Annotated in this window: 99 protein-coding genes and 1 pseudogene (2 of these 100 running past the window's edge); 40 read left to right on the top strand and 60 right to left on the bottom strand. The window is 53.3% G+C overall.

What is annotated here, in order from left to right:
* From map to ACVXHP_RS14355, 4 genes are all read left to right on the top strand, one after another.
* Positions 1-179: the end of a type I methionyl aminopeptidase gene (gene map, locus ACVXHP_RS14370; protein ID WP_447571692.1), read on the top strand. The gene continues 616 nt to the left of window position 1, outside the view; the window shows 179 of its 795 coding nt (coding positions 617-795); the start codon falls outside the window, past its left edge; the stop codon is at positions 177-179.
* 113 nt (positions 180-292) lie between these two features.
* On the top strand, positions 293-2,965 hold the full coding sequence (gene glnD, locus ACVXHP_RS14365; RefSeq protein ID WP_200008654.1) for a bifunctional uridylyltransferase/uridylyl-removing protein GlnD: 2,673 nt from the start codon (positions 293-295) through the stop codon (positions 2,963-2,965).
* A 31-nt stretch (positions 2,966-2,996) separates the two neighbouring features.
* Complete coding sequence (dapD, locus tag ACVXHP_RS14360) at positions 2,997-3,821, top strand: 2,3,4,5-tetrahydropyridine-2,6-dicarboxylate N-succinyltransferase (protein WP_006686779.1); 825 nt, start codon at positions 2,997-2,999, stop codon at positions 3,819-3,821.
* Positions 3,822-3,930: 109 nt separating this feature from the next.
* Complete coding sequence (locus ACVXHP_RS14355) at positions 3,931-4,317, top strand: DUF3461 family protein (RefSeq protein WP_003018562.1); 387 nt, start codon at positions 3,931-3,933, stop codon at positions 4,315-4,317.
* A gap of 83 nt (positions 4,318-4,400) precedes the next feature.
* Here the strand turns inward: ACVXHP_RS14355 and cdaR are convergent, their stop codons facing one another.
* From cdaR to dgt, 3 genes are all read right to left on the bottom strand, one after another.
* Positions 4,401-5,558 (bottom strand): DNA-binding transcriptional regulator CdaR, encoded by a 1,158-nt coding sequence (gene cdaR / locus ACVXHP_RS14350; protein ID WP_003018564.1) that lies wholly within the window; start codon positions 5,556-5,558, stop codon positions 4,401-4,403.
* Positions 5,559-5,706: 148 nt separating this feature from the next.
* Positions 5,707-7,140, bottom strand: a complete 1,434-nt coding sequence (gene degP / locus ACVXHP_RS14345) for a serine endoprotease DegP (RefSeq protein WP_200008653.1) — start codon at positions 7,138-7,140, stop codon at positions 5,707-5,709.
* Positions 7,141-7,269: 129 nt separating this feature from the next.
* Positions 7,270-8,787: a dGTPase gene (dgt, locus tag ACVXHP_RS14340; RefSeq protein ID WP_447571691.1), complete on the bottom strand. Its 1,518-nt coding sequence runs from the start codon at positions 8,785-8,787 to the stop codon at positions 7,270-7,272.
* 83 nt (positions 8,788-8,870) lie between these two features.
* On the opposite strand from dgt, the gene mtnN reads away from it, so the two are divergent.
* Genes mtnN through ACVXHP_RS14325 form a run of 3 tightly spaced genes read left to right on the top strand, consistent with a single transcriptional unit; the run spans position 8,871 to position 11,023 of the window.
* The gene (gene mtnN, locus ACVXHP_RS14335) at positions 8,871-9,569 is read left to right on the top strand and encodes a 5'-methylthioadenosine/S-adenosylhomocysteine nucleosidase (RefSeq protein WP_042312191.1); all 699 of its coding nucleotides are present in this window, start codon (positions 8,871-8,873) and stop codon (positions 9,567-9,569) included.
* Complete coding sequence (gene btuF / locus ACVXHP_RS14330) at positions 9,562-10,362, top strand: vitamin B12 ABC transporter substrate-binding protein BtuF (protein WP_447571690.1); 801 nt, start codon at positions 9,562-9,564, stop codon at positions 10,360-10,362. Before mtnN ends, btuF begins: the two co-directional genes overlap by 8 nt.
* A gap of 37 nt (positions 10,363-10,399) precedes the next feature.
* Positions 10,400-11,023: a TRIC cation channel family protein gene (locus ACVXHP_RS14325; protein ID WP_200008650.1), complete on the top strand. Its 624-nt coding sequence runs from the start codon at positions 10,400-10,402 to the stop codon at positions 11,021-11,023.
* Positions 11,024-11,142: 119 nt separating this feature from the next.
* Here ACVXHP_RS14325 and erpA read toward each other — a convergent pair whose 3' ends face one another.
* The 3 genes and pseudogenes from erpA to clcA form a co-directional block, all read right to left on the bottom strand.
* Positions 11,143-11,487, bottom strand: coding sequence for an iron-sulfur cluster insertion protein ErpA (gene erpA / locus ACVXHP_RS14320; RefSeq protein WP_006686771.1), 345 nt, complete (start codon positions 11,485-11,487; stop codon positions 11,143-11,145).
* Positions 11,480-11,545: pseudogene (gene yadW / locus ACVXHP_RS14315) on the bottom strand (small protein YadW). The gene erpA and the pseudogene yadW overlap by 8 nt, the downstream one beginning before the upstream one ends.
* A gap of 23 nt (positions 11,546-11,568) precedes the next feature.
* Positions 11,569-12,990: a H(+)/Cl(-) exchange transporter ClcA gene (gene clcA, locus ACVXHP_RS14310; protein WP_137365176.1), complete on the bottom strand. Its 1,422-nt coding sequence runs from the start codon at positions 12,988-12,990 to the stop codon at positions 11,569-11,571.
* A 168-nt stretch (positions 12,991-13,158) separates the two neighbouring features.
* Between clcA and hemL the strand changes: the two genes are divergently transcribed.
* Positions 13,159-14,439 carry a glutamate-1-semialdehyde 2,1-aminomutase gene (hemL, locus tag ACVXHP_RS14305; protein WP_200008649.1) on the top strand — a complete coding sequence of 427 codons (1,281 nt, stop codon included), beginning with the start codon at positions 13,159-13,161 and terminating at the stop codon, positions 14,437-14,439.
* A 114-nt stretch (positions 14,440-14,553) separates the two neighbouring features.
* Here the strand turns inward: hemL and fhuB are convergent, their stop codons facing one another.
* The 11 genes from fhuB to hrpB all read right to left on the bottom strand — a co-directional run bounded on the left by fhuB (position 14,554) and on the right by hrpB (position 32,234).
* Positions 14,554-16,593: a Fe(3+)-hydroxamate ABC transporter permease FhuB gene (gene fhuB / locus ACVXHP_RS14300; RefSeq protein ID WP_447571703.1), complete on the bottom strand. Its 2,040-nt coding sequence runs from the start codon at positions 16,591-16,593 to the stop codon at positions 14,554-14,556.
* A gap of 14 nt (positions 16,594-16,607) precedes the next feature.
* Complete coding sequence (gene fhuD / locus ACVXHP_RS14295) at positions 16,608-17,498, bottom strand: Fe(3+)-hydroxamate ABC transporter substrate-binding protein FhuD (RefSeq protein WP_447571689.1); 891 nt, start codon at positions 17,496-17,498, stop codon at positions 16,608-16,610.
* A complete protein-coding gene (fhuC, locus tag ACVXHP_RS14290) occupies positions 17,498-18,295 on the bottom strand; it encodes a Fe3+-hydroxamate ABC transporter ATP-binding protein FhuC (RefSeq protein WP_200008646.1) in 798 nt (265 codons plus the stop codon). The genes fhuD and fhuC overlap by 1 nt, the downstream gene beginning before the upstream one ends.
* A gap of 47 nt (positions 18,296-18,342) precedes the next feature.
* Positions 18,343-20,517, bottom strand: a complete 2,175-nt coding sequence (gene fhuA / locus ACVXHP_RS14285; RefSeq protein ID WP_200008645.1) for a ferrichrome porin FhuA — start codon at positions 20,515-20,517, stop codon at positions 18,343-18,345.
* 218 nt (positions 20,518-20,735) lie between these two features.
* A complete protein-coding gene (locus ACVXHP_RS14280) occupies positions 20,736-21,800 on the bottom strand; it encodes a fimbrial protein (protein ID WP_447571688.1) in 1,065 nt (354 codons plus the stop codon).
* Between the two features lie 94 nt (positions 21,801-21,894).
* On the bottom strand, positions 21,895-22,905 hold the full coding sequence (locus ACVXHP_RS14275; RefSeq protein ID WP_447571687.1) for a fimbrial protein: 1,011 nt from the start codon (positions 22,903-22,905) through the stop codon (positions 21,895-21,897).
* Between the two features lie 14 nt (positions 22,906-22,919).
* The gene (locus ACVXHP_RS14270) at positions 22,920-25,403 is read right to left on the bottom strand and encodes a fimbria/pilus outer membrane usher protein (RefSeq protein ID WP_447571686.1); all 2,484 of its coding nucleotides are present in this window, start codon (positions 25,401-25,403) and stop codon (positions 22,920-22,922) included.
* A gap of 38 nt (positions 25,404-25,441) precedes the next feature.
* Positions 25,442-26,155, bottom strand: a complete 714-nt coding sequence (locus tag ACVXHP_RS14265) for a fimbrial biogenesis chaperone (protein ID WP_316129966.1) — start codon at positions 26,153-26,155, stop codon at positions 25,442-25,444.
* Positions 26,156-26,215: 60 nt separating this feature from the next.
* On the bottom strand, positions 26,216-26,761 hold the full coding sequence (locus ACVXHP_RS14260) for a fimbrial protein (RefSeq protein ID WP_316129967.1): 546 nt from the start codon (positions 26,759-26,761) through the stop codon (positions 26,216-26,218).
* 367 nt (positions 26,762-27,128) lie between these two features.
* Positions 27,129-29,669, bottom strand: a complete 2,541-nt coding sequence (gene mrcB / locus ACVXHP_RS14255; RefSeq protein ID WP_200008640.1) for a bifunctional glycosyl transferase/transpeptidase — start codon at positions 29,667-29,669, stop codon at positions 27,129-27,131.
* A gap of 135 nt (positions 29,670-29,804) precedes the next feature.
* Entirely contained in the window at positions 29,805-32,234 is a 2,430-nt protein-coding gene (gene hrpB / locus ACVXHP_RS14250) for an ATP-dependent helicase HrpB (RefSeq protein WP_447571685.1), read from the bottom strand.
* Between the two features lie 73 nt (positions 32,235-32,307).
* Here hrpB and thpR point away from each other — a divergent pair, with 73 nt between their 5' ends.
* The 9 genes from thpR (at position 32,308) to panD (ending at position 39,353) form a co-directional block, all read left to right on the top strand.
* Entirely contained in the window at positions 32,308-32,838 is a 531-nt protein-coding gene (thpR, locus tag ACVXHP_RS14245) for an RNA 2',3'-cyclic phosphodiesterase (protein ID WP_447571684.1), read from the top strand.
* 15 nt (positions 32,839-32,853) lie between these two features.
* Positions 32,854-33,558 (top strand): DNA/RNA nuclease SfsA, encoded by a 705-nt coding sequence (gene sfsA, locus ACVXHP_RS14240; protein ID WP_304702280.1) that lies wholly within the window; start codon positions 32,854-32,856, stop codon positions 33,556-33,558.
* Between the two features lie 177 nt (positions 33,559-33,735).
* A complete protein-coding gene (gene dksA, locus ACVXHP_RS14235; protein ID WP_003018625.1) occupies positions 33,736-34,191 on the top strand; it encodes an RNA polymerase-binding protein DksA in 456 nt (151 codons plus the stop codon).
* A 70-nt stretch (positions 34,192-34,261) separates the two neighbouring features.
* Positions 34,262-35,158: a tRNA glutamyl-Q(34) synthetase GluQRS gene (gene gluQRS / locus ACVXHP_RS14230; RefSeq protein WP_200008636.1), complete on the top strand. Its 897-nt coding sequence runs from the start codon at positions 34,262-34,264 to the stop codon at positions 35,156-35,158.
* A 71-nt stretch (positions 35,159-35,229) separates the two neighbouring features.
* Positions 35,230-36,624, top strand: coding sequence for a polynucleotide adenylyltransferase PcnB (gene pcnB, locus ACVXHP_RS14225; RefSeq protein WP_204525718.1), 1,395 nt, complete (start codon positions 35,230-35,232; stop codon positions 36,622-36,624).
* The gene (gene folK, locus ACVXHP_RS14220; protein WP_447571683.1) at positions 36,621-37,100 is read left to right on the top strand and encodes a 2-amino-4-hydroxy-6-hydroxymethyldihydropteridine diphosphokinase; all 480 of its coding nucleotides are present in this window, start codon (positions 36,621-36,623) and stop codon (positions 37,098-37,100) included. Before pcnB ends, folK begins: the two co-directional genes overlap by 4 nt.
* A 120-nt stretch (positions 37,101-37,220) precedes the next feature.
* Positions 37,221-38,012, top strand: a complete 792-nt coding sequence (gene panB / locus ACVXHP_RS14215; RefSeq protein WP_316130096.1) for a 3-methyl-2-oxobutanoate hydroxymethyltransferase — start codon at positions 37,221-37,223, stop codon at positions 38,010-38,012.
* A gap of 11 nt (positions 38,013-38,023) precedes the next feature.
* Entirely contained in the window at positions 38,024-38,878 is an 855-nt protein-coding gene (gene panC, locus ACVXHP_RS14210) for a pantoate--beta-alanine ligase (RefSeq protein ID WP_447571682.1), read from the top strand.
* A gap of 94 nt (positions 38,879-38,972) precedes the next feature.
* Positions 38,973-39,353, top strand: a complete 381-nt coding sequence (panD, locus tag ACVXHP_RS14205; protein WP_023178331.1) for an aspartate 1-decarboxylase — start codon at positions 38,973-38,975, stop codon at positions 39,351-39,353.
* Positions 39,354-39,359: 6 nt separating this feature from the next.
* Here the strand turns inward: panD and ACVXHP_RS14200 are convergent, their stop codons facing one another.
* The 4 genes from ACVXHP_RS14200 to ACVXHP_RS14185 form a co-directional block, all read right to left on the bottom strand.
* Positions 39,360-40,589: a polysaccharide deacetylase family protein gene (locus tag ACVXHP_RS14200; protein ID WP_316130095.1), complete on the bottom strand. Its 1,230-nt coding sequence runs from the start codon at positions 40,587-40,589 to the stop codon at positions 39,360-39,362.
* A gap of 66 nt (positions 40,590-40,655) precedes the next feature.
* On the bottom strand, positions 40,656-41,096 hold the full coding sequence (locus tag ACVXHP_RS14195) for a PTS sugar transporter subunit IIA (protein ID WP_069324038.1): 441 nt from the start codon (positions 41,094-41,096) through the stop codon (positions 40,656-40,658).
* 103 nt (positions 41,097-41,199) lie between these two features.
* Positions 41,200-41,970 (bottom strand): ABC transporter permease, encoded by a 771-nt coding sequence (locus ACVXHP_RS14190; RefSeq protein WP_003829467.1) that lies wholly within the window; start codon positions 41,968-41,970, stop codon positions 41,200-41,202.
* On the bottom strand, positions 41,967-42,893 hold the full coding sequence (locus ACVXHP_RS14185) for an ABC transporter ATP-binding protein (RefSeq protein WP_447571681.1): 927 nt from the start codon (positions 42,891-42,893) through the stop codon (positions 41,967-41,969). The genes ACVXHP_RS14190 and ACVXHP_RS14185 overlap by 4 nt, the downstream gene beginning before the upstream one ends.
* 108 nt (positions 42,894-43,001) lie before the next feature.
* Between ACVXHP_RS14185 and can the strand changes: the two genes are divergently transcribed.
* Positions 43,002-43,664, top strand: a complete 663-nt coding sequence (gene can, locus ACVXHP_RS14180) for a carbonate dehydratase (RefSeq protein WP_038637306.1) — start codon at positions 43,002-43,004, stop codon at positions 43,662-43,664.
* A gap of 93 nt (positions 43,665-43,757) precedes the next feature.
* Here the strand turns inward: can and hpt are convergent, their stop codons facing one another.
* The gene (gene hpt, locus ACVXHP_RS14175) at positions 43,758-44,294 is read right to left on the bottom strand and encodes a hypoxanthine phosphoribosyltransferase (RefSeq protein ID WP_042312274.1); all 537 of its coding nucleotides are present in this window, start codon (positions 44,292-44,294) and stop codon (positions 43,758-43,760) included.
* Positions 44,295-44,497: 203 nt separating this feature from the next.
* On the opposite strand from hpt, the gene ACVXHP_RS14170 reads away from it, so the two are divergent.
* Complete coding sequence (locus tag ACVXHP_RS14170) at positions 44,498-46,888, top strand: glucose/quinate/shikimate family membrane-bound PQQ-dependent dehydrogenase (RefSeq protein WP_447571680.1); 2,391 nt, start codon at positions 44,498-44,500, stop codon at positions 46,886-46,888.
* 34 nt (positions 46,889-46,922) lie between these two features.
* On the opposite strand, the gene ACVXHP_RS14165 is transcribed toward ACVXHP_RS14170, so the two are convergent.
* Positions 46,923-47,444, bottom strand: coding sequence for a hypothetical protein (locus tag ACVXHP_RS14165; RefSeq protein WP_316130092.1), 522 nt, complete (start codon positions 47,442-47,444; stop codon positions 46,923-46,925).
* A gap of 123 nt (positions 47,445-47,567) precedes the next feature.
* Entirely contained in the window at positions 47,568-49,178 is a 1,611-nt protein-coding gene (cueO, locus tag ACVXHP_RS14160) for a multicopper oxidase CueO (RefSeq protein ID WP_304702287.1), read from the bottom strand.
* A 153-nt stretch (positions 49,179-49,331) separates the two neighbouring features.
* On the opposite strand from cueO, the gene ACVXHP_RS14155 reads away from it, so the two are divergent.
* Entirely contained in the window at positions 49,332-49,679 is a 348-nt protein-coding gene (locus ACVXHP_RS14155; RefSeq protein ID WP_003018667.1) for a YacC family pilotin-like protein, read from the top strand.
* 33 nt (positions 49,680-49,712) lie between these two features.
* On the opposite strand, the gene yacL is transcribed toward ACVXHP_RS14155, so the two are convergent.
* Together yacL and acnB are read right to left on the bottom strand one after the other, a co-directional pair.
* A complete protein-coding gene (gene yacL, locus ACVXHP_RS14150; protein ID WP_003018670.1) occupies positions 49,713-50,075 on the bottom strand; it encodes a protein YacL in 363 nt (120 codons plus the stop codon).
* Positions 50,076-50,249: 174 nt separating this feature from the next.
* Positions 50,250-52,847, bottom strand: coding sequence for a bifunctional aconitate hydratase 2/2-methylisocitrate dehydratase (acnB, locus tag ACVXHP_RS14145; protein WP_447571679.1), 2,598 nt, complete (start codon positions 52,845-52,847; stop codon positions 50,250-50,252).
* 448 nt (positions 52,848-53,295) lie between these two features.
* Here acnB and ACVXHP_RS14140 point away from each other — a divergent pair, with 448 nt between their 5' ends.
* Complete coding sequence (locus ACVXHP_RS14140; RefSeq protein ID WP_447571678.1) at positions 53,296-54,894, top strand: DUF3300 domain-containing protein; 1,599 nt, start codon at positions 53,296-53,298, stop codon at positions 54,892-54,894.
* A gap of 10 nt (positions 54,895-54,904) precedes the next feature.
* On the top strand, positions 54,905-55,699 hold the full coding sequence (locus tag ACVXHP_RS14135; RefSeq protein ID WP_447571677.1) for a DUF2950 family protein: 795 nt from the start codon (positions 54,905-54,907) through the stop codon (positions 55,697-55,699).
* A 63-nt stretch (positions 55,700-55,762) separates the two neighbouring features.
* On the opposite strand, the gene traT is transcribed toward ACVXHP_RS14135, so the two are convergent.
* From traT to pdhR, 6 genes are all read right to left on the bottom strand, one after another.
* The gene (gene traT / locus ACVXHP_RS14130; protein WP_200008622.1) at positions 55,763-56,494 is read right to left on the bottom strand and encodes a conjugal transfer complement resistance protein TraT; all 732 of its coding nucleotides are present in this window, start codon (positions 56,492-56,494) and stop codon (positions 55,763-55,765) included.
* Between the two features lie 197 nt (positions 56,495-56,691).
* Entirely contained in the window at positions 56,692-56,976 is a 285-nt protein-coding gene (locus tag ACVXHP_RS14125; protein ID WP_060855471.1) for a hypothetical protein, read from the bottom strand.
* Positions 56,977-57,245: 269 nt separating this feature from the next.
* Complete coding sequence (gene lpdA, locus ACVXHP_RS14120) at positions 57,246-58,670, bottom strand: dihydrolipoyl dehydrogenase (RefSeq protein WP_003018686.1); 1,425 nt, start codon at positions 58,668-58,670, stop codon at positions 57,246-57,248.
* 175 nt (positions 58,671-58,845) lie between these two features.
* The gene (gene aceF / locus ACVXHP_RS14115) at positions 58,846-60,738 is read right to left on the bottom strand and encodes a pyruvate dehydrogenase complex dihydrolipoyllysine-residue acetyltransferase (protein ID WP_336240794.1); all 1,893 of its coding nucleotides are present in this window, start codon (positions 60,736-60,738) and stop codon (positions 58,846-58,848) included.
* A 14-nt stretch (positions 60,739-60,752) separates the two neighbouring features.
* Positions 60,753-63,416: a pyruvate dehydrogenase (acetyl-transferring), homodimeric type gene (aceE, locus tag ACVXHP_RS14110; RefSeq protein WP_200008620.1), complete on the bottom strand. Its 2,664-nt coding sequence runs from the start codon at positions 63,414-63,416 to the stop codon at positions 60,753-60,755.
* Between the two features lie 162 nt (positions 63,417-63,578).
* Positions 63,579-64,343, bottom strand: a complete 765-nt coding sequence (gene pdhR / locus ACVXHP_RS14105) for a pyruvate dehydrogenase complex transcriptional repressor PdhR (RefSeq protein ID WP_003018699.1) — start codon at positions 64,341-64,343, stop codon at positions 63,579-63,581.
* A gap of 565 nt (positions 64,344-64,908) precedes the next feature.
* Between pdhR and aroP the strand changes: the two genes are divergently transcribed.
* From aroP to ACVXHP_RS14090, 3 genes are all read left to right on the top strand, one after another.
* Positions 64,909-66,282: an aromatic amino acid transporter AroP gene (gene aroP / locus ACVXHP_RS14100; RefSeq protein ID WP_316129924.1), complete on the top strand. Its 1,374-nt coding sequence runs from the start codon at positions 64,909-64,911 to the stop codon at positions 66,280-66,282.
* A gap of 157 nt (positions 66,283-66,439) precedes the next feature.
* Positions 66,440-67,846 (top strand): glycoside-pentoside-hexuronide (GPH):cation symporter, encoded by a 1,407-nt coding sequence (locus ACVXHP_RS14095; protein ID WP_200008618.1) that lies wholly within the window; start codon positions 66,440-66,442, stop codon positions 67,844-67,846.
* The gene (locus ACVXHP_RS14090; RefSeq protein WP_447571676.1) at positions 67,846-68,796 is read left to right on the top strand and encodes a glycoside hydrolase family 43 protein; all 951 of its coding nucleotides are present in this window, start codon (positions 67,846-67,848) and stop codon (positions 68,794-68,796) included. The genes ACVXHP_RS14095 and ACVXHP_RS14090 overlap by 1 nt, the downstream gene beginning before the upstream one ends.
* An 88-nt stretch (positions 68,797-68,884) precedes the next feature.
* On the opposite strand, the gene ampE is transcribed toward ACVXHP_RS14090, so the two are convergent.
* Both ampE and ampD read right to left on the bottom strand, forming a co-directional pair.
* A complete protein-coding gene (gene ampE / locus ACVXHP_RS14085; protein WP_447571675.1) occupies positions 68,885-69,739 on the bottom strand; it encodes a beta-lactamase regulator AmpE in 855 nt (284 codons plus the stop codon).
* Complete coding sequence (gene ampD / locus ACVXHP_RS14080; RefSeq protein ID WP_042312305.1) at positions 69,736-70,299, bottom strand: 1,6-anhydro-N-acetylmuramyl-L-alanine amidase AmpD; 564 nt, start codon at positions 70,297-70,299, stop codon at positions 69,736-69,738. The genes ampE and ampD overlap by 4 nt, the downstream gene beginning before the upstream one ends.
* An 87-nt stretch (positions 70,300-70,386) precedes the next feature.
* Between ampD and nadC the strand changes: the two genes are divergently transcribed.
* From nadC to hofC, 4 genes are all read left to right on the top strand, one after another.
* Positions 70,387-71,280 carry a carboxylating nicotinate-nucleotide diphosphorylase gene (gene nadC / locus ACVXHP_RS14075; RefSeq protein WP_042312634.1) on the top strand — a complete coding sequence of 298 codons (894 nt, stop codon included), beginning with the start codon at positions 70,387-70,389 and terminating at the stop codon, positions 71,278-71,280.
* Between the two features lie 233 nt (positions 71,281-71,513).
* Positions 71,514-71,951, top strand: coding sequence for a prepilin peptidase-dependent pilin (gene ppdD, locus ACVXHP_RS14070; protein ID WP_200008614.1), 438 nt, complete (start codon positions 71,514-71,516; stop codon positions 71,949-71,951).
* Between the two features lie 9 nt (positions 71,952-71,960).
* Positions 71,961-73,343, top strand: a complete 1,383-nt coding sequence (gspE, locus tag ACVXHP_RS14065) for a type II secretion system protein GspE (RefSeq protein ID WP_304702297.1) — start codon at positions 71,961-71,963, stop codon at positions 73,341-73,343.
* Entirely contained in the window at positions 73,333-74,535 is a 1,203-nt protein-coding gene (hofC, locus tag ACVXHP_RS14060) for a protein transport protein HofC (protein ID WP_447571674.1), read from the top strand. The genes gspE and hofC overlap by 11 nt, the downstream gene beginning before the upstream one ends.
* A 35-nt stretch (positions 74,536-74,570) precedes the next feature.
* On the opposite strand, the gene ACVXHP_RS14055 is transcribed toward hofC, so the two are convergent.
* A complete protein-coding gene (locus ACVXHP_RS14055) occupies positions 74,571-75,614 on the bottom strand; it encodes a GMP reductase (RefSeq protein ID WP_304702299.1) in 1,044 nt (347 codons plus the stop codon).
* A gap of 225 nt (positions 75,615-75,839) precedes the next feature.
* Here ACVXHP_RS14055 and coaE point away from each other — a divergent pair, with 225 nt between their 5' ends.
* From coaE to yacG, 3 genes are read left to right on the top strand one after another with little or no spacing between them, the layout of a single operon-like run.
* Positions 75,840-76,460: a dephospho-CoA kinase gene (gene coaE / locus ACVXHP_RS14050; RefSeq protein ID WP_447571673.1), complete on the top strand. Its 621-nt coding sequence runs from the start codon at positions 75,840-75,842 to the stop codon at positions 76,458-76,460.
* Complete coding sequence (zapD, locus tag ACVXHP_RS14045; protein WP_447571672.1) at positions 76,460-77,203, top strand: cell division protein ZapD; 744 nt, start codon at positions 76,460-76,462, stop codon at positions 77,201-77,203. Before coaE ends, zapD begins: the two co-directional genes overlap by 1 nt.
* A 9-nt stretch (positions 77,204-77,212) precedes the next feature.
* Complete coding sequence (gene yacG, locus ACVXHP_RS14040) at positions 77,213-77,407, top strand: DNA gyrase inhibitor YacG (RefSeq protein ID WP_304702302.1); 195 nt, start codon at positions 77,213-77,215, stop codon at positions 77,405-77,407.
* 167 nt (positions 77,408-77,574) lie between these two features.
* On the opposite strand, the gene mutT is transcribed toward yacG, so the two are convergent.
* From mutT to leuO, 23 genes are all read right to left on the bottom strand, one after another.
* Positions 77,575-77,964, bottom strand: coding sequence for an 8-oxo-dGTP diphosphatase MutT (mutT, locus tag ACVXHP_RS14035; RefSeq protein ID WP_304702303.1), 390 nt, complete (start codon positions 77,962-77,964; stop codon positions 77,575-77,577).
* Positions 77,965-78,020: 56 nt separating this feature from the next.
* On the bottom strand, positions 78,021-80,726 hold the full coding sequence (gene secA, locus ACVXHP_RS14030; RefSeq protein ID WP_447571671.1) for a preprotein translocase subunit SecA: 2,706 nt from the start codon (positions 80,724-80,726) through the stop codon (positions 78,021-78,023).
* A 60-nt stretch (positions 80,727-80,786) separates the two neighbouring features.
* Positions 80,787-81,293, bottom strand: coding sequence for a secA translation cis-regulator SecM (secM, locus tag ACVXHP_RS14025; RefSeq protein WP_200008607.1), 507 nt, complete (start codon positions 81,291-81,293; stop codon positions 80,787-80,789).
* Positions 81,294-81,575: 282 nt separating this feature from the next.
* Positions 81,576-82,493 (bottom strand): UDP-3-O-acyl-N-acetylglucosamine deacetylase, encoded by a 918-nt coding sequence (gene lpxC, locus ACVXHP_RS14020; protein ID WP_006686706.1) that lies wholly within the window; start codon positions 82,491-82,493, stop codon positions 81,576-81,578.
* A 100-nt stretch (positions 82,494-82,593) separates the two neighbouring features.
* On the bottom strand, positions 82,594-83,745 hold the full coding sequence (gene ftsZ / locus ACVXHP_RS14015; RefSeq protein ID WP_003018753.1) for a cell division protein FtsZ: 1,152 nt from the start codon (positions 83,743-83,745) through the stop codon (positions 82,594-82,596).
* A gap of 62 nt (positions 83,746-83,807) precedes the next feature.
* Entirely contained in the window at positions 83,808-85,070 is a 1,263-nt protein-coding gene (gene ftsA, locus ACVXHP_RS14010; RefSeq protein WP_003018755.1) for a cell division protein FtsA, read from the bottom strand.
* Positions 85,067-85,900, bottom strand: a complete 834-nt coding sequence (ftsQ, locus tag ACVXHP_RS14005) for a cell division protein FtsQ (protein ID WP_003018758.1) — start codon at positions 85,898-85,900, stop codon at positions 85,067-85,069. Before ftsQ ends, ftsA begins: the two co-directional genes overlap by 4 nt.
* Position 85,901: 1 nt before the next feature.
* Positions 85,902-86,822 carry a D-alanine--D-alanine ligase gene (locus tag ACVXHP_RS14000; RefSeq protein WP_447571670.1) on the bottom strand — a complete coding sequence of 307 codons (921 nt, stop codon included), beginning with the start codon at positions 86,820-86,822 and terminating at the stop codon, positions 85,902-85,904.
* Entirely contained in the window at positions 86,815-88,290 is a 1,476-nt protein-coding gene (gene murC / locus ACVXHP_RS13995; protein WP_447571669.1) for a UDP-N-acetylmuramate--L-alanine ligase, read from the bottom strand. The genes ACVXHP_RS14000 and murC overlap by 8 nt, the downstream gene beginning before the upstream one ends.
* A 51-nt stretch (positions 88,291-88,341) precedes the next feature.
* Entirely contained in the window at positions 88,342-89,409 is a 1,068-nt protein-coding gene (murG, locus tag ACVXHP_RS13990) for an undecaprenyldiphospho-muramoylpentapeptide beta-N-acetylglucosaminyltransferase (protein ID WP_447571668.1), read from the bottom strand.
* Positions 89,406-90,650: a cell division protein FtsW gene (gene ftsW, locus ACVXHP_RS13985; RefSeq protein ID WP_079225510.1), complete on the bottom strand. Its 1,245-nt coding sequence runs from the start codon at positions 90,648-90,650 to the stop codon at positions 89,406-89,408. Before ftsW ends, murG begins: the two co-directional genes overlap by 4 nt.
* Positions 90,650-91,966 (bottom strand): UDP-N-acetylmuramoyl-L-alanine--D-glutamate ligase, encoded by a 1,317-nt coding sequence (murD, locus tag ACVXHP_RS13980; RefSeq protein ID WP_447571667.1) that lies wholly within the window; start codon positions 91,964-91,966, stop codon positions 90,650-90,652. The genes ftsW and murD overlap by 1 nt, the downstream gene beginning before the upstream one ends.
* 2 nt (positions 91,967-91,968) lie before the next feature.
* Positions 91,969-93,051: a phospho-N-acetylmuramoyl-pentapeptide-transferase gene (gene mraY / locus ACVXHP_RS13975; protein ID WP_016151694.1), complete on the bottom strand. Its 1,083-nt coding sequence runs from the start codon at positions 93,049-93,051 to the stop codon at positions 91,969-91,971.
* Positions 93,045-94,403 carry a UDP-N-acetylmuramoyl-tripeptide--D-alanyl-D-alanine ligase gene (murF, locus tag ACVXHP_RS13970; RefSeq protein WP_447571666.1) on the bottom strand — a complete coding sequence of 453 codons (1,359 nt, stop codon included), beginning with the start codon at positions 94,401-94,403 and terminating at the stop codon, positions 93,045-93,047. The genes mraY and murF overlap by 7 nt, the downstream gene beginning before the upstream one ends.
* Positions 94,400-95,887, bottom strand: a complete 1,488-nt coding sequence (gene murE, locus ACVXHP_RS13965) for a UDP-N-acetylmuramoyl-L-alanyl-D-glutamate--2,6-diaminopimelate ligase (protein ID WP_447571665.1) — start codon at positions 95,885-95,887, stop codon at positions 94,400-94,402. The genes murF and murE overlap by 4 nt, the downstream gene beginning before the upstream one ends.
* Positions 95,874-97,640: a peptidoglycan glycosyltransferase FtsI gene (gene ftsI, locus ACVXHP_RS13960; protein WP_038637202.1), complete on the bottom strand. Its 1,767-nt coding sequence runs from the start codon at positions 97,638-97,640 to the stop codon at positions 95,874-95,876. Before ftsI ends, murE begins: the two co-directional genes overlap by 14 nt.
* 15 nt (positions 97,641-97,655) lie before the next feature.
* Positions 97,656-98,021, bottom strand: coding sequence for a cell division protein FtsL (ftsL, locus tag ACVXHP_RS13955; RefSeq protein WP_006686695.1), 366 nt, complete (start codon positions 98,019-98,021; stop codon positions 97,656-97,658).
* Positions 98,018-98,959: a 16S rRNA (cytosine(1402)-N(4))-methyltransferase RsmH gene (rsmH, locus tag ACVXHP_RS13950; protein WP_042312345.1), complete on the bottom strand. Its 942-nt coding sequence runs from the start codon at positions 98,957-98,959 to the stop codon at positions 98,018-98,020. The genes ftsL and rsmH overlap by 4 nt, the downstream gene beginning before the upstream one ends.
* 1 nt (position 98,960) lies before the next feature.
* Positions 98,961-99,419, bottom strand: coding sequence for a division/cell wall cluster transcriptional repressor MraZ (gene mraZ / locus ACVXHP_RS13945; RefSeq protein ID WP_137360247.1), 459 nt, complete (start codon positions 99,417-99,419; stop codon positions 98,961-98,963).
* 613 nt (positions 99,420-100,032) lie between these two features.
* The gene (gene cra / locus ACVXHP_RS13940; RefSeq protein ID WP_038637189.1) at positions 100,033-101,037 is read right to left on the bottom strand and encodes a catabolite repressor/activator; all 1,005 of its coding nucleotides are present in this window, start codon (positions 101,035-101,037) and stop codon (positions 100,033-100,035) included.
* Between the two features lie 265 nt (positions 101,038-101,302).
* Positions 101,303-101,794 carry an acetolactate synthase small subunit gene (ilvN, locus tag ACVXHP_RS13935; protein ID WP_003829566.1) on the bottom strand — a complete coding sequence of 164 codons (492 nt, stop codon included), beginning with the start codon at positions 101,792-101,794 and terminating at the stop codon, positions 101,303-101,305.
* A gap of 2 nt (positions 101,795-101,796) precedes the next feature.
* Complete coding sequence (ilvI, locus tag ACVXHP_RS13930; RefSeq protein WP_447571664.1) at positions 101,797-103,521, bottom strand: acetolactate synthase 3 large subunit; 1,725 nt, start codon at positions 103,519-103,521, stop codon at positions 101,797-101,799.
* A 318-nt stretch (positions 103,522-103,839) separates the two neighbouring features.
* Entirely contained in the window at positions 103,840-104,787 is a 948-nt protein-coding gene (gene leuO, locus ACVXHP_RS13925; protein WP_447571663.1) for a transcriptional regulator LeuO, read from the bottom strand.
* A gap of 654 nt (positions 104,788-105,441) precedes the next feature.
* Between leuO and leuL the strand changes: the two genes are divergently transcribed.
* The 5 genes from leuL (at position 105,442) to leuD (ending at position 110,299) form a co-directional block, all read left to right on the top strand.
* Complete coding sequence (gene leuL, locus ACVXHP_RS13920) at positions 105,442-105,528, top strand: leu operon leader peptide (RefSeq protein ID WP_048998978.1); 87 nt, start codon at positions 105,442-105,444, stop codon at positions 105,526-105,528.
* Positions 105,529-105,617: 89 nt separating this feature from the next.
* Positions 105,618-107,189 carry a 2-isopropylmalate synthase gene (gene leuA, locus ACVXHP_RS13915; RefSeq protein WP_200008596.1) on the top strand — a complete coding sequence of 524 codons (1,572 nt, stop codon included), beginning with the start codon at positions 105,618-105,620 and terminating at the stop codon, positions 107,187-107,189.
* Entirely contained in the window at positions 107,189-108,280 is a 1,092-nt protein-coding gene (leuB, locus tag ACVXHP_RS13910) for a 3-isopropylmalate dehydrogenase (RefSeq protein ID WP_447571662.1), read from the top strand. The genes leuA and leuB overlap by 1 nt, the downstream gene beginning before the upstream one ends.
* A 2-nt stretch (positions 108,281-108,282) precedes the next feature.
* Complete coding sequence (gene leuC / locus ACVXHP_RS13905; protein ID WP_447571661.1) at positions 108,283-109,683, top strand: 3-isopropylmalate dehydratase large subunit; 1,401 nt, start codon at positions 108,283-108,285, stop codon at positions 109,681-109,683.
* Positions 109,684-109,693: 10 nt separating this feature from the next.
* Complete coding sequence (gene leuD, locus ACVXHP_RS13900) at positions 109,694-110,299, top strand: 3-isopropylmalate dehydratase small subunit (protein WP_304702309.1); 606 nt, start codon at positions 109,694-109,696, stop codon at positions 110,297-110,299.
* Positions 110,300-110,346: 47 nt separating this feature from the next.
* On the opposite strand, the gene ACVXHP_RS13895 is transcribed toward leuD, so the two are convergent.
* Together ACVXHP_RS13895 and sgrT are read right to left on the bottom strand one after the other, a co-directional pair.
* Complete coding sequence (locus ACVXHP_RS13895; protein WP_200008593.1) at positions 110,347-111,525, bottom strand: sugar efflux transporter; 1,179 nt, start codon at positions 111,523-111,525, stop codon at positions 110,347-110,349.
* Between the two features lie 380 nt (positions 111,526-111,905).
* A complete protein-coding gene (sgrT, locus tag ACVXHP_RS13890; protein WP_016151681.1) occupies positions 111,906-112,028 on the bottom strand; it encodes a glucose uptake inhibitor SgrT in 123 nt (40 codons plus the stop codon).
* A gap of 99 nt (positions 112,029-112,127) precedes the next feature.
* Here sgrT and sgrR point away from each other — a divergent pair, with 99 nt between their 5' ends.
* The 3 genes from sgrR to thiP all read left to right on the top strand — a co-directional run.
* The gene (sgrR, locus tag ACVXHP_RS13885; protein ID WP_447571660.1) at positions 112,128-113,783 is read left to right on the top strand and encodes an HTH-type transcriptional regulator SgrR; all 1,656 of its coding nucleotides are present in this window, start codon (positions 112,128-112,130) and stop codon (positions 113,781-113,783) included.
* A 368-nt stretch (positions 113,784-114,151) separates the two neighbouring features.
* Positions 114,152-115,135, top strand: a complete 984-nt coding sequence (gene thiB, locus ACVXHP_RS13880) for a thiamine ABC transporter substrate binding subunit (protein ID WP_447571659.1) — start codon at positions 114,152-114,154, stop codon at positions 115,133-115,135.
* A protein-coding gene (gene thiP / locus ACVXHP_RS13875) for a thiamine/thiamine pyrophosphate ABC transporter permease ThiP (RefSeq protein ID WP_200008590.1) crosses the window boundary here: on the top strand, positions 115,111-115,343 show its start. 1,378 nt of this gene lie beyond the right edge of the window; only the first 233 of its 1,611 coding nucleotides appear in the window; its start codon is at positions 115,111-115,113; its stop codon lies beyond the right edge, outside the window. The genes thiB and thiP overlap by 25 nt, the downstream gene beginning before the upstream one ends.

Here is a 115,343-nt window from a genome sequence, read left to right as displayed (position 1 = left end):
TGCTGAATGCCGGCGATTACCGCATCCGCACTATGAAAGACGGCTGGACGGTGAAAACCAAAGACCGCAGCTTGTCTGCTCAGTACGAGCATACTATTGTGGTAACGGAAAACGGCTGTGAGATCCTGACGTTACGCAAGGATGACACCATCCCGGCGATCATCACACACGACGAATAATGTTTTGCCTGATGGCGATGCATTCGCATCTTATCAGGCCTACAAATTGTACTACTTCGTAGGCCGGATAAGGCGCTCGCGCTGCCATCCGGCTTTTTAATGGGTGGCGCATAATGAATACTCTTCCTGAACAGCACGCAAATACGGCCCTCCCCACCCTGCCTGGCCAACCGCAAAACCCCGGAACCTGGCCACAGCACGATCTCAACTGCGCCGGCATTAAAGCGCATATCGACACGTTCCAGCGCTGGTTAGGCGAAGCGTTTGATAGCGGAATTTCCGCTGAACAGCTCATTGAGGCCCGTACCGAATTTATTGACCAGTTGCTACAGCGCCTGTGGATTGAAGCCGGTTTTGGCCAAATTGCCGACCTGGCACTGGTTGCCGTTGGTGGTTACGGGCGCGGCGAACTGCACCCGCTTTCCGATATCGACCTGTTGGTCCTCAGCCGTAAAAAGCTCCCTGACGCGCAGGCCGAAAAAGTGGGTGAGCTGTTAACGCTGTTATGGGACGTGAGGCTGGAGGTGGGCCACAGCGTGCGTACGCTGGAAGAGTGTCTGCTGGAAGGTTTATCAGATTTAACCGTCGCCACCAACCTGATAGAAACACGCCTGCTGATTGGCGACGTGGCGCTGTTTCTTGAGCTACAAAAGCATATTTTTAGCGAAGGTTTCTGGCCGTCCGATAAGTTTTACGCCGCCAAAGTGGAAGAGCAAAATCAACGCCACCAGCGTTATCACGGCACCAGCTACAATCTGGAACCCGATATCAAAAGCAGCCCCGGCGGCCTGCGCGACATCCACACTCTACAATGGGTCGCCCGCCGCCATTTTGGTGCAACCTCACTGGATGAGATGGTTGGTTTCGGTTTTTTGACGCTGGCGGAGCGTGCTGAGCTGAATGAATGCTTGCATATCCTGTGGCGCATACGCTTTGCTCTGCACCTGATCGTGAGTCGTTACGATAACCGCCTGCTGTTTGATCGTCAGCTTAGCGTAGCCCAACGGCTAAACTACGGCGGCGAGGGCAATGAGCCAATCGAGCGGATGATGAAAGACTACTTCCGCGTCACACGACGGGTCAGCGAACTGAACCACATGCTGTTGCAGCTGTTCGACGAGGCGATCCTCGCCATGCCCGCCGACGAAAAGCCGCGTCCGATTGATGACGACTTTCAACTGCGCGGCTCCTTGATTGATCTGCGCAACGATGACCTGTTTATCCGCAAACCTGAAGCGATATTGCGGATGTTTTACATCATGGTGCGTAACAGCGCGATAAGCGGAATTTACTCCACCACCCTGCGCCATTTGCGCCATGCCCGCCGTCATTTAACGCAGCCGCTATGCTACATCCCGGAAGCGCGCTCGCTGTTTCTCAGCATGTTGCGCCATCCGGGCGCGGTGAGCCGCGGCCTGCTGCCGATGCATCGTCACAGCGTGTTGTGGGCCTATATGCCGCAATGGTCGCATATCGTTGGCCAAATGCAGTTTGACCTGTTTCATGCCTATACGGTGGATGAACACACCATCCGCGTAATGCTCAAGTTGGAAAGTTTTGCCAACGAAGATACCCGCCAGCGCCATCCGCTATGTGTGGATCTGTGGCCGCGCCTGCGCCAGCCGGAGCTGATTCTGATTGCCGCTTTGTTCCACGATATCGCCAAAGGCCGCGGCGGCGATCACTCAGTCCTCGGGGCGCAGGACGTCCTCAAATTCGCCGAATTACACGGCCTGAATTCCCGCGAAACGCAGCTGATCGTGTGGCTGGTGCGTCAGCATTTGCTGATGTCAGTAACCGCTCAACGTCGCGATATTCAGGATCCCGAAGTGATTAAGCAATTCGCCGAAGAAGTGCAAACGGAACACCGCCTGCGCTTTTTGGTGTGCCTGACCGTCGCGGATATTTGCGCCACTAACGAAACGCTGTGGAATAGCTGGAAACAAAGTCTGCTGCGCGAGCTGTACTTTGCCACGGAAAAACAGCTACGCCGTGGGATGCAAAACACGCCGGATATGCGCGAGCGCGTACGTCACCACCAGCTTCAGGCGCTGGCGTTATTGCGGATGGATAACATTGATGAAGAAGCGTTGCACCATATCTGGTCACGCTGTCGAGCGAACTATTTCGTACGCCACAGCCCAAATCAACTGGCCTGGCATGCGCGTCATCTCTTGCAACATGACCTGAAAGAGCCGCTCATTCTGCTTAGCCCGCAGGCAACGCGTGGGGGAACGGAGATCTTTATCTGGAGCCCGGATCGCCCGTATCTGTTTGCCGCCGTTTGCGCCGAACTGGACCGGCGTAATCTGAGCGTCCACGATGCGCAGATTTTCACCACCCGCGATGGGATGGCGATGGATACGTTCATTGTGCTGGAGCCGGACGGCAGCCCGCTGTCGTCAGACCGACACGAAGCGATCCGTTTTGGGCTGGAACAGGCGATCACTCAGCGTAGCTGGCAGCCGCCGCAACCGCGTCGCCAGGCAGCAAAATTACGCCATTTTACCGTTGATACCGAAGTGACTTTTCTGCCGACCCATACCGACCGAAAATCATTCCTCGAGCTTATCGCGCTCGACCAGCCAGGACTGCTGGCGCGGGTCGGGCAGATTTTTGCCGATCTGGGAATTTCGCTGCATGGCGCCCGAATTACAACTATTGGCGAGCGAGTAGAAGATTTATTCATAATCGCCACCGCCGACCGGCGCGCCCTTAATAATGAGCTGCAGCAGGAAGTGCATCAACGGTTGACAGAGGCCCTCAATCCAAACGATAAAGGGTGATGTTTTTATTTATTATGGAAAGAGTTTAACAATGCAGCAGTTACAGAACGTTATTGAATCCGCTTTCGAGCGCCGTGCCGACATTACTCCGGCAAATGTGGATACCGTAACCCGCGAAGCGGTGAATCAGGTTATTTCTTTACTGGATTCCGGTGCTCTGCGCGTCGCTGAAAAGATTGAGGGTCAGTGGGTCACGCATCAGTGGCTGAAAAAAGCGGTCCTGCTCTCTTTCCGTATTAACGATAATCAGGTTATCGATGGTGCGGAAAGCCGTTACTTCGATAAAGTGCCGATGAAATTCGCCGACTACGACGAAGCGCGCTTCCAGAAAGAAGGTTTCCGCGTGGTGCCGCCTGCGGCAGTACGTCAGGGCGCGTTTATTGCACGTAACACCGTGCTGATGCCGTCTTACGTGAATATCGGCGCTTATGTTGATGAAGGTACGATGGTTGATACCTGGGCGACAGTCGGGTCCTGTGCGCAAATCGGTAAAAACGTACACTTGTCCGGCGGCGTTGGTATTGGCGGCGTACTGGAGCCGTTACAGGCTAACCCGACCATCATTGAAGACAACTGCTTCATCGGCGCGCGTTCTGAAGTGGTAGAAGGCGTGATCGTCGAAGAAGGCTCCGTTATCTCCATGGGCGTGTACATCGGCCAGAGCACCCGTATTTACGATCGCGAAACTGGCGAAGTGCATTATGGCCGCGTTCCGGCGGGCTCTGTTGTCGTCTCCGGCAACCTGCCGTCGAAAGATGGCAAATACAGCCTGTACTGCGCGGTGATAGTGAAAAAGGTTGATGCCAAAACGCGTGGCAAAGTGGGAATCAACGAACTGTTACGCACCATCGACTAACGGCAATTTGAAAAAGCGGGCTTAGCCCGCTTTTTTTACATCCGCGAGTGGCATAAACAGGGCTTTTCGTTAATTATTCAATGGTTATAGTGAGCTTAAGGGTACCGCTATGTATGACAATCTGAAAAGTCTGGGCATTACTAATCCTGAAGAGATCGATCGTTACAGCCTGCGGCAAGAAGCCAACAACGATATCCTGAAAATCTATTTCCAGAAGGATAAAGGCGAGTTTTTTGCCAAGAGCGTGAAGTTCAAATATCCCCGCCAGCGTAAAACGGTTGTCGCCGATGGCGTCGGCCAGGGTTACAAAGAAGTGCAGGAGATCAGTCCCAACCTGCGCTATGTGATCGATGAACTGGATCAGATCTGCCAGCGCGATCGCAGCGAAGTCGATCTTAAACGTAAGATCCTCGATGATTTACGTCATCTGGAAAGCGTCGTGACCAACAAGATCAGCGAAATTGAAGCCGATCTGGAAAAACTCACGCGTAAATAACCGCGAGTGGGTGTATTTTTAGGCCGGGTAAGGCGAAGCCGCCACCCGGCATTTTGCCTGATAAGCGTCACGCCATCAGGCAATCAATGCTGCTCATCTAACTGCAACGCCACATACAGCAGCAGCCTGTCGTCAAAATTCCCCAAATCCAGCCCGGTCAGTTCTGAAATACGATTCAGGCGATACTCCAGCGTATTACGATGAATAAACAAGGCTTTTGAGGTCGCCAGCGGCTGAACGTTATGCCGAAACCATGCCGCTAACGTCCGACGTAGCAAACCGTTGTTATCCATTGCTTTTAACCGTACCAACGGACGCGCCAGCTCATTGGCCTGCCAGCCACCGCGCAGGCTGTCCAGCAATACCGGCAGCATCAGATCCTGATAGAAATAGCTTCGGCTTTCCGGCATCCGCTGCTTACCGACCATCATGGTGGTACGCGCCGTACGATACGAACGGGCAATGCTGCCAGGTCCGGTAAAATAGTTGCCGAGCGAGACGCGAAAACGCAGCTGTCCGTTCTCTTTCATCCGGGCAATAAGCTGTTCAACGCGTTTGCGATGATCTTCGGCATCCCAGCGGCCAAACTGATTGAGCGCGGGTTTCAGCACCACCATCTCGGTCAGGGAAACAATCGCAATCAGATTATTACGCTCGGGCGTGGTCAACGCATTCTGTAATTGCTGTAGCTCAGCCATGGCGCTGTCGACGCCAAGCTGACCGCTGTCGACTTCCACTACCGCCACCACGCGCGGCTGATTTAAATCGATGCCTAAACGCTGCGCCCATTCCATTAGCGCTGGGGTATTTTCTTCCGCCTGAATCAGGTTCATCACCAGCTCTTCACGCAGACGGCTGTCCTGGGCTAAAAGATGCATCAGACGCGACTGTTCCAGCATCATTTCGGCGGTCATACACACCAATTCGCCGTATTTGCGCAGATGTTCCGGTTCGCCGGTAAGACCGATAACGCCAACGATTTCGCCCTCCAGACGCAACGGCAGGTTGATCCCCTGTCGCACACCGTGTAAATGCCGTGCGACCGCATCGTCAATATCGACCACCCGCCCCTGAGAAAGCACCAGCAGCGCACCTTCGTGCAATTCACCAATTCGTTCGCGATCGCCGCTGCCAATTATCCGCCCACGGGCATCCATTACGTTGATATTGGTATCAATTATGCGCATGGTACGCGCCACGATATCCTGCGCCATTTTGGTATCAAGATGCCAGCCAGCCATAAACCCCTCCTGTGAGCAGAGATCAAGCATAAGGAAGATAACAAGCGACGACATTGTGCAAATGCACAAAGCGGAAGAGAGAAGTATGGAGTTGTGGGAAGTATCACAAAAAGAAACCCCTTCCTGTACAGGAAGGGGTTGAGGGAGATTACTGCATCAACAGATAGATCGAGCTGTCGCCACGCTGAATGTTCAGCGCCAGCACAGCCGGTTTGCTGTCGAGAATTTTGCGCAGTTCGGCGATATTTTTCACCGGTTGCTGGTTCGCACCGATAATCACATCCCCTTTCTTCAGGCCAATCTGGGCAGCCGGAGACTTCGGTTTCACGTCGCTTACCACGACCCCTTTGTCCTGGCCCTTGTTGCTCATATCGGCACCTTCAATACCGGTGAAGATAGAGCTGGAATCAACCTGGGTCTGGCTGCTCTGCTGCAGTTCCAGATTCACAGTAACAGGCTTACCGTCGCGCAGCAGGCCAAGGTTAATTTTGCTGCCTACCGGCATAGTTCCCACCTGCGCACGCAGTGCGGCAAAGCTGCTGATAGGTTTACCGTTCAGGGAGGTAATCACGTCCCCGGCTTTAATACCCGCTTTCGCTGCGGAAGAGTTCGGCATTACCTGGCTGACGAATGCGCCACGCTGTGCGTCAACTTTCATCGCCTTCGCCAGCTCAGAGCTCAGCTCGGTACCCATAATGCCCAGCTCGCCACGTTTAACCTGGCCGAACTCAACCATCTGCGAGGTCAGGTTTTTCACCATGTTGCTTGGGATGGCAAAACCGATCCCGATATTACCGCCGTCCGGCGCGAGGATCGCGGTGTTAATCCCGATCAGCTCACCGTTCAGGTTGACCAGTGCGCCACCGGAGTTACCCCGGTTGATCGCAGCATCCGTCTGGATAAAGTTCTCGTAGTTTTCCGCATTCAGGCCGCTACGACCCAGCGCAGAAACGATACCGGAGGTGACGGTCTCACCGAGGCCAAACGGGTTACCAATTGCCACGGTGTAATCACCCACGCGCAGCGCGTCGGAATCTGCCAGCTTAATTGCCGTCAGGTTTTTCGGATCCTGAATCTGGATCAGCGCGATATCGGAGCGTGGATCTTTACCCACGATCTTCGCGTCAAATTTACGACCATCGCTCAGTTGAACTTTAATCACCGTGGCGTTATCTACCACGTGGTTGTTGGTCACAACATACCCTTTCGCGGCATCAATAATTACGCCGGAGCCCAGCGCCATAAATTTTTGCTGCTGACCGCCGCCGTTATCCGCACCCGGTGCGCCGCCCTGGCAGAACGGCGAACTCTGGAACGGAGAACCGTCCTGGCAGAACGGGGAATTATCACCGAAGAACTGCTGGAAATTACGCGGCATGCGCGGCGTATTCACCGTCGTGCTCCCCTCGACGTTAATACTCACCACCGATGGCATCACTTTTTCAAGCATCGGGGCCAGGCTTGGCATCTGTTGGGCGGTCGTTGCTGAAGACGCCGTTTCAGCCGCTGTTGCAGACAAGGGGGACAACGCCAAACCTAAACTCAGAGCCAGTGCACTCATTGCTAATGTGGTTTTTTTCATGTGTTTCGTTCTCGATTAACAGGTAACGCAAAATTGCTGTATACGTCAGAGTCGTTTTATAGCGCTAAGTTCCAGATTTAAGTTTAAGGAAAAAGTAAAATTTTATTGTCGATCTTTACAAATGATTATTTATTGTTCTACTGCCATCAATCGACGATATTCATCCCAGGCGTATAAATCTGTCATCCCGCTGATATAATCCTGAATCAAACGGCAACGATAATAATATTCCAGCACAGGAAACTCAGCGCAACTAACCGATATTTTACTGACAGCCTCCACATAAGCAAGGCGATGGCGAGTAGACAACTTCTGAAATAACCGGGACTCGATAGGAAAACGTTTTACTCTTTCATTTTCGACCAATTCAGTAAAATCTAACTGAGTCATTTTTAATAACGGTTGATAGATTTCCAGCAGCCCGCTGATCACCCGATAGCCCTGTAACTCTAGTTGTTCGACGTCAGGGTGGCTAAAGACATGTTTTATCGCCACATTTTTATAGACGCCCAGCAACTGGCTGAAGCTGCTGGCGTCTTCTAACAGTGCGTGATTAAAACTTCCCTCGAAAATCTGCGGCAAGTTATCGATAAATCGCTGAGCAGCGTACGGCACCAGTTTATTCAAGGTATTAACGCGTAAATACATAAAGAACTGATCTTCGGTACTCCGGCTTAATGTATTTGAACGTGATTTCTCCCAGGCGTTCTCTACCACCAGACTGAACAGCGAACCTTTTTCATGGTGTCCCCACGCGTCATACAGATGATGATAAAGTTGTTCGACGCTAAAGATTCTTTTCTCAACGGCATCTTCCAGATCGGCCACGCAATAAGAGATATCATCGGCAGCTTCCATAATCCAGGTTAATGGAAAGCGACTGTAAGGCGCTAATGATAATTCTTTACGTAACCTCTCAATATACAGTTCTTCAGAAAGATAATAGCCTGGTTTCTTCATTAAATAGTCGTGTGTTGCGGGCGTATTGCCGCGCCACCACGCCGGACGGGTATATTTCAAAATACCGCCAACCTGCGCCCAGGTAAGATTCATGCGCATCAGGGTATGCACCAGACGAATCCCTTGCGCATTGCCTTCAAAATGACACAAGTCCTGTCGCACTTTACGGCGAATATCATTCAGTGATTCTTCGCCTTCGCGCAAACGTAATGCCGCCACCAGGCAGCGGTCATCGCTGAGTGGCTGGCTTTCAGCATCTGCGGGGTACAGTCGCTGGCGGAACCAGTCATTAATCGCCGCTTCACCAAAATGACCAAACGGCGGATTGCCAATGTCATGCATCAGGCAGGACATTTCGACAATACTCTCAAACGGTCCCGTCAGTTCATCCAGACCATACTGCTCCAGCAACTTTTGCTCTTTGAGTCGGCTGAGGATCTCTTTCGCGATATAGCGACCAACCTGCTGGACTTCCATTGAGTGCGTTAAACGCGTGCGCACTGCCGCATTACGTTCCAGCGGAAAGACCTGGGTCTTTTGTTGCAGTCGGCGAATTGCCGGAGAATTGATAATGCGTCCCCGATCGCTTTCGAAAATACGCAGGATCTCATGCTCAGTCTTCACGCCCTGCGGCGAACGGTAACGACGATGCCAGTTTATTTTTTTTCGGAAATCGATCTGTGCCATGTCCTCTCCCGCCTGAGAAATGCGCTACCCCTTAAGCGCATGATAGACTATGCCCTCAAATCTGGCTTATCGCGAGTAAATCTATGAAAATCGGCATCATTGGTGCAATGGAAGAAGAAGTTACGCTACTGCGTGACAAAATCGAAAACCGTCAGACCATCGCTCTCGGCGGTTGTGAAATTTACACCGGCCAACTGAACGGTACTGAGGTTGCGCTACTGAAATCAGGCATCGGTAAAGTCGCTGCGGCACTGGGCGCTACGTTGCTGCTTGAACGCTGCAAGCCGGACGCCATCATTAATACCGGTTCAGCGGGCGGCCTGGCCTCTACGCTGAAAGTCGGCGATATCGTGGTTTCTGATGAAGCGCGCTATCACGATGCCGACGTCACGGCCTTTGGCTATGAATTTGGTCAGCTACCGGGTTGCCCGGCGGGTTTTAAAGCCGATCCTGCGCTGATAGCTGCGGCAGAAGCCTGCATTGCAGAACTGAATCTGAATGCCGTCCGTGGGCTTATCGTCAGCGGCGATGCCTTCATTAATGGCTCTGTTGGCCTGGCAAAAATTCAACATAACTTCCCACAGGCGATTGCCGTTGAGATGGAAGCAACCGCAATTGCGCATGTTTGCCACAATTTTAACGTGCCGTTCGTGGTGGTTCGCGCCATCTCTGACGTCGCCGATCAGCAGTCCCATCTCAGCTTTGACGAGTTTCTGGTCGTCGCCGCGAAGCAGTCAAGCCTGATGGTTGAAACGCTGGTACAGAAACTGGCGCATGGCTAAATTACTCTCCAGGGCGCTGGTCGCCCTGCTTTTCACTCTTCCGGCGTTCCTTCACGCCGCACCGCGTGTTGTTACGCTTTCTCCTGCCAATACTGAACTCGCCTTTGCCGCAGGCATTACGCCCGTTGGCGTCAGCAGCTTCTCAAATTACCCGCCCGAGGCCCAAAATATTGAAGAGGTCTCAACCTGGCAAGGCATGAATCTGGAACGCATTGTGGCGCTAAAACCGGATTTGGTCATCGCCTGGCGCGGAGGAAATGCTGAGCGGCAGGTTAATCAGCTAACCGCGCTGGGCATTAAGGTCATCTGGGTGGATGCCGTTACCATTGAGCAGGTCGCCGATGCGCTACGCCAGTTGGCGCCATGGAGCCCCAGGCCAGAGCAGGCCAAACAGGCGGCAAAAACGTTGCTTGATGAATATGCTTTACTAAAATCTCAGTATGCCAACAAACCGAAAAAACGCGTGTTTCTCCAGTTTGGGGCGAATCCTCTGTTTACCAGTGGGAAAGGCTCCATTCAGCACGAGGTTCTTGAGGTATGCGGCGGAGAAAACATCTTTGCCGGTAGCCGGGTTCCCTGGCCGCAGGTCAGCCGTGAACAGGTCCTGGCAAGAGCGCCGCAGGCTATTGTTGCCACCGGCGGATCGGGCGAAACGCTGAAAATTGAGCAATATTGGGGAGATCAGCTTAAAATCCCGGTTATTACCCTTAATAGTGATTGGTTCGAACGTGCGAGCCCGCGTATTATCCTCGCCGCAAAACAACTCTGCAATGCGCTTTCACAGGTAAATTAGCGCCTGCCCCCACCAGGTTTGTTGTGAGGATTAAAACATGCTCGTCTATTGGCTGGATATTGTCGGTACCGCGGTATTTGCTATCTCTGGCGTATTGCTTGCCGGAAAACTGCGTATGGATCCCTTCGGCGTTCTGGTCTTAGGCGTGGTAACAGCCGTCGGTGGCGGTACGATCCGCGATATGGCGCTGGATAACGGACCGGTTTTTTGGGTTAAGGATCCTACCGATCTGGTGGTGGCGATGATCACCAGCATGCTGACGATCCTGCTAGTGCGTCAGCCCCGACGTTTGCCAAAGTGGATCCTGCCGGTGCTGGATGCCGTTGGTCTGGCGGTATTCGTCGGCATTGGCGTCAACAAAGCATTTATTGCCGGGACAGGGCCCCTGGTGGCGATTTGTATGGGAGTGATTACCGGCGTTGGCGGAGGGATCATTCGTGACGTATTAGCCCGCGAAGTACCGATGATTTTGCGCACCGAAATCTACGCTACGGCCTGTATTATCGGCGGGATCGTACATGCGACCGCGTTTTATACCTTTGATGTTTCGCTGGAAAACGCCAGTATGATGGGGATGATTGTCACCCTGCTGATTCGGCTGGCCGCCATTCGCTGGCATTTGAAATTGCCAACGTTTGCACTGGATGAAAACGGACGTTGATGTGACGATACAGAACATGTAGGCCGGATAAGGCGTTTACGCCGCCATCCGGCACATTGCCCGCTGGCGCTACGCTTACCGGGCCTACACCATCAGACCATCGGTATCACAGACAGCTATCAGATGCTGAAAGAAGAACCACACCCGCAGGTGCTTTTGGCATTCGGGTTAGTCACAACGAAGCGGGAACCTTCCAGACCTTCGGTATAGTCAACCGAACCGCCCACCAGATATTGCAGGCTCATCGGATCAACTACCAGACCAACACCTTGTTTCTCAATGGTCATATCACCATCGTTCACCTGATCATCAAAGGTGAAACCATACTGGAAACCGCTGCAACCACCGCCGGTGATATACACGCGTAATTTCAGGTTCGGGTTATCTTCGTCAGCGATCAGGCTTTTTACTTTATTGGCTGCTGCTTCAGTAAATTGCAGTGGCAGCGCTACGTCATCACTCATATTTTGCTCCAAACGACATTGGCAATTGGGCAAATTATAACCCAATGGTTAAAGCCATTATCTAATACCCTGGTATTTCGTTCAAGTATTCTCGCCAGCGGCGGTACCCTGGCTTTTTGCCGCCTGCTCCGCTTCCTGTTTTGCCAGCGTGCGGGCAAGGATAGTCGAGTATAGCGGCTTTCCGCCCATAAATTGGGCTAATAGTGTTGCGCCAAGACAGGTAATAATCATTGGCAAAATGAGCTGATAGTTATCGGTCATCTCCAGCACCAGCACAATACCGGTGAGCGGCGCCCTGACCGACGCCGCCAACAAGGCTCCCATTCCGGCGATGGCGAAGGTCCCGGCCTCGAGGTGATAATGCGGGAAAAAGGCCGCTGCGGCCATACCGAACGCGGTACCAAGCAATGTGCCTAACGCCAGCATCGGGGCAAAAATCCCGCCAGGCGCACCGGACGAGAAGCACAGCAGCGTGGTAATCACCCGGGTAATAAAGATAAACAGCAGCAGACCGACGCTAAAATTGCCCGCCGCAGCAATCGGGATCAGGTTAAACCCGCCGCCTGCCGCTTCAGGTTTAATTAATCCCAGGATCCCGCACAGGCCGCCAATCGCGCCGCCCATGAGCACCCATTTTTTAATCTCGCCACCGTGGAAACGCTGGAACATATCCTGGGTACGCAACACCATGGTATTAAACAACGGTCCGACGCAGCCAAAAATAATCCCCAGCACCAGATACAGCCACAGCGTATTAACCGGCGCATTGGAGAGCTTGCCAACTTCAATAATCGGGGCTTCACCGTTGAAAACGCGAAACACAATGCTCGACATGATGACGCCGGTAAACACGGCTTTGATCGACACGAGGTTATAGCGAAACTGGGGACGCATCTCTTCAATAATGAACAGGATCCCCGCCAGAGGGGCATTAAACGCCGCCGACAAGCCCGCAGCGGCACCGGTAGCCAGCAGGGTATGCCGCGCTTCGGCGCTGCGCATACGGAAAATATCCAGCACCATACGCCCGATGTTGCCGCCAATCTGCACGGTCGGCCCTTCTCGCCCGAGCACCATCCCAGCACCCAGCGTGCCCATACCGCCGATAAATTTCACCGGCAATACGCGCCACCAGCGGACAGGTCGCAATTCTTCCAAAGCGCCTTCAATCTCCGGGATCCCTGAACCACCCGCTTCCGGCGCAAATTTACGCACCAGAAAATAGCCGACCATCGCCAGCAATGCAGAGAGGATAAACGCCAGCGGCCACAGCAGAATGGCATGGTCAGCAACCTGAGCCAGCGCGCCAATGCGCTGATTCTGCACCCAGGTTACCGCTTTCTCAAAGGCTACGCCCACAAGTCCCGTCACGGTACCCACTACCGCGGCCATTAAGAGGATCGCCAACGGCGTTTTGTCTCGTTCCAGGAGTCGACGGATTTGATCCCTGCGGCGTAAACGCACAATTTGTTGTGCTTCAAAAGAGGGAGTGTCTGTCTTCATCAGATGATCATTAATTGGTAATACAAATACGGAATCGGCATTCTACTCGCACATTTCACGAAAATCCCCTGCAAATCGCATTGTTTCAATTGCGTAAAACTTTCATAACCTTCTCTGAATAACTAGAATAGCGGGCATTTACTTTTTCTACGAACCAGGACCCCATCCATGAGTAAGTCTGAAAATCTCTACAGCGCAGCACGCGAACTTATCCCCGGCGGCGTTAACTCCCCCGTTCGCGCCTTTACTGGCGTGGGTGGTACTCCGCTGTTTATTGAAAAAGCGGACGGCGCGTATCTGTATGATGTCGATGGTAAAGCCTATGTCGATTACGTCGGTTCCTGGGGACCGATGGTGCTGGGCCATAACCATCCGGCAATCCGGAACGCGGTGATTGAAGCCGCAGAACGCGGTTTAAGCTTCGGCGCGCCGACCGAGATGGAAGTGAAAATGGCGGAGCTGGTCACTGAACTCGTGCCGACCATGGACATGGTGCGCATGGTGAACTCCGGTACGGAAGCGACAATGAGCGCCATCCGTCTAGCGCGCGGTTTTACCGGTCGCGATAAGATCATCAAATTCGAAGGCTGCTACCATGGTCATGCTGACTGCCTGCTGGTCAAAGCCGGTTCCGGCGCGTTAACGCTGGGCCAGCCGAACTCCCCTGGCGTTCCGGCTGATTTCGCGAAACACACCCTGACCTGCACCTACAACGATCTCGCCTCGGTACGTGCGGCGTTTGAGCAATACCCGCAGGAGATCGCCTGCATTATCGTTGAGCCAGTCGCAGGCAACATGAACTGCATCCCGCCGCTGCCGGAGTTCCTGCCAGGTCTGCGTGCGCTGTGCGATGAGTTTGGCGCGCTGTTGATCATCGATGAAGTGATGACCGGTTTCCGCGTGGCGCTGGCCGGTGCGCAGGATTATTACGGCGTTGTTCCGGACCTGACCTGCCTGGGCAAAATCATCGGCGGCGGAATGCCCGTTGGCGCATTCGGTGGCCGTCGTGATGTGATGGACGCCCTTGCGCCGACCGGGCCGGTTTACCAGGCGGGTACGCTGTCCGGTAACCCGATTGCGATGGCGGCGGGCTTTGCTTGTCTGACCGAAGTGGCGCAACCGGGTATTCATGAAACGCTGAACGAATTGACAACGCGTCTGGCGGAAGGTCTGTTGGAAGCGGCCAAAGACGCCAATATTCCGCTGGTGGTTAACCATGTGGGCGGGATGTTCGGGATTTTCTTCACCGATGCAGAAACAGTGACCTGCTATCAGGATGTGATGGCATGCGACGTTGAACGCTTTAAGCGTTTCTTCCACATGATGCTGGATGAAGGGATTTACCTGGCGCCGTCCGCCTTCGAAGCGGGCTTTATGTCTGTGGCGCACAGTGAAGAAGATATCAATAACACCATCGACGCCGCGCGTCGGGTGTTTGCGAAATTGTAAAAGAGAACGTCCAGATACAACGCAGGCCGGGTAAGGCGAAGCCGCCACCCGGCTTTTTTATTACTGGATGGCGACGCAAAGCGTCTTATCCGGCCTGCATGAAAAGAATCAGCCTCAGCGGCTCTGCTTTCTCAGTAGATAGATAAAGTACGGCGCGCCGATAAACGTCGACAGTAATCCCGCTGGGATCTGATACGGAAACAGCACCATTCTGCCGCACCAGTCGGCAAAGACCAGCAGCACACCGCCCGCCAGCGCTGAAATCAGCATATGCGGCATCGCCCGGCGAAATCCCATCATGCGAGCAATATGCGGCGCCATCAGCCCAACAAAGCTCAACGGCCCAATCGTCATGGTTGCTGTCGCCGTCAATCCCGCCGCCAACAGCAGTAACCCCACGCGTGACGGCGTCAACGCCATACCGACCGCCCGCGCCGTATCGCCGCCCAGCGGTAAAATCGTCAACCAACGACGACACAACGGCGTCAGCGCCAGCAAGAAAACCATCACTATCCCGGTATGCAATACCTGCTCGCCTGTCGCGTTATAGGTTGAACCGGAGATCCATGTCAATACGCCCGCCATGCGCGGATCGCCGCTGGCCTGCAGCATCATTAGTAGCATTGTAAACGCCGTGCTGAGCGCCATCCCTGCCAGCAGCATGCGGTGCGGCGAAAAACCGCCGCGCCCGGCGGCAACCATGATGATAAGCAGAGTGACCGCCGCTCCGAGGCTCCCGGCGGGGAGCAGCCAGCTAAAGGCATTGCCGGGCACCAGAAACAGCATTAACACCACGCCAAATGCCGCCCCGGAGCTAATACCGAGGACTTCCGGGCTGGCCATTGGATTTCCGGTCAGACGCTGAATAATGCACCCCGCCACCGCCAGCATAACCCCGGCAATCAGCGCCGCCAGAATACGTGGCCAGCGCCAGGGCATCAGTTCATCAAGCATCGCGCCGCTGGCCCATGTCCAGCCGTGCGCATCACGTCCGAACGACAGCGCCACGATGACCGTCAGCAGTAAAATCGCACCGCCCGCCAGCGCAAACATCAGTACATTTTGACGCTCAGCGGCGATGCGGTTGCTGGCATTCATATCCGGTGCGCTCATGCTCTTAAGGCGCGGCAGCAGCCACAGCAGCAGCGGTGCGCCAATCAGCGCCGTCACCGAGCCGGTGGAGACTTCCATCCATACCCGGGTCAGCCACAGAATGATTTGGTCGGAGAGCCATAGGATTAGCGCGCCAATCAGCGGAGCCAGCAGCAGACGCGCCAGTAAGCGCCGGGCACCGAGCATTTTCGCCAGCAGCGGGGCAAACAGGCCGATAAAACCGATAATTCCCACGGCGTTAACCAGCAAGGCGCTGATGACAATCGCCAGCGTCAATGCCGCCAGGCGCGCCAGCGATAGCGCCAGCCCAAGGTTGCGCGCTACGCCGTCATCCAGTCCCATCAGCGTCATTGGGCGTAATAACAGCAGCGTCAGCATCACGCCACCCAGCAGTTGCGGCCACAAACGCTGAACGCCAGTCCAGTCGGTTTGCGTCAGCGAGCCACTGCTCCATAAAAACATGCTTTGCAGCTGATCGTGATGGAAGAGCACCATCAACTGGTTAATCGCCCCGCAGTACAGGCTGACCACCAGACCGGCAAGGATTAGCGTCACGGGGGAAAGACGTTTGCCCCAGGCGACGCCGAACACCAGCGCCCCAACGATACAGGCCCCTGCCAGCGCCGCAAATTGCGCGGTCAGCGCCCCCGGAATCGCCCACAGCGTCGTGACCGTAATGCCTAACTGCGCCCCGGTTGCGACACCTAACGTAGTGGGTTCTGCCAGTGGGTTACGCAGAACCTGCTGAAACAACACGCCAACCAAACCCAGCCCGGCGCCAACTAATAGCGAAATCGCCAGCCTCGGCAGCAGGCTGTAGTGAAAAACCATCTGCTCAATAGCATTGATATTCGGTGACCAGATTGCCTGTTGCCACTGGCTGCGCGGTAATGCCACAGAGAAGTTAACCCAGGTCAGCCAGAGAGCAACAATAACCAGTACCAGCAACAGTAACGCCGGATGGCGGTTTCGCCTTATCCGGCCTACAACGCGCGCAAACCGTAGGCCGGATAAGGCGCTTTTAGCGTCGCCATCCGGCATTTCAAATTTCCTGCTCACGCTTTGCCTCCCAGTGCATTATCCAGAATGCGGGCAAAATGCATCGCGGACAGCGTTGCACCATAAAACCAGACGGCAGGCACGCGCTGAAAACGTCCGCTACGGACAAACGTCATCGCCCGCCATAACGGCGTAGACATCAGCACATCCATTTCGCTGTTGTTGCCGTGATCAAAGCACAGCACATCAACATCCTTATAGGCTGCAAGCCGGTCAATACTCACGGCAGTGCTGCCCCAGAAGTTGGTTTCTCCCTGCCAGGCGTTGGGGATCCCATATTCGTCCAGCACCTCCTGGAACAGGCTGTTCGGGCCAAACACCAGCATATGCCGCGAATCAAGTAGGGACGTCAGGAGCACGGGACGCGCGCCACGTTGGATAAAGCGCGGTTTCAGGCTGGCGATAAAACGTTCGTATTCAGTCAGATGGCGTTCAGCAGAAGCTGGCAGATTCAGCAACTGCGCCATTTCCTGCAGCGACTGACGCGCAACCGCCAGCGGCTTTTTGCCATCGCTGAAGTTAAATCCCTGTCCGGGCGCAATCCGCGCCAGCTTTTCGGGGGCGGGGCCATAACCTGCCGACCACACCAGAAACGAGGGCTTCATTTCGGTAAGCAGTTCGAGATTGGGTTCCGTACGTAGCCCGACGTCAATCACCGAATCCGGCAACGGAGGTTCATTGACCCATAATTTGTAATTGGGGACGTCCGCAACGCCATAGGGGGTAATGCCCAGCGCCAGCAACAGCTCTACCGGCAGCCATTCCAGCGCCACAATACGCCGCGGATCAATCGCCGCCGCATGCGCCGTATTCATCCGCCACAGCAGCGGCGACAGCGCCATCGCCGTCAGCAGCCGCCGACGGGTAATATGAGGTAATCCGATCATTAATAGACAAAACTCACGGGTGCGGCACCAGCCGGATGCGGCAAAATGCCCATCGGGATGCCGTAAATCTGTTCCAGCGTTTCACTGCGCATCAGTTCAGCCGGCGTTCCTTGCGCAATCATTTCACCGCCGCGCAGCGCAACTAAGTAATCGCAATAGCGGGCCGCCATGTTGATATCGTGTAGCACCGCAACCACCGTCAGCCCACGCTGCTGGCTTAAGCGATGCACCAGCGCCAGCACGTCAACCTGATGGGCGATATCCAGCGCGGAGGTCGGTTCGTCAAGTAGCAGACAGCGGCTATCCTGCGCCACCAGCATGGCGATCCACGCACGCTGGCGTTCCCCACCGGACAGGCTATCGACCAGACGATGTGCCAAAGGTTTTAAACCCACCAGCGAAATGGCTTCTTCTACTTTCTCCCGGTCAGCCACACCAAACCGTCCCAGCGCGCCATGCCACGGGTAGCGGCCAATGGCCACCAGCTCGCGGACGGTCATCCCTTCAGCTTGCGGCAGTTGCTGCGGCAGATAAGCAACCTTGCGGGCAAACGCTTTACTGCTCCAGCTCTCCAGCGGCTGGTCGTCTAGCAGGATTTCGCCTTCTGACGGCGGCTGATGACGTCCCAGCATTTTCAGTAACGTCGATTTTCCGGAACCGTTGTGACCGATAAGTCCTGTCACTTTTCCCACGGGAAACGTTAACGAGAGGGGATGCAAAAGCGTGCGCCCTGGCACACGAAAGGAGACATTACGCAACGCAAAAGTGGTGTCGGGATGGGATCTGTTTTCCTGCATAGCAGCCAACTTGTAAAACGGGCACGCAAAGCGTGCCCAAAGAGAAATTAGAAACGGAAGGTTGCGGTTGCAACGACCTGACGTTCTGCGCCCCAGAAGCAGCCATAAGTATCAAAGCAGCTGGCAACGTATTCACGGTCAAACAGATTAGTAACGTTAACCGCAACGCTGGAACCTGCCATACCGAGACGAGCGAGATCGTATTTAACGACAGCATCCATCACGGTTGAGCTACCCACCTTGAAAGTATTTCCAGGATCGCCATAGCTAGAACCGACATAACGGCCACCGGTTCCCAGCGTTAACCCAGATAACGGGCCTTCGTAGAAGGTGTAATCCCCCCACAGAGAGGCCATGTTTTTTGGTACCTGAACAGGTGTTTTACCTTTAAGCGTCGTGTCTTCTGTATATTCCGCATCGGTATATGTATAAGACGCTGTCAGGTTAATGTTTGCGTTCACTGCGGCTTTTGCTTCTAATTCAACGCCACGAGAACGTATTTCACCCGCCGGAACCTGCGCAAACGGATTAAGCGGGTCGGTGGTCAGGTTATTCGTTTTCGTTAACTCATATACCGCGGCAGTAACAACAACGGGCAGATCTTTTGGAACATATTTCACGCCAGCTTCATATTGCTTACCTTTTGACGGCGCATAAGCAACGTTATCAGCAGGTGTTGCCGCCCATGCTTTTGAAGGGTTCGGCTCAAAAGATTCGCTGTAGCTGAAGTATGGCGTAATACCATTGTCAAAAAGATAGTTAATCCCACCGCGCCAGGTGAACTGCTCATCGTTACGTTCAACTTTTTGATTGCTGGAACGAATAGTGGTTGCCTGCTGAGACCAGTCATAGCGCCCGCCAAGCGTTGCAACCCATTTATTCCATTCCAGTTGATCCTGTACATACACACCCGTTTGGTGCTGTGTGTTGAGCTGGAACGGCTTCGCATCCGGGAAATCTACATCCTCATACACCGGATTATTCATATCTAACGGAGGCGCACTTCCGTAGGCGTTATCAATATCATTTCGTAGACGTGAATAGTCGACACCGGTAAGCAGCGTGTGACCAATATCGCCCGTCGCAAACTTGCTTTCCAATTGTGTATCTACACCAAAATCATTGTAGCGTTCATCGGCGACGATAATCTGACGGGTCAGCTGATTACCCACTGCGCCGAAACCGTACACACTCTGTTGAGAGGTTTTGATTTGGCTATAACGTAAATTTTGACGCACAGTGAAGGTATCATCAAAACTGTGTTCAAAGCTGTAGCCAACCATTCGCTCATAACGCGAATAGGTATTGTTCGGCGCATAATCCGTAAAGCTCACTGGCAAACGGGAACCATCGGGTAACGGATCGACCGTACCTTGTTTCGGCAGCCAGCCGTAATAGCCAGTTGACGGTTCATTCTGAATGTTTGCTCGCAGAGTCAGGTTGGTTCGGTCATCAGGCTTCCAGCTAAATACTGGAGCAATGGCATAACGTTTCTGTTTCGCAAAATCTTGTTGTTCGTCATTAGAACGTGCCAACCCAGTCAAACGATAAGAATAGATGCCATCATCATCCAGGGAATCGCTGAAATCAAAACCGGTTTGGAACAGATTATCCGAGCCCATTTTGAATTGAATTTCTTTTAACGGCTCTGATGTCGGGCTTTTGCTGACCATGGAGATCAAGCCGCCCGGATTACTTTTCCCGTAAAGGACAGACGTTGGCCCACGCATTAGTTCGACGCGTTCAAGCATGTAAGGATCAACGACGGCAGAGCTGTAGTAATCACCCTGTAGCTTGACACCATCAAGGTAATTGTTTGGTGTGGGCCCTGGCGTATAGAAGCCACGAATAATCACGAAATCATAAGTACTGGAAGCGCCACGCGTAGAAACAGCAGCTCCGGGAGTATAGGCTAAAGCCTCTTTCACCGAACCAGGCTGATGCATATCCATCTCTTCACGCGTTACTACCGAAACAGACTGCGGCGTCTTTTCGATAGGCGTATCAGTTTTGGTGGCGGTGGCGGAACGCTTCGCGGCAATGGTTGGCGAAGGTCCCCATGCGCTTTCTTGTGCGGCTGGCGCTGCGGTTACGGTGATAGTTTCTTCTTTCGGTTGAACCGCCGCCTGTGCATAGACAGACATGCCGCTAACCGCTGTGGCTACCACGACTGCAATTTTACGCAGCGAGGAGTTTGGCTGAGCAGTTTTAAGACGCGCCATTGGTATATCTCTGATGAAAGTGAATGATAACGTAAACGAGAATTATTATTATAACGGCAGCATAATAGGACAGCGCAAGGACGCATAGCAAGCAATAAAAGTCCCTACCAGAATTAAGGGGTTAAGAAATAAACAGATGAAAGAAGAAGGTTATTGAATGATGATGAAATGTTGTTTATCTGTAAGAAAGGCCTGCCAGAATACAGGCCTGGTAAGGTTTAGCGATAGTTAACCTCAAAGGTTGCTACAGCTTCGACCTTTCCCCCCTTTACCGTTCCCGTTTTCACGTATCGCGCTTTAAAAGGGATGGTTTCCACGCCTTCTCCACCTGCGCCATCTATGCCCGTATAATTCCGATCAAAATCCAGAGCTTGATTTTCGTTATTGAGAATCTGAATCCCAACCCCACTGGCTGCGCCGTCGCCGCTTGCAATATTTAAAATATTACCTTCCGAGACCCCCGTTGAGCCTGCGCTGGTAAACTTATAGTCAATATGGGTTCCGGCGGCACAATTTTTAACCTCAATTTTAAAACGATCGTCGGTCAGAACGGGTGATAGCCCTTCTGACAGGCTTCCCGACGTTACCGTATCCATCAGGACATTAATGTCTTTGCTGACCAGATTACAGGTATTAGTCCTCACATCAACTGTCGTCGGGGCAAAACGTAGTTTCGCCGCCATAAGACTGCCCATTTGGTAGTCGGCATTAAATTTACTGGTATCAAGCGTACCGGACTCAACGGTACCAATAACCACCAGTTCAACGCCTACATGATAGGTCGAGTCATATGTCACCCAACTCCCTCCTGTCATGCCAATATAGTGCCAGGGTGTGATAATATTTTCACTGGTGAATGCCGCAGTTTTATTCTCCGCGCGGGCGGCGCGGAAACCAATACCGGGTACGGTTGTTTTATAGACACCGGGTAATACACCTGAATAATCAGCATCGGTTAATACCGTATAACCTTCACGTAGTTGCACACTGCCATTACAGTCCAAACCATGCGATTCCCCGGCAGTTTCACCAGCATAGATAATCGTACCAATGGCTGTATCAGGTTCCACAACAAGTTTTGCGGGCAGCGTAAAAGTAATCGTGGGATTCGCATCAGGATTACTAAACGCGCAGTCTGCCCATGAGGATTTGATATAGGTACATATAACAATGACACTCAGTATGAAGACAAAATTGAGGGGACTACACAGTGATATCCTCCTTCTATCCAGGAAAATGGTAGAATCATCTGCCTCTCTCCCCTTGCTTGCAATCCTTGCCATCCTGCTTCCTTTCGCCAACGATAGTCGACCACTGTAATGAAAAAACTACTTGCCAGAGATTATTAGTGACTGCCAATTATCTGAGGTAACGAACTTAACGGTAGCTCACCTCAAAGGTCGCCACAGCATTCACATCACCGCCTTTGATGGCTCCGGTTTTAATGTAGCGAGCCTTTAGCGGGATATATACCGATTGGTTCTCCGTAGTTTTTGCCACCGCCGTATAGTCCTTGTCGAATAACAGAACGCTATTGTTGCTATCCAATATCTGGATCCCAACACCTTCTGCCGCTCCTGAACCGGTTGCAATTTTCAACGTATGACCGTTGCTAACGCCGGTAGAGCCAGAGGTAGTGAATTTATAATCCACCTGAACATTAGCAGCACATTGATCTAACTGAATTTGAAAACGGCTATCAGAGACTATATCTGAGAAATTACTATTAAATTCACTGGTCGTCATTGAACTTAAGGGGACGGTAATGTTTTTCTCCGCCAGATTACAGGTATTCGCCTGTACGTTAATGCTGGTAGCAGTAAATCGAAGCTGCCCAATAACAATATCGTCATACTTCCAGTCAGCGACCAGCTTACTGGTGTCTAATAACCCGCTGCCAATCGGTCCTGTAACGACCAGTTCGATCCCTGCATTCAGCGTTATAGGGTAAGTACCATCCCCAGGATTCACCGTTGAGCTTCCCAAGTGCCATGGAGAAATCAAGTTACCGCTTGAAAGTGGAGAGCTTGTATTGTTCCCCCAACCAGCTCGAAAACCGATACCAGGGATATTTGTTGCGTAAACTTTCTCCAGTGCGCTATTGGTCACCAGATCGGCATCACTTAATACCGTATAGCCCTGATAGATATTTCCCTTGGCACTGCACGTCACTTTAATCGCCGCGCTGTTTAAATGTTCCGAATACAAGATAGTCCAAGGTTCTGCATCACTGCTTACCACAATCGGTGGAATAGTGAAGGTAACCATAGCTGGCGTGGCTCCTGCGCTTGTAATGCTGCAACCCGCCCATGCAGACGAATTAAAGCAGGCGTAGAAAACCAGCAGGATTATCGCGTGTAAATAAAAGAATATTCTCGTTCTTGTCATTATTCATCCCTGAATTATTGGCAATTTGCCGTCGCAAGCCATACGCGTGCAGTCGATGACTCAGGCACAGAAACCTGCCCATGGCATTGTTCATCCGCGGCCCGGCCCCACTGCACGCTAAAAGATTGCACGCCTTTCAAGCCTGTGACATAAACCTCACCGTCACTGCCAACAATCGATGTCGCGCCATCCATACTCAGTACAGCCCCGAAAGGAACCTCTCCGCCACGATATTTCAGCGTTAATAATGCGCGCTTGCCGGATCTCGCCGTAAAATTAGCGGCTACGGCGGCCCCTTTGGTTGGAATAACATCCAGTGAAGCATCCTGAATATCCAGGTCATCACGTTTTTGGGTATTAACGGTAATCGCGTTATGGCGATAGTTGGTTAACGTCGGCACTACCGCATTCCCCCAACGGTCGGTATAAATACCCTGCGAACTATGAATTCTGACATCCTTGCCATCATCAATATGCACCACAGCAAAAGCATCCTGAATCGAGCGTCCCAGCGTAACACCATGAGGGTGCGCGACAATGGAACCTTGGGCACTGTAGCTCAATTGATGATTATCGCCCTGTGAGCTGTAGCTGGTGCTAAATTCGCCCGATGAAGCACGATAACGACCGGATAAATAACTGCCGTATCCCGTATTGTTATCGGTATAGCTTTGTTGCAGGTTATAGCTAAAGTTATTGTCCTCCAGCAGCGTGCCGCTGATCCCAAGCTGGTGCGAGGTATTCCCGTGTTGGGAATTGTTTAGTGAATATGTTGCCCATGAATTGGGAAGCCACTGTGAAAGTGGAATACTCACCATCAGTGAAAACTGCCGATCGCTTTCCGTTGATGGTGTTTTCGTCAGGCTATAATTCACCGACCAGTTTATCCCTTGCCAGTTACTGCTATACCCCATACTAGTGCTGCGCTCATGCCCCTCAAGATGCCAATAATCTTGCTGATAGGCATTGATATAAAACGATCCCCACTCACCTAATGCTTGCGATAAATTCACCTGCAGACGGCTGCGGCGATTATTGGTATCGCGATAACTGTAAATGCTGTCGTCGTCACGGTCGTCGCTCCGCATATCAATCGCCTCCTGGAACGTATAAAAACCCGAGGTGGAGTAGCGATAGCTTGCCAGCGTTACCGTGGTATTTGTCAGCGGAAAATCTTTGGCATACTGCGCCCGCCACGACCCACCTTCCGAGTCACCGTCACCATCATCAAACGAAGCGCTGGCAGCCGTAAAATCCATTGACAGCGACCCCAGCGTACGCAAATCAGCCCCAATACCTACCACGCCTGAACGGTAAATGGACGCGCCCAACGCACCACCATAAATCGTGACACCATAGGGTAAACCATAAATCACCGTCGCCTGACCAAAGCTGGGCTCTTCGCCATTATCGACATCGCGATAACGCCCTGCAGCAATACTGTATTTAACGGCGCCTTCACGCTGTAAAATCGGCACTGAGGAACTGGCCTGAATAAAGCTACGTTCCGAACCATCCGCTTCCTGGACAGTTACCTCTAAATCAGAACCAGCCGTTACCTGGCTAAGGTCACGAATCTCAAAGGGACCTGAGGAAACGTAGGTTTGATAGATAATGTAGCCATTTTGCTTCACCGTGACTTTCGCATCACCGTTCGCGATCCCGCGCACAACCGGCGCGAAACCTTGCTGACTACTGGGTAGCATGCTGGTGTCCGTCTCCAGCTTGATTCCGGTCATCTGTACGCTATCGAACAAGTCACCATTGGTATAGGTTTGCCCCAGCTCCAGCTGACTTTTCAGGATTTTAATATCGCGCTGTAAAAGGGTGCTGATTGATTCCCAGCCATCCTCATTCCCCCAACTGCTATTGTTACGTAGCCGCCATGGGCCAATATTCAGCCCCGAAGTAACGTTTGCCCAATGGGTAACGCTGTTTCCCGTATCATTTTTTTGCTGCGCGCCTGAAACGTAGTAACTCGACCACAATACGGGCAGTCCGTCATCCCAATACTGCGGATCGATCTCCCCGGCTGCGCTGGCATCGCGATAAATTTGCGGAATGCGCAAATGTAGTGTTTGGGTATCAGGACTAAAGTCATAGCTCGCATCTGGAATATAATCAGCGATATCAGTAACGATAGCGTCTTCAGCCAGCGAAGAAAATGCCTTCACCGCGTCAACTTTCACCCCAAGTTGACGTAACTGCCCCTTAGTAAATTGAGGTAGCAGCTTATTCCGATCTTTTGAAAGAACATAATCCAGCGTTTTTTTCTCGATTGTATCCTGTCCCCAGACAATGACAGTTAAATAACGACCGGCCATTAATCCATTGTTCTTTAAATATTCGGCAATCGCCCCCGTATTTTCCAGAGGAGAGCCCGTTTCCAACACGCTTAAATTAAAATAGTCTTCCGCACATGCAGAACCGGAGGCAGAATATAAACCAATAAGAATAGCGTTTAGAACAAAGAACCGGGCAGTGACTTGCTCAGACATAACGGGGCTCTCTCATTCAGTTAAACGGGGCAGCCTCGTTATAAAGACTGCTTATGCGATTTCGTTTCCGCTCCAAAGTCATTGATAGCCGTCCAGCTAACTTCTCCACCACTTTCACTGGAAAGTTGAAAGTAATGCTCACTGAATGGCGCAACCATCATAGTGAGTGCAGAAGGAATCGTTTTATCGTTGGGAGGTGAAACATCTTTTCCGCCAACGGTTAATTTACCGAATGAGATATAAAAAGGTGTTGGGTTTTTAGCGATAAGTTGGGTTCCCTGACGACGAAATTGTAATTTTTGCCATGCCGTCTCGGCAGCGCTACCGCTCAATTTTTCAGGCCGCCAGAATAATTTGATTTTTGTTTTAACTGCAAACTGTAGCGTATTTTTATTTTTTAACTCTGGAGGAATAGCCGAGACCGATTTTACGTTCATGATAAAGATCGATTCACGGTCTTGAGGTAATGATTTTCCGTCACCCGTGTAGATGACATGTAATAACGTCTTACGATTTTCTTCCAGCTTATAAATGGGTGGTGTGATGACAAAAGGGGCTTTTGTATCATCAACATTACTTACCCAACTTTGTACCAGATAGCGCTCATCCTTATCTTTGTTTCTTAATGAAACCTGTACTTCACTTTGCTTCTCCGGATAGATAATCCGCGTCCCACCAATCACAACGCCTGCCTGTACAGAATGAACAAAAGCACACAGGAAAAGGACAAAAATAGCGGTAATCCTTTGCATAAACAGCTCCATTCCATTGGAGAAGCAGACCCGGTAAGCGAGCCTGCTTCTGTTTATCAATTAACGATAGATTAACGAATAGGTCGCTTCGGCAGTGTAGGTACCTGCTGTTGGTGCGGCGTCGCCCACCTGAACGACTTTTGCGGTATAGCTAAACGTCGTCTCTCCGGTAGTCCCCAGCTGTTTGTCTGATCCAGTCAAAGGCTCAGAACCATCAAATTTAACTGCAGCATTTGACCAGTCAAGAAGACGAATACCCACGTTCGTTGCTGTTCCTGTTGCCTGCAGCACTTCTTCGCCTTTATTCGCAACTCGCGTGCCATCAAATTTAATATTGATGTTTGATATATTGGTATCGCAACCGGTTAAGGCGATATCAAAGGCCTGACTTTCCCCTTCAGCATCATCGGCGCCGAACGCGCTTGGATACAAATCGCTAAATGTCACCGTCCCATTGGCACCCATATTATTGACATTCACATCACAGGTATCTTCAATTATCTTTCCTGTAAAGGTAACGGTGCCAGTGTCAACGGCAAATACGGACGGTACCACGCTAAAAGCAAATAAACCGATAAACCACGCAGATAACTTTTTTTTGCACATAATGTGTTCCTTACATTACATAATTTTATGACCAGAGAGGTGTATTTCCTACAGGGGAAGAGAAAGATGAAAATCCAAATGCTTACTGAATATATTGTGAGTGTCTTGCATAATCTATCCCTGATTAATACATTATAAACAATAACGTATTTACAAGATAAAAAAAAGCACAGCAAACATACAAACCATTAATTAAATTAACCTACCCCATTGAATCTAAAGAATATAATGTTTGCCTTTAAATTTACTGAAATGAATATTAAATAAAACTACAGCAAAGGCTTGTATTCACAGAATTAATATAAAACAAAACGAAAAAAAATGGCCGCTCATCTCCTGCGCGACCATTTTATGTACCACAGCGTCTTTAGTTCCCGCCGAACATATCCTTAATCCAGCCCGCTACGCCGTCGCTGTCTTTCTTCTCTTGCTGCGCTGGTTGCTGCTGTTGAGGCTGCTGTTGCTGCGGCTGTTGAGAAGATTGATCGAACGGATTACCAGACTGCTGCTGCATTTCCCCCTGCTGACACAGTGAGTCAGGATCGGTGGTCCATACCGGCAGCGTGCGCATACCCCCGCTACACACGAAGTTGCCGTCATAGTCCACGCCCATATCCACTACATCCTCCGGTGGCGTCAGCACCAGCGGGGTTGGCGTCTGGTTGGCCAGATAACGCTGATAAATCGACATCGCGCCGCTGGCACCGTACAGCTTGGTTGGCTGGTTGTTATCACGGCCCACCCAGGTAATGGTCACCTGGCTGCCGTCGATCCCGGCGAACCAGGTATCAACGTTGTTGTTGGTGGTCCCGGTTTTACCTGCCAGATGCAGCCCAGGATACTTCGCGCCAAGCTGGCGGCCCGTACCACGCTGAACTACCTGCTGCATGGTCCACAGCGTCATATACGCAGCCTGCGCCGGAACGGCACGCTCAGCCTGCGGGAAGCTCTGATACAACACCGTGCCATCTTCGGCAATCACCGAGCGCAGCGCCGACAGCGGCGCGCGGTTCCCACCGCTAGCGATAGTCTGGAACGCCTGCGCCACTTCGATTGGCGTCAGGTTCAGCGCCCCAAGCAGCATAGCCGGAACCGGGTTAAGCTGATCTTTCGGCGCGCCCAGCTTCAGCCAAGTATCGGTCACGGCAGGCAAGCCCAGCGCCATCCCCAGATTCACCGTAGGAACGTTCATTGAGCGCGTTAACGCGTCCACCAGCATCACTTTACCGCTTTCGCTATAGCGACGGTCATCGTTCTGCGGCGACCACACCTGGCCGTTCGGTTGACGCAGCGCAATTGGCGCATCGGCAATCCAGGTATTCAGCCGGTACAGCTTCGGCTGGCTGAGTGCCGTCAGATAGGTCGCAGGTTTCGCCAGGGAACCAATCGAACGACGCGCCTGCATCGCACGGTTATAGCCCGCAAACTGCGGCTCTGCCCCACCGACCATGGCGCGAACTTCGCCGCTAAAGCGGTCAACCACCACAATCGCCGTTTCCAGATCGCTCAGCTTACGTTGTTTCTTCAGCACCGGAATGCCTTCCACCGCCGCTTTTTCTGCAGCGTCCTGCGCCACGGAATCAAAGGTGGTGAAAATTTTCACGCCGGAGAGATCTTTAACTTTATCGCCGAGCTTCGCCTGTAGCTCCTGACGCACCATCTGCATAAAGGCAGGCTGCGGGGAGATCACCCCGCCGCGCGGTTGCACGCCTAACGGACGCGCGCTCAGCATGTCATACAGATCCTGGTCGATAATCTGCTGCTGTTGCAGCAGACGCAGCACCAGGTTACGACGCTCCAGCGCCAGTTTCGGGTTACGCCACGGGTTATAAATCGACGCCCCTTTCACCATCCCAACCAGCAGTGCCTGTTGGTCGAGACTTAACTCTTCAACCGGACGCCCGAAGTAATACAGGCTCGCCAGCGGGAAGCCACGGATCTCGTTGTCGCCGCTCTGGCCGAGATAGACTTCGTTCATGTACAGCTCAAGAATGCGGTCTTTGCTGTAACGCGCATCCATGATCAGCGCCATATAGGCTTCGTTGGCTTTACGCCAGTAGGAGCGCTCGCTGGAGAGGAACAGGTTCTTCACCAACTGCTGGGTCAGCGTACTGGCCCCTTGTACCGTACGACCTGCCGTCAGGTTCGCCAGCACGGCACGGCCAATGGAATAGAGGCTGATCCCGTCGTGCTCATAGAAGTGACGGTCTTCTGTCGCCAACAGCGTGTCCACCAGCAGATCCGGGAAGCCGCTACGCGGGACAAACAGACGCTGTTCGCCGTTAGGCGAAGAGAGCATGGTGATCAGACGGGGATCGAGACGGAAGAAACCGAACTGGCGGTTGTTATCCATATTCTCGATGGTGTCCAGATGATCGCCGTCAAAGGTCAGACGCGCGCGCACCTGCCCTTCTTTGCTGTCCGGGAAGTCAAACGGACGGCGAATCATCTCAATGCTCTTCGCCTGTACGGTGAATTCGCCCGGACGCGTCATTTTCGTCACCTGACGATACTGCGTGGCCTCCAGCAGCTTCACCATCTCGTTCTTGCCGATGGGCATTTCTGGCTCAAGGTTAACCATACGGCCATACACCGCCGCCGGAAGTTGCCAGACTTTGCCATCAATACGGCTACGAATTTTTTGGTCCAGATACACGCCGTAAATGGCGATCAGCACCAAAAAGACAATCGACAGTTTTACCAGCAGCCAGAACCAGCCGCGCTTACCACGAGGCTTACGCCCTTTGCCCTTACCCTTACGCGGCATCGGTTCTTCATCCTCATAGTCATCATCATCATAATCGTCGTCATACTCTTCATCTCTGAGTTGACGACGGCTCACCTTTTGTTTTACCGGACGCGATGGTTTCCCTTTACGTCCAATTGGCTCGCGGTCATTCCCCGCCATGCTTTTTCTCCGCAACATTCAGGCGCAAGGGCCCGATTCTCTGTTCTTCCGTCCCGCGACAGAAGAAGAAATCTCTCAATTTTCTGCTGTATTTATGCCGGATAACGGCTTTGCCTTATCGGGCCTACAGTTGCATTACGAATACTTCTTCGTACGCCGCGTTGGCGCGGTATTCGCCGGATCGTCCGGCCAGACGTGTTTCGGATAACGCCCTTTCATCTCTTTTTGCACCTCGCGGTACGATCCCTGCCAGAACGCGCTCAGATCGCTGGTCACCTGTAGCGGTCGTTGGGCCGGAGACAGCAGCTCCAGCACCAGCGGAACGCGGCCCTGGGCGATGGTTGGCGTCTTCGCTTCGCCAAACATTTCCTGCATCCGCACCGCCAGTACCGGGGGATTATCCTCATGATAGCGAATGGCTATCCGACTTCCCGTCGGCACAGTGTAATGCGCCGGCAGTTCACTATCCAGACGTTGCAGCATTGACCAGTCCAGCAAACCGCGCAACGCCTGACCCACATTTAATGCTTTTAACGCGCGTAAAGAGTGTACACCGCTCATGTGCGGCAACAGCCAAGTCTCCAGCGTCGCCAGCAGAGAATCCTCATCTACCGCAGGCCAATCGTATTCTGGCAGCCAGTTCGCCGCACATTGTAAACGTAGCCGAAACTGCTCGGCTTCCGGCGTCCAGTTGAGCACACTTAGCCCTTTATCGCGAATGCCATTCAACATCGCCTGGTGCAATTCCTCTTCCGAGGGTTTAGCCAGCGGCTGGACTTTTACCGTGAGCTGACCGATGCGCGAGCGGCGTAAGGCCTTTAACGTACCCTGAGTTTCATCCCACTCGATAGTGTCGGATTGCTGGAGCAGTTCTGGACAGGTCTGCATCAGCGCATCGATATCCAGCGGCAGGGCCAGCAGAATACGCGCATCCGGCGAAGCGCTGCCCTGTAGCAACAGCGGCGCTATCAGCCATTCATGGCGTCCTGAAGCGTCATCGGCATCCAGCATTGCCCCCATACCATTAGCCAGTTGATAGCGCCCTTCCTGCCCGCGTCGACGCGCGATCCGGTCGGCAAACGCCTGCGCCAGTAACGGGGAGAGCAGCGTACTGTCGGGCTGTCCGCTGCGAACGTTAAGCCGTTTCAGCAATTGTTGACTGCGCTGCTGCCAGGCGGGCTGATTGCGTGAAAAAGCCGCTAGCAGATCGGTTTGTCCGCCACGCGGCGGCTCTTCCAGAATCGCAGCCAGTTTTGCCGCCGTTGCCGCTTCGGTATCATTGTGGGCGCTGACCAGCATCGCCGCCAGGCGAGGATCGTTCCCCAACATCGCCATTTTCTGCCCGCGAGCGCTGAGCCTGTCGCCCGCAAGCGCACCCAGCATTTGCAACAATCGTTTTGCCGCCTGCAGGTTGATGGCGGGCGGCGTATCCAGCCAGTTGAGTTGCGCGGGGTCGGCGCATCCCCATTGCAGCAACTCCATCAGTAACCCGGACAGATCGCTCTGTAAAATCTCCGGCTCCCCTTGCGAAGCCGCTCTTTCCGCCTGCTCTTTGGCAAGCAGGTGCAGACAAATTCCGGGTTCCAAACGCCCTGCGCGTCCCGCTCGCTGAGTCATTGAGGCCTGACTGATGCGCTGGGTAAGCAATCGGGTCAGTCCCGTGCGTGCGTCATAACGCGCCACGCGCTCCTGAGCGCAGTCCACCACCAACCGAATCCCTTCAATCGTTAAGCTGGTTTCAGCTATGTTGGTGGCCAGCACCACTTTGCGCTGGCCTTGCGGCGCGGGAAAAATCGCCTGCCGCTGCTCGGCAAGCGTCAGCGCGCCATACAGTGGGCACAGTACAACATCGCTGCCCACACGCGTTGCCAGTTGTTCCTGCACGCGCAGGATTTCCCCAACGCCCGGTAAAAACAGCAGCAGCGACCCGCTTTCATGGCGCAGTAACTCCGCCGTGGCTATCGCCACCGCTTCGTCAAAACGCAGATGTGCCGCCAGCGGCTGATACCGTCGCTCGACCGGGAATGTGCGGCCTTCTGAGATAATCATGGGCGCATCGGGCAATAACTGCTGCAAACGCCCGTTATCGAGCGTTGCGGACATGATCAACAGTTTCAGATCGTCACGCAGACCTTGCTGTATATCCAGCAACAGCGCCAGCGCCAGGTCGGCCTGCAAGCTCCGTTCGTGAAATTCATCGAGGATCACTAATCCGACGCCCGTGAGTTCGGGATCGCGTTGGATCATGCGCGTCAGGACGCCTTCCGTCACCACTTCCAGTCGGGTCTGCGGCCCCACGCAGCTTTGCGCGCGCATGCGATAACCCACGGTCTCACCGGGCTTTTCGTTCAGCAACTCCGCCAACCGCTGCGCCACATTGCGTGCCGCCAGACGACGCGGCTCCAGCAAAATAATCCGCCCCTTGATGCCACCATGCTCAAGCAGTCGCAACGGCAGCCAGGTCGATTTCCCGGCACCGGTCGGTGCGGTCAGCAGCACCTGCGGCGAGTTATCAAGGGCAGTAAGCAGTTCAGACACTACGGCGGCAACGGGCAACGACGTCACAAATGGCTCCAGAGGGTTAACATTCTTCGCGCTGCATTGTAGCATCGCGTTAATTCATAACCGAGTATCCATCATGTCTGAGCCAAAAAGGCTGTTCTTTGCGATTGAATTGCCAGGCGAGGTTCGGGAGCAGTTAATCCATTGGCGAGCCGCGCAGTTCCCTCCTGAAGCAGGCCGTCCCGTCGCCGCCGAGAATCTGCATCTGACGCTGGCCTTTTTAGGTGATGTCAGCGCAGAGAAGCAACAGGCGTTGTCGCAACTAGCCGGACGCATTCGCCAACCCGGTTTTACGCTCAAACTGGATGATGCCGGGCAATGGCTGCGTTCACGAGTGGTGTGGCTGGGGATGCGTCAACCGCCGCGCGGACTGTTACAACTGGCGAATATGCTGCGGGCGCAGGCCTCGCGCAGCGGATGCTATCAAAGCCCGCAGCCGTTTCACCCGCATATCACGCTGCTGCGCGATGCCGGACACGCGGTTCCAATCCCCCCTCCGGGCTTTGGCTGGTCGTTTCCGGTCACCGGGTTTGCGCTCTATTCCTCCTCATTCGCACGAGGACGCACGCGTTACACGCCGTTGCAACGCTGGACGCTGACTGAATAATCAAAGGGACTGTTCATGCAATTTTCTCCACCTTTACAACCGGCTACGCTCATCCAGCGCTACAAGCGTTTTTTAGCGGATGTGATCACACCGGATGGCACAACGTTAACGTTACACTGCCCAAATACCGGTGCAATGACCGGATGCGCAACGCCAGGCGATACCGTCTGGTATTCGACATCAGAAAATACTAAACGCAAATATCCGCATACCTGGGAATTAACGCAAACGCAATCCGGGGCATTTATTTGTGTTAACACGTTGTGGGCGAACAGATTAACGAAAGAGGCGATTCAGCAGTCGCTAATTTCAGAAGTTTCAGGTTATAGCGTGTTGAAAAGTGAAGTAAAATACGGCGCAGAAGGGAGTCGTATAGACTTTTTGTTACAGGCGGATTCCCAACCTGACTGCTATATTGAAGTGAAATCAGTCACGTTGGCGGAAAAAGATCAGGGTTATTTTCCCGATGCCATCACTGAACGAGGTCAGAAACATCTTCGGGAATTGATGAGCGTAGCGGCTGAAGGTAAGCGGGCGGTGATATTTTTCGCAGTGCTACATTCAGCCATTACACGGTTTTCACCCGCGCGCCATATTGATACCAAATATGCGCAATTATTGGTCGAAGCTCGGCAAAAGGGGGTCGAAATTCTGGTTTATAAAGCGGAACTTTCTGCCCATGGTATGACTCTTAAAGAGCCATTGCCCATTACCTTGTAATGGTGTAAACATTTGGTTAATTAATATTCTGGGCGCGTGGGCAAATACGCTTTTCCTCACAGGGTTGTCAAGTGTTACGTTTAGATAATTGCTATCCGGAAAAGCATCTGCTATTTATAGCGACCTGATTTTTCCCCCGAACATGGGGATCGATAGTGCGTGTTAAGGAGAAGCAACATGCAAGAAGGGCAAAACCGTAAAACATCGTCCCTGAGTATTCTCGCCATCGCTGGGGTGGAGCCGTACCAGGAGAAACCGGGCGAAGAGTATATGAACGAAGCCCAGCTGTCGCACTTCAGGCGTATTCTTGAGGCATGGCGTAATCAACTTAGGGATGAAGTTGATCGCACCGTATCTCATATGCAAGACGAAGCGGCTAACTTTCCTGACCCGGTGGACCGCGCCGCGCAGGAAGAAGAATTCAGCCTTGAGCTGCGTAACCGTGACCGTGAGCGCAAACTGATCAAAAAGATCGAGAAGACGCTGAAGAAGGTAGAAGACGAAGATTTCGGCTACTGCGAATCATGCGGCGTAGAAATTGGTATTCGCCGTCTGGAAGCGCGTCCGACAGCCGATCTGTGTATCGACTGCAAAACGCTGGCAGAAATCCGCGAAAAACAAATGGCAGGTTAATTCCGGTCATTTTTACCACGTTTACTACAGGCGGGAGTTTCTCCCGCCTTATTATTTGTCAGTCCGCAAAATGAGCGATTCACACTATATTGGCCGCTTCGCCCCTTCCCCTTCCGGCGAACTGCACTTCGGTTCACTGATTGCCGCCCTCGGCAGTTACCTGCAGGCTCGTGCTCAGCGTGGCATCTGGCGAGTACGTATTGAAGATATCGACCCCCCTCGTGAAGTTCCCGGTGCTGCAGATACGATCCTGCGTCAGCTGGAACATTACGGTCTGCACTGGGATGGCGAAATTTTATGGCAATCTCAGCGCCATGAAGCCTACCGCGAGGCGCTTAGCTGGCTGCATCAGCAGGATCTGAGCTATTACTGCACCTGTACGCGGGCGCGTATTCAAAGCGTCGGCGGTATTTACGACGGTCACTGCCGTGAGTTACGCCACGGACCTGAGCAGGCGGCAGTGCGTATTAAACAACGCCACCCCGTGATGCAGTTTACTGACCGGCTGCGCGGTGTGATTCAGGCTGACCCGCAACTTGCTGGCGAAGATTTTATCATCCACCGTCGCGATGGGCTGTTTGCCTATAACCTCGCGGTAGTGGTAGATGACCACTTCCAGGGCGTAACAGAAATTGTGCGCGGCGCCGATCTTATCGAACCGACGGTGCGGCAAATTTCGTTGTACCAGCAGTTTGGCTGGCAGGCACCAGACTATATTCATCTGCCGCTGGCGCTTAACGAACAAGGCGCTAAGCTTTCCAAACAAAATCATGCACCTGCCCTACCGCATGGCGATCCACGTCCGGTGATTATTGCCGCGCTGCGCTTTCTCGGCCAGCGTGCGGATATCCCGTGGCAGGAGATGCAGGTCGATCAGATCCTTCAGTTGGCAGTGAAAAACTGGAGTCTGACAACGGTGCCAGAATCAGCGATCGTAAATACGCCATTCTCAAATGCGCCACGCTGAGCTATGATTAGCCGCTATTTTTACACAGCAACACTTGTTCTGATTGAAGTTTGACACTACCGAGGTGCACTATTTTTACCCGAGTCGCTAATTTTTGCCGCAAGGTGCTAAGCCGCGAGGAGCGCGAGGCCGAGCTCGCCGTCGCCCGTCCACATATGACGGTAATCCCGCGTGAGCAGCACTCAATCTCCCGCAAAGATATCAGTGAAAATGCCCTGAAGGTAATGTACAGGCTCAATAAGGCCGGATACGAGGCATGGCTGGTTGGCGGAGGCGTGCGCGATCTTTTGCTGGGCAAAAAGCCAAAAGATTTTGATGTCACCACTAACGCAACGCCGGATCAGGTGCGAAAACTGTTTCGCAACTGTCGCCTGGTCGGTCGCCGTTTCCGCCTTGCGCATGTGATGTTTGGCCCGGAAATCATCGAAGTGGCGACCTTTCGCGGCCATCATGAAGGCAGCGAAGCCGATCGCACCACGTCACAACGCGGGCAAAACGGTATGCTGCTGCGCGACAACATCTTCGGCTCCATTGAAGAAGATGCCCAACGTCGCGATTTCACGATCAACAGCCTGTATTACAGCGTGGCCGATTTCACCGTGCGTGATTACGTCGGTGGCATGCAGGACCTTGAAGAAGGCATCATTCGCCTGATTGGTAATCCGGAAACCCGCTATCGCGAAGATCCCGTGCGTATGCTGCGCGCCGTGCGCTTTGCCGCCAAGCTCGACATGCGTATCAGCCCGGAAACCGCAGAGCCGATCCCGCGTCTGGCAACGCTGCTGAACGACATTCCTCCCGCACGCCTGTTTGAAGAAGCGCTCAAGCTGTTACAGGCGGGCTATGGGTATGAAACCTATAAAAAACTGCGTGAGTACAGCCTGTTCCAGCCGCTGTTCCCAACCATTACGCGCTACTTCACCGAAGACGGTGACAGCCCGATGGAACGCATTATCGCCCAGGTGCTGAAGAACACCGATAACCGCATTAACAATGATATGCGCGTTAACCCGGCGTTCTTGTTCGCCGCGATGTTCTGGTATCCGTTACTGGAAGCCGCGCAGAAAATCGCGCAAGAGAGCGGTCTGGCCTATTACGACGCCTTCGCACTGGCAATGAACGACGTACTGGACGAAGCCTGCCGCTCGCTGGCAATCCCGAAACGGCTGACCTCGCTGACCCGTGATATCTGGCAGTTGCAGTTACGCATGTCCCGTCGTCAGGGCAAACGCGCCTGGAAGCTGATGGAGCATCCGAAGTTCCGCGCCGCCTACGACCTGCTGGCCCTGCGCGCTGAAGTGGAAAATAACGCCGAGCTGCAGCGTCTGGCGCAATGGTGGGGTGAATTCCAGGTTTCAGCGCCGCCGGAGCAAAAAGGTATGCTGAACGAGCTGGATGAAGAGCCAGAACGCCGTCGCCACCGCCGCCCGCGCAAACGTGCGCCGCGTCGTGAAGGTAGCGCGTGACCGTCGCCTACATTGCTATCGGCAGTAATTTAGCCTCTCCACTGGAGCAGGTGAATGCTGCCGTGCAAGCGATCGGCGAAATCCCTGATAGTCGTATCATAGCGGTTTCTTCGTTTTACCGTACCCCGCCGTTGGGTCCACAGCATCAGCCTGACTATCTGAACGCCGCCGTGGCGCTGGATACCGCTCTCGCCCCAGAAGAATTGCTTAACCATACCCAACGCATTGAACTGCAACAGGGCCGTGTGCGCAAAGCCGAACGCTGGGGACCGCGAACGCTGGACCTCGACATTATGCTGTTTGGCGATGAAGTGATTAACACCGACCGTCTGACCGTGCCGCACTACGATATGAAAAATCGGGGCTTTATGCTGTGGCCGCTGTTTGAGATCGCTCCTGATCTGATCTTTCCGGATGGTATCAGCCTGCATCAGTATCTCACCCACCTTGGCGCAGCAAAACCCGCGCACTGGTGAACTCTCCTCTTCTCTTTAGCGTTTACTGCTTTAGTGCCAAACGGTTGCTTAAATCAATTGCCCCCCTGAATGTGACTGTTAGAATGCCGGTAAATATGACTTTCATCATCAGGAAATGTTATGAAACCGACCACCATTTCGCTGTTACAGAAATGCAAGCAAGAGAAAAAGCGCTTCGCGACAATTACCGCCTACGACTACAGTTTTGCCAAACTCTTCGCCGATGAAGGTATCAATGTGATGCTGGTGGGCGACTCCCTGGGCATGACAATTCAGGGGCACGACTCCACCCTGCCGGTCACCGTGGAAGATATCGCCTACCACACCCGCGCCGTTCGCCGTGGCGCACCGAACTGCCTGCTGCTCTCCGACCTGCCGTTTATGGCTTATGCCACGCCGGAACAAGCGTTTGAAAACGCGGCCATCGTGATGCGTGCGGGGGCCAATATGGTCAAGATTGAAGGCGGCGCATGGCTGGTTGACACGGTGAAAATGCTCACCGAACGCGCCGTCCCGGTTTGTGGCCATCTGGGGCTGACGCCGCAATCGGTGAATATCTTCGGCGGCTATAAAATTCAGGGTCGCGGCGATGCCGGGCAGGTACTGCTGGATGATGCGCTGGCCTTAGAAGCGGCGGGCGCTCAACTGCTGGTGCTGGAGTGCGTGCCGGTTGAACTGGCGAAGCGCGTTACTGAAGCGCTGTCGATTCCGGTGATTGGCATCGGCGCGGGTAACGTTACCGACGGTCAGATCCTGGTGATGCACGATGCGTTTGGCATCACCGGCGGTCATATTCCAAAATTCGCGAAAAATTTCCTTGCCGAAGCGGGCGACATGCGCGCCGCCGTACGGCAGTATAGGGCTGAAGTGGAGTCCGGCGTTTATCCGGGCGAAGAACACAGTTTCCATTAAGGAGTCAAGGTGTGTTAATTATCGAAACTCTGCCGCTGCTACGCCAGCATATTCGCCGTCTGCGTCAGGAAGGCAAACGCGTCGCATTGGTTCCCACTATGGGCAATCTGCACGACGGCCATATGAAACTGGTTGATGAGGCAAAAGCCCGGGCTGATGTGGTCATCGTCAGCATTTTCGTCAACCCGATGCAATTCGACAGACCGGAAGATCTGGTGCGCTATCCGCGCACGCTGCAGGAAGACTGTGAAAAGCTGAACAAACGCAAAGTTGATTATGTCTTTGCTCCCGCCGTTGAGGAAATCTACCCACAGGGGCTGGAAGGCCAGACGTACGTTGATGTTCCCGGCCTCTCTACCATGCTGGAAGGCGCCAGCCGTCCGGGCCACTTCCGCGGCGTTTCGACCATCGTCAGCAAGCTGTTCAACCTGATCCAGCCGGATATCGCCTGCTTTGGCGAGAAGGATTTCCAGCAACTGGCGCTGATTCGCAAAATGGTCGCCGATCTGGGCTACGACATTGAAATTGTCGGTGTGCCGATTATCCGCGCCAAAGATGGTCTGGCGCTCAGCTCGCGTAATGGGTACCTGACGGCGGATCAGCGTAAAATCGCCCCGGGGTTATACAAAGTGATGAGCAGCATCGGCGAAAAATTACAGGCCGGTGAGCGCGATCAGGACGAGATGATTGCCATTGCAGCGCAAGAACTGAATGAAAAAGGCTTCCGCGCCGACGATATTCAGATTCGCGATGCCGACACGCTGCTTGAACTCACCGAAAACAGCAAACGTGCGGTCATTCTGGTCGCCGCATGGCTGGGACAGGCGCGTCTGATCGATAATCAAAGCGTTACATTAGCCCAGTAGACAGGGGTTAAAAATCGGGCAATACTGCCTGAGAATTTCCAAAGCAGGCTACAAGCGCCTGCTTAGCCAAGATAAACGACAGGGTATAGAAGTTATGATTCGCACCATGCTGCAAGGCAAGCTCCACCGCGTAAAAGTCACGCAGGCGGACCTGCACTATGAAGGTTCCTGTGCCATTGACCAGGATTTCCTCGATGCCTCCGGTATTCTGGAAAACGAAGCGATTGATATCTGGAACGTGACCAATGGGAAACGTTTCTCAACCTATGCGATCGCGGCTGAACGCGGCTCCAAAATCATCTCGGTGAATGGTGCGGCGGCGCACTGCGCTGAGGTTGGCGACATTGTGATTATCGCCAGCTTCGTCACCATGTCTGATGAGGAAGCCCGGACATGGCGCCCGAAAGTGGCCTATTTTGAAGGCGACAACGAAATGAAGCGCACCGCGAAAGCCATTCCGGTCCAGGTTGCCTGATAGCCCTTACCCCTGCGGCTGATTGACGATCAGCCGCGACATCGTTTCCAGCGAATCCGTGCGTAAAATATACAGCCTTTTGAGCAGCATCGGATTATCTCCCGGCTTCACCTTCCCTCTCACCGTGGTTACCGCCAGATGGAAACCGGCGTCGTTCGCCGCTTTTACCGCCGTGGCGTTATAACCGCCAAACGGATACGAAAGATACAGAACGTGGGAATTGAACTGGGACAACGCCCGACGCGAACGAGCAAAATCGAACAGAATGTTGTGATAGCTGCGGCTGAGCAGGATCGGCCGATGGTGAGCGTCCACTCGATGTAAAAAATGGGTATGCGACTGGAAGTCAAACACGTCCCTGATCTCATTCAGTTCAGAGACGCTCATAAACTGTAGCGATTTCGGGTCCCACTTCTGCGGATGGCGCTTAATGCGTGACGAGATAATAAACGCCGTCGCCTTCATACCGTTCTGTTTCAACACCGGATAAGCATAACGACTCACCGACTTCAGACCATCGTCGAACGTCAGCACCACCGCCCGCGCCGGGAGGTTCATATTGTTGCGTACATAGCCTTCCAACTGATACATCGTCAGCGTCGTGTAGCCGCGGTCGTGTAGCCAGGCCATCTGGTTGCTAAACGCGCGTACGGAGGTTGTCGTGGAGGTGTGACGAAAGCGGGTATTCTCTTCATCGCGCAGAATATGATGATAGGTTAACACCGGGATACCGTTGTCTTCCTGCGCATCCAGAGCACTGATATAGGCCAGTCTGCCGCCAATGCGGATCTGGTACCACGTCTGGTTAAGACGGTCTTTAAGCTTACTGATAATGGGATAGCGCAGATTATCCGCCAGCACGCCAAACGGAGCGCTGCCGACATCCGGGGCATTATAAACCGGTGTATCTTTCCAGGTAATCAGGCTTTGATTGCTGAGCGGTTTATTGAGATCCCCCAGACCATCGTCAACTTTCTGCCGCCCCTGAACAGGCTCCAGATGTCCCTTATCAATAAACCCGGTACCCAAGCCAAAGGTAAATTCGTAATAGTCTGCCGCGATCGGCTCTACGGCGAGGATCTGCCCGGCGCGAATATTCCCCACCGTCACCATTTTGTCACCTATCTGCGCCCACACGGCAGCCGCTTCGGTGGTTTGCATGTAGCGAGCAGGCAAAGCCGCAGCTACGCTGCCAGAAGACAGGAGCAACAAAATAAGCACAACGCGCATAACCATATGAGATAACCGAACCGAGGCGAGAAACCTCGGCTATTGTAGCAAAAGCGCCATCAATACCAACGATTAATACTCATACAAATCATGCTTCAACACGAAGGGGGGATTTTTTTGTTGTTGATGCCAGAGACTTGAGACTTCCGGCCCGCCAAGCGCAACAATGCAATCGCGAAACGCAGAGCTGCTCATTGATTCCCGCGACGAAAGCATTCGCTCAAGCAATGAATAGCTGATACCTGAAATCACTTCACACTGGGGGTGTTTGTGGCTCATTAACGAGGCCACGCGGTACGGCGCGGCCCCTGCGGTATCCGTCAGGAAGATCACGCCCTCGCCTGAGTCAGTAGCATGCAGAGCGTGGCACATCATGCGGCTCAGCATATTTGAACTAAGCCCACGCCAAAAACTTACCGCCTGGCATTGGGCCAACGGGCCGTGCTTTTGCTCCAGACGATGCAGCATATCCTGTGCCTTATCGTCATGACAGGTAATTACCCAACCTAACATTGCCTACCTCCTTAGCAGGCAAGTAGTTTATCAGTGTGATAAATCCATAATGGTGATAAGCATCAAAAGTCTTCCTCTCCCGCACAGAGAGAGGAAGAAAGTATTAGCTGCGCAAACCGCGTCCACGCTGGATCAGGTACCAGCACAGCAAATAAAACGCTGCGATGAACACCACCAGCACGCCAAACGTGGTGACCAGCGGAACATCATGGATACCCAGGAAACCGTAGCGGAACCCGCTGATCATGTAGACAATTGGGTTCAGGTGCGACAGTCCCTGCCAGAACGGCGGCAGCAGCGTTAACGAATAGAACACGCCCCCTAAATAGGTCAGCGGCGTCAGTACGAAGGTTGGGATCAGGCTGATATCGTCAAAGGTTTTGGCAAAGACCGCGTTCAGCAGACCGGCCAGCGAAAACAGTACCGCCGTCAACACCAGCGTGAGCGCTACAAAGACCCAGGAGTGCACCTGGAACGGCACGAAGAACAGTGAAATAGCCGTTACGAGGATCCCTACGCACAGGCCGCGCGCCACGCCGCCGCCGACAAAGCCCGCGATAATGACGTGCGTCGGTACCGGAGCAACCAGCAGTTCTTCAATATTGCGTTGAAACTTGGCGCTAAAGAATGACGATGCCACGTTAGCGTACGAGTTGGTGATCACCGCCATCATAATCAGCCCCGGCACAATAAATTGCATGTAGCTAAAACCATGCATTTCGCCGATACGCGAGCCAATCAAATTACCAAAAATAATAAAATAGAGCGTCATGGTGATGACGGGAGGAACCAGAGTCTGGACCCAGATACGCATAAAGCGGTGGATCTCTTTCGCCCAGATGCTTTTCAGCGCAACCCAATAAAGCTGCATCATGCGCGATCTCCTTGTTTTTCATGCACCAGAGAAACAAACAGTTCTTCCAGTCGGTTCGCTTTGTTACGCATACTCAATACCTGAATACCCTGGGCGCTCAGCTGTGAGAACACGCTGTTAACCCCTTGCTCACGCAGAACTTCCACTTCCAGCGTCGAGGTATCAACCAGACGATACTGATACCCTTCCAGTTTTGGCAGCGGACTTTTTGGCGCCAGATCGAGAATAAAGGTCTCGGATTTCAGTTTAGAGAGCAGGCTCTTCATGGAGGTATTTTCCACCAGCTCGCCGTGCTGAATAATACCGATATTGCGGCACAGCATTTCCGCTTCTTCGAGATAGTGGGTGGTCAGAATAATCGTGGTGCCTTTGTCGTTTAAATCTTTTAAAAAGCCCCACATTGAACGACGTAACTCAATGTCGACGCCCGCCGTTGGTTCATCGAGAATCAACAGCTTTGGCTCATGCATCAGCGCGCGCGCGATCATCAGACGACGTTTCATCCCACCGGAAAGCATACGCGCACGTTCGTTACGCTTTTCCCACAAGTCGAGCTGTTTTAGATATATTTCGCTACGCTTAACGGCTTCTTTATGCTCAACGCCGTAGTAACCTGCCTGGTTGACCACGATCTGCTGCACGGTTTCAAACGGGTTAAAGTTAAACTCCTGCGGCACCAGCCCAAGCTGACGTTTAGCGTTAACCGTGTCTTTATCGAGATCGTATCCGAAGACGCTTACCCGTCCGGAAGTTTTATTCACCAGCGAACTGATAATGCCGATGGTGGTGGATTTACCTGCGCCATTAGGTCCCAAAAGCGCATAAAAATCACCCACTTCGACTTGTAAATCTATGCCGCGTAGCGCCTGCACGCCACCGGGATAGGTTTTCTTAAGTTCTTGAAGTTCCAGAGCAATGGTCATGGTTTTTTACTTACCTTACGTTCTGACATTTTATATATAGTTTAATTAATGCTGGAGTTACCCTATATTAGCCCATCGAATTTATCTGGCTTCGGGTCGTACAACTCCATGAAAGACATAGATACACTCATCAGCAACAATGCACTATGGTCAAAGATGCTGGTAGAAGAGGATCCCGGATTTTTTGAAACGCTGACACATGCGCAGAATCCACGTTTTCTATGGATTGGATGTTCCGACAGCCGCGTTCCCGCTGAACGATTGACCGGTCTTGAACCGGGCGAATTATTTGTCCACCGTAATGTCGCCAATCTGGTTATTCACACCGACCTGAACTGCCTCTCAGTGGTTCAGTATGCGGTGGATGTGCTGGAAGTGGAACATATTATTATTTGTGGCCACTACGGATGCGGCGGCGTCCAGGCGGCGATTGAAAATAAAGAACAGGGGCTGATTGATAACTGGTTACTGCACATTCGCGATATCTGGTTTAAACACAGCTCACTGCTGGGCGAAATGCCGCAGGAACGCCGCATGGACACCCTGTGCGAACTGAATGTCATGGAGCAGGTCTATAACCTGGGTCATTCAACGATTATGCGATCGGCCTGGAAGCGCGGTCAGAAAGTCACGATTCACGGCTGGGCCTACGGTATCCATGATGGCCTGCTGCGCGATCTCGACGTCACCGCCACCAGTCGCGAAACGCTGGAGCAGCGCTATCGCCAGGGTTTATCTAACCTCAGCCAGAAACACTGCAACCATAAATAATGTGACATTGCCGGGAGGCGGCTATGCCTTACCCGGCCTACAAACCTGCGCCGTAGGCCTGATAAGCGAAGCGCCATCAGGCACTCCAGCCAATTACTCGTCCAGCAGCACCACTTTGCCAACGTACGGCAGATGGCGATAACGCTGAGCATAGTCAATGCCGTAGCCGACCACAAACTCATCTGGAATAGAGAATCCGATAAACTCGACCGGGACATCAACTTCACGACGGGAAGGTTTATCCAGCAGCGTACAGATAGCCAGGGATTTCGGCTCGCGCAGGCTCAGAATCTCACGCACTTTAGACAGCGTGTTGCCGGAGTCGATGATGTCCTCGACAATCAGCACGTCCTTGCCACGAATGTCTTCATCCAGATCTTTCAGGATCTTAACATCACGCGTGGTAGACATTCCGCTGCCATAACTGGATGCAGTCATGAAATCGACTTCGTGGGAGACATGCACTTCACGGCACAGGTCCGCCATAAACATAAATGAGCCGCGTAACAGACCAACCAGCACCATATCGCTGCCGCTGTCCTTATAACGTTCGTTAATCTGACGTCCCAGTTCAGCAATACGCGCTTTGATCTCCGCTTCCGGGATCATGACTTCAACAGTATGTTTCATATCTCTAACCATATGATTTAAAAACAAATCACTCAATGCTTACTTTTAATAAGCGAGCATCTAAGCGCAAGGCACGCAGTATACCAGCAAAAGCATTCATACGCGGCATCTGTTGATAAAGTTCATAATGTGACAATCGTCACGCGTTTTAACTCCTATAATTAACTGCTATTAAAGAAATAACACCTGTGATGGTATTTTTTATGGCAAATAACAACGTACGATCCCAACGACTTATCGTGACACTGAGTGCTCTGTTCGCGGCACTTTGTGGACTCTATCTCCTGATTGGCGGAGGCTGGCTGGTCGCCATCGGTGGCTCCTGGTATTACCCGATAGCGGGCCTGGCCATGCTCGGCGTGGCCTTCCTGCTATGGCGGAGTAAACGCTCCGCGCTTTGGCTGTATGCCGTCCTGCTTCTCGCCACCATGGTTTGGGGAGTGTGGGAAGTCGGCTTTGATTTCTGGGCATTAACACCGCGTAGCGACATCCTGGTCTTCTTCGGTATCTGGCTTATCCTGCCGTTCGTCTGGCGTCACCTGATCGTCCCTTCCAGCGGTGCGATAACGGCGCTGGTCGTCGCACTACTGATTAGCGGCGGGATCCTGACCTGGGCGGGTTTCAACGATCCGCAGGAAGTACACGGCACGCTGAGCGCGGAGACCATCCCGGCCGAAGCAATTTCACCGGTGGCCGACGAGGACTGGCCCGCTTACGGGCGTAATCAGGAAGGTCAACGCTACTCACCGTTAAAACAAATTAACGCCGACAACGTACATCAATTGAAAGAAGCCTGGGTATTTCGTACCGGTGATTTAAAACAGCCGAACGATCCGGGTGAAATCACCAATGAAGTCACGCCAATCAAAGTTGGAGATACGCTCTATCTGTGTACCGCCCACCAGCGTCTGTTTGCGCTTGATGCGGCGAGTGGTAAAGAGAAGTGGCATTTCGATCCCCAACTCAATACCAACACCTCTTTCCAGCACGTGACCTGTCGCGGCGTTTCTTATCATGAAGCACGTGCCGATAACGCCAGCCCGGAAGTGGTTGCTGACTGTCCGCGCCGCATCATCCTGCCGGTGAACGATGGCCGTCTGTTTGCCCTGAACGCAGAAACGGGCAAGCTGTGCACAACCTTCGCCAATAAAGGGATCCTCAACCTACAGACCAACATGCCGGATACCACGCCGGGTCTGTATGAACCGACGTCACCTCCCATCATCACCGATAAAACCATCGTGATTGCCGGGTCGGTGACCGATAACTTCTCCACCCGCGAAACCTCCGGCGTTATCCGTGGCTTCGACGTGAATACCGGTAAGCTGTTGTGGGCGTTCGACCCAGGCGCCAAAGATCCCAATTTCATCCCGTCAGATGAACATACGTTCACCTTTAACTCACCAAACTCCTGGGCCCCGGCGGCCTACGACGCGAAGCTGGATCTGGTGTATCTGCCGATGGGCGTCACCACACCGGATATCTGGGGCGGTAACCGCACGCCGGAGCAGGAACGTTATGCCAGCGCCATCCTGGCGTTAAATGCCACGACCGGGAAGCTGGCCTGGAGCTATCAAACCGTTCACCACGATCTGTGGGATATGGACTTACCGGCGCAGCCGACGCTGGCGGATATCACCGTTAAAGGGCAGAAAGTCCCGGTCATTTACGCCCCGGCGAAAACCGGTAACATCTTCGTGCTCGACCGCCGTAATGGTGAACTGGTGGTCCCTGCCCCGGAAAAACCGGTGCCGCAGGGCGCAGCCAAAGGTGATTACGTCAGCAAAACCCAGCCGTTCTCCGACCTGAGTTTCCGTCCGCAGAAAGATTTGAGCGGCGCGGATATGTGGGGGGCCACCATGTTCGACCAGCTGGTGTGTCGCGTGATGTTCCACCAACTGCGTTATGAGGGCATCTTCACCCCGCCTTCGGAGCAAGGCACGCTGGTATTCCCCGGCAACCTGGGCATGTTCGAATGGGGCGGCATCTCCGTTGATCCCAACCGTCAGGTCGCCATTGCTAACCCGATGGCGCTGCCGTTTGTGTCGAAGCTGATCCCACGCGGCCCTGGCAATCCGATGGAGCCGCCGAAAGATGCCAAAGGCACCGGCACAGAATCAGGGATTCAGCCACAGTACGGCGTGCCGTTTGGCGTCACGCTGAATCCGTTCCTGTCGCCATTTGGCCTGCCGTGTAAGCAGCCAGCCTGGGGATACATCTCCGCGGTGGATCTGAAGACCAATGAAGTGGTGTGGAAAAAACGTATTGGCACCCCACAGGACAGCATGCCGTTCCCAATGCCGGTTCAGGTGCCGTTCAATATGGGGATGCCGATGCTGGGAGGGCCGATCTCCACCGCCGGTAACGTGCTGTTCATAGCCGCGACCGCCGATAACTATCTGCGCGCCTACAATATGAGCAACGGTGAAAAACTGTGGCAAGGCCGTCTACCTGCAGGTGGACAGGCGACACCGATGACCTATGAAGTGAATGGCAAGCAGTATGTGGTCATTTCCGCAGGCGGTCACGGCTCATTTGGTACGAAGATGGGCGATTATATCGTGGCGTACGCATTGCCGGACGACGCGAAGTAAAATGAAAAGCGCCCGCTGTGTTGCGGGCGTTTTTTTATTCAAACTTCAGTGACAGTAACGAAGCCTTCGCGGCGTCCTGGTACTGCGACACCAGATCTTTGGTCATATTGAAGGAGACCTGCACCGCTTTCTCATTTTGCGAGGTAACCAGCAGCAGGTTGAGAATTTCAGTATCCGGCGCTTGCGAGCGGAAGGTAATCAGCCACGCTTTATGCCCGTCAACCGTGACGGGTTCCGCCTGCGGCTTGAAGTTGGTCAGCATTTTCAGCGTCGCGTCCTTTGCCATATCCAACTGAGCGGCAGGCAGCGCGTTGCGCCCGGCGGTAATGCCTAAAGACGCTTTACCACGTTCATCACCGTAAATCACCTGCGGACGATTTTCGGAAGGGTATTTGATTTTTGCCATCTCGTCCGGCATGGGCGTGAGCGTCTGAGGGATTTCGAGGCTTAAATTCAGTTTCGAAATCTGTTGGCGTTCCATCTTCATCGCGGCCTGCGCAGAGACCGCCAAAAGCATGATAAACGATGCTGCCAGTACATTACGGAAAAGCGTCATGAATACCTCTTGGAATGAGTGATTAACTCCCTCAGTATATGCACGCTTTTACTCGACGATAGGGTAATAATCCGTTTTCGTAATAAACGTTTAGCGGATAGCGCCACCGCTATCCGACACTGTTTATACGGTAAAACCGAGCATCATGCCGGTATCTTCATGCTCTAACAGATGGCAGTGCGCCATGTAGGCATGCTCTTTCGGCGCGTCGTGGTCAAACTTCACCAGCACCTCGCTGACGCCGCCTTCTACCCGTACCGTGTCCTTCCATCCCGCGCGGTGCGCGGCAGGCGCGTTGCCATTCTCAGACAAAATGCGGAACTGGGTGCCGTGAATATGGAACGGATGCAGCATCATGTCGCCCTGACCGGAAATCACCCAGCGCTCATGTTGACCTTTTGCTGCAGCAAACATCGGCTTATTCATATCAAACGCCAGACCGTTAATCCGGTTGGCATTATGGAAATCAAATGATCCCCCCTGCTTCATGTTGCCATGCTGCATATTCCCCATGTTGCCATGGTTCATATTGCCATGATTCATGTTCCCGTGGCCCATATTGTCATTATTCATATGGCCCATCATCTTCCCATGATCCATACCCGCCATAGCCTGACCGCCGTACTTCTTCATCAGCATTTGCATGCCCATCATGTCGAGCATCGGATCCATAGACAGCTGTAGTTTGCGCACCGTCAGGCCATCCAGTGACGGCAGCGACGGCATGGATGTCAGCGAATCCGGCAGCGTTCCGGAAGCGGTAATCAGCAGCGGCTGAACGCGCATCACCGGGTGCGGCTTATCAAAGGGCGCAACTGCCATCCCCATCTGGCTCACTGGCAGGGTGACCAGGTCAAAAGCTTTACCGTCGCTCACATCCACCAGTACTTCAAAGCGCTCGCCCATCAGCATGGGAAGTTCAGTTACTTTGACCGGTTCCGCCAACAGTCCACCATCGCTGGCAATGACGTACAGAGGACGATTGTCGCTGGCGGCAATATTCAGCGAACGCGCGTTACACCCGTTCAGCAGACGTAAACGCAGCCAACCGCGCGGTGCGGCATGCTGAGGATAAATCGCGCCGTTGGTCAGTAACGTATCGCCAAACCAGCCAACGGCAGCGGTCATCATGTCCAGTTGATAGTCGATCTGTCCATCTGCGGAAAACTGCTTGTCCTGAATAATTACCGGCACATCATCAATGCCCCACTGCTTCGGCAGCAGCAGTTTGTGGATCTCTTCATCTTCAATCAGCACCAGGCCAGCCAGCCCCATCGCCACCTGACGACCGGTTTTGCCATGCTGATGCGGGTGGAACCAACAGGTTGCAGCCCGTTGATCCGGTGTGAAAGTGACGGAACGTTTTCCGCCTGCCGGGATAATACCCTGCGGCCCACCGTCAACTTCACCAGGAATTTCCAGCCCATGCCAGTGCAACGTCGTCTCTTCGGCAAGCTGGTTGTGGATATCCACCGTCACCGATTGCCCTTTGTTCAGCTTTAGCGCCGGTCCGAGCAAATTTCCGTTATATCCCCATGTCGTGGCGGTTTTACCTGCAAAGCTCGACTGCCCGGCTTGTGCAATCAACTGAATGCGATTGGAGGCATCGGCGGTTAACAGGTCTGGAATGGGTAATGCCGGACGGTCGGCGGCAAATACGCTACGGCTCCACAGAGGTAATGCTGACGCGACGCCCAGCGCCACGGAGTACTTTAAAAAGTCACGACGTTGCATAATCACTTCCTTATATTCAGCAGCTTAAGCAGGCTATCTTTTAAGCATAAGCCTTCCCCTTACGGGAAGGTCAAGTAAACGGCTAATAATAAAGGTCGTCGCTTCGCTCGCAGTGTGCTAACGTTTAAATTCCGTGATGCAGTGGTAGAAGCAATGAAGACGTTTTTCAGAACAGTTTTGTTCGGCAGCCTGATGGCCGTATGCGCAAATAGCTACGCGCTGAGCGAGTCCGAAGCCGAAGATATGGCCGATTTAACGGCGGTTTTTGTTTTTCTGAAAAATGACTGTGGATACCAGAATTTGCCAAATGGGCAGATCCGTCGCGCACTGGTCTTTTTTGCCCAGCAAAACCAGTGGGACCTGAGTAATTACGACACCTTCAACATGAAGGCGCTGGGTGAGGACAGCTATCGCGATCTCAGCGGTATCGGCATCCCAACGGCCAAAAAATGCAAAGCGCTGGCGCGTGACTCCCTGAGCCTGCTGGCGTACGTGAAGTAACAGACATAGCGGAGCCCGCTGGCTCCGCATGGATTAACGCTGTTGCACAAATTCACGGTACGCCGCGACCACTTGCAGGAAATCCTCTACGCCGCAGAGCGAAAAGCTCTCTTCATCGTAGTAGCTCATCCCCTCTTCCATTTCGTCGCCGGAGAACTCAAGCTGATTGGCGCGAACCATCACCTCTTCGCCATCCAGCCAGAGCGTATATTCATGCCCTGCTCGCTGCCAGGAGCGCTCACTGCCTTTCACCGCACGCGCCGCCTGTTCCACTTCATCAAGTAGGGCCAGGTTCTCTTTCACTTCCTCATTAAACCAGTGCCCCACCACCTCGTGGCCCATGGACATACGCACTTTTACCACTCCGGTAATATCGCGCAGAAATTCGTAATCCATAATGTCTTCCTCTGCTCCCGGCAATGCGCCAATACCGCATTGCGCCTTGTTGTAATTATCGCAGCAGCGCGGCAGAAAAAAAGCGTAGCGGGTATAAGGAATAGAAATAAAAATGCCCGGAGAAGCAGACTTCTCCGGGCATTGATGCGTTTTTACACAAAACGCGTTAGCGCATTAGACCGCGGTCTGGAAAATCACGCCGTCCGCTTTCTCGGTGTACTGAGAAAGCTGGTCGAAGTTCAGATAACGGTAGGTATCCACCGCCGTCTTATCCACCTGCGCCACATAGGTCTGATACTCTTCCGCCGTCGGCAGCTTGCCAATCAGCGCCGCCACCGCCGCCAGCTCCGCAGAAGCCAGATAGACGTTTGCCCCGGTGCCTAAACGGTTCGGGAAGTTACGGGTAGAGGTGGAAACCACCGTCGCGCCGTCGGCCACACGCGCCTGGTTACCCATGCACAGGGAACAGCCAGGGATCTCAATACGTGCGCCGCTCTTACCGAACACGCTGTAGTAGCCTTCTTCGGTCAGCTGCGCCGCGTCCATACGGGTCGGCGGTGCCACCCACAGGCGCGTCGGCAATTGGCCTTTGTGCGCATCCAGCAGCTTACCGGCGGCGCGGAAGTGGCCAATGTTGGTCATGCAGGAACCGATAAACACTTCGTCGATCTTCTCGCCCTGCACGTCAGACAGCAGACGCGCGTCGTCCGGATCGTTCGGCGCACACAGGATTGGCTCTTTGATATCCGCCAGATCGATGTCGATCACCGCCGCGTATTCCGCGTCAGCATCGGCTTCCAGCAGCTGCGGATCCGCCAGCCATTTTTCCATGCCCTGCACGCGACGTTCCAGCGTACGGCGGTCACCGTAGCCTTCTGCAATCATCCACTTCAGCAGGACGATGTTGGAGGTCAGGTACTCGATAATCGGTTCTTTGTTCAGCTTGATGGTACAACCGGCAGCGGAACGCTCAGCGGAGGCATCAGTCAGTTCGAACGCCTGCTCGACTTTCAGATCCGGCAGACCTTCGATCTCCAGAATGCGGCCAGAGAAGATGTTTTTCTTGCCTTTCTTCTCCACGGTCAGCAGGCCCTGTTTGATCGCGTACAGCGGGATGGCGTGTACCAGATCGCGCAGCGTGATGCCCGGCTGCATTTTGCCTTTGAAGCGCACCAGAACGGATTCCGGCATATCCAGCGGCATCACGCCGGTCGCGGCAGCAAACGCCACCAGACCAGAGCCCGCCGGGAAGGAGATACCAATCGGGAAACGGGTATGGGAGTCACCGCCGGTGCCCACGGTATCCGGCAGCAACATGCGGTTCAGCCAGGAGTGGATCACACCGTCGCCCGGACGCAGCGACACACCGCCGCGGTTCATGATGAAGTCTGGTAGCGTGTGGTGCGTGTTCACGTCCACCGGCTTCGGATACGCCGCAGTGTGGCAGAAGGACTGCATCACCAGGTCAGACGAGAAGCCCAGACACGCCAGGTCCTTCAGTTCGTCACGGGTCATCGGGCCAGTGGTGTCCTGGGACCCCACGGAAGTCATCTTAGGTTCGCAATACGCGCCCGGACGGATGCCTTTCACGCCGCAGGCGCGGCCAACCATTTTCTGCGCCAGAGAGAAGCCACGGCTGCTTTCTGCCACGTCTTTCGCCTGACGGAAAACGTCTGAGTGCGGCAGACCAAGCGCTTCACGCGCTTTGGTGGTCAGGCCACGACCGATGATCAGCGGGATACGACCACCGGCGCGGACTTCGTCGATCAGCACGTCGGTTTTCAGCTCAAAGCTTGCCAGCAGCTCGCCGGTTTCGTGGTTGCGCACTTCACCGCTGTAAGGGTAAACGTCAATCACGTCGCCCATGTTCATGTTCGACACGTCAACTTCGATTGGCAGCGCGCCCGCATCTTCCATGGTGTTGAAGAAGATCGGCGCAATTTTGCCGCCGAGGCACAGACCGCCGCCGCGCTTGTTCGGCACATGCGGGATATCATCGCCCATAAACCACAGTACGGAGTTGGTCGCCGATTTACGGGAGGAACCGGTGCCGACAACGTCGCCCACGTAGGCCAGCGGGTAGCCTTTCTGCTGCAATGCTTCGATCTGTTTGATCGGGCCAACGGCACCCGGCTGATCCGGGTCAATGCCTTCACGGGCGTTTTTCAGCATCGCCAGCGCGTGCAGCGGGATATCCGGGCGAGACCAGGCATCCGGGGCCGGAGAGAGGTCATCGGTGTTGGTTTCACCCGTCACTTTAAAGACGGTAACGGTAATTTTTTCAGCCAGAGCAGGACGGTTGAGGAACCATTCGGCATCAGCCCAGGACTGCATTACCTGCTTCGCATATTCGTTGCCCGCTTTGGCTTTTTCTTCCACATCGTAGAAGTTATCGAACATCAGCAGCGTTGAGGAGAGCGCTTTGGCAGCAATCGGCGCCAGTTTTGCGTCGTCCAGCGCGTCGATCAGGGGATGAATGTTGTAGCCACCCTGCATGGTGCCCAGCAGTTCAATGGCTTTTTCTGGCGTAACCAGCGGGGAGGTGGTGTCGCCTTTCGCGACAGCAGCGAGAAAACCGGCTTTAACATAGGCGGCTTCATCTACGCCAGGAGGAACGCGGTTGATTAACAGGTCTAACAGGAATTCTTCTTCGCCCACAGGCGGGGTCTTCAGCAGCTCGACAAGTGCGGCCATTTGGGTTGCATCTAAAGGTTTTGGCACAATCCCCTGGGCAGCACGCTCAGCTACGTGCTTACGGTATTCTTCTAGCACGACGATATCTCCTCGCTCTCATTGTCATAATGCGGCGCTTTTGTTGATGGGCGATTCTCTTCACGCTCCTGTGAGACAGTAGTTAGTAGGGTAAATGCCCGGTACCGCATAAGGCACAATAACAGGATTTTCTTTAAGTGTTAATCTGTTTACAAAAAAGCAACATAAAAAATTGGCTGAATCGTTAAGAATGGTGTAGCAGCAAGGCGAGGCGCATTTCAGAGGGATAAAGATTGCCGTAAAGCGGTTGATTTTCAAGCGCGACATGCTGAATTTTCCAGCGTTTTTTTAGCCATCAGATATAATTGTGTAATAAATACTCACACTCTTTTTCCGGACCTGCCGGCTGAATCCCCAATAAAAGTCAAAACTGTCAAACACGGGTGCATGATACTCGCGGCAACAGGAACGCCTCACGGCACAGCGCTTGTCTCGTTGGAGTCATTTTATGAAGTTGCCATTTAAGCCACATCTGCTTGTTCTTCTGTGCAGTGCCGGGTTGTTTGCCGCCTCTGGCGTGATGTTCGTTAAAAGTCGCGTAACGGAGCCCGCTGCTCCGGCTCCCGTCGCACAACAACCTTCAGCGCCGGCTCCCGTAGCGCCCCCTGCCCCCGCAGACCAACCTGCGCCTGCTGCTGCGCCGACATACTCGGCTGCACAAATCGATCAGTGGGTGGCACCTATCGCGCTCTACCCCGATTCACTGCTATCACAAATTTTGATGGCCTCAACCTATCCGGCTAACGTCATCCAGGCCGCGCAGTGGTCAAAAGATAATCCCAAAATGCAGGGCGATGCCGCCATTCAGGCCGTTGCCGGTCAACCCTGGGATCCCAGCGTGAAATCGCTGGTCGCCTTTCCACAGTTGATGTCGCTGATGGGTGAAAATCCGCCGTGGGTACAAAGCCTGGGTGACGCTTTCCTCGCGCAACCGAAAGACGTCATGGACTCCGTGCAACGCCTGCGCGCGCTGGCGCAACAAACCGGGGCGTTGCAATCAACACCGCAACAGACCGTCACTACTGTGACAAAAGCGGCACCAGCTAAAACCGTCACCAGCGAGTCATCAACCAGTTCAGTGACTACTACAGCCACGCCCGCCTCAACAAGCCCAACGGTTATCAAAATTGAATCCGCCGATCCGCAGGTGGTGTACGTCCCCACCTATAACCCGAATACGGTTTACGGTACCTGGCCCAATACCGCCTATCCGCCAACCTATCTGCCGCCAACGCCCGGCGAGCAGTTTGGCAACAGCTTCGTGAACGGCTTAGGTTTCAGCCTCGGTGTTGCCACAACCTATGCCATCTTCAGCAATATCGACTGGGATGATGACGATGACTGGGACCACCACCATCACGATGACTGGGATAACCATGGCGGGTATAACCGCAACGGCGATAACAACATCAATATTAACGTTGATAACTTCAATAAAATCAGCGGACAACGCCTGACAGACGCCAACCGTACCTGGCAGCACAACCCGGCCTATCGCGAGGGTGTGCCGTACCCTAATAGCCAGCTCAATAACCGCTTTCACCCCACTAATACGGCTACGGGCTTAAGCTCAGCCCAGCAAAGACCCGTCAACCGTGATAGCCAGCGTCAGGCTGCCCTGAGCCAGATGGAAAAATCAACGGGGAAAACATTCCCGCAGACGGCGCGTACGGGCACTAAAGACGCTCAGCGTCAGGCATCCAGCCAACAGCTGAAGCAGATTTCCCAGCGTAACAACTATCGTGGTTACGATACCAAACCGCAAACCGCGAAGCGGGCGAACACTCAGCAACGTGAAAATCGCCAGGCTGCGACCCAGCGCCAGGAGAAACGGATCACGCAACCCGTGCAGCACCACAATGTACAGCAGCGTAATCTTCAACAGCGCCAGCCGCGCGCCAATGCGCTGAGCGGTAATGACAGTCGTTCCGCCAACTGGCAGGCACAGCAGCAGCGAGGGGCTCAAAGCAGGCAGTTCGCCCGCAACCAGCCATCTCGTCAGCTATCCGGCGGCCGTGCTGAACACCGTGAATTCCGTCATCGTTAAGGGAGCCGACATGAAAAATAAATTACTTAGTGGAATGGTGTTGTTCATGGTTTCGGTCACGGCGATGGCGCAGCAATCCTTCACCACGCCGGACCAGGCCACCGATGCGCTGGCAAACGCTATCAGTGAGCAAAATGAAAGTGCGATGAACAATTTGCTTGGGGAAAACTGGCGTGATTTTCTGCCGCCGGAAGGCGTCGATCCTGATGCGGTAGAGCGCTTCCTGCGCGACTGGAAGGTTCGCCATAACACTGTCGTTGACGGCAATACCGCGCATCTTGTTGTCGGAGACAGCGACTGGCAGCTACCGATCCCGGTGGTTAAAACCACTTCCGGCTGGCAATTTGATATTAAGGAAGCGGCGGAAGAGATCCTGACCCGTGAGATTGGCCGCAACGAACTCGCAGCCATCGAGGCGTTACATGCCTATGTTGATGCTCAGCAAAGCTACTTTGCGATGAACCAGACGTACGCACAAAAGATTGTCAGCTCTGAAGGGAAAAAAGATGGTCTGTACTGGCCCGTGTCACCTGGTGAAGCGCCAAGCCCGCTTGGACCAGCCTTCAGTCCGCAGGAGCCTGGTACGGGCTATCACGGCTATCATTTCCGTATTCTTCCCGACAAAACCAGCGGCTTTGCGATGGTTGCCTGGCCCGTCAGCTACGATCAGACCGGTGTGATGAGTTTTATGGTTAACGGTGATGACAAGGTCTATCAGGCGGATCTTGGCGAGGAGTCGCAGCAAAAAGCACAGGCGTTAACCGCCTACCACCTGGATAAAACCTGGCAGCCTGTCGCGCCCTGAATCCCCAAAGTCGAAGGATGAGTTGCCGGATAACCGTAGCGCCCTCCGGCAACTCGCAACACATTACAGGATGTTAGCGACAGATTTCGCCAGTTGCGCTTCCAGAACCGGCTTCGCCTCTTCGAACTTCAGGTTCACTTTATTGGCGTTAGATACTACGCGGGTCTGATATTTTGCGCGATCGCCTTGCGCGGTGCTGGTTTGCAGCTTAATGCCGGACGTCCCCTGACGCAGCGCGGCAACGTTATCTGTTGTCACTTTCGCTTTGCTGCGCTCGGAGATTTGCAGGTCAGTGACCATGGTGTAGTTCACGTCTTCCACCATCGCATCAGCAGCCATACCGATCAGTCCCGCCGCCAGGCCAACGCCCAGCGCCGCGCCGGAGGAGTTGCTGTTATAGGCGGTAATCCCCGCGCCCAACGCAGCGCCTACCGCCGCCCCTTCATAGCCGGTCTTCAGGAAGCCCTGCGCTTCGCGCAGATCCATTTTGTCTGCTTTCAGTACGTTCGCCTGCACCCAGTAGTAAGCGCTGTCCGGTGAACTGGTCACTTTATAGCCCTTCGCGGACAGGTCGTTTGCCAGCAGGGTTTGCAGGTTGCTCATGTCTTTATCAGAAGTGTTTTTTACCTGAATGTAAACGGTCTTCTCGTTGGAAGGCTCCAGCCAGATGGTTTCACTCATCTGCGTTTTCACTTCGAGGTTACGTTTTTTAACGGCGGTGGTCATCGCGCCACACCCGGTCAGCGTCATTGTCGCGACAACCATGCCAACAACCGCGATTTTTTTTAAAGACATGTTTTTTCCTTTTTTCGTGTAATAGAGAGTCCAGAGCCTCTTAACCGCGCGGCCAGTAGCCACACAATGGCGAAAAAAGTATCGGCAGTTGCGCAATTTTTTTTAGCGGAAATATCAATAAGATGACTACCAGAACTGGTAGTTTGGGACTGGCGACGCTCACGTCAGCGTGGATTTGTCTGACGTGAGCGGGAGAGTTAATTCTGATGTGGCATTAATTCAGGATAACCTTTAAACGCCGGCTTCGTGCTGGTAAGTGCTACTTCGTCAGCTCGAATGCTGCCAGAGTTTGTGGCCCACACACCTTCCTGTGTCTGGCTAATCTGCTGATGCTGCGCATTCAAATTTTGCCCCATTGCCGCAATATGCGTGCTTTCAGTGCCACCGCTGTTGGTAGCCCATGGAATGACGGCATCCTGCGCCAGCGCCATGCCGGAAATAAACACGGTAGTCATTACTGCTGCTTTTAAAAAACGTTTCATCATTTCCCCTCTCAATTTGTTATCACGCTATTAGTTTAGAGGGTTATTAATTTCATCTAATGACAAGATAAGGTGATTTATTTCTTGTGAAACAGTACGTTGACCTGGAATGGCGATTTCATGCGGTTCGGGCGTATCGTGCGGTGCGGGAAAAAACATTTTCTGGCAATTCGGCGATTTACCTTAATTTTTGCCAGATTTTGACACCATTTTGTAACAAACACATAAAAAAAGCGGCCATTCAGCCGCTTTTTATCATTTTGGAAAAATTACTTTTTCTTCGCTTTCGGGTTCGGCAGGTCGGTAATGCTACCTTCGAACACTTCAGCTGCCAGGCCAACGGACTCGTGCAGAGTCGGGTGAGCGTGGATAGTCAGCGCGATGTCTTCTGCGTCACAGCCCATTTCGATTGCCAGACCGATTTCACCCAGCAGCTCGCCGCCGTTGGTACCGACAATCGCACCACCGATCACACGGTGAGATTCTTTGTCGAAAATCAGTTTGGTCATACCGTCTGCGCAGTCGGAAGCGATAGCACGGCCAGAAGCAGCCCACGGGAAGGTGGCGGTTTCGTAGCTGATGCCTTTTTCTTTCGCTTCTTTCTCAGTCAGGCCAACCCATGCAACTTCTGGTTCAGTGTACGCGATGGATGGGATAACTTTCGGATCGAAGTAGTGTTTCTTACCGGCGATAACTTCAGCGGCAACGTGACCTTCGTGAACACCTTTGTGCGCCAGCATCGGCTGGCCGACGATATCGCCGATAGCAAAGATGTGCGGCACGTTGGTGCGCAGCTGTTTGTCAACGCGGATGAAGCCACGGTCATCAACCTCCACGCCAGCTTTGCCCGCATCGAGGTTTTTGCCGTTCGGAACACGACCGATAGCCACCAGCACGGCATCGTAACGCTGTGCTTCAGCCGGTGCTTTTTTGCCTTCCATGGAAACGTAGATACCGTCTTCTTTCGCTTCAACGGCGGTCACTTTGGTTTCCAGCATCAGGTTGAATTTCTTGCTGATGCGCTTAGTGAAGACTTTAACCACGTCTTTATCGGCAGCCGGGATAACCTGGTCGAACATTTCAACCACGTCGATCTCTGAACCCAGCGCATGGTACACGGTACCCATTTCCAGACCGATAATACCGCCACCCATAACCAGCAGGCGCTTAGGAACAGTTTTCAGTTCCAGCGCATCAGTGGAGTCCCACACGCGCGGATCTTCGTGCGGAATGAACGGCAGCTCGATCGGACGGGAACCCGCCGCGATGATCGCGTTGTCGAAGTTGATCACGGTTTTGCCGTTTTCGCCTTCAACTTCCAGGGTGTTCGCCCCGGTAAATTTACCCAGACCGTTAACCACTTTCACTTTACGGCCTTTGGCCATACCAGCCAGACCGCCGGTCAGTTGAGTGATAACTTTTTCTTTCCAGGTACGAATCTTGTCGATATCGGTTTTCGGCTCGCCGAAGACGATACCGTGTTCAGCCAGCGCTTTGGCTTCTTCGATAACTTTTGCTACGTGCAGCAGCGCTTTAGAAGGGATACAGCCGACGTTCAGACAAACACCACCGAGGGTGCTGTAACGTTCTACGATGACGGTCTCCAGACCTAAATCTGCGCAACGGAAGGCAGCAGAGTAACCTGCAGGGCCTGCCCCAAGTACCACGACCTGAGTTTTGATTTCAGTGCTCATCATGACCTCTTAATTTATACCCGTCGTCCACCGGGTCGTTCTATCCGCCCGTATTTTACAAAATTGTTAACAATTTTGAAACAACAAACGGCAACCGATTTGTCTTTCGCACAATAACCTCACTGACTTCATGAGATTACCAGAAAAAAGCCGGCCGTCGGGCCGGCTTTTTCGCTTACATCACCAGGCGGCGAATGTCAGACAGCATGTTGTTGATGATGGTGATAAAGCGCGCACCATCCGCACCGTCGATTACGCGGTGGTCGAAGGAGAGCGAAATCGGCATCATCAGACGCGGCATAAACTCTTTACCGTTCCACACTGGCTCCATAGAGGACTTGGAGACACCGAGGATCGCCACTTCCGGCGCGTTAACAATCGGCGCGAAGTGGGTAGTACCCAGGCCACCGATGCTGGAGATGGTGAAGCAACCGCCCTGCATTTCGCCAGCAGTCAGCTTGCCATCACGCGCTTTTTTGGAGATGGTGGTCAGTTCGCGAGACAGCTCGGTAATGCTCTTCTTGTTCACGTCTTTGAAGACCGGAACAACCAGACCATTCGGCGTATCAACCGCGACACCGATGTTGATGTATTTCTTCAGCGTCAAACGCTGACCGTCTTCGGACAGAGAACTGTTGAAGCGCGGCATCTGTTCCAGAGCAGCGGCAACGGCTTTCATGATGAAGACCACTGGGGTGAATTTCACGTCCAGTTTACGTTTTTCAGCTTCGGCGTTCTGCTGTTTACGGAACGCTTCCAGATCGGTGATATCGGTCTTATCGAAGTGCGTAACGTGCGGGATCATCACCCAGTTACGGCTCAGGTTCGCACCAGAAATTTTCTGGATACGGCCCAGTTCCACTTCTTCGATTTCACCAAACTTGCTGAAGTCCACTTTCGGCCAAGGCAGCATGCCCGGGATACCGCCGCCAGCAGATGCTGCCGGTGCAGACTCGGCGCGTTTAACCGCGTCTTTCACGTAAGCCTGAACGTCTTCACGCAGGATACGACCTTTACGACCAGTGCCTTTCACTTTCGCCAGGTTTACGCCGAATTCGCGCGCCAGGCGACGAATCAGCGGGGTGGCGTGGACGTAAGCGTCGTTTTCAGCGAAGTCAGATTTACCTTCCGCTTTTGCAGCCGGAGCCGCTGGCTTCTCAGCTTTCGCCGCTGGAGCCGGTGCCGCCGCTTCCTGTTTAGCCGGAGCGGCCGCAGGCGCTGCGCCTTCAACTTCGAAGACCATAATCAGAGAACCGGTTTTCACTTTATCGCCGGTGCTGATTTTGATTTCTTTCACGGTGCCCGCGAACGGTGCCGGAACTTCCATAGAGGCTTTGTCGCCTTCAACGGTGATCAGTGACTGCTCAGCGGCAATTTTATCGCCCACTTTAACCATCACTTCAGTGACTTCAACTTCATCACCACCGATGTCCGGCACGTTAACTTCTTTCGAGCCAGAGGCTGCCGGAGCCGGAGCTGCTGCTGGCGCCGCTTCAGCTTTCGCCGGGGCAGCCGCACCCGCTTCGCCTGCTACTTCAAAGATCATAATCAGGGAGCCGGTAGACACTTTGTCGCCAGTGCTGATTTTGATCTCTTTCACGGTGCCTGCGAACGGCGCCGGAACTTCCATAGAGGCTTTGTCGCCTTCTACGGTGATCAGAGACTGCTCAGCCGCAACGGTGTCGCCCACTTTAACCATCACTTCGGTCACTTCGACTTCGTCGCCGCCGATGTCCGGTACGTGTACTTCTTTCGCCGCTGCCGCAGCAGGTGCTGCTGCCGGAGCCGCTTCTTTCTTCTCTTCTGCCGGAGCAGGTGCAGCAGCTGCTGCACCGTCGGCGGAATCGAAAATCATGATCAGTTTGCCGGTCTCAGTTTTATCGCCAACAGAGACTTTGATCTCTTTAACGATACCAGCCTGAGGAGACGGAACTTCCATAGAGGCTTTGTCGCCTTCTACGGTGATCAGCGACTGTTCAGCTTCAACTTTGTCGCCCACTTTGACCAGGATCTCGGTGATTTCAACTTCATCAGCCCCGATGTCCGGTACATTGATTTCGATAGCCATTATTCTTTTACCTCTTACGCCAGACGCGGGTTAACTTTATCTGCATCGATGTTGAATTTGGTGATTGCGTCAGCAACCACTTTCTTATCGATTTCGCCACGTTTAGCCAGTTCGCCCAGGGCCGCTACCACCACGTAGGAAGCATCAACTTCGAAGTGGTGACGCAGGTTTTCACGGCTGTCAGAGCGACCGAAGCCGTCAGTACCCAGTACGCGGTAATCATCAGCCGGTACATAAGTACGAACCTGTTCGGCAAACAGTTTCATATAGTCAGTAGATGCTACTGCCGGTGCGTCGTTCATTACCTGAGCGATGTACGGAACGCGCGGCGTTTCCATCGGGTGCAGCATGTTCCAGCGCTCACAATCCTGGCCATCACGCGCCAGTTCAGTGAAGGAGGTTACGCTGTACACGTCAGAACCAACACCGTAGTCGTTCGCCAGGATCTGTGCTGCTTCACGGACATGACGCAGGATAGAACCGGAGCCCAGCAGCTGAACTTTGCCTTTCTTACCTTCGAGGGTTTCGAGTTTGTAGATACCTTTACGGATACCTTCCTCGGCACCTGCTGGCATTGCCGGCATGTGGTAGTTTTCGTTCAGGGTGGTGATGTAGTAGTAAACGTTCTCTTGTTTCTCACCGTACATACGTTCCAGACCATCATGCATGATGACCGCAACTTCGTACGCGTAAGACGGATCGTAAGAGATACAGTTCGGGATAGTCAGAGACTGAATATGGCTGTGACCATCTTCGTGCTGCAGACCTTCGCCGTTCAGCGTCGTACGACCGGAAGTACCACCAATCAGGAAGCCGCGAGCCTGCTGGTCGCCAGCCTGCCAGCACAGGTCGCCGATACGCTGGAACCCGAACATGGAGTAGTAGATGTAGAACGGGATCATCGGCAGATCGTTGGTGCTGTATGAGGTCGCAGCAGCCAACCAGGATGCGCCGGCACCCAGTTCGTTGATACCTTCCTGCAGGATCTGACCTTTCTCGTCTTCTTTATAGTAAGCAACCTGCTCACGGTCCTGCGGGGTGTACTGCTGGCCGTTCGGGCTGTAGATACCGATCTGACGGAACAGACCTTCCATACCGAAAGTACGCGCTTCGTCAGCGATGATCGGTACCAGACGATCTTTGATCGACTTGTTCTTCAGCATCACGTTCAGGGCACGAACGAACGCGATAGTGGTAGAAATTTCTTTGTTCTGCTCTTCCAGCAGCGCACCGAAGTCTTCCAGCGCCGGCAGTTCCAGCTTCTCGCTGAAGTTCGGCTGACGAGCTGGCAGGTAGCCGTGCAGTTTCTGACGCTGAGCGTGCAGATAGGTATGCTCTTCAGAACCTTCCGGGAAGGTGATGTAAGACAGGTTTTCAACCTGCTCATCGGTTACTGGAACGTTGAAACGGTCGCGGATATAACGCACGCCGTCCATGTTCATTTTCTTAACCTGGTGAGCGATGTTTTTACCTTCGGCGGTGTCACCCATGCCGTAACCTTTGATGGTATGGGCGAGGATTACAGTTGCTTTGCCTTTGGTTTCCTGTGCTTTTTTCAGTGCAGCGTAGACTTTCTTCGGATCGTGACCACCACGGTTCAGAGCCCAGATCTGCTCATCAGTCCAGTCAGCAACCAGCGCTGCGGTTTCCGGGTATTTACCGAAGAAGTGCTCACGTACGTATGCACCATCTTTGGATTTGAAGGTCTGGTAGTCGCCATCAACGGTTTCGTTCATCAGCTGGATCAGTTTACCGCTGGTGTCTTTACGCAGCAGTTCATCCCAACGACCGCCCCACATGACTTTGATAACGTTCCAGCCAGCACCTGCAAAGATGCCTTCCAGTTCGTTAACAATCTTGCCGTTACCGGTGACCGGGCCGTCAAGACGCTGCAGGTTACAGTTGATAACAAAGACCAGGTTGTCCAGTTTTTCACGGGTCGCGATGGTGATCGCACCTTTAGATTCTGGCTCATCCATCTCGCCGTCGCCGAGGAAGGCGTAAACGGTTTGTTTAGAGGTATCTTTCAGGCCACGGTGTTCCAGATATTTCAGGAATTTAGCCTGGTAGATAGCACCGATTGGGCCCAGCCCCATAGAAACGGTCGGGAACTGCCAGAATTCCGGCATCAGTTTCGGGTGCGGGTAGGAAGACAGGCCTTTGCCGTGAACTTCCTGACGGAAGTTGTTCATCTGCTCTTCAGTCAGACGACCTTCCAGGAATGCGCGTGCGTAGATACCCGGAGAGATGTGACCCTGGAAGTATACCAGGTCGCCGCCATCCTGCTCGTTGCGTGCACGGAAGAAGTGGTTGAAGCAAACATCATATACCGTTGCGGAGGACTGGAAGGATGCCATGTGGCCACCCAGTTCGAGGTCCTTTTTAGACGCGCGCAGTACGGTCATGATGGCGTTCCAGCGGATAGCAGAACGAATACGACGTTCCAGATCCAGATTACCCGGATATTCCGGCTCATCTTCAACGGCAATAGTGTTTACATAATTGCTGGCCCCTGCACCTGCCGCTACTTTCACGCCGCCTTTGCGCGCTTCTGAAAGCAGTTGGTCGATCAGATACTGAGCACGCTCAACACCTTCTTCACGGATGACCGATTCGATCGCCTGTAGCCAGTCGCGAGTTTCGATCGGATCCACGTCATTTGGGAAACGTTCTGACATGGGGGTATTCCTTATCTATCTAATACGTTGAGTTATCTGGAACCTGTCCCATTGTGTTCTCGCTCAAGAGCACAATAAGACAGGTTCTGCGTTTAGTTGCCGCGCTTTTGGTTCGCGCTTGATTTACAACATCTTCTGGTTAACGTTCTGCCAGAAAAATCACTAATTCTTTCGTTGCTCCAGACGGCGTAAGGCGCGTTCACGACGGCTTTCCTCACGGCTTCTGTCCAGTAAAATCTCTTCGATAAACGCCAGGTGACGGTGAGACGCTTCACGCGCCTCTTCAGGCTTCCCGGCGATGATTGCTTCAAAGATACGGGTACGGTGACTGCTTACCAGAGGCAGCATCTCGCGACGCGCGTACAGCAATTCGAAGTTTTGACGGACGTTCTGGGCCAGCATCGGCTCCATACACCTTAGCAGATGGAGCAGCACCACATTGTGTGCGGCTTCGGTGACAGCAATTTGATACTGGAGTACCGCATCGGATTCGCCGTCAAGATCGCCGGACTGTTGCGCAAGCTCGATCGCATGGTGGAGTTCACGGATACGCGTTTTGTCTTCATCCGTGCTGCGCAGTGCAGCGTAATAAGCTGCAATACCTTCCAACGCATGGCGCGTCTCAAGCAGGTCAAACTGGGATTCAGGATGGTCAGAGAGCAGCTCTACCAGTGGGTCGCTAAAGCTCTGCCACAGGCTGCTCTGAACAAAAGTGCCACCGCCCTGACGACGAAGCAGTAACCCCTTCGCTTCAAGGCGTTGGATCGCCTCGCGTAAGGAAGGGCGGGAGACGTCGAACTGTTTTGCCAGCTCGCGTTCCGGTGGGAGTTTTTCTCCGGGGCGAAGTGTCCCCTCAAGAATTAAAAACTCCAGCTGCTGCTCAATCACATCGGAGAGTTTTGGTTGGCGGATTTTGCTGTAGGCCATGATTTCCTGTCTTAAGCCATTTGCCCGGAGTCAATTGGTCTTACCAATTTCATGTTCTTGACGCTAAAGTAACAAAGTATTCACCTTCTGTCCATACAGGTTTTGATTGAAATCAGTAAAGGGGGCATATTTTAACAACATTACAGAAATAACGTTTCAAACATGTAACTATGCACAAATGTTAAATTTACCCATCACGGGGTAGTTTTAACGGAATTGAAACGAAAAAATATATTATCTGAACCGATTCACCTGCCTAATTACCGAGTTATTAAGCAAAATTATTGAATGAAAATTCAAAATGGAAATTTTGTGGTAGATAAACTCGCATTTACAAATGGTTTCTTTTTATTCAACTCGTCAACGCCCTCGCATAAAGCAGGTGCATTCGCGCTCGCATAACATTATTCTGATCAAGACAAAAGTCTTAAGGCAACATTTCATTATTGTTATCTGTAAACAAATTAATACAACAAACGGAATTGCAAACTTACACACGCATTGCTGCGTAGTTCAAAAAATAAGTACTCGAAATTATGAAGAGTAAAACCACACACGAGGTTTAATGATGGAAAGTCAACCGCATGGCGATCAGCTCAAGCGCGGCCTTAAAAACCGCCATATACAGCTAATCGCGCTGGGTGGCGCGATTGGTACCGGGTTATTCCTTGGTAGCGCATCCGTTATCCAGTCTGCAGGACCGGGGATTATTCTCGGTTACGCTATTGCCGGCTTTATCGCCTTTTTGATCATGCGTCAGTTAGGTGAAATGGTGGTTGAAGAGCCGGTTGCAGGCTCCTTTAGCCACTTTGCCTATAAATACTGGGGCGGTTTCGCGGGTTTCTCTTCCGGCTGGAACTATTGGGTACTGTACGTTTTGGTTGCCATGGCAGAGCTAACTGCCGTAGGTAAATACATTCAGTTCTGGTATCCGGAGATCCCGACCTGGGTTTCTGCGGCTGCCTTCTTCGTGCTGATCAACGCCATTAACCTGACCAACGTGAAGGTGTTTGGCGAGATGGAGTTCTGGTTTGCCATTATTAAAGTCATTGCCGTAGTCGCAATGATCCTGTTCGGCGGCTGGTTGCTGTTTAGCGGCAACGGCGGTCCACAGGCCAGCGTCAGCAACTTGTGGAGCCAGGGTGGATTCCTGCCGCACGGCTTCACCGGTCTGGTGATGATGATGGCGATTATCATGTTCTCCTTTGGTGGGCTGGAACTGGTCGGCATCACCGCAGCAGAAGCCGATAACCCGGAGCAAAGCATCCCGAAAGCGACAAACCAGGTTATCTACCGCATCCTGATTTTCTATGTCGGTTCACTGGCTGTGCTGCTTTCCCTGATGCCATGGACGCGCGTAACGGCTGATACCAGCCCGTTTGTCCTTATTTTCCATGAGTTGGGCGACACCTTTGTTGCCAATGCGCTGAACATCGTGGTGTTGACCGCCGCCCTTTCTGTCTATAACAGCTGTGTATACTGCAACAGCCGTATGCTGTTCGGTCTGGCACAGCAGGGCAACGCGCCGAAAGCGCTGATGAACGTCGACAAGCGCGGCGTACCGGTTAACACCATTCTGGTCTCCGCGCTGGTAACGGCCTTGTGTGTACTGATCAACTATCTGGCGCCGGAATCCGCCTTTGGCCTGCTGATGGCATTGGTGGTTTCCGCCCTGGTGATCAACTGGGCGATGATCAGCCTGGCGCACATGAAGTTCCGCAAAGCCAAACAGCAGCAGGGCGTAACCACCCGCTTCCCGGCTTTGCTCTACCCGCTCGGTAACTGGGTGTGCCTGCTTTTCATGGCGGCAGTACTGGTGATTATGCTGATGACGCCGGGCATGGCGATCTCGGTGTACTTAATCCCGGTATGGATTGCCATTCTTGGCATCGGCTATCTGTGCAAGCAAAAAACCGCCGGCACGGTTAAAGCGCATTAAACTTCCCTCCCCCACCTGGACCAGGTGGGGGTTGTTACCTGCCTCACACTTTCCCACTCACGACTGTTTCGTCCATATCAGCGGCGTTATCCTGCAACGTAAAAACATCAATAGCAGACAATAATTCTCTCCATATCTCATTAATGGAGTGCAGTTGATGGAAACCAGTAAGCTCACGGTGAAAGAAAAGATCGGCTATGGAATGGGCGACGCCGGATGCAACATCATCTTTGGCGCCATCATGTTGTTTGTTAACTATTTTTACACAGATATTTTTGGTCTTGCGCCTGCCCTGGTCGGCGTATTACTGCTCTCCGTACGCGTTATCGATGCCGTTACCGACCCTATAATGGGCGCGATGGCCGACCGCACACGCAGCAAATATGGTCGATTTCGTCCATGGCTTTTGTGGATGGCTTTCCCTTACGCATTATTCAGCGTGCTTATGTTTACCACCCCTGAGTGGACGTATAACAGCAAAGTTATCTATGCCTTCGTCACCTACTTCCTGCTCTCTATTACCTATACGGCGATCAACATTCCCTACTGCTCGCTCGGCAGCGTTATCACTAACGATCCCAAAGAACGCGTCGCCTGCCAGTCATATCGCTTTGTATTGGTAGGGATAGCAACCCTGCTGCTCTCCCTTACCCTGTTGCCGATGGCTGACTGGTTTGGCGGGGAAGACAAAGCTAAAGGGTATCAGATGGCGATGGCGGTACTCGCCTTCATCGGCATGTGTATGTTCCTGTTTTGCTTTGCATCAGTTCGTGAACGCGTTCGCCCCGCCGTGCAGACTAACGACGATTTGAAAGCCGACCTGAAAGACGTGTGGAAAAACGATCAGTGGGTAAAAATCCTGCTGTTAACCCTGTGCAACGTCTGCCCGGGCTTTATTCGCATGGCCGCCACCATGTACTACGTTACGTGGGTGATGCAACAAAGCACGCAGTTCGCCACGTTGTTTATCAGCCTCGGCGTCGTCGGCATGATGATCGGCAGCATGCTGGCGAAGGTATTAACCGATCGCTGGTGCAAACTGAAGGTGTTCTTCTGGACCAACATCGTCCTGGCGATTTTCTCCGCTGCATTTTATTTCTTCGACCCGAAAGCCACCCTGATGATCATGGTGCTCTACTTCCTGCTCAACATCCTGCATCAGATCCCTTCCCCGCTGCACTGGTCATTGATGGCGGATGTCGATGACTACGGTGAGTGGAAAACCGGTAAGCGCATCACCGGGATCAGTTTCTCCGGTAACCTGTTTTTCCTCAAGCTGGGCCTGGCGATCGCCGGAGCGATGGTTGGCTTCCTGCTCTCCTGGTACGGCTACGACGCAGGGGCGAAAGCGCAAAGCGACTCTGCCATTAACGGTATTATGCTGCTATTCACCATCATACCCGGCGTAGGTTATCTGATTACCGCGGGCGTGGTTCGCCTGCTAAAAGTTGACCGCGAGTTTATGCAGCAAATCCAGACCGATCTGGAAAAACGCCGTACCAACTACCGTGAACTCAATGAATACCACGATATAAAAACGACTGAACCCGTAAGGAAAGCCTAATGAATCAGTGGCCAAATCCCTTTATCGAACAACGCGCCGATCCGTTTATCTTACGCGACGGTAGCCACTACTATTTCATTGCGTCAGTGCCAGAATATGACCGGCTGGAGATCCGCCGGGCTGACTCTCTGGAGGGTTTGCGCTCCGCCACTCCCGTTGTCGTCTGGCGTAAACCGGAAAGCGGCCCTATGAGTCAGCTCATCTGGGCACCGGAAATCCATCATCTGGCGGGCAAGTGGTACATCTATTTTGCCGCTACCCATACTCAGGCGCTTGATAAGCTGGGAATGTTCCAGCACCGCATGTTTGCTTTGGAGTGCGCAGACGCCGATCCGTTGACCGGCAAGTGGACGGAGAAAGGTCAAATTAAAACGCAGTTTGATACCTTCGCCCTGGACGCCACCACCTTTAATCATCAGGGAAAACAATGGTATCTATGGGCACAAAAATCGCCCGATATCGCCGGAAATTCCAATATTTATCTCGCAGAGATGGAAAACCCATGGACGATTAAAGGCGAGCCGGTCATGCTCAGCCATCCTGAGTATGACTGGGAATGCCGGGGGTTCTGGGTCAACGAAGGCCCGGCCGTCGTGGTGCATAGCAACAAGCTGTTTATCAGCTATTCGGCCAGCGCCACCGATGAGAATTACTGTATGGGGTTGCTGTGGATTGACCTCAACGACGATCCGCTCACCCCGCAGAACTGGCATAAATCACCGCGCCCGGTCTTTACCACCAGCTATGAAAATCGTCAGTATGGACCGGGACACAACAGCTTTACGCAAACGCCGGAAGGTGAAGATGTGCTGGTGTACCACGCGAGAAATTACACCGAAATTGAAGGCGATCCGTTGTACGATCCAAACCGCCATACGCGTCTGAAACTGGTACGCTGGGACGAAAACGGGATGCCTGATTTTGGCATCCCGCCTGCTGATACGATCTAAGCCGTTGCACTGCCCGGTGGCGCTAATGCTTACCGGGCCTACACGTTTTTCCACTGTAGGAAGCGTTAGCGCCATCCGGCAACAATCGCTAGATCAGCGTGCCGTAAATCGTCAACAGCGCAATAATCACCACCACCACAAACGAGGTCTTCTTCGCCATTGAAACAGCCGCTTTTGGCGTTTCGACTTTATCAGTATGCGGTTCACGCGCCAGAGAGAACTGCGCCAAACGAGTAAGCACCTGATATTGGGAAGTATGCAGATCCGCCAGCGAAGCAAACCAGGCAGGCAACGCCTTCTCGCCGTGTCCCAGCAGCGCGTAGACTACGCCAGCCAAACGAACCGGGATCCAGTCCAGCACATGCAGGATCGCATCAATACCCGATTGCAGACGCTGATGCGGCGTCTGATAGCGCGCCAGCCAGGACTGCCAGGCGCGTAAAAAAGCATAACCAACCAGCGTCACCGGTCCCCACGGACCACCGACAATCAGCCAGAATAACGGCGCCAGATAAAAGCGGAAGTTGTTCCATAACAACGCGTTCTGCAGTTCGCGCAAGAACTCTCGCTCATCGCAATCCGGCGGAACCCCATGTATAAGCGTCAGCTCGCTGGCCATCGCCTCACGAGCATGTGCGTCATCGTGAGATGCCGCCTGTAAATAGGCATGATAGTGGAGACGCGCCTTGCCAGCGCCAATGCACAGCAAGCCAATCAAGATCCACGCCACCAGCAACGGAACGTTAAACAGCAGCCCATGAAGCGCGCGCAGTAGCAGGAATGTCAGTCCCATCGCAATCAGGGTCATGCCCACCGTACGCATCATAGAGAAATGCTTAATTCGGCGGAAAAAAACTTCCACCCGATGATCAAGCTGCCAGTGCTCACCCAGCTTAAACAGGCGTTCGACAATCAACACCAGTAATGTTGTAAACAACGTCATGTCATCTCCTTGTGCGACGAGGGGGTGACCAGGGCGCGAAATTTTGCCCAGTCAAAAGACGGCCCGGGATCGGTCTTACGCTCGGGGGCAATATTGCAGTGTCCAGTCATATTGTTGGCAATGGCCGGATAACGCGTAATCAGCGCATTCGTCACGGCGGCCAGTTGCTTATACTGCGCATCGGTATAGGCCAGCGTATCCGTTCCTTCCAGCTCAATACCAATTGAAAAATCATTACAGCGCTCACGCCCCTGATAATTTGACACGCCCGCATGCCAGGCACGTTTATCAAAAGGGACGTACTGCACAATCTCACCATCACGGCGGATCAAACAATGGGCTGAGACGCGCAAATGGGCGATCTCAGCAAAAAAAGGATGGGCCTTGGGATCAATCGTGCCGGTAAACAACGCGTCTATCCACGGGCCGCCAAACTCGCCGGGCGGCAGGCTGATATTATGCACCACCAGCAGAGAAGGGTTTTCGTCATCCGGGCGGCAATCGTAATGAGGAGAGGGAACGCGTCGCGCCTCTGCCAGCCAGCCCTCGTCTAACAACATGCAGAATCTCCTTATTGGTGGTGCTCATATCAGGTTCAGGGTAGCATGTTTCCACCTTATGATTCGTTAGCAATTTGGAGTTTTATCATGCCGCCTCGCCGCTATAACCCTGACTACCGACGTGACGCGCTGTTGGAACGCATAAATCTGGATATCCCTGCCGCTGTAGCTCAGGCACTGCGCGAAGATTTAGGCGGAGAAGTTGATGCCAATAACGATATCACCGCACAGCTTTTACCCGAAGACATGCGCTCCCATGCCACCGTGATCACCCGAGAAAATGGCGTTTTTTGCGGGAAACGTTGGGTGGAAGAGGTCTTTATTCAACTGGCTGGCGATGATGTCAACATCACCTGGCATGTCGAAGATGGCGACAGCATTAAGGCTAATCAACCGCTGTTTGAGCTGGACGGCCCTTCCCGCGTACTGCTGACCGGCGAACGTACCGCGCTTAATTTTGTGCAGACGCTTTCGGGCGTAGCGAGCGAGGTGCGTAAATACGTCGATCTGCTGGCGGGGACAAAAACCCAACTACTGGATACACGTAAAACGCTGCCAGGGCTGCGTACCGCTCTGAAATACGCCGTGTTATGCGGCGGCGGCGCGAATCATCGCCTGGGGCTTTCTGATGCCTTCCTGATTAAAGAAAACCACATTATTGCTTCTGGTTCGGTACGACAGGCCGTTGAAAAAGCCTTCTGGTTGCATCCGGATGTGCCCGTTGAAGTTGAAGTTGAAAGCCTGGAAGAGCTGGACGACGCGCTAAAAGCCGGGGCGGACATTATCATGCTCGATAACTTCGAAACTGAGCAAATGCGCGAAGCGGTAAAACGCACCAACGGTCAGGCGCGTCTGGAAGTCTCGGGTAACGTCACCCATGAAACGCTGCGCGAATTTGCCGAAACCGGGGTGGACTTTATCTCCGTTGGCGCACTGACCAAGCACGTCCGCGCGCTCGATCTCTCCATGCGTTTTCGTTAATTGCTAATTGCACTGCCCGATGACGCTTCGCTTATCGGGCCTCCCCCCAGCCGGATAAGGCATTTACGCCGTCATCCGGCAGTTTCTTCGAGCCCCTTCGCAAATACGTTGTCTGATGCTGTAATTTCGTAAAAATCCTCTGAATCCGCCTTCCCGTTCTGTTTTTTGTCTCTCGCCTAAGATCCGTTCGATTTGCCAAAGTAGCGCCAGCTAACTCCAGGAGCGAATCAACAATGGACAAACAACGAGGCTTCACGCTTATCGAACTGATGGTGGTCATTGGCATCATTGCCATTCTTAGCGCCATCGGTATTCCGGCTTATCAAAACTATCTACGCAAAGCCGCCCTGACGGACATGCTGCAAACCTTTGTTCCCTATCGCACCGCGGTCGAACTCTGTGCGCTGGAGCATGGTGGAACAGAGTCCTGCGATGCCGGGACCAATGGCATCCCCTCCCCCACAACCACCCGTTATGTCTCAGACATGAGCGTTGAAAAAGGCGTTGTCAGCCTCACAGGCCAGGAAAGCCTGAACGGGCTAAGCATCACGATGACGCCGGGCTGGGACAATGCCAACGGCATTACCGGCTGGAGTCGTAACTGCGCCATTCAAAATGACAGCGCACTACAACAGGCTTGCGAAGACGTTTTCCGCTTCGATACCTACTAAGGAAAAGAGATGAATACCACGCAACTTACGGCGCTATGCCAACGTTATCAGGGAATATTACTCGATGCAGACAATGAAGTTGTGCACATCGCCGTGGTGGATGCACCGTCCCATGAGCTGCTGGATGCACTGCATTTTGCAACGACCAGGCGTATCGATATTGTTTGCTGGACGCGCCAGCAAATGGAAGGGCACACGCATACGCCACAAAAAATGTTACCGGTCGTAGTGTCTGAAAGCAGCGCCACCGCAGCCGGGTTGCTGAATCAGACGTTTCAATCCGCCCTGACGCAACGGGCTTCTGATATTCACTTTGAACCAGAGGAACACCGCTATCGAATCAGATTACGCGTGGATGGCGTATTACACGCTTTGCCGGAAGTCACAACTGAGATGGGCATCGCTATCACCGCACGATTAAAAGTATTAGGCAGTCTGGATATTGCCGAGCACCGGCTGCCACAAGACGGACAATTTACCGTTGAGATTTCAGGACAACCCATCTCGTTTCGTATCGCCACCCTGCCCTGTCGCTGGGGTGAAAAGGTAGTGCTGCGGCTACTTCATCAGGTCGATCAGACGCTGGATATCACTGCATTGGGAATGCAGGACGCGCAGCTGGCAGCATTTTCGCAAGCGTTGCAGCAGCCTCAGGGGCTGATTCTGGTTACCGGGCCTACCGGGAGCGGTAAAACGGTCACCCTGTACAGCGCGTTACAAACCCGGAATACATCAGATGTGAATCTTTGTAGCGTAGAGGATCCGGTAGAGATCCCGATCGCTGGCCTTAACCAGACACAAATTCACCCACGCGCAGGTCTTACTTTTCAGGCAGTACTGCGCGCTCTACTGCGCCAGGATCCCGACATAATTATGGTCGGCGAAATCCGCGATGGCGAAACGGCTGAAATAGCGCTTAAGGCCGCACAAACCGGTCATCTGGTTCTGTCAACACTGCATACTAATTCCACCAGTGAAACCTTAGTACGTCTGCAGCAAATGGGGGTTGCGCGTTGGATGATCGCCTCCGCGCTGACGCTCGTCATTGCCCAGCGGCTGGTCAGAAAGCTATGCCCCCATTGCCGACAACGTCTGGATACATCCATTACGCTCCCCAAAGCAATCTGGCCTATGCCGCTACCACGTTGGCATGCGCCTGGTTGCGAACATTGTTATCACGGGTTTTATGGTCGTACCGCATTGTTTGAAGTGCTACCCGTTACTCCTGCATTACGCCAGAGTATCGCCAGTAGCACATCCGTAGACGGAGTGGATTCAGATGCTCAGCTATCAGGGAGTACGCTTTTCGGGAATGGCTGTCAGGCCGTCGAACAAGGCTTAACGACATACGAAGAACTGATTCGCGTACTGGGCATGCCGCATGTCAGCTAAACAGCTTTGGCGCTGGCAAGGCATTAACAACGAAGGGGAGCCGTCGGAAGGCGTATTATGGGCTGATACCCGACTCTTGCTAATACAGGCTCTGGAACAGCGGCATATCACGCCGTTACGTATTAAACGTATGCGTGTCAAAACCTCGCACTGGAGCCGTGAAAGAAGCGCCGAAACCATACACCAGTTGGCAACATTGCTAAAAGCAGGGTTAACGCTCTCAACAGGGCTAGCTCTGCTTGCTGAACAGCATCCCAGCAGCCAGTGGCAGGCGCTACTGGGCACGCTGGCTTACGATATGGAGCAGGGCATTCCCCTCTCCACCTCACTCGCAAAGTGGCAACACGTTTTTCCGCCACTTTATCAGGCGATGATCCGTACCGGAGAGCTTACAGGTAAGCTGGACGACTGCTGTTTTGAACTCGCCAGACAGCAAAAAAACCAGCAGCAACTCGCTGATAAAGTTAAAAAAGCCCTGCGCTATCCGATTATCATCATCACGATGGCGGTAATGGTCGTATTTGCGATGCTGCAGTTTGTGCTCCCTGAGTTTGCCGCCATCTACCAAACGTTCAACACCCCACTACCGGCACTCACTCGGGGGATGATTGCCATCGCCGACTATAGCAGCCAATGGGGGTGGCTGGCGGTAGCACTCACTATGCTCTCGGTTATGACATATCACGTGATCAAACAGAAACCATATTGGCTCATTCTGAGTCAGAAATTGCTGCTCGGACTCCCTGTTACAGGCGCAATGGTCAGAGGACAAAAACTCACGCAGATCTTTACCGTTCTGGCGTTAACGCAAAACGCTGGTATTCCCTTTTTACAGGGTCTTGAGAGCGTCACCGAAACACTTGCCAGCCCCTTCTGGTCTCAACGTTTAGCGCAGGTTCATCACGACATCAGCGCCGGGAAACCTGTCTGGTTGGCACTGAAAAATTGCGGCGAATTCAGCCCGTTGTGTATACAGCTGGTAAGAACGGGGGAAGCATCAGGTTCGCTGGATGCAATGCTGCGTAATCTCGCTAACCATCACGGGGAGAAAACGCTGTCTCAGGCGGAAAATCTGGCTGCGTTACTTGAGCCTGCGTTACTGGTCATTACGGGGTTGATCATCGGTACGCTGGTTGTCGCGATGTATTTACCGATTTTCCATTTGGGAGATGCGATGAGCGGCGTAGGATAAAGCTGGCGCATTACCCACACGCCAGCTTGATTATGTTACAGGCTATTGAAAACGCGGTTTTCTTGTTCCTGTACGCGAATAAACGTTGTACGTTTGGTTAGCTCTTTCAGACGGGATGCACCGACATAAGTACAGGCTGAACGCAGGCCGCCGAGAATATCACGAGCGGTATTATCAACCGGACCGCGCAGCGGCAGCTTAACGGTTTTACCTTCTGCGGCGCGGTACTGTGCAACGCCACCTACGTGACGGGTCATGGCAGATTCAGAGCTCATACCGTAGAACAGCATGAATTTCTCACCGTTCTCTTCAACAATTTTGCCGCCACTTTCTTCATGACCGGCCAGCATCCCACCGAGCATCACGAAGTCCGCACCGCCGCCGAACGCTTTTGCCACGTCACCCGGCATTGTGCAGCCACCGTCGCTGACAATCATACCGCCCAGACCGTGGGCAGCATCGGCACATTCAATCACTGCAGAAAGCTGCGGATAGCCAACGCCGGTTTTTACACGCGTGGTACATACAGAACCCGGCCCAATACCGACTTTGACAATGTCCGCACCGGAAAGCACCAACTCTTCACACATTTCACCGGTAACCACATTGCCCGCGCAGATAGTTTTCGTCGGCCATGCTTCACGCGCTTTTGAGACGAACTGAACAAAATGCTCTGAGTAGCCATTTGCCACATCAATGCAGATAAAGTTCAGCGCCGGGTTGAGCGCCAGAATCTGTTTGGTTTTTTCGAAGTCTGCGTCAGAGGTGCCGGTTGAAACCATCACATGCTTGAGGACATCGGCAGAGCTATCCGCGATAAAGGCAGACCAGTCTTCAACAGAATAGTGTTTGTGCACAGCCGTCAGGATGTCGAAGGATGCCAGCGCCGTTGCCATGGCAAACGTCCCGACAGTGTCCATGTTCGCGGCGATAATCGGTACGCCGGACCAGGTCTGACCTGAATGCTTAAAGGTAAATTGACGTTCCAGCTCAACATCGGAACGGCTTTTGAGAGTAGAACGCTTAGGGCGGATAAGAACGTCTTTGAAACCTAACTTCAGATCTTCTTCGATACGCATGTGCGGATTCCTGGGGTTAATGGCGAAAAATCGAAACTCACAACTCCAGTGACGCTATCATACGCACTAATCAATGCCGCGCAAGACTGCGAAATTCTCTTTTTTTACGCTACAATCCCATAAATTTACCTGGCGAATAGTAGGTTAATCCTGCAGCAGCCTCGCCTTCACGCGCTTAACTTTTAACTGTTTGATAATCAAACGTAAACTCCAGGATCTGCATCTATGAGGTATACAGTAGCCTTAACCGGCGGCATTGGCAGTGGTAAAAGCACCGTTGCAAATGCGTTCGCTGACCTCGGAATAAACGTGATTGATGCAGATATCATTGCGCGTCAGGTGGTTGAACCAGGTACGTCTGCCCTCAAGACGATTGAAGAACATTTTGGTTCCGACGTGATAGCTACGGACGGGTCGCTACAACGGCGCATTTTACGCGAACGTATTTTTTCCAATCCTGAGGAAAAAAATTGGCTAAATGCCCTGCTCCATCCGCTTATTCAACAGGAAACACAGCGTCAATTTGATCAAGCGACCTCCCCCTATCTGTTATGGGTTGTTCCGTTGCTGGTAGAGAATTCGCTGTATAAAAAAGCCAACCGCGTACTGGTGGTGGATGTCACCCCCGAAACCCAGCTCAGACGAACCATGCAGCGTGATGACGTGACGCGCGAGCATGTTGAACAAATTCTTGCTGCCCAGGCAACGCGTGAAGCGCGTCTGGCCGTGGCAGACGATGTTATTGATAATAATGGCGCACCGGAAGCCATCGCCTCGGATGTCGCCCGCCTGCACGCGCTCTATTTGCAACGCGCGTTGCAGTTTGTCTCACAGGAAAAACCGTAATGCACACCCAGGTCCTTTTTGAACACCCTCTCAATGAGAAGATGCGTACATGGCTGCGCATTGAGTTTTTAATCCAACAGCTCTCCGTTAATTTACCCATTGCGGACCATGCAGGCGCGCTGCATTTTTTCCGCAACATCGGAGATTTACTGGATGTCTTTGAACGTGGTGAAGTCCGAACCGAACTCCTGAAAGAACTGGAACGACAACAGCGTAAACTCCAGGCCTGGGTTGAAGTTCCCGGCGTCGATCAAAGCAGAATCGACGCATTGCGCCAACAGTTAAAAAGCGCGGGCAGCATTTTGATTTCGGCCCCACGCATTGGACAAACGCTGCGTGAAGATCGTCTGATTGGCCTCGTGCGTCAGCGTTTAAGCATTCCCGGCGGATGCTGCAGTTTCGATCTCCCCACCCTGCATATCTGGTTACATTTACCACAGCCGCAACGCGACGCGCAGGTTGAAGCCTGGCTTGCCAGCCTGAATCCGCTCAACCAGGCGTTGTCGCTGGTGCTGGATTTGATTCGTAACTCAGCGCCGTTTCGTAAACAAACCAGCCTGAATGGTTTTTACCAAGATAACGGCGAGGATGCCGATTTGCTGCGCTTGCAGCTGCCGCTTGATTCGCAGCTTTACCCGCAAATTTCTGGTCATAAGAGCCGTTTTGCCATTCGTTTTATGCCGCTGGATAGCGAGAATGGCCAGGTGCCTGAGCGTCTCGATTTTGATCTGGCGTGCTGTTAAGGAGTCAACATGTCTGAACAAACCATCGTCAACTGCCCAACCTGTGGAAAACCCGTGGTGTGGGCTGAAGTCAGTCCGTATCGCCCATTCTGCAGCAAACGCTGCCAGTTAATCGATCTGGGTGAGTGGGCCGCAGAAGAGAAACGAATCCCAAGCTCTGGCGATCTGTCGGAAAGCGACGACTGGAGTGAAGAGCAGAAATAATTCTGCCAAAACGGGAGAAGGCAACGCCGCATCCGGCGTTGTATGTTGTTTTGCCTGATGGCGCTGCGCTTATCAGGCCTACGAACGAAAACGTAGGGCGGGCAAGCGTAGCGCCCCCGCCATAATTGGCCGGATGCGGCATTGCCTTATCCGGCCTACGAACACCATTAGCCCGCAATCAGCTTTTCAATGACCGGCGCATTCGCGGGCGGGAAATCCTCCGCATTCAGAGCATCTTGCGCAATCCACTGCGCCGGTTGCCCCTCTTTGCCCCACGGTTCGCCTTCCCAGCTCTCAACCAGCCAGAACCACAGCGTGATGTGCCGGTCCGGAAACTGATACTCCAGCTTTTCGAACAGTGAATTCTGAGTCGGTATGATCCCGACTTCTTCCTGTAGTTCGCGAATCAGCGCCTGCTCTGGCGTTTCACCCGCTTCAATTTTCCCGCCGGGGAATTCCAGCTTATTTGCCATATGGGCATCCGCCGCACGCTGGGTGATAAAAATTTCATTGTGCTGATTACGAATAATCCCGACGGCGATCTGCAATATTTTCATTTTCATCATCCATAAAAAAGGCGCAGAAGTCTGCGCCTTTTCAGTAAGTTATTTGCTTAGCTCAGACGGCCATGACACTGTTTGTATTTCTTGCCGGAACCGCAAGGGCACGGATCGTTACGCCCCACTTTACGATCGCCGGTTTGTGCTGCCAGCTCTTCTGCCGCGGCGGAATCGTCACCTTTATGGCTCAACTGCTGCATCTGCGCTAAACGCTCAGCTTCTTCACGACGCTGCTGCTCCATCGCTTCTACTTCTTCAGGCATACGTACCTGAACTTTGCTCAGGGTGCTGATCACTTCATACTTCAGTGATTCCAGCATTGATGCAAACATAGAGAAGGATTCACGCTTGTATTCCTGCTTCGGATCTTTTTGCGCGTAACCACGCAGGTGGATACCCTGACGCAGGTAGTCCATCGCCGCCAGGTGCTCTTTCCACAGAGAGTCGAGCGTTTGCAGCATCACGCCTTTTTCGAAGTGACGCATCATCTCTGCGCCCACAACTTCTTCTTTGCGCTGATAAACTTCTACCGCGTTTGCCAGAATACGTTCGCGCAGCGTTTCTTCGTGCAGCTCAGGTTCTTTATCCAGCCACTCTGAAATCGGCATATCCAGATCGAAGTCGTTTTTCAGGCGCTCCTGCAGACCCGGAATATCCCACATTTCTTCCAGAGACTGCGGCGGAATATAGGCATCAATCGTTGCTTTGAAGACGTCTTCGCGGATGCTGTTAATGGTTTCGCTAACGTCAGAGACGTCCAGCAGTTCGTTACGCTGGGTGTAGATTGCGCGGCGCTGGTCGTTAGCAACGTCATCATATTCCAGCAGTTGCTTACGAATATCGAAGTTGCGGCTTTCCACTTTACGCTGCGCGTTTGCAATGGCTTTAGTTACCCATGGGTGTTCAATCGCTTCACCCGGCTTCATACCCAGTTTACGCATCATGCCGGACACGCGGTCAGAGGCAAAAATACGCATCAGCGCATCTTCCATCGACAGGTAGAAACGAGACGAACCCGCATCCCCCTGACGACCGGAACGACCACGCAGCTGGTTATCGATACGACGAGATTCATGGCGCTCAGTACCGATAATATGTAAACCACCGGCCGCTAACACCGCGTCATGACGAACCTGCCACTCAGCTTTGATCTGGGCGATCTGTTCCGGAGTTGGGTCTTCCAGCTCGGCAACTTCCGCCTGCCAGCTACCACCCAACACGATATCGGTACCACGACCCGCCATGTTTGTCGCAATAGTTACGGCTGACGGATAACCCGCCTGAGCAACGATATCCGCTTCGCTGGCGTGGAACTTGGCGTTCAGCACGTTGTGCTTGATCCCCGCTTTGGTCAGCTCGTTAGAGACCACTTCCGATTTTTCAATGGAGATAGTACCCACCAGCACCGGCTGGCCATTTGCGGTACGCTCTTTAATATCTTCAATGATCGCCTGAATTTTTTCCGCTTCGGTCATGTACACCAGATCCGGTAAATCTTTACGGATCATCGGACGGTTGGTTGGAACGACTACGGTATCCAGTTTGTAGATGGAGCTGAATTCAAACGCTTCAGTGTCTGCAGTACCGGTCATACCGGCCAGTTTTTCGTACAAACGGAAATAGTTCTGGAAGGTAATGGATGCCAGCGTCTGGTTTTCGTTCTGGATATCTACGCCTTCTTTCGCTTCAACAGCCTGGTGCAGGCCATCGGACCAGCGACGCCCCTGCATGGTACGACCGGTGTGTTCGTCGACGATGATAACTTCGCCGTCTTTCACGATGTAGTCGACGTCACGGGTAAACAGCACGTGCGCGCGCAGTGCGGCAGTCACGTGGTGCATCAGCATAATGTTGCCCGGAGAGTACAGCGACTCGCCCTCATCCATAATGCCTTCGTTAACCAGCAGTTCTTCAATCAGCACCAGACCACGTTCGGTCAGGTTAACCTGGCGTGCTTTCTCATCTACTGAGAAGTGACCTTCGCCCTGGAACGTGTCGGAATCTTCCTTCTCCTGACGGATCAGATGCGGGATGATTTTGTTCACTTTTTTATACATTTCCGAGCTGTCTTCAGCCGGACCGGAAATGATCAGCGGCGTACGCGCTTCATCGATCAAGATGGAGTCGACTTCATCGACCAGCGCATAGTGCAGTTTACGCTGAACGCGCTCTTCCGGGCTAAACGCCATGTTGTCACGCAGGTAGTCAAAGCCGTATTCGTTGTTAGTACCGTAGGTAATATCGGCATTATAAGCTTCACGTTTGGCTGGTGCAGGCAGGCCAGACATGTTAATACCGACAGTCATCCCGAGGAATTCAAACAGTGGGCGGTTATTTTCGGCGTCACGCTGGGCCAGATAGTCGTTCACGGTAACCACGTGTACGCCCTTCCCGCTTAACGCGTTCAGGTACGCAGGCAGCGTTGCGGTCAGGGTTTTACCTTCACCGGTACGCATTTCCGCGATGCAGCGATCGTTCAGCACCATACCGCCCAGCAACTGAACGTCGAAGTGGCGCATGCCGAACACACGCTTACTCGCTTCGCGGACCACCGCGAATGCTTCCGGGATCAGGCTCTCAACGCTGGCGCCTTTTTCCAGACGGGCACGGAATTCAGCGGTCTTCGCTTTCAGTTCATCATCGGAGAGTTTTTCCATCTCCGGTTCCATTGCGTTGATGACATTGACCACTTTACGCATACGACGCAGCGTACGTTCGTTACGACTACCGAATACTTTTGTTAATAATTTGATTAGCATAATAAAATCTCAAACGCCCCGCGGTGCGGAGTCAAAAATTATAAGTTGGAAGGTTATTTTTTAGCTGAGGCGTTGAGGGCCAGCGCGAATACCTTGCAGCTGGCTGATCCAGACCGGAACGCTAAACGCGGCCTGAGAGGTAAAATGGGAGTATGTCACGCGACTTACGGTCGCGGGCGGTCTGCCTTCCTGCGTCAGCATCGCGCTGAGCGTATTCAGTAACGCAAGATGGTGCGCCTGGATTGGCAACGGCTCTTCGGCAACGGGCAGCGCCTGAGGAGCCATAGCAAAAGAAAGATGGCGAATGACCGTACGAATGGCATGCTGATGCCAGTAGTCGACGGTAAAATTCGGGCGGCGATTGGTCGCTTCCAGCAAAGCAAGTTGGCTAAAGTTAACTTTAGCGCCTTGATCGTGATTGCTGGCGGTCGCCTTCGCGGGGGTATTAGGTTCAGCAGCATTACCGAGCGCGGGCAGGCCAAAACTAGCCGCGACCATCCCCAACAGGAGATGCGGCCAGAAGTACCGTCTGCCTAACTGTCGCCAGCGCGTCAGTATTCCACTCACGTTATTGCCACCTGATATACCCTGCGTTTGGGGTTACAAATGCAAAACCATTTTTTGCGCACAAATATTACCATTAATGCGTTCTCACCACAGCAGTAATGACGCAAGTCGCGGGTAAATATGCTTAAGAAAGCAGCGATCGAACGCTATTTTACTCTGCCGGTGGGGGGAAAGTCGCTTCAGAGAAGGTGGTTTGCAATCGGAAAATAAAAAAACGACTGGTTCACCTGGCCGGAGAGAGTGCCAGATTTACCAGTCGAATTTATGCGACAGCGTATGTCGTTATGCCAGTACGGTCGAAGGTGCTTTGAACGCCAACGGCAGTTCTGCATCGTCCTGGAAGGTCACATATTCCCAGGCTTCCTGTTTCGCCAGGACCGCCTGCAACAGTTTGTTATTCAATGCATGACCGGATTTATACGCGGTGAATGCACCAATAATGTTGTGACCACACATGAACAAGTCACCAATCGCGTCGAGCATTTTGTGACGAACGAACTCGTCTTCAAAACGCAGGCCGTCTTCGTTCAATACGCGATAATCGTCAACAACGATGGCACAATCGAAGCTGCCGCCCAGGCACAGACCACGGGACTGCAGATATTCGATATCACGCATGAAGCCGAAAGTACGTGCACGGCTGATCTGGCGCATGAACGCATCCGCAGAGAAGTTCATCGCGTAGCGCTGCGTGCTGGAGTCGATTGCCGGATGGTTAAAGTCGATGGTGAAATCCAACGTAAAACCATTATACGGCTTAAACTCAGCCCACTTATCGCCATCTTCGACACGAACGGTCTCTTTGATGCGAACAAATTTTTTGGCGCTGCTCAGTTCTTCAATACCTGCATCAAGCAGCAGATAAACGAACGGAGCGGCACTGCCATCCATGATCGGGATTTCCGGGGCGTTAACTTCAATAACGATGTTATCGATACCTAAGCCCGCCAGAGCAGCGTTAAGGTGCTCAACGGTTGAAATCCGTACATCATGCTCGTTGACCAGACACGTACAGAGCATGGTATCACGCACAGATTTGGCATCGGCCGGGAAATCTACCGGAGGATTCAAGTCGGTGCGACGATAGATGACCCCGGTGTTGGCCGGCGCAGGGCGTAACGTCAGTGTGACCTTTTTGCCGGTGTGTAAACCGACGCCAGTCGCCTGAACGATACGTTTAAGAGTCCTTTGTTTGATCATCGTATAATCTCGCCAAATTACCTATCCAACCGAAGTGTACTATACATTCGGTGGGCCAGTTTAGCACAAAGAGCCACAATTCCCAAATTCCAGCTAATTCTTAATCAGCTTGCTTACGCAGGAATGCAGGGATATCCAGATAATCCGGCTCTTTCGTGGTTTGCGGCGTATTGTCGTTAACCACTTTTGCTACCGGTTTCTGCTCTTGCGTCAACGGCGCCATACCGTGCTGCTGGTAACGATCCATTACCGGCTGCTGGACCTGCTTGTTGGTCACCAGAGTGATTTCAGGACGCTTGTCCATACCAATTCCAGTGGCAACAACGGTCACGCGCAGTTCGTCGTTCATATCCGGGTCCAGAGAGGTACCGATAACCACGGTCGCGTTATCCGATGCAAAGGCACGGATGGTGTTACCGACGGTTTCGAACTCATCCAGACGCAGGTCGAAGCCCGCAGTAATGTTGACCAGTACGCCGCGCGCACCAGACAGATCGATATCTTCCAACAGCGGAGAAGAGATAGCCATTTCAGCCGCTTCTTCCGCACGATCTTCACCGCTTGCCACGCCGGAGCCCATCATCGCATAGCCCATTTCGGACATCACGGTGCGCACGTCTGCAAAGTCGACGTTCATCAGGCCCGGACGCGTAATCAGTTCAGCGATACCCTGAACTGCGCCTTTCAACACGTCGTTCGCTGCGCCAAACGCATCCAGCAGGGAGATACCACGGCCCAGCACTTTCAGCAGTTTGTCGTTCGGGATAGTGATCAGAGAGTCCACGTGTTTGGACAGCTCGGTGATACCCTGCTCCGCGAATGCCATACGCTTCTTGCCTTCAAAGTTAAAAGGCTTAGTCACAACAGCAACGGTCAGGATACCTAAATCTTTTGCTACTTCAGCAACCACTGGCGCTGCACCGGTTCCGGTACCGCCGCCCATACCTGCTGCGATAAACACCATGTCTGCGCCGTCAAGCGCTGCACGCAGAGCTTCACGATCTTCGTCTGCCGCATTACGACCGACTTCCGGGTTTGCACCCGCGCCCAGACCTTTGGTGATGCCGCTACCAATCTGAATGGTCTGTCCAACCGCCGTTTTACGCAACGCCTGAGCGTCGGTATTCACCGCGAAGAATTCAACACCTTCGATGCGCTCGCGCACCATGTGTTCAACGGCATTACCGCCGCCGCCGCCGACGCCGATGACTTTAATCACCGCGTCATTGGTTAGTTCCATAGGTTCAAACATAGTTTCTCTCTCCGTTGTGCCTGTCGCCTGAGACCAGTAATGTGCGTCGGTCTCTTTAAAAATTAAAACTCTTTTCGCAGCCAGCTATTGAGTCGTTTAATCCACGAGCCAACTGACGCCGTTACGCGTTTTTCAACTTCAGCCTCACCACTTAAATGGGATTCTTTCCCGTAGTGAAGCAGCCCCACCGCCGTTGAATAATACGGCTCCTGGGCATAATCCGTCAGACCGGTAATATTCAGCGGTGCGCCAATACGGACTTGCGTATGGAACACGCGCTGAGCACAGGCCGCTAGACCTTCAATTTGCGCTGCGCCGCCGGTTAACACAATCCCCGCCGCCAGATGATGTTTCACCCCTTGCTGGCGAAGCTGTTCTTGTAATTGCAGAATTTCTTCGTTGACCAGGTTGAGCAGCTCGGTATAACGCGGCTCAATGACCTCTGCCAAAGTCTGACGCTGCAGGCTCCGCGGCGGACGACCGCCCACGCTTGGCACCTCAACGCTCTCGTCTTTACCGACGATGGAACCCAGCGCGCAGCCATGACGTACTTTGATGGCTTCGGCATCGCTCGGCGGCGTACCAAAGGCATACGCGATATCGCTGGTCACCACATTCCCTGCATAAGGGATCACTTTGGTATGGCGCAACGCCCCGCCAGTATAAACGGCGATGTCCATTGTACCACCACCAATATCTACCACGCAGACACCCAGTTCACGTTCATCTTCCGTCAACACGGAATAACTGGCTGCCAGTCCGGCGAAAATCAGTTGGTCAACTTTCAGACCACAACGTTCAACGGCTTTGACAATATTCTTCGCCATGTCGTTGTGGCAGGTAATAAGATGCACTTTTGCCTGCATACGTACGCCGGAAAGACCGACCGGATTTTTGATACCTTCCTGGTAGTCAATGGCGTATTCCTGCGGAATCACGTGCAGAACACGATGTTCATCGCGCACGCGTACGGATTTTGCCGTATGTACGACGTTTTCCACATCTTCCTGCGTCACTTCCTCTTCGGAAATGGGCACCATACCAATTTCATTCTGACAGCTAATATGTTTGCCGGAAAGCGCCAGATACACCGAGGATATCTGGCAATCTGCCATCAGCTCAGCCTGGTCAATGGCGCGCTGTACGCATTTCACCACTGACTCAAGGTCATTCACCCCGCCTTTATCCATACCTCGCGATGGGCAACTGCCCACGCCAATGATATTGACCATACCGTCGGGCAGAACTTCCCCTACTAAAGCGGCTACCTTCGCGGTGCCAATCTCCAGTCCAACTACCAGTTTTCTGTCCGTCGCCTTGATCATTGTTGTTCTGCCTGTGCCTGATTCTGTTGCTGATTAGATTCCTCAGGAGGCAAGGGGACCCAGCCTACTGCCGCTCCTGAGTCATAACGCAAATCAACGTAGCTAATCCGTTTGCCATCGGTTTGCGCCTGCTGCTGTAAAACCGGGTAGAGTTCCACAAAGCGAGCCAAACGTTTTATCGTATCGCCCCTGCCCAGATTGAGCTTAATATCGTTATTCAGCGTCAACTGCCAGGAACGACGAGCGGTCATCGCCGCTTCCTTCAGGGTGAATCTATCCTTAGCCAGCACCTGCCCCATATCGCGGAACCCTTGCAGCACTTCGCTTGCGCTGCCTTCCGGTCCGTACAACATGGGTAATACCTGCTTATTGGCCCGACCGGTTGGGACGCTGAACGTATTGCCTTCGGCATCCACCATGTGTTGGTCATTCCAACGCGCAATTGGCACATATTCAACCAGATGAATCTTCAATTCATCAGGCCATTGCTTTCTCACGCTCGCCTGTTTAATCCACGGGAGGCGTTCAATCTGACTCTGGATGATGTTCACATCCTGGGTCATAAAGGTTCCCGGCGCACCCAGCGCCAGAATGGACTGACGGATATCATCATTGCGCGTGTAGTGCCGTTCGCCGGTTAACACCAGTTTTGACAACGGCAAACGCTGCGCATCTTCCATCCATCCCAACACTACCCAGCCGCTGACAAACACGGTGCACAGCACTGTCAGCAGGAACAGTATTCCTGCAAGACGCGTTCCATTATTGCGGCGTGAGGAGTTTACTTCTTCTTCATCACCGTTTCGCGTGTTCAGCGCAGCCTGCGACATATCAGTCCGCCAACTCCAGAATTCTTACCACCAACTGCGAGAAGCTCAGGCCCGCCTGACGCGCCGCCATCGGCACCAGGCTGTGGCTGGTCATACCCGGAGAGGTATTGGCTTCCAGCAGATAAAACTGGCCATCGCTGTCCAGCATGACGTCAATGCGACCCCAACCTTTACAGCCCAGGGTGGTCCACGCTTTCAGGACTAAATCCTGTAATTGAACCTCTTGCTCTACTTCCAGACTTGCAGGGCAGAAATATTGTGTCTCATCAGAGAGATACTTCGCCTCATAATCATAGAAGGTTCCCGCCGGTTGGATACGTATTGACGGTAAAATTTCTTCGCCGAGTATCGCAACTGTAAATTCCGGGCCACTGAGCCATTTTTCAATCAGTACTTCTTCATCATGCTGAAAAGCCAATGCTAATGCACCCTGCAAAGCATTTTCTTCTTCAACTTTTGACATCCCTACGCTGGAGCCTTCACGGCTTGGCTTCACAATCAGCGGCAAACCTAACGCAGAGATTTTTGCAACCACTTCATTGCTAAGACCTTTTTCGAACTCAGCGCGGGTCAACGCAACCCATGGCGCGACGGGTAAACCTGCGCCCTGCCACAGCAGCTTGCTGCGCAGTTTGTCCATTGAGATCGCGGAAGCCATGACGCCGCTGCCGGTATACGGCAGGCCGATCTGCTCCAGCATGCCCTGCAGCGTACCATCTTCACCACCACGCCCATGCAGAGCAATAAACACCTTCTGAAAACCCATTGATTTCAGAAGAGTGACATCAACCTCTTTCGGGTCAACCGGATGGGCATCGACACCACCTTCGCGTAACCCTGCCAGTACGGCCGCGCCGGAATTCAGCGACACTTCTCGCTCTGCGGAGGTACCTCCTAACAGGACCGCGATTTTATCAGCCATGCTGTTCTTCCTCCGGATTTTGCGGCTTCAGTTTGATTTCAGCTAAGGAACGCGCAATTTTGCCGATATTTCCAGCACCTTGCACCAAAATCAGATCGTTGCCGGTTAATACTGGTGCCAACATTTCTGCCACCAGGGCCGGATCGGATACCAGAATAGGATCGATCTTACCGCGACCACGAATAGTACGGCACAGCGAGCGGCTGTCAGCGCCCGGAATGGCGGCTTCACCCGCGGCGTATACATCCAGCATCAACAGCGTATCAACCTGAGTCAGCACGTTGGCAAAGTCGTCGTACAAATCGCGCGTGCGCGTATACCGATGCGGCTGGAACAGCATCACCAGATTTTTGTCCGGCCAGCCCGCGCGCGCGGCTTTAATTGTGGCGTCCACTTCCGTGGGGTGATGGCCGTAATCATCGACCAGCATCGCGGTCCCGGTTTTACCGTTCACCGGCTCAAGCGGGAATTCGCCGAGGAAGTCAAAACGACGCCCTGTCCCCTGGAAGCTCTCCAGCGCACGCAGAATCGCGTCGTCTTCGATGCCTTCTTCCGTCGCAACCGCCACCGCAGCCGCGGCGTTCAGCGCATTGTGGCGGCCAGGCGCGTTTAACGTTACGCGGAGATCGGCCATCCCCTGACGCACAAGGGTGAAGTGACCCTGCGGGCCAATCTGCTGGTAGTCTTCAACACGTACATCAGCATCATCACTGAAACCATAGGTTGTGGTTTGACGGCCCACGCGCGGTAACAGTTCGCGGATCACCGGATCGTCAACGCACATCACCGCACGACCATAAAACGGCAAGTTATGCAGGAAATTAATAAACGTCTGCTTTAAATTTTCGAAGTCGCCATGGTAGGTATCCATATGGTCGGCTTCGATATTGGTGACAATCGCCACCATCGGCTGTAAATGCAGGAACGACGCGTCGCTCTCGTCCGCTTCGGCAATCAAATAACGGCTATGACCCAGGCGCGCATGAACGCCAGCAGCCTTCACCAGACCGCCGTTAACAAAGGTTGGATCCAGCCCCGCTTCCGCGTAAATACTGGAGACCATCGCCGTGGTCGTGGTTTTACCGTGCGTCCCCGCAATGGCGATGCCGTGACGAAAACGCATTAACTCCGCCAGCATCTCAGCACGACGAATCACCGGAATACGCGCTTCATGCGCCGCAACAATTTCCGGGTTATCCGCAGAAATCGCACTGGAGACCACCACCACGCTCGCATCGCGCACGTTTTCAGGGCGATGGTTGAAGAAAATCGTGGCGCCGAGATTCGTCAACTGCTGCGTCACCGGATTCGGCGCTAAGTCAGAACCGCTGATCTGATAACCTTCATTGGCCAAAACTTCGGCAATACCGCCCATACCAGCACCACCGATGCCGACAAAGTGAATGTGCCGAACGCGACGCATTTCGGGCACGATGGAACGCAGTTTTGCCAGTTGTTGTGTATTCATTCTTTAGCCATTAACTTCTTAGTTCATGCGATGCAAAAGGCATCACCACAATTACGCCCGGACAGCCCGGCTCACTTCATTTGCAACGCGTTCGGTGGCATCCGGTATGGATGCGGCGCGCGCACGTTCAGCCATGGTTAATAAAGTTTCTCGCGACCACCCGGCAAGGGTGCTGGCGACAGCATCCACAGTAAACTGTGGTTGCTCTAAAATTTTGGCGGCGCCCGCTTTTTCCAGCGGCAACGCATTCCAGTACTGCTGTCTGTCTTTGTGCTGGAACGGCACAAACAGCGCAGGCAAGCCTGCGGCGGCAATCTCACTCACCGTCAGCGCGCCGGAACGGCACACGACAACATCTGCCCACGCATAAGCGGCGGCCATATCATCAATAAACTCAGTAACCTTATGCTGCGGTTGTCCCGCCTCTGCATAAGCGTGTTCAACGGTCTGCTGCGCGCCCTTACCGCTCTGATGCCAGATAGTCACCGCCTCGCCAAGCTTTGCGGCAACCTGTGGCATAGTCTGGTTGAGGACGCGTGCGCCCTGAGAACCACCGACCACCAGCACACGAACTGGGCCTTCACGTCCAGCAAGACGCGCTTCGGGTAATGGCAGCGCCAGCACGTCCGTGCGAACCGGGTTGCCGACCACTTCCGCATTCGGGAAAGCGCCAGGAAAAGCCTGCATAACCTTCGTTGCAATCTTTGCCAGCCATTTATTGGTTAATCCCGCTATGCCGTTCTGCTCATGCAGTACGACCGGAATACCTAATGACCATGCGGCTAAACCGCCGGGACCTGAGACGTAGCCGCCCATACCCAACACCACATCAGGCTTGAATTGCTTCATGATGGCGCGCGCCTGCCGCCAGGCGTTAAAAATACGCACGGGTGCGGCAAGCAGAGCGTTAACGCCTTTGCCACGCAGACCGGAGATGCGAATAAAGTCAATTTCAATGCCATGCTTCGGCACTAAGTCCGCTTCCATACGATCGGCGGTGCCCAGCCAACGAACCTGCCAGCCCTGGGCCATTAAATGGTGCGCGACCGCCAGCCCCGGGAACACATGCCCGCCGGTACCGCCTGCCATCACCATTAACCGCTTCGGTTGACCACTCATCGTGCACCTCGTGTAAACGCCTGGGCTTTTTCCAGACGCGTTTCATAATCAATACGTAACAAAAACATGATGGCCGTCGACATTATCAACAAACTGGAACCACCATAACTGATCAACGGCAGCGTCAGGCCTTTGGTTGGCAGCATACCTGCCGCCGCGCCGACGTTTACCAGCGCCTGGAAGCTAAACCAGATCCCGATGGAGCAGGCTAAAAAGCCTGAAAAACGGTGGTCAATTTCCAGCGCTTTACGGCCAATCGACATCGCGCGAAAAGCGACGAAGAATACCATTAAAAGTGCCAATACCACACCGATATAACCCAGCTCTTCCCCAATGATGGCGAAGATGAAGTCGGTGTGCGCTTCCGGTAAATACTCAAGTTTTTGGACTGAGTTGCCTAACCCTTGCCCCCAAACCTCACCGCGGCCAAAAGCCATTAGCGATTGCGTCAGCTGGTATCCGCTGCCGAACGGATCTTCCCATGGATTCCAGAAAGAGGTTACGCGTCGAATACGATACGGTTCGGCAAGGATCAGCAGTACGACCGCCGATATCCCCATGCCGATAATCGCAATGAACTGCCACAATTTAGCCCCGGCAAGAAACAGCATCGCCAGCGTGGTAACAAACAGCACCACCACCGTACCGAGGTCAGGCTGCGCCAGCAGCAGCACCGCCAGCACCAGGATCACGCCCATCGGTTTCAGGAAGCCGCGCAGGTTGTTTCGCACTTCATCCACCTTGCGTACCAGGTAGTTGGCGAGATAACAGAACAGCGACAGCTTGGTAAATTCCGCAGGCTGAATACGCAGCGGCCCCAGAGCAATCCAGCGCGATGCCCCGTTAACGGAGCTCCCCACTACCAGCACGATCAGCAGCATGATGATCGAGGCGATGAGCATCGTGGTGCTGTACTTCTGCCAGAACTCCATCGGCAACCGCAGCGTGACCATCGCCAAACAGAACGCCAGGAAGATGTACAGCGCGTCACGTTTAGCAAACAGGAAGGGATCGCCCGCCAGACGTTGCCCCACGGGCATTGATGCCGATGTCACCATGATGAAACCAATTGCCGCCAGACCAAAGGTCAGCCATAGCAGCATGCGGTCATACATGATCAGGCTGTCCGCGTCTTTATCACGCGAAGCCATCACCCAGCCTTTAAGTGCCGCGAAGATCCACGCCAGGACACCCAGTCCCGGTAAGCGCGGCATTCTCAGACGAGGGAGAGATAAACGCATCAACCCAACTCCTTCGCCAGGCGCGTAAAGACGTCACCGCGTTGCTCAAAACTCTTGAACTGATCGAGGCTGGCACAGGCGGGCGACAGCAGCACCATATCACCCGGCTTCACGCGCGGCGCGAGCAGACGCATTGCCTGCTCCATGGTTTCAGTTTGTTCCGCAACCTCAGGTCGCAGCGCGGCAAGCTGCGCGCCATCGCGACCAAAGCAGTACAGACGAATGTTGTCGCCGTTCAGATAACGTTGCAGCGGCATAAAGTCAGCGGATTTCCCGTCGCCGCCCAACAGCAGGTGCAGCGTACCGTCAACGTGCAGCCCATTCAGCGCCGCTTCGGTACTGCCCACGTTGGTCGCTTTTGAATCGTTGATCCAACGCACACCGTTATGATTCAGTACCAACTGGAAACGATGCGCCAGCCCGGTAAAGGTGGTCAGCGCTTTCAGGCTCGACGCCCGCGGCAGACCCGCAGCATCAGCCAGCGCCAGCGCTGCCAGGGCGTTGGTATAGTTATGCTGGCCGGTAAGCGTCATCTCTTTCACGTTCAGAACTTTTTCACCCTTCACCCGCAGCCAGGTTTCGCCCTGCTGACGATTAAGGTGATAGTCTCCCATGTTGACGCCAAAGCTCACGCAACGCTCATCGGCACCACGAACCGGCATGGTCAGCGCATCATCCGCATTGACCACGCAGACCTTCGCATTCTCATAAACGCGCAGTTTGGCCGCACGATACTGCTGCAAGCCAAACGGATACCTGTCCATATGATCTTCGGTGACGTTCAAAATGGTGGCGGCTACGGCCTGTAAGCTGGAGGTCGTCTCCAGTTGGAAGCTCGACAGTTCCAGAACATACAGCTCGCGCTCGTCATCCAGCAGCATCAGCGCGGGCAGGCCAATGTTACCGCCCACCCCTACGTTCACACCGGCCGCTTTCGCCATTTCGCCAACCAGCGTCGTAACGGTGCTTTTACCGTTAGAACCGGTGATCGCAACGATCGGCGCCTGCGCTTCGCGACAGAACAGCTCGATGTCACCGACAATTTCAATCCCCGCATCGGCGGCAGCGCTCAGCGAAGGGTGCGCCAGGGCAATACCAGGGCTGGCGACGATGAGATCGGCGTCCAGCAGCCAGTCATCATTCAGACTGCCAACATGGCGCTCAACCGCTTCCGGTAATTTATCCAGGCCCGGCGGCGTCGCGCGGGTATCCATCACGCGCGGCGTCACGCCACGCGCCAGGAAGAAATCCACGCAGGACAGCCCGGTCAAACCCAGACCGATAATGACGACTTTTTTACCCTGGTAATCAGCCATGATTAACGTACCTTCAGCGTTGCCAGGCCAATCAGCACCAGCATCAGCGAAATAATCCAGAAGCGCACAATCACGCGCGGTTCCGGCCAGCCTTTCAGTTCATAGTGATGGTGAATCGGCGCCATACGGAAGATGCGCTGTCCGCGCAGCTTAAAGGAACCGACCTGCAGAATGACCGACAGCGTTTCTACGACAAACACGCCGCCCATGATCACCAGCAGGAACTCCTGACGCAGCAGCACGGCAATAATGCCCAGCGCGCCGCCCAGCGCCAGCGATCCGACGTCGCCCATAAAGACCTGCGCCGGATAGGTGTTAAACCACAGGAAGCCCAACCCTGCGCCAACTATCGCCGTACAGACGATCACCAGTTCACCGGCATGGCGTAAATACGGAATGTGCAGATAGTTGGCGAAGTTCATGTTACCGGTCGCCCATGCCACCAGCGCAAAACCCGCAGCCACAAACACGGTTGGCATAATCGCCAGACCATCAAGGCCGTCGGTGAGGTTGACCGCGTTACCGGTCCCCACAATCACGAAGTACGCCAGCAGGACGTAGAACAGTCCCAGTTGCGGCATCACGTCTTTGAAGAACGGCACGACCAGTTCGGTCGCCGGGGTATCTTTCCCCGCCAGGTACAGCGCAAAGGCCACGCCCAGCGCAATTACCGACATCCAGAAATATTTCCAGCGTGCGATCAGGCCTTTGGTGTCTTTGCGTACCACTTTGCGGTAGTCATCGACAAAACCAATAATGCCGTACCCGACCAATACCACCAGCACGCACCAGACGTACGGGTTCGACGGGTATGCCCACAGCAGTACGGAGATAACAATCGCGGTGAGGATCATAATCCCGCCCATGGTCGGCGTACCGCGTTTACTGAAGTGTGATTCCGGACCGTCGTTACGTACGACCTGTCCAAAGGACATTTTTTGCAGGCGGGCGATCATGCGCGGGCCCATCCACAAAGAGATGAACAGCGCGGTCAGCAGGCTGACAATGGCGCGAAACGTCAGATAAGAAAAGACGTTAAAGCCGGAATAATATTTGACCAAATGTTCGGCCAGCCAAACTAACATGTCCCATTCTCCTGTAATGCGCGTACTACCTCTTCCATGGCGGCACTACGTGAACCCTTCACTAAAATCGTCATGATCTGATGTTCTGCAATCAGCGCCTTGAGATGCGCGACCAGCGCGGTTTTATCCGCAAAATGCTCGCCCACGCCGCTGGCGTCGCTAATTGCCTGACTCAGTTTCCCTGTACTCAGTACACGGTCGATGCCCGCGGTTTTCGCAGCAACACCTACCTGTACGTGACATGCTTCGCTTTCCGCGCCAAGCTCTGCCATATCGCCCACCACCAGCAAGCGGTAGCCCGGCATTTCGGACAGCACCTGTACCGCTGCGGTCATCGAACCTACGTTAGCGTTGTAGGAGTCGTCCAGCAGCAGCTGATTTTCTGCCAGTTGAATTGGGAACAGACGCCCCGGTACCGCTTGCAGATCCTTCAGGCCCGCTTTGATCGCCTCAGGCGTCGCGCCTACCGCCATAGAGAGCGCAGCCGCCGCCAGGGCGTTAGCAATGTTGTGACGACCCGGCAGCGGCAGCAGAACATCAATGCTTCCGGTTGGCGTTTGCAGCGAAAACTCCGTGCCGTGTGAGGTCACGTGAACGTTGGTCGCCGAAAAGTCGCTGTTGGCCGCATTCGGGGAGAAGCGCCAGACTTTGCGATCGCCAATGATGCTCTGCCAGTTCAGCCAGTCGTTGTTATCAGCATTCATGATGGCGATACCATTCGCTGACAGACCGCTAAAAATTTCACCTTTTGCTTTCGCAACACCCGCCAGAGAGCCGAAACCCTCCAGATGCGCGGCAGCAAGATTGTTCACCAGCGCCGCTTCCGGGCGCGTCAGGCCAACGGTCCAGGCGATTTCGCCCTGATGATTGGCGCCAAGCTCAATCACGGCATAGTCGTAATCGTTGTTTAAGCGCAACAGCGTCATCGGCACCCCGATGTCGTTGTTCAGGTTGCCTGCGGTATATAACGTTTTGCCGCACTGACTGAGAATCGCGGCGGTCATCTCTTTAACAGACGTTTTGCCGGATGAGCCGGTCAGCGCGACCACGCGCGCCGGAACCTGGGCGCGAACCCACGCAGCCAGTTCACCGAACGCCAGACGGGTGTCTTTTACAATAACCTGCGGTAAATCAATATTGAGCGGACGGCTGACTAACAGCGCGCCAGCCCCACCGTCTTTCGCCTTGTCGGCAAAATCGTGGGCATCAAAGCGTTCGCCTTTCAGCGCCACAAACAGGCAGCCAGGCGTCACTTTACGCGTATCGGTTGTCACTGCATCGAGGGTCAGATCGCCCCCTTTTAGGTCGCCACGGAGGATTTCCGCCAGCTGGCTGAGCGTTACGCTAATCATGCGATTACCCCCAGCAGGCGAGCTGCCGTGACGCGGTCAGAATAGTCAAGACGCTGTGAGCCAACGATCTGGTAGTCTTCGTGACCTTTGCCGGCCACCAGCACCACGTCGTTTTCTTTCGCCTGCATGATGGCGTTAGTCACGGCTTCTGCGCGACCTTCCATCACCTTCGCCTGTCCGGCATCCAGCATCCCCGCCAGAATGTCGTTGATGATGGCGCGTGGCTCTTCGGTACGTGGGTTGTCATCAGTCACCACGACAACATCAGCAAATTGTTCGGCAATCGCGCCCATCAGCGGCCGTTTGCCTTTGTCGCGATCGCCGCCGCAGCCAAAAACGCACCACAGTTTGCCTGTACAGTGCAGACGCGCCGCCTGCAGCGCTTTTTCCAGCGCATCCGGGGTATGGGCATAATCAACCACAACGGTGGTTTTACCCGGTGCGCTGAACACTTCCATGCGCCCGCAAACCGGCTGCAATTGTGTCGCTGTTTTCAGTAAATCAGCTAACGGATAACCCAGCGCCAGCAGCGTTGCCAGCGCCAGCAGCAGATTGCTGACGTTAAACGCCCCCATCAGGCGGCTTTCAATTTCGCCGTCACCCCATGAGGAGGTAAAGCGAATCGTTGCCCCGCTGTCGTGATACCTCACCTCAACCGCTTTTAACCAACGACCATGACAGTTCGGGTTGATGTGGTCTTCCATCGAAACGGCAACCGCATCCGGAAGTTTCGCCAGCCAGCGGCGGCCAACCTCATCATCCGCATTGACGATGGCCTGACCGCAATGGTGCGTGGAATACAGCAGCCATTTCGCCGCTTCGTAATGTTCCATGTCACCGTGGTAGTCGAGGTGGTCACGGCTTAAGTTAGTAAATACCGATGCGGCAAACTTCAGCGCCGCGACGCGATGCTGAACCAGACCGTGGGAAGAGACTTCCATCGCGCCAACCGTTGCACCCTGTGCAACCAGCCCCGCCAGCACATGCTGAACATCCACGGCTGAACCGGTGGTATTTTCCGTCGGGATCACTTTACCCAGCAGACCATTGCCTACTGTTCCCATGACCGCGCTGGTTTCGCCCAGCAGTTGGCTCCACTGCGCCAGCAATTGAGTAGTGGTGGTTTTACCGTTGGTCCCGGTCACGCCAACCAGACGCATTTTTTCAGAAGGCTCGTGGTAAAAACGGCCCGCCAGTGCAGATAAGCGTTCGTTAAGCTGGCTGAGATAGATAACCGGAACGCCGTGCATTTCACGGATTTCACCGTCAGTCGCTTCATCTTTTGCTTCTGCAATAATGGCAGCCACACCTTGCGCTATCGCCTGCGGGATATACCGACGCCCGTCCGCCTGATGACCCAATACTGCTACAAAGAGATCGCCCGATGCAGCCACACGGCTGTCGAGCGTCATCTCCCGCAGTGCTCGCTCCGGTGCACCCGGCACCCATGGAGCAAGAAGGTCGCGCAAATTACGATCTGCCACCTGTTGCCTCGCCTTGATTATTCACAAATTCACTTTTATCGCCCGTTGCCAGAGCATCCGGTTCGATGTTCATGGTGCGCAGTACGCCGCCCATGATGGCACCGAAGACCGGCGCGGAAACGGCGCCACCGTAGTATTTACCCGCCTGCGGATCGTTGATAACAACAACCAGCGCGAAGCGCGGCTGACTCGCAGGCGCAACGCCTGCGGTATAAGCAATGTATTTGTTGATGTAGCGGCCATCCGGCCCTACTTTTTTCGCCGTACCGGTTTTGATGGCGATGCGATAGCCTTTAATCGCCGCCTTCACGCCGCCGCCTCCGGGCAGCGCCACGCTTTCCATCATGTGCACCACGGTACGAACGGTCGCTTCCGGGAAAATACGCTCGCCCGGAACAGGAGGGTCAACTTTGGTAATCGACAGTGGGCGATAAACGCCATAGCTGCCGATCGTTGCATAGACTCGCGCTAACTGTAACGGGGTTACCATTAGCCCATAGCCGAAAGAGAAGGTGGCCCTCTCTATGTCAGACCACCGTTGTTTTTGAGGATATAAGCCACTGCGTTCTCCGACCAACCCCAAATTGGTCGCTTTTCCCAGCCCAAAACGTGAGTAAGTATCTACTAACGCTGAGGACGGCATCGCTAACGCCAGCTTAGAAACACCGACGTTACTCGACTTCTGCAAAACCCCGGTAAGGGTCAATTCGCTATAACGCGCCACGTCTTTGATTTCGTGACCATTAATTCGGTAAGGAATCGTATTGAGTACGGTATTTTCGCGTACCACTCCACGCTGCAGCGCCGTCATTACCACCATGGGTTTGACGGTAGAACCCGGTTCAAACACGTCGGTAATGGTACGGTTACGCATGACATCTTTTTGCGTACCGGAGAGATTATTGGGGTTGTATGACGGGCTGTTCGCCATCGCCAGCACTTCACCGGTGTTGACATCCACCAGCACGGCGCTGCCGGACTCCGCTTTGTTGAACGCCACGGCATTATTCAGTTCGCGGTAGACCAGCGCCTGTAAACGCTCATCAATACTCAGCGCGAGGTTATGCGCCGCCTGGCTGTCGGTAGAGGAGATATCTTCAATTACGCGGCCATAGCGGTCTTTACGTACGATACGTTCGCCCGGCTGTCCGGTGAGCCACTTATCGAAGCTCTTCTCAACGCCTTCAATCCCCTGGCTGTCAACGTTAGTAAAGCCAATGAGGTGAGCGGTCACTTCTCCGGAAGGATAGTAACGACGGGATTCTTCACGCAGGTGAATACCTGGTAGTTTGAGTTTTTTGATATAGTCGGCCATGTCAGGGTTAACCTGACGCGCCAGATAGATAAAGCGCCCTTTCGGGTTGGCGTTAATGCGGGAAGCCAACTGGTCAAGCGGGAGATTCAGCGCAGTCGACAACGCTCTCCAGCGTTCACCAACGCTCACGCCGCCTGCGTCATGCACCTCTTTCGGGTCGGCCCAAATTGCCTTCACCGGAACGCTCACCGCCAGCGGACGGCCGGAACGATCGGTAATCATCCCACGCGATGTGGAGACTTCCTGTACGCGCAGGGAACGCATGTCGCCCTGACGCACCAGCATATCCGGCGCGATGATTTGCAGCCAGGCAACGCGCCCCAGCAGGAAACCCAATGCCAGCAAAATACAGCCGCACAGTAACGCAAAACGCCAACTGACAAAGTTGGCTTGTTCTTCCTGGCGTTTTGGTTTGTGCGTTTTTGCCGCTGCTTTCATGCGTCGCGTTTATCCTTATTTTTGTACTACGATATTTTCTTGTGAGGGATCAACATGCTGCATTTGCAGCTTTTCCGTTGCGATCCGTTCAACACGGCTATGGTCGCCGAGCGCGTTCTCCTCAAGGATCAAGTTGCGCCATTCGATATCCAACGCATCTCGCTCCAGAACCAGTTGCTCACGCTGCGCGGTCAGTAACCGCGTATGGTGTGCTGTTGTCACGACGGTAACCGCCGTCAAAATAATGCAAATGAACAGGCAGAGTGGCAGCTTCCCATACCGCAAAAGATCGTCACCGATCACGCCAGGCAAGGCATGGCGCTCGTTGCTTCCTATCGATCCTTTAACTTTGCTGAGGGCTTCTGTCACTCTGCTGATCATGCGTTCGTCCTCTCTGCAATACGCAGAACTGAACTACGGGCACGAGGATTTTCAGCTACCTCTTCTTCACCCGGCATCATCTTGCCTAGTGCTCTTAACTCACGGCCGCCCAGCTTTTTGATCTGCGCTTCCGTCATCGGTATTCCAGCCGGAACCTGAGGACCACGGCTTTGTTCACGCATAAAGCGTTTCACAATGCGGTCTTCAAGCGAGTGGAAACTGATAATCGAAAGGCGACCACCTGGTGCCAGCACGCTGAGCGAGCTTTTTAGCGCCTGCTCTATCTCCTCCAGTTCACTGTTCACCCAGATGCGCACCGCCTGGAAGGTACGGGTCGCGGGATGTTTGAATTTGTCTTTCACCGGCATTGCCGCCGCAATCACTTCCGCCAGCTCTTTGGTGCGGGTCATCGGTTCGATGCGATTGCGCTCTACGATGGCGCGAGCAATGCGTTTGCCAAAACGCTCCTCGCCAAAGGTTTTAATCACCCAGGCAATGTCCGCTTCATCGGCGGTTTGCAGCCATTCGGCTGCGGACTGACCGCGTGTTGGATCCATACGCATATCCAACGGACCGTCACGCATAAACGAGAAACCGCGCTCCGCGTCATCAAGCTGCGGTGAAGACACGCCAAGATCGAGAAGAATCCCGTCGATCTTACCGGTAAGTCCGCGCTCGGCGACATAGTCAGCCAGCGCAGAGAAAGGTCCATGAACGATGGAGAAACGGGGATCGGTAATCGTCTGTGCAACGGCAATAGCCTGCGGATCGCGATCGATAGCCAGTAAACGTCCCTCTTCGCCAAGCTGTGAGAGGATCAGACGTGAATGACCACCGCGACCAAATGTCCCGTCAATGTAGATACCGTCTGGACGAATATTCAGACCGTTGACGGCCTCATCCAGCAATACCGTTGTATGTTTATAATTTTCCATCATTTTATAGAGACAAATCCTGCAATCGTTCCGACAGCGCGCCGGTAACAGACTGCTCAGCGTCGATATCTTCCTTGACCTGTTGATACCAGGTCGTTTCATCCCACAGCTCAAACTTATTGAACTGCCCAACCAGCATCACTTCTTTCGTTAGCCCCGCGTGTTGCCGCAGAATGGGCGCTATCAATAATCGGCCAGCGCTATCCATCTGACATTCGCTGGCATGCCCCAACAACAGACGCTGTACGCGACGCTCAACTGGATTCATGCTCGACAGACGCGATAACTTCTGCTCGATAATTTCCCATTCAGGCAGGGGGTACAGCAGCAGGCACGGGTGATGGATGTCAATGGTGCAAACCATTTGACCGGTAGCGCTCTCGAGCAGTTGCTCCCGATAACGGGTGGGCACCGATAAGCGCCCTTTACTGTCGAGATTAACTAACGTTGCTCCCCGGAACATGCCAGTCTCACCCCCGATTACCACTTTATCCCACAAAATCCCACTTAAAGGAGTTTACGGAGCGGAGGAAAACCTTGTCAAGCAAGTCACGGCGCTAAGCGGAGCAAAAAACACATTGTTTACGGCTAATATCAGCGTTGAACAAATTCCGTACAGCAAACGAAGCAAATTAACGTCATGAATATTTGTAAGAAAAAAATCCAACAACTCATGATTGTTTAAAACAACTGAATATCATCAAAAGAAAATATAAAGTGTCAGTTTGCGACGCGAGCGGCATTTTAGGACAATATGCAGCGAGATAACAGTACCAGTTAATCAGTCTGTATGCCGTGCAGGAGCGAGGTCAGCGTGAGGTTGTCGCCATAGGGCTGCAAAGTGTTTGTTAATTCGGCAAATCCCCACAAGCATGTAACAAAATAATACAACCGTAACGCATCTTTACGCTTCAATAACCCAAAAATGGCGAGTTGCATTTTTAATTCGGCATAATTCAAGAATCAATTTCAGATAATTCTAAAGAATATTCTTAATTATAATGAGGTTATTTCTGAGAATAGAATATTTGATGACGTCAGAGGCTTATGCCGTTGACGTCATCAAATGAGGCAACTTAGTTACGGCTCAGAATACCGCGACGGTACAGATTACGCCGTATACGCGTTAATCCAGGTTTTGGTTTACGCGGCTCATCCAGACTTGCCAGCACAATCTCCAGCACGCGTTCCGCTACATCACGATGGCGTTGCGCCACCGCGAGAACCGGACACTGCAGGAAGTCGAGCAGTTCGTGATCGCCAAAAGTCGCTATCGCCAAATCAGACGGCAACTGCCCATCGCGACGCAGGGTCACATCCATCACCCCCTGTAACAGAGCAAACGATGTGGTAAACAGCGCCTGAGGCATTGGATGCGTTTCCAGCCATTTATCAAATAGCTGTGCTGCCGCTTCCCGCTCATAGCTGTTGGCGTAGAGGAAATGCACGTCACGCGGATCGTCTTTCCATGCGGTACGGAAACCCTGCTCACGCAGGAAGCTGACGGATAATTCAGGGAGCGCGCCCAGATAGAGCACGGTTTCTGCAGGGAATTTACGTAACTCCTGCGCCAGCATTTCCGCATCGTCCTGGTCCGCGCCCACCACGCTGGTGAAATGTTCGCGATCCAGCGCACGGTCCAGCGCCACAATCGGGAATGAACTGTTTGCCCAGCGCTGATAGAACGGATGTTCTGGCGGCAAGGAAGTCGACACAATGATGGCATCAACCTGGCGTTGTAAAAGATGCTCAATACAGCGCATTTCGTTATCTGGCTGATCTTCAGAGCAGGCAATCAACAGTTGATACCCGCGCTGACGCGCCTGGCGCTCCAGATAGTTTGCGATCCGGGTATAGCTTGTGTTTTCAAGATCCGGGATCACCAGCCCGATAGAGCGTGTGCGTCCAGCACGCAGCCCGGCCGCCACGGCATTCGGGTGGTAATTATGCTCACGCACCACCGCCATGACTTTTTCAACCGTTTTGTCGCTTACGCGATATTGCTTTGCTTTGCCATTAATAACGTAGCTTGCAGTCGTTCGCGAAACGCCGGCCAACCGAGCGATTTCATCCAGTTTCACAATTGCCCCTTGCGTAAAATGTACAAACCATAACCTTTGTGATGGCATGGGTTAAGTTTCTTAACATCTAAGCGCAGAATAATGACTGCGGCAACCGCTTTTGTCTCTGGTTACTGCTGATTTCGCAAAAAAAAAGCGCAGCAGGTAGCATCAGCGAAAACGGGTACGTTACCTGTAGGCCGGATAAGGCGTTTACGCCGCCATCTGGCATGACCGCCGCGATGATGTCTGATGGCGCTGTGCTTCTCAGGCCTACAGGCGACTATTAGCGCATGATTTTATCGCCGCGAGAAAGCCCCACCACGCCGGAACGGGCTACCTCTACAATTTTGGCAACTTCCCGTAATGTTGCCAGGAACGCATCCAGCTTATCACTGGTGCCCGCCAACTGTACGGTGTAAATGGACGGCGTGACGTCGATGATTTGCCCACGGAAAATCTCCGTGTTGCGTTTCACCTCTTCCCGACCATAGCCGCTGGCCTGGATTTTCACCAACATGATCTCTCGTTCAACATGGGCGCCCTGCCCCAGTTCGCTAACGCGCAGAACATCCACCAGTTTGTGTAGCTGCTTTTCGATCTGCTCCAGGACTTTCTCATCCCCTACCGTCTGGATCGTCATTCGCGATAAGGTTGGATCGTCAGTGGGCGCGACGGTCAGGCTTTCAATATTGTATCCACGCTGGGCGAAAAGGCCTATCACACGCGACAAGGCACCCGACTCGTTTTCCAGCAATACCGATAATATCCGGCGCATAATCAGGTCCTCTCCGTTTTGCTTAACCACATTTCATCCATACCGCCCCCACGAATCTGCATCGGGTAGACATGCTCGCTGCCATCAACGGTGACATCGACAAACACCAGACGACGGTTGCGCACATGCTCCAGCGCTTCACTTAGTTTGCTTTCCAGTTCTTCAGGATGGTTAATCTGGATACCAATATGCCCATAAGCCTCGGCAAGGCGCACAAAATCGGGCAGCGACTGCATATAAGATTGTGAGTGACGTCCGGAGTAGATCATGTCCTGCCACTGTTTGACCATGCCGAGATAGCGGTTGTTCAGGTTGAGCACTAATACCGGCAGCTCATATTGCAGCGCCGTCGACAGTTCCTGGATATTCATCTGAATACTGCCATCGCCGGTAACACACACTACCGTTTCATCCGGCAATGCCATTTTTACGCCTAACGCCGCAGGTAATCCAAATCCCATGGTGCCGAGGCCGCCTGAGTTAATCCAACGGCGTGGTTTATCGAACGGATAGTAGAGTGCGGCAAACATCTGATGCTGGCCAACGTCAGAGGTCACATACGCATCCCCTTTCGTCAGACGCCAGATGGTTTCAATCACCGCCTGTGGCTTAATGCTTTCACTTTGCGTGTCATATTTCAGGCACTGACGGGCGCGCCAGTGTTCAATCTGTTGCCACCAGTCACGGTTATCATCCAGCGGCTGCTGGGATTTCTCCTGCGGCAGTAGTTCGAGCATCTGATCGAGTACCAGGCGCGCATCGCCGACAATCGGAATATCCGCAGTGACGGTTTTCGAAATAGAGGTCGGATCGATGTCGATATGCAGCACGGTCGCATTTGGGCAATATTTTACCAGGTTATTGGTCGTTCGATCGTCGAAGCGTACGCCGACGGCAAAGATCACATCGGAATGATGCATGGTCATGTTTGCTTCGTAAGTTCCATGCATGCCCAGCATCCCCAACGCCTGGCGATGTGTTGCCGGAAACGCGCCTAACCCCATCAGCGAGGAAACTACAGGCAGATTAAGTGCTTCAGCAATCTGGCCCAACTGCTCATGGCAGGCGGCATTCACGGCACCACCACCCACGTACACAACCGGTTTTTTAGCCGCGACTAACGTCTGCAGAGCGCGTTTTATCTGCCCTTTATGTCCGGTCGTCGTCGGATTATACGAACGCATACTCACCGACTCCGGCCAGCTATAAGGCAGTTTCTTAGCTGGATTCAGAATATCCTTCGGCAAATCCACCACCACAGGCCCCGGACGACCGCTTGCCGCCAACCAGAAGGCTTTTTTTAGCACCTGTGGGATGTCTTCCGTTTGTTTGACCAGGAAGCTGTGCTTCACCACCGGGCGGGATATGCCCACCATGTCACACTCCTGGAAGGCATCATAGCCAATCAGCGACGTTGCGACCTGCCCAGAGAGGATCACCAGCGGAATAGAATCCATATAAGCCGTTGCTATCCCGGTGATGGCGTTGGTAGCGCCTGGTCCGGAAGTGACTAATACGACGCCCACCTCCCCCGTGGCGCGCGCAAGGCCATCAGCCATGTGTACCGCGGCCTGCTCGTGACGGACCAGAACATGATCAATACCACCGACCGTATGCAGCGCATCATAAATATCGAGGACGGCCCCCCCGGGATAACCGAATACCTGCTTTACACCCTGATCGATGAGCGATCGGACGACCATCTCGGCTCCAGACAACATCTCCATGGCTTGCCTCACTCTTATAATGAAAAACGGTTTAACAACACATTAACCGCTGACGATGACGCATGGCAATTGACTCCGCAGGGGTAGCGTCGGAGCAAATAAGAATAAAACGGAGGAAAGCGTCGATTTAATGGAGAATTAAACCAGGATAAGTAAATGATATGATAAATAATCGCTTAAAAAGGGGGACTTACAGCTATTACTCTATTTTTTTACACTTTTGGCTAAACCTGAAAAGTGGATTTCAGCATAAAATTTCATACACAAAGAAAAAAGCAGAACAAACCAGATGTATTATCCGGCTTGTTCTGCTGAATGCTATTGCTTACAGACGGAGACCAACAGCTCTTCCATCCATTGATGTCCTTTATCCCGGCCCGCAGCTTCATGCCAGGAAAGATAACATGTCCGGCTGTTCAATTTTAAAGGTAGAGGCAATATCTGAAGTTCTAACGAATCTGCGAACTCTTCTGCCAACCAACGTGGCGCAATCGAAACCAGATGCGTTTGCGACACAATATTAAGAACGCTAATTAATGCCATACCCTGGTAAGCGACGCAGGATTGTTTATCCGGTGTGTCATACCACGGCTGGCTGAAAGATGCGAAGCGGTCCAACGAAACCACTGCGTGCTGCTCATTATAAAGGTCGCTTTCCAATAATGGACCACTAATGCGCGGATGCTTTTTACTCGCCACTAATACCATTTCATCATTGAATAACGGAATACTTGAGAATTCTGGACGACGGAATTCTTCATAGCTAATAACAAACTCCGTTTCCTGGTAACGTAGTTGATGCTCGGTATTTTGATTGAGTGAAGATTTAAATACGACATTAATGTTTGGCGCGACTTGTTCAACCCGATTATAAATCAATGATGTCAGGATATTATCTAATGGGCTGCATACGCAAAGATTGAATACACGTTCGCTGCTTGCTGGCTCGAAACCCGATCCAGGCAGTTCGTTTTGCACTAATTGCAATGCCTGACGAATGGAACCAAACAGCTGGAAAGCTCTTGCTGTCGGCTGGATCCCACGACCATAACGAACAAAAAGCTCATCATTAAACATGAGCTTCAGGCGTGCTACCGCATTACTGACCGCAGGTTGCGACATCCCCAAAGTATGTGCAGCGCGGGTAATATTCTGTTCCTGCATTACCGCATCAAAAACGGTTAAAAGATTAAGGTCAACCATGCGAAGCTGTGGTTTTCCTGGCTCTAAAAAATTGGGTTTATCTATTATTTTTACTTCTGGCATAGTTAACTCCACTGTCACTCTAAACTCCCTTTTCCCAGACGGAGTGAAGAAATAACCTCCGTTAATATGATTTACCATACATATAAAATGAGAAAAAGGAAAAACATTAAAATTAGGAAAACATAAAGGTACAAACCTAAATGAACAAAAGAGCAATGCGAGCGCAGTGTGGCAGAGGTCACTGCACGATGATTCATATGTTTAAATTTCAAAAACAATATAACCATAAGCACGGCGAATACACAATCATACACATTATGAATGTATATTTAAGTTTTAATTAAATGTTTATATTATTAATACATTAAAAGTTAACATTAATTTATCAATTATGAGCGTTTGCTCTCTTCCCATCCATTCAGAATTAGTATAAAAACAGGCAAATCATACAGATATAAAATCTCAAACAGGTCCACTACTTCAACCGATGGTTACAGTAATTGCAAGCAAATATGCTTAAATATGTCTAATCATAAAAAATATGTACAAGCATCAGCGGATTAATTTTATATATGGTAAAAAATTCAGCACAATTCGCTTAAGTTTTGCCTAAACTTTCCTCTGCTACAGGGGCATTTACAGAGGATGGAGTTGACATCGAAGTTCATATCCAGTACCACTAAAAGCATATCGCATTCGCCTGGAGCTTAATTGATGACTTACATTGCTCGTTTCAACGGTCTACTACTACTAAACGCATCTTCGTTGCGCGGTAGACTGGTGGACGACATTCAGCATTAAGTCAGCTCCAGTTAAGACAGAAACCCGCGCCGTTGCGCGGGTTTTTTTATGCTCGAAGCAAGGCGCCCTAAAGACCAAGGACCTAAACCATGAGCCAGCAAGTCATTATTTTCGATACCACCTTACGCGACGGAGAACAGGCGTTACAGGCAAGCCTGAGTGTGAAAGAAAAACTGCAGATTGCGCTGGCGCTCGAGCGTATGGGCGTTGACGTGATGGAAGTGGGTTTCCCGGTCTCTTCACCCGGTGACTTTGAGTCGGTGCAGACCATCGCTCGTCAGGTTAAGAACAGCCGCGTTTGCGCCTTAGCGCGCTGTGTTGAAAAAGATATCGATGTTGCTGCAGAATCCCTGAAGGTCGCTGAAGCTTTCCGCATTCATACGTTTATCGCCACCTCGCCGATGCATATCGCAACAAAATTACGCAGCACGCTGGATGAGGTTATCGAGCGAGCAGTCTATATGGTTAAGCGAGCGCGTAATTATACGGATGACGTGGAATTCTCCTGCGAAGACGCTGGTCGTACGCCTATCGCAGACCTGGCTCGCGTGGTAGAAGCCGCCATTAATGCGGGTGCCAAAACCATCAATATCCCCGATACCGTCGGTTACACCATGCCTTTCGAATTTGGCGCAATCATTTCCGGTCTGTATGAACGCGTACCGAATATCGATAAAGCCATCATCTCCGTACACACCCATGATGATTTAGGTCTGGGCGTCGGCAACGCGCTGGCGGCCGTGCACGCCGGCGCGCGCCAGGTGGAAGGCGCGATGAACGGTATCGGCGAACGCGCTGGTAACTGCTCACTGGAAGAAGTGATCATGGCGATCAAAGTGCGCAAAGATATCCTGAACGTACAAACCCGCATTAATCACCAGGAGATCTGGCGTACCAGCCAGTTAGTCAGCCAAATCTGCAACATGCCCATTCCGGCAAACAAAGCGATTGTCGGGAGCGGCGCCTTTGCGCACTCCTCCGGCATTCATCAGGACGGCGTACTGAAAAATCGTGAAAACTACGAAATCATGACGCCTGAATCCATCGGCCTGAATCAGGTGCAGTTGAACCTGACCTCCCGCTCCGGACGCGCCGCGGTGAAACACCGTATGGACGAGATGGGCTATAAAGAAAATGAATATAATCTGGACAACTTGTACGACGCTTTCCTGAAGCTGGCGGATAAAAAAGGTCAGGTATTTGATTACGACCTGGAAGCGCTGGCCTTTATTAACAAACAGCAGGAAGAGCCAGAACATTTCCGTCTGGATTACTTCAGCGTGCAGTCTGGTTCGAATGACATTGCAACCGCCTCCGTCAAGCTGGCCTGCGGTGAAGACGTCAAAGCCGAAGCGGCGAACGGTAACGGTCCGGTTGATGCCATTTATCAGGCCATCAACCGCGTGACGGAGTACAACGTCGAACTGGTGAAATACAGCCTGACCGCCAAAGGGCACGGTAAAGATGCGCTGGGTCAGGTGGATATCGTCGCTAACTACAACGGTCGTCGCTTCCACGGCGTCGGTCTGGCAACAGATATCGTCGAGTCTTCCGCCAAAGCGATGGTCCATGTGCTGAACAATATCTGGCGTGCCGAAGAAGTCGAAAAAGAATTGCAACGCAAAGCTCAGAACAACGAGAACAACAAGGAAACCGTGTGATGTCGAAGAATTACCATATTGCTGTTTTGCCGGGTGACGGTATTGGCCCGGAAGTGATGGCGCAAGCCTTGAAAGTACTGGACGCAATTCGCCACCGTTTTAACCTGCGCATTACCACCAGCCACTACGATGTAGGTGGCGCCGCCATCGATAACCACGGTCAGCCGCTGCCGCCGGCAACGGTTGAAGGCTGTGAGCAAGCTGACGCCATTCTGTTTGGCTCCGTTGGCGGCCCGAAATGGGAAAACCTGCCGCCAAACCAGCAACCGGAGCGTGGTGCGCTGCTGCCATTGCGTAAGCATTTCAAATTATTCAGCAACCTGCGCCCGGCAAAGCTGTACCAGGGGCTGGAAGCGTTTTGCCCACTGCGCGCCGATATCGCCGCTAACGGTTTCGACATCCTGTGCGTGCGTGAACTGACCGGCGGGATCTACTTCGGTCAGCCAAAAGGTCGCGAAGGCAGCGGTCAGCATGAAAAAGCCTTTGATACCGAGGTATATCACCGTTTCGAGATCGAACGTATTGCGCGTATCGCGTTTGAGTCAGCTCGCCAGCGTCGCCGTAAAGTCACGTCGATTGATAAAGCTAACGTGCTGCAAACCTCTATTCTGTGGCGCGAAATCGTCAATGAAATTGCGAATGAATATCCGGACGTTGAACTGACGCACATGTACATCGACAACGCCACCATGCAGCTGATCAAAGATCCCTCTCAGTTCGACGTCCTGCTGTGTTCCAACCTGTTTGGCGACATCCTGTCTGACGAATGCGCCATGATTACCGGTTCAATGGGTATGTTGCCGTCCGCGAGCCTGAATGAACAAGGCTTTGGTCTGTACGAGCCTGCTGGCGGCTCTGCCCCGGATATCGCCGGGAAAAACATTGCTAACCCTATCGCCCAGATATTGTCGCTGGCGCTGCTGCTGCGCTATAGCCTGGATGCCAACGATGCGGCAACCGCAATTGAGAGCGCCATCAACCGCGCATTAGAAGAAGGCATTCGCACCGGTGACTTAGCCCGTGGCGCTGCCGCAGTCGGTACCGATGAAATGGGCGACATCATTGCCCGTTACGTCGCAGAAGGGGTGTAATCATGGCTAAAACGTTATACGAAAAATTGTTTGATGCGCACGTTGTCTTTGAGGCGCAAAACGAAACCCCGCTGCTGTACATCGACCGCCATCTGGTGCATGAAGTCACCTCCCCGCAGGCATTTGATGGCCTGCGCGCGCATGGACGTCAAGTGCGCCAGCCGGGTAAGACTTTCGCCACCATGGACCACAACGTCTCGACGCAAACCAAAGACATTAACGCCTCCGGCGAAATGGCGCGTATTCAGATGCAGGAACTGATCAAAAACTGCAATGAATTTGGCGTCGAGCTGTACGACCTGAACCACCCGTATCAGGGTATCGTCCACGTGATGGGGCCTGAGCAAGGTGTAACTTTGCCGGGTATGACCATCGTCTGCGGCGACTCCCACACCGCTACCCACGGCGCGTTCGGTGCGCTGGCGTTCGGTATCGGTACTTCAGAAGTTGAACACGTACTGGCGACCCAGACCCTGAAACAGGGCCGCGCCAAAACCATGAAGATTGAAGTCAACGGCACAGCCGCGCCGGGTATCACGGCGAAAGATATCGTGCTGGCGATTATCGGTAAAACCGGTAGCGCGGGCGGTACCGGACACGTAGTTGAGTTTTGTGGCGAAGCCATCCGCGCGCTGAGCATGGAAGGCCGTATGACCCTGTGCAACATGGCGATTGAGATGGGTGCTAAAGCGGGTCTGGTCGCACCGGATGAAACGACCTTTAACTATGTGCAAGGTCGCCTGCATGCGCCGAAAGGCGAGGATTTTGCCCACGCGGTTGAGTACTGGAAAACGCTGCAAACCGACGACGGCGCAACGTTTGATACCGTCGTCACCCTGCAAGCAGAAGAGATCGCGCCGCAGGTGACCTGGGGAACGAATCCGGGTCAGGTTATTTCCGTGAACGATAATATCCCCGATCCGGCATCATTTACCGATCCCGTTGAACGCGCATCGGCTGAAAAAGCGCTGGCATATATGGGACTGAAACCGGGCATTCCGTTAACAGAAGTGGCTATCGATAAAGTGTTTATCGGATCCTGCACCAACTCGCGCATTGAAGATTTACGCGCTGCGGCGGAAATCGCCAAAGGGCGCAAAGTCGCGCCGGGCGTACAGGCACTGGTGGTGCCGGGGTCTGGTCCGGTGAAAGCGCAGGCGGAAGCGGAAGGTCTGGACAAGATCTTTATCGAAGCAGGATTTGAATGGCGCTTACCGGGCTGTTCTATGTGTCTGGCCATGAATAATGACCGCCTGAACCCAGGCGAGCGTTGTGCATCCACCAGCAACCGTAACTTTGAAGGTCGTCAGGGCCGCGGTGGTCGCACGCATTTAGTCAGCCCGGCCATGGCCGCCGCCGCCGCCGTTACCGGCCACTTCGCCGACATTCGCAGCATCAAATAAGGAAACTACCATGGCAGAGAAATTTACCCAGCATACCGGCCTGGTTGTCCCACTGGATGCCGCCAACGTCGATACCGATGCAATTATCCCTAAACAGTTTTTGCAGAAGGTCACGCGCACCGGTTTTGGCGCCCATCTGTTTAACGACTGGCGCTTCCTGGACGAAAAGGGTCAACAGCCTAATCCGGAATTCGTGTTGAACTTCCCGGAATATAAAGGCGCGTCGATTCTGCTGGCGCGGGAAAACTTTGGCTGTGGCTCTTCACGCGAGCATGCGCCGTGGGCGCTGACCGACTACGGCTTTAAGGTGGTGATTGCGCCAAGCTTCGCCGACATCTTCTACGGCAACAGTTTCAATAACCAACTGCTGCCGGTAACCCTGAGCGACGCGCAGGTCGATGAAATGTTTGCGCTGGTGAAAGCCAATCCGGGCATTAAATTTGAAGTGGATCTGGAAGCACAGGTGGTGAAAGCAGGTGATAAAACATACGGCTTTAAAATCGACGACTTCCGCCGCCACTGCATGCTGAACGGTCTGGACAGCATCGGGCTGACGCTGCAGCACGAAGCCGCCATCACCGAATACGAAGACAAGCAGCCCGCATTTATGCGCTAGTCATTGTGACGCCGGATGCGCTGCGCATCCGGCAACATGACTAAAAGCTAAACGTCCTTCACCCGCCCGGTCATCACCAGCGTGACCACAGAAATCGCCGCAATCACCCAGTACACGGCAAAATGCCCGTAGCTTTGCGCCACAGCGCCCTGAATCACTCCCGCCAGAATGACACCCGTTGAAATACTGTTGGTGAATAATGTGGTCGCAGAACCCGCGCGCCCGGGCATCAGGTCCTGAAACCACAGCATGCCTATCCCGGCGATAATGCCGATAAACACCGCGTTAAACAGTTGCAGAACCAGCAGCGCCGTGCGGCTGTGAAAGAAGATCAAACCGAGATAAAACAGTACGCCCGCCGCTACGGCCGCGATCATCATGCGCCGCTTACCAAAGCGTTTCACATAGTAGCCCGCCAGAATCATCGCCGGAATTTCCAGCCCAGCCGCCGTCCCCATCAGGATCCCGGCCAGCTTGTCCGGTAAGCCCAGATCCAGGCTAATCCACAGCGGCATATCAATGATGTACATGGTATTGCAGGTCCACATCAGCGTGGAGGCAATAAACAACATGCGCACATTTTTGTCCTGCCAACCGCCGGTCTGTTCCAGCGGCACATCGACAGGTTGCTCCACCCTCGCCACAGACGGCAGTATCAGCGCGATCAGTACCAGGCTAATCGCAAAAATGCCTGCAGCAATGGAAAACATCGCCGTGAAGCCGTAATTCAGCGCTAGCATAAAGGCCAGCGGCGGCCCAATGACCCACGCCAGCGAAAGCTGCGCACGCATCACCGAGCTAAACATCACCACTTCGCGCGCCGAGCTATCGGCATATTCCCGCGCCAGCGCAAACAGCTGCGGCATGGCGGTATTTGCCAGCGAAGCCAGCAGCACACCGCAGGTGATCAGCGTGAGATAGTGGCGATTAAAGGCAAATAGCAGCGCGTTGCCGATTGCCATCAGACAACAGAACATGATCAGTTTGCGCCGATCGCCCTGGCTGTCGGATCGTTTCGCCAGACCAAGGCTGACTCCGATCCCGGCAATAGCGTTGACGGTGTAAAACAGCCCGACCCAAAATGGCTGCGCCCCGACTTCACGGCTCAGGAACAGGCTCAGCGTGGGGGCCTGTAACGCCCCGGCCACACCCATCATAAAAGCGACCAGCATAAATGCCGCATAAACGCCGTTGAGGCGCCGTCCCATGGTCATAATCCAGAGCATTGTTATCCCTATTGGCTGGGCTGATACGAAAAAAGCCAGCAGAAAAAATCTGCTGGCGGGTGAACGAGGCTGTATCCTGCCATTATATCTGGCATCGACGCTGGGTAAAAAACGCATAATCCAGGCGGAGGGCGCTGGGTATAGAAATCTATTCCCAAGCCTGACAACGCAGAGTATGCGTTTTTTACACGCGTCCCGGAGGGCTGGGGCCATTTTTTCACATAGCTGTGTTGCTCACACCTTATTTGATTCACCAAATTTCACTGTTCGCGCCTTGCCATGTGAAAAAATAGCCACCAGCGATGCTCAGAGATAATGGCAGGATACAGCCTGCACCAATACTCAGTCACACATGATGTCTGCAACTCGCAATTCGGAGGTCAGGCTGTCACCTCCCACTGCATCAGTTCCTCGAGCATCTTTAAGCGCTGCGGTGCGCTCAGGCAAGCCAACCAGGACGATTTTTCCGTCGCAGTAAAGTACTTCAACCAGAACTGACGCATAGATGACCCCTTCGTTGTCTCATCGCTTCATCGAAATCTATTATTGGCTTAATATAGGGAAAATAAAATTGCTGAGTTTTCCGCAGGAGTTCCCCTTTTATGTCTTCTGGTCGTTTGCAACAACAGTTCATCCGTCTGTGGCAATGCTGTGACGGCAAAACGCAAGATACGACGCTGAACGAACTGGCGGAGCTGCTGAGCTGCTCGCGCCGCCATATGCGCACCCTGCTTAATACCATGCAGGATCGCGGCTGGTTAACGTGGGAAGCTGAAGTTGGCCGGGGTAAACGCTCGCGCCTGACATTTCTCTATACCGGGCTGGCGCTCCAGCAGCAGCGGGCAGAAGACCTACTGGAACAGGATCGTATCGATCAACTGGTGCAACTGGTCGGTGATAAAACGGCCGTCAGACAAATGCTGGTTTCTCACCTGGGACGCAGTTTTCGCCAGGGGCGGCACATCATGCGCGTCCTCTACTATCGCCCTATGCACAATCTGCTCCCCGGCACGGCGTTACGCCGCTCCGAAACCCATATTGCCCGGCAAATCTTCAGTTCCTTAATTCTGGTAAATGAGGAAAATGGGGAACTGGAAGCCGACATTGCCCATCATTGGCAGCAAATTTCGCCTTTACACTGGCGATTCTTCCTGCGCCCGGGGATCCATTTCCACCATGGCCGCGAGCTGGAAATGGAAGATGTCATTACCTCGCTACAGCGCATCAACGCACTGCCGCTGTACTCGCACATTACGCAAATCGTCTCGCCCACGGCCTGGACGCTGGATATTCATCTTGCCCAGCCCGATCGCTGGCTTCCGTGGTTGCTGGGGCAAGTCCCCGCCATGATCCTGCCGCGAGAATGGGAAACGCTAAATAACTTCTCCAGCCAGCCGATTGGCACTGGCCCCTATGCCGTGATGCGCAATACTAATAACCAACTAAAAATTCGCGCCTTTGATGATTACTTCGGCTACCGGGCACTGATCGATGAAGTTAACGTGTGGGTATTACCTGACATCGGCGAAGAACCTGGCGGCGGGTTGACGCTAAAAGGTCCCACGGAAGATGAAAAAGCGATCGAAAGCCGCCTCGAAGAAGGCTGCTACTACCTGTTGTTTGATGCGCGAACCCATCGTGGCGCGAACCAGGAGGTCCGCGAGTGGGCAAGCCGCGTTCTCTCACCGACGAATTTAATCTGCCACGCCGACGAGCAGTATCAGCAACTGTGGTTTCCCGCCTATGGGTTACTCCCCCGCTGGCACCACGCCAGGCCCGGGCATGGCGAAAAACCGGCCGGGCTGGAAACACTAACCCTCACTTACTACCGCGATCACATCGAACACCGGATTATCGCGCAGATCATGAAAACGCTGCTGGCGCAGCATCAGGTACAGTTAAATATTCAGGAGATCGACTACGATCAGTGGCATGCAGGTGAAATAGTCAGTGATATCTGGCTTAACAGCGCCAACTTTACCCTACCGCTGGACTTCTCGTTGTTCGCGCATCTCTGCGAAGTCCCGTTACTGCAAAACTGTATCTCGCGTGACTGGGAAAACGATGCGGCCCGCTGGCGAACGGGTGAAATGAGCCTGGCGGCATGGTGCCAACAACTGCTCGCCACAAAGGCCATTGTGCCGTTGATCCACCACTGGCTGATCATTCAGGGACAGCGAAGCATGCGCGGGCTGCGTATGAATACCCTCGGCTGGTTTGATTTTAAATCGGCATGGTTTGCGCCGCCGGATCCGTAAGAGCCAGCTCTTAATTGCTGCCTGGCAACAAAATCACTACACTAACGCCGTTCTCAACGGGGTGCTAAATAAAAAACATACACAAAATCATTCACGTTGCATCACAAAACGCTAGAGCGTTTTGAACAGCGCTCGCGCTGGCCCCGAAGGGGCGAGGCTGCAAGCCGAGTAACGCGGCAAGCGAGTGAGTCCCCAGGAGCATAGATAACTATGTGACTGGGGTGAGCGAGCGCAGCCAACACAGAGGCAACGTGAATGATGAAGTGTATGGGCTGAGAGATACCCGTCGAACCTGATCCGGATAATGCCGGCGAAGGGATTTGAGTCTGTTCCTCAAGTCCTTTGCCACCCAACTCTTGAGGTGCAAAGTGTTTAAAAAATGTCTTCCGCTTTTACTGCTGTGCGCAGCGCCTGCCTTCGCCAAACCGGTACTGACCGTCTATACCTACGATTCGTTCGCCGCCGATTGGGGCCCTGGCCCGACAATCAAAAAAACCTTTGAAGCGGACTGCAACTGCGAACTGAAGCTGGTCGCGCTGGAAGATGGCGTCTCGCTGCTTAACCGCCTGCGCATGGAAGGAAAAAACAGCAAAGCCGACGTCGTACTGGGGCTGGATAACAACCTGCTGGACGCCGCTACGCAAACCAAACTGTTCGCCAAAAGCGGTGTCGCAAACGACGCCGTTAACGTACCCGGCGGCTGGAAAAATGACACCTTTGTCCCGTTTGATTACGGCTACTTCGCCTTCGTGTATGACAAAAACAAGCTGAAGAATCCGCCAAAGAGCCTGAAAGAACTGGTCGAAAGCGATCAGAAATGGCGCGTGATTTATCAGGACCCGCGCACCAGCACGCCGGGTCTGGGCCTGCTGTTATGGATGCAAAAAGTCTATGGCGACAAAGCGCCGGAGGCATGGCAGAAACTGGCAGCCAAAACCGTCACCGTCACTAAGGGCTGGAGCGAAGCCTACGGGTTATTCCTGAAAGGTGAGAGCGATCTGGTATTGAGCTACACCACCTCTCCGGCCTATCACATCATTGACGAGAAAAAAGATAACTACGCCGCCGCTGAATTTAGTGAAGGTCACTATTTGCAGGTGGAAGTCGCCGCCCGCACCGCGGCCAGCAAGCAGCCGGAACTGGCGGAGAAATTCCTCAAGTTTATGGTGTCTCCGGCATTCCAGAATGCCATTCCGACCGGCAACTGGATGTATCCGGTGACGCAGGTTGCTCTTCCGTCAGGATTTGAGCAACTGAATAAACCGGCTACCGCGCTGGAATTTACACCGCAGCAGGTTGCGGCCCAGCGTCAGACATGGATTAGCGAATGGCAACGCGCCGTCAGCCGTTAATTCCCGGCTGGCTGGTTCCAGGGCTTTCTGCCGCCACGCTGATGGTGGCGGTTGCCCTGGCCGCGTTTCTGGCGCTATGGTTTAACGCTCCACAAGGTGAGTGGCTCTCGCTGTGGCGAGACGACTACCTGTGGCACGTGGTGCGCTTTTCGTTCTGGCAGGCTTTTTTATCCGCAGTGCTGTCGGTTGTCCCGGCAATCTTCCTTGC

Source organism: Citrobacter freundii complex sp. 2025EL-00176 (assembly GCF_053309355.1).
The sequence above is the reverse complement of the archived record's forward strand: the minus strand, read 5'-3'. Positions and strand labels throughout refer to the sequence as shown.

Bases quoted from the DNA above. Each gene is read 5' to 3' on its own strand.
- ACVXHP_RS14125 (WP_060855471.1), bottom strand. From the start codon at position 56,976: ATGAAACGTTTTTTAAAAGCAGCAGTAATGACTACCGTGTTTATTTCC.
- ACVXHP_RS14185 (WP_447571681.1), bottom strand. From the start codon at position 42,893: ATGACCATTGCTCTGGAACTTCAAGAACTTAAGAAAACCTATCCCGGT.
- sgrR (WP_447571660.1), top strand. From the start codon at position 112,128: ATGTCTTCTGGTCGTTTGCAACAACAGTTCATCCGTCTGTGGCAATGC.
- ACVXHP_RS14095 (WP_200008618.1), top strand. From the start codon at position 66,440: ATGGAAACCAGTAAGCTCACGGTGAAAGAAAAGATCGGCTATGGAATG.
- dgt (WP_447571691.1), bottom strand. From the start codon at position 8,787: ATGGCACAGATCGATTTCCGAAAAAAAATAAACTGGCATCGTCGTTAC.
- leuL (WP_048998978.1), top strand. From the start codon at position 105,442: ATGACTTACATTGCTCGTTTCAACGGTCTACTACTACTAAACGCATCT.
- lpxC (WP_006686706.1), bottom strand. From the start codon at position 82,493: ATGATCAAACAAAGGACTCTTAAACGTATCGTTCAGGCGACTGGCGTC.
- fhuD (WP_447571689.1), bottom strand. From the start codon at position 17,498: ATGATCGGATTACCTCATATTACCCGTCGGCGGCTGCTGACGGCGATG.
- leuD (WP_304702309.1), top strand. From the start codon at position 109,694: ATGGCAGAGAAATTTACCCAGCATACCGGCCTGGTTGTCCCACTGGAT.
- zapD (WP_447571672.1), top strand. From the start codon at position 76,460: ATGCACACCCAGGTCCTTTTTGAACACCCTCTCAATGAGAAGATGCGT.
- ACVXHP_RS14170 (WP_447571680.1), top strand. From the start codon at position 44,498: ATGGCAAATAACAACGTACGATCCCAACGACTTATCGTGACACTGAGT.
- nadC (WP_042312634.1), top strand. From the start codon at position 70,387: ATGCCGCCTCGCCGCTATAACCCTGACTACCGACGTGACGCGCTGTTG.
- mrcB (WP_200008640.1), bottom strand. From the start codon at position 29,669: ATGGCGGGGAATGACCGCGAGCCAATTGGACGTAAAGGGAAACCATCG.
- yacG (WP_304702302.1), top strand. From the start codon at position 77,213: ATGTCTGAACAAACCATCGTCAACTGCCCAACCTGTGGAAAACCCGTG.
- hofC (WP_447571674.1), top strand. From the start codon at position 73,333: ATGTCAGCTAAACAGCTTTGGCGCTGGCAAGGCATTAACAACGAAGGG.
- ACVXHP_RS14190 (WP_003829467.1), bottom strand. From the start codon at position 41,970: ATGATGCAGCTTTATTGGGTTGCGCTGAAAAGCATCTGGGCGAAAGAG.
- clcA (WP_137365176.1), bottom strand. From the start codon at position 12,990: ATGAAGACAGACACTCCCTCTTTTGAAGCACAACAAATTGTGCGTTTA.
- leuC (WP_447571661.1), top strand. From the start codon at position 108,283: ATGGCTAAAACGTTATACGAAAAATTGTTTGATGCGCACGTTGTCTTT.
- fhuA (WP_200008645.1), bottom strand. From the start codon at position 20,517: ATGGCGCGTCTTAAAACTGCTCAGCCAAACTCCTCGCTGCGTAAAATT.
- hpt (WP_042312274.1), bottom strand. From the start codon at position 44,294: ATGAAACATACTGTTGAAGTCATGATCCCGGAAGCGGAGATCAAAGCG.
- ACVXHP_RS14135 (WP_447571677.1), top strand. From the start codon at position 54,905: ATGAAAAATAAATTACTTAGTGGAATGGTGTTGTTCATGGTTTCGGTC.
- murD (WP_447571667.1), bottom strand. From the start codon at position 91,966: ATGGCTGATTACCAGGGTAAAAAAGTCGTCATTATCGGTCTGGGTTTG.
- ACVXHP_RS14000 (WP_447571670.1), bottom strand. From the start codon at position 86,822: ATGGCTGATAAAATCGCGGTCCTGTTAGGAGGTACCTCCGCAGAGCGA.
- lpdA (WP_003018686.1), bottom strand. From the start codon at position 58,670: ATGAGCACTGAAATCAAAACTCAGGTCGTGGTACTTGGGGCAGGCCCT.
- ftsI (WP_038637202.1), bottom strand. From the start codon at position 97,640: ATGAAAGCAGCGGCAAAAACGCACAAACCAAAACGCCAGGAAGAACAA.
- murC (WP_447571669.1), bottom strand. From the start codon at position 88,290: ATGAATACACAACAACTGGCAAAACTGCGTTCCATCGTGCCCGAAATG.
- ftsW (WP_079225510.1), bottom strand. From the start codon at position 90,650: ATGCGTTTATCTCTCCCTCGTCTGAGAATGCCGCGCTTACCGGGACTG.
- murG (WP_447571668.1), bottom strand. From the start codon at position 89,409: ATGAGTGGTCAACCGAAGCGGTTAATGGTGATGGCAGGCGGTACCGGC.
- rsmH (WP_042312345.1), bottom strand. From the start codon at position 98,959: ATGATGGAAAATTATAAACATACAACGGTATTGCTGGATGAGGCCGTC.
- ACVXHP_RS14280 (WP_447571688.1), bottom strand. From the start codon at position 21,800: ATGGCAAGGATTGCAAGCAAGGGGAGAGAGGCAGATGATTCTACCATT.
- dapD (WP_006686779.1), top strand. From the start codon at position 2,997: ATGCAGCAGTTACAGAACGTTATTGAATCCGCTTTCGAGCGCCGTGCC.
- btuF (WP_447571690.1), top strand. From the start codon at position 9,562: ATGGCTAAATTACTCTCCAGGGCGCTGGTCGCCCTGCTTTTCACTCTT.
- leuA (WP_200008596.1), top strand. From the start codon at position 105,618: ATGAGCCAGCAAGTCATTATTTTCGATACCACCTTACGCGACGGAGAA.
- traT (WP_200008622.1), bottom strand. From the start codon at position 56,494: ATGTCTTTAAAAAAAATCGCGGTTGTTGGCATGGTTGTCGCGACAATG.
- ACVXHP_RS14200 (WP_316130095.1), bottom strand. From the start codon at position 40,589: ATGGTTATGCGCGTTGTGCTTATTTTGTTGCTCCTGTCTTCTGGCAGC.
- ACVXHP_RS14140 (WP_447571678.1), top strand. From the start codon at position 53,296: ATGAAGTTGCCATTTAAGCCACATCTGCTTGTTCTTCTGTGCAGTGCC.
- ACVXHP_RS14260 (WP_316129967.1), bottom strand. From the start codon at position 26,761: ATGTGCAAAAAAAAGTTATCTGCGTGGTTTATCGGTTTATTTGCTTTT.
- secA (WP_447571671.1), bottom strand. From the start codon at position 80,726: ATGCTAATCAAATTATTAACAAAAGTATTCGGTAGTCGTAACGAACGT.
- fhuC (WP_200008646.1), bottom strand. From the start codon at position 18,295: ATGCAGGAAAACAGATCCCATCCCGACACCACTTTTGCGTTGCGTAAT.
- ampE (WP_447571675.1), bottom strand. From the start codon at position 69,739: ATGACGTTGTTTACAACATTACTGGTGTTGATTGTCGAACGCCTGTTT.
- pdhR (WP_003018699.1), bottom strand. From the start codon at position 64,343: ATGGCCTACAGCAAAATCCGCCAACCAAAACTCTCCGATGTGATTGAG.
- ACVXHP_RS14265 (WP_316129966.1), bottom strand. From the start codon at position 26,155: ATGCAAAGGATTACCGCTATTTTTGTCCTTTTCCTGTGTGCTTTTGTT.
- mraZ (WP_137360247.1), bottom strand. From the start codon at position 99,419: ATGTTCCGGGGAGCAACGTTAGTTAATCTCGACAGTAAAGGGCGCTTA.
- leuB (WP_447571662.1), top strand. From the start codon at position 107,189: ATGTCGAAGAATTACCATATTGCTGTTTTGCCGGGTGACGGTATTGGC.
- ACVXHP_RS14355 (WP_003018562.1), top strand. From the start codon at position 3,931: ATGTATGACAATCTGAAAAGTCTGGGCATTACTAATCCTGAAGAGATC.
- ftsZ (WP_003018753.1), bottom strand. From the start codon at position 83,745: ATGTTTGAACCTATGGAACTAACCAATGACGCGGTGATTAAAGTCATC.
- dksA (WP_003018625.1), top strand. From the start codon at position 33,736: ATGCAAGAAGGGCAAAACCGTAAAACATCGTCCCTGAGTATTCTCGCC.
- sgrT (WP_016151681.1), bottom strand. From the start codon at position 112,028: ATGCGTCAGTTCTGGTTGAAGTACTTTACTGCGACGGAAAAATCGTCC.
- cdaR (WP_003018564.1), bottom strand. From the start codon at position 5,558: ATGGCTGGCTGGCATCTTGATACCAAAATGGCGCAGGATATCGTGGCG.
- leuO (WP_447571663.1), bottom strand. From the start codon at position 104,787: ATGCCAGAAGTAAAAATAATAGATAAACCCAATTTTTTAGAGCCAGGA.
- ampD (WP_042312305.1), bottom strand. From the start codon at position 70,299: ATGTTGTTAGACGAGGGCTGGCTGGCAGAGGCGCGACGCGTTCCCTCT.
- panB (WP_316130096.1), top strand. From the start codon at position 37,221: ATGAAACCGACCACCATTTCGCTGTTACAGAAATGCAAGCAAGAGAAA.
- ACVXHP_RS14155 (WP_003018667.1), top strand. From the start codon at position 49,332: ATGAAGACGTTTTTCAGAACAGTTTTGTTCGGCAGCCTGATGGCCGTA.
- sfsA (WP_304702280.1), top strand. From the start codon at position 32,854: ATGCAATTTTCTCCACCTTTACAACCGGCTACGCTCATCCAGCGCTAC.
- yacL (WP_003018670.1), bottom strand. From the start codon at position 50,075: ATGGATTACGAATTTCTGCGCGATATTACCGGAGTGGTAAAAGTGCGT.
- aceE (WP_200008620.1), bottom strand. From the start codon at position 63,416: ATGTCAGAACGTTTCCCAAATGACGTGGATCCGATCGAAACTCGCGAC.
- ftsA (WP_003018755.1), bottom strand. From the start codon at position 85,070: ATGATCAAGGCGACGGACAGAAAACTGGTAGTTGGACTGGAGATTGGC.
- can (WP_038637306.1), top strand. From the start codon at position 43,002: ATGAAAGACATAGATACACTCATCAGCAACAATGCACTATGGTCAAAG.
- ftsL (WP_006686695.1), bottom strand. From the start codon at position 98,021: ATGATCAGCAGAGTGACAGAAGCCCTCAGCAAAGTTAAAGGATCGATA.
- degP (WP_200008653.1), bottom strand. From the start codon at position 7,140: ATGAAAAAAACCACATTAGCAATGAGTGCACTGGCTCTGAGTTTAGGT.
- mutT (WP_304702303.1), bottom strand. From the start codon at position 77,964: ATGAAAATATTGCAGATCGCCGTCGGGATTATTCGTAATCAGCACAAT.
- ACVXHP_RS14090 (WP_447571676.1), top strand. From the start codon at position 67,846: ATGAATCAGTGGCCAAATCCCTTTATCGAACAACGCGCCGATCCGTTT.
- ACVXHP_RS14270 (WP_447571686.1), bottom strand. From the start codon at position 25,403: ATGTCTGAGCAAGTCACTGCCCGGTTCTTTGTTCTAAACGCTATTCTT.
- gspE (WP_304702297.1), top strand. From the start codon at position 71,961: ATGAATACCACGCAACTTACGGCGCTATGCCAACGTTATCAGGGAATA.
- aroP (WP_316129924.1), top strand. From the start codon at position 64,909: ATGATGGAAAGTCAACCGCATGGCGATCAGCTCAAGCGCGGCCTTAAA.
- cueO (WP_304702287.1), bottom strand. From the start codon at position 49,178: ATGCAACGTCGTGACTTTTTAAAGTACTCCGTGGCGCTGGGCGTCGCG.
- gluQRS (WP_200008636.1), top strand. From the start codon at position 34,262: ATGAGCGATTCACACTATATTGGCCGCTTCGCCCCTTCCCCTTCCGGC.
- ACVXHP_RS14325 (WP_200008650.1), top strand. From the start codon at position 10,400: ATGCTCGTCTATTGGCTGGATATTGTCGGTACCGCGGTATTTGCTATC.
- ppdD (WP_200008614.1), top strand. From the start codon at position 71,514: ATGGACAAACAACGAGGCTTCACGCTTATCGAACTGATGGTGGTCATT.
- panD (WP_023178331.1), top strand. From the start codon at position 38,973: ATGATTCGCACCATGCTGCAAGGCAAGCTCCACCGCGTAAAAGTCACG.
- ACVXHP_RS14275 (WP_447571687.1), bottom strand. From the start codon at position 22,905: ATGACAAGAACGAGAATATTCTTTTATTTACACGCGATAATCCTGCTG.
- mraY (WP_016151694.1), bottom strand. From the start codon at position 93,051: ATGTTAGTTTGGCTGGCCGAACATTTGGTCAAATATTATTCCGGCTTT.
- ACVXHP_RS13895 (WP_200008593.1), bottom strand. From the start codon at position 111,525: ATGCTCTGGATTATGACCATGGGACGGCGCCTCAACGGCGTTTATGCG.
- mtnN (WP_042312191.1), top strand. From the start codon at position 8,871: ATGAAAATCGGCATCATTGGTGCAATGGAAGAAGAAGTTACGCTACTG.
- hemL (WP_200008649.1), top strand. From the start codon at position 13,159: ATGAGTAAGTCTGAAAATCTCTACAGCGCAGCACGCGAACTTATCCCC.
- thpR (WP_447571684.1), top strand. From the start codon at position 32,308: ATGTCTGAGCCAAAAAGGCTGTTCTTTGCGATTGAATTGCCAGGCGAG.
- murF (WP_447571666.1), bottom strand. From the start codon at position 94,403: ATGATTAGCGTAACGCTCAGCCAGCTGGCGGAAATCCTCCGTGGCGAC.
- glnD (WP_200008654.1), top strand. From the start codon at position 293: ATGAATACTCTTCCTGAACAGCACGCAAATACGGCCCTCCCCACCCTG.
- ACVXHP_RS14165 (WP_316130092.1), bottom strand. From the start codon at position 47,444: ATGACGCTTTTCCGTAATGTACTGGCAGCATCGTTTATCATGCTTTTG.
- ilvI (WP_447571664.1), bottom strand. From the start codon at position 103,521: ATGGAGATGTTGTCTGGAGCCGAGATGGTCGTCCGATCGCTCATCGAT.
- ftsQ (WP_003018758.1), bottom strand. From the start codon at position 85,900: ATGTCGCAGGCTGCGCTGAACACGCGAAACGGTGATGAAGAAGAAGTA.
- ilvN (WP_003829566.1), bottom strand. From the start codon at position 101,794: ATGCGCCGGATATTATCGGTATTGCTGGAAAACGAGTCGGGTGCCTTG.
- ACVXHP_RS14195 (WP_069324038.1), bottom strand. From the start codon at position 41,096: ATGTTAGGTTGGGTAATTACCTGTCATGACGATAAGGCACAGGATATG.
- erpA (WP_006686771.1), bottom strand. From the start codon at position 11,487: ATGAGTGATGACGTAGCGCTGCCACTGCAATTTACTGAAGCAGCAGCC.
- coaE (WP_447571673.1), top strand. From the start codon at position 75,840: ATGAGGTATACAGTAGCCTTAACCGGCGGCATTGGCAGTGGTAAAAGC.
- ACVXHP_RS14055 (WP_304702299.1), bottom strand. From the start codon at position 75,614: ATGCGTATCGAAGAAGATCTGAAGTTAGGTTTCAAAGACGTTCTTATC.
- fhuB (WP_447571703.1), bottom strand. From the start codon at position 16,593: ATGCCGGATGGCGACGCTAAAAGCGCCTTATCCGGCCTACGGTTTGCG.
- aceF (WP_336240794.1), bottom strand. From the start codon at position 60,738: ATGGCTATCGAAATCAATGTACCGGACATCGGGGCTGATGAAGTTGAA.